This is a genomic window from Klebsiella sp. S69 (assembly GCF_016516145.1).
Classification (GTDB): Bacteria; Pseudomonadota; Gammaproteobacteria; order Enterobacterales; family Enterobacteriaceae; genus Klebsiella; species Klebsiella oxytoca.
Genome location: NZ_JACVUU010000004.1, coordinates 1 through 114023 on the forward strand (window position 1 = coordinate 1; position 114023 = coordinate 114023).

The window sequence follows — 114023 nt, forward strand, 5'->3', positions numbered from 1 at the left end:
ACTACTATTAGGGGGGGCCCGGGGGGGGTTGGGGGGGGGGGGGGTCCAACCCCGCCGCCGACGGTCAAACGGAACTCACCCATCAGGATTTGCAGCAGGGCGTCATTCTGCTCGGGATCGCCGGGATGATGGATCCACCGCGGCCGGAGGCGATTACGGCCATCGGCGACTGCCTGCAGGCGGGGATCCGCGTGAAGATGATCACCGGCGACCATCCGCAAACCGCGATGAGTATCGGCAAGATGCTGGGGATTGGCAATGCGGAAAACGCCATTACCGGCAGAGAGCTGGAGGTGATGGACGACATTCAGCTCAGCGAAGCCGCGCAGAAATTCGATATCTTTGCGCGTACCAGCCCGGAGGATAAATTCCGCCTGGTGCAGGCGCTGCAAAGCAAAAAAGAGGTGGTCGGGATGACCGGCGACGGGGTGAACGACGCCCCGGCGCTGAAGCAGGCCGATGTCGGTATTGCGATGGGGATTAAGGGCACCGAAGTGACCAAAGAGGCCGCAGATATGGTGCTGACCGATGATAACTTCGCCACCATTGCCAGCGCCGTCAGGGAAGGCCGCCGGGTGTACGATAACCTGAAAAAAACCATCCTCTTTATTATGCCGACCAACCTCGCGCAGGGGTTGTTGATTATTATTGCGCTACTGGCGGGAAATTTAATTCCGCTGACGCCGGTGCTGATCCTGTGGATGAACATGGCGACCTCCGCCACGCTGTCGTTTGGTCTCGCTTTTGAGGCAGGTGAGAAGAACATCATGCGCCGGCCGCCGCGCGATCCTAAGCTGCATGTGATGGACGGCTTTGCTATCTGGCGGGTGATTTTTGTCGGGTCGATGATTGCCGTCAGCGCCTTTGTTCTTGAAGCCTGGCTACAGCCGCGCGGCTATTCGCCTGAGTTTATTCGTACGGTGCTGTTACAGACGCTGGTTACTGCTCAGTGGTTCTATATGCTCAACTGTCGCGTGGCGGATGGCTTCTCGCTGAGTAAAGGATTGCTGGCGAACCGGGGGATCTGGATTGTCAGCGGCGTGCTGCTGGTGCTGCAGCTGCTGATTATCTACGCGCCATTTATGCAGATGCTGTTTGGTACCGAAGCGCTGCCGTTCCGCTACTGGGTTATCACTTTTATTATCGGTTTTGTGATGTTCCTGATTGTGGAAGTCGAGAAGCCGCTGACCCGGAGATGGCGTACGGCCTGATATTGACCAGAAAGCGGCACTCTCGGTATCCCGGCTCAGTGCGGCGCGAGCCGGGATATTCCCGAATGGCGGCTATCGCCTTAGCCGAATGACAAAACTGTCCGGGTGCCCGATGATGTGATGACTGGCTATCCCGGGCAGGCACAACGCTGCGCCTGCGAGGCTAATCGCGTAGCTTGCAATTGAGATTGATATTAGCAATCATTATCAATAACGATAATGTGCCGGAAAAATTAACCGATGTCGCTTCGCAACTCTTGTTTCGCTTATCCGCCGAAAGGGCGGATTTTTATCGCCGCGCTGGTTACCACCTTGTATGCTCTTAACGCTTACGCCAAACCCGATATGAGCCCGCTGGGGCCGAATATCGCCGACCGCGGTTCCGCGTATTATCATTTCAACGTCACGACCTTCGATTCTTCCGATGGTGAACGACATTATAAGGTCTGGACGGCGATACCGAATACGGCGCCGCCCGCGCAGGGGTATCCGGTTGTGTACGCCCTGGACGGCAACGCGGTGATGGACCGGTTGTCCGACACGCTGCTCGAAAAGCTGACGCAAAAAGCGCCGCCCGTCATTGTGGCCATTGGCTATCAAACGAATTTGCCCTTCGATCAAACTGCCCGAGCCTATGACTATCGGCCGAAAGTCGAAGAGGATCCCGCCGATAACCGCTGGGATCGGCGGAAAAGCGGCGGTAGCGGGGCGTTTCGCCGCCTCTTAGAGGATACCATTATGGAAAAAGTTGAGCGTGGGATCGCTATCAACCCGCAGCGACGGGCTATCTGGGGGCACTCCTACGGTGGATTATTTGTTATTGATGCCTGGCTGACGTCATCCCGCTTTCAGCTCTATTTCTCTGCCAGTCCTTCTCTGGGAAGAGGTCAAGCCGCGCTGTTAGACAGAATGGCCGGGGCAAAAGGCGAGGCGTTTAATCGGAACGCCTTATTCCTGATGGAGGGCGCGGTTGCGACGCAGCGCGGTTCTTCCGCCGGGGCAGTGGATACGCGCAGTAAAGTTCAGCAGACGGTTTCCCGGCTCAGGAAAAATGGCGTTGCGGTCAGCTGGTGGCCTTATCCCGGCCTGTCGCACGGGGCAATGTTCAGTGCCTCGTTGCAAAGCGCGCTGCTGACGATAAGCGGGACCGAGAATAACCAGGCGTTACTGCAGATAAAACAGCCTGCTGTTGAACAGAGATGACAAACCTGTTTGATCTATTCAGGCCACACATCTGCCGGGTGGCGACTTACCCGGCTTACGAAAACCGGCAATTTCACCATGGGCTCAATCCCGCAAATCTGCGGATTCGCTATCATCTGTCGATTCACATCGCCAACTTAGGCTTACCGGGTTGTGACGATAGGCCGCCAGCTTCGCGTGCATCCCGCTGCTGCTGTTATTGACCGCGCTTACCACGCCGGTGGTAGCGCCGCCAACCTGGAATAGCGCTGAGGCTTTATTTAATTAGCGGAGGAGATTTACCCGAGCGAACCAGCAGAGTTTAGTCATGAATAGGCAAACTCTGCAGTTTCGTTGCTTAAGGCAGTTGGCGGTAGGCTTCGTCGGTCACCGGCTCCAGCCATTCGTTAGATGCGCCTTCGACAGGGACGGCAACGGCAATATGGGCAAACCAGCTGTCGGCGGCCGCGCCATGCCAGTGCTTGACGCCTGCGGGAATATTCACAACATCGCCCGCGGTTAGCTCTCGCGCCGGTTGATTCCACTCCTGATACCAGCCGCGTCCGCCCGTCACCAACAGGATCTGCCCGCCTTTATGGTGAATGTGCCAGTGGTTACGGCAGCCGGGCTCAAAGACCACGTTACCGATATTGACCCCTTCCGTGGAGAGCATATTCAGGTAGCTGGTGCCCTGAAAATACTGCGCATAGGCCTCATTTTTCTCGCCTTTAGGAAAAATGCCGTTACCGTCAAATTGTTCGTTCATAGTATCTCCACATTTCAGTTTCGGGCGTTTAAGCAGCCCATCTGGACTGGCAGAACAAAGTGTAGAGAAGGTTTGATTAAATGATAAGATGGTCAAATATGAATACACTGGTGCAAAAAATTCACCAATGATGAGCAAAGAAAAACTCAACGATCTGCAGGCCTTTGTCACCGTAGCTCAGGAGCGAAGTTTTACCCGGGCGGCTGCAATGCTGGGGGTTTCCCGGTCGGCATTGAGCCATACGCTGCTGGGTCTGGAAGAGCGTCTGGGGGTGCGGTTGTTAATCCGCACCACGCGTAGCGTGTCGCCCACCGATGCCGGAAATCGCCTGCTGGCCGTACTGGCGCCGCGGCTGAATGAAATAGAAAATGAACTGGCTTCGCTGCGCGCTTCACGGGATAAACCCGCCGGCACGGTACGCATCACCGCCAACGATCATGCCATTGTCACCGTGCTGTGGCCCCGCCTGCATCCATTATTAAATCGATATCCGGATATCCATATTGAGTTCAGCGTTGGCTATGAGCTGACCGATATTGCCGCCGGGCGCTTCGATGCCGGCGTGCGGATGGGCGATCAGGTGGACAAAGATATGATTGCGGTGCGCATTACGCCCGATGTGCAGATGGCGGTGGTTGCCGCGCCCGGCTATCTTTCCGGCAAAGCGGCGGTGGCAAGGCCTGAAGATCTGATGGCACACAACTGCATCAATTTGCGTTTGCCCACCCACGGCGCGCTTTACGCCTGGGAGTTTGCAAAGGGCAGCCAAAAAACCAGCGTTCGCGTCGAAGGGCAAACCGTTTTTAATAATACTTTTTTGATGATTCAGGCCGCTTTGGACGGGGCAGGGATTGCCTATGTTCCTCACGACCTGGCGGCGAAATATATCGCTAACCGACAACTGGTGCCGCTGCTGGCCGACTGGTGCCCGGTTTTCCCGGGGTACTATCTTTATTATCCTGGCCGGAATCATCTTCCGACGGCGTTTACGCTGGTGGTTGACGCCCTGCGCTGGCACGCAGAGGGTAAGTTGCGCAGCAAAAGGGTGAAGTAAGACGGGGTTATTGCCAGAAAAGCAAAAAGCCTGCTTGAAAGCAGGCTTTTTAGAATTTGGCTCCTCTGACTGGACTCGAACCAGTGACATACGGATTAACAGTCCGCCGTTCTACCGACTGAACTACAGAGGAATCGTGTGAACGAGGCGAATACTACTGGTCTCGTATTTTTGTGTCAACACTAAATTTAACTTGCTGATTCAAATGGCTAAATTTAGTGCAGGTCGTTGTTTTAGTGTACTGCCGGGCTATCGCCATCCTCCTGCGGGCTATTCTCGCGTAATCTCTCCAGCGGATCCTGGCGATAGAAATGGCAGAAACGCTGCCAAAGCGCGGGAAAGCGTGGGGCAAACAGCTCAGGGGCGCTGAAGAAGTATTCAGAGAGCACCGCAAAACATTCGGCAGGGTCGCTGGCCGCGTAAGCATCAATACTGGCGGCGCTTTCGCCGACCAGATCGATCTCATCCTGAATATTGTTCATCGCTGCATGGAGATCGTGTTCCCAGCCAGCGACTTCGCGTAGCGGAATGAAGGGTACGCCGCTTGCGCGATCGCCATTGCGGGTATCCAGCTTATGCGCCACTTCATGGATAATCAGATTGAAGCCAGAAGCGTCGAAGGAGTCCTGAATATCCAACCAGTTGAGAACGATCGGCCCTTGTTGCCAGCTTTGCCCTGATTGTACGATTCGCTGGCTATGCACCAGGCCGATATCATCTTCCCATTCGTCGTCGACAACGAACGGAGCAGGGTAGATGAGCACCTCGTGAAAACCATCTAACCACTCGATCCCCAGTTCGAGAACCGGCAGGCAAAACAGTAGCGCAATACGCGCGCTCTGCAGGTGAGTGAGCTCAAGCCCCTGTAATGCAACCAGACGCTTTTGCTGCAAAAAGCGCGAAGCCATTTGCACCAGCTGCTGCTCATGGTCGGAGAGGTTGGCTAACACAGGGATGGCAAGCGCCTTTTCCCAGGGGATTTCCGCGTTGCCGGACTCTTCATCTACTTTCCAGGGCCATTTAAACATCATATTGCTCGCAAAGTCGTCACTTGAACTGATTTAAAGAGACAGGAACTATTAAAATGCCAAAGAACCTGGCATTATAGCAACCTCAACAGCGGAGAGATGCCGGAGCGGCTGAACGGACCGGTCTCGAAAACCGGAGTAGGGGCAACTCTACCGGGGGTTCAAATCCCCCTCTCTCCGCCACTATTCAAACACTTACGTGATTTCCTTTCAACGACTCCCGTCACAAATGGTATCGTGCCTTTTTAAGACTACAATCATCATCTTCCTGGTTTACTGCTCTGGCAATCGTTAGAGATCGCAACATTGTGTGTTTGACTCGTCGCGATGCCAACGGTTTACAGATGAGGCTCGCCGTTAAAAAACAAAAAACCCGCACGAGGCGGGCTTGAGATAAATGCACTAAACAATCTTAGAACTGGTAGGTGATACCTACAGCGAACTGATCGTCAGTTGATGCGCCAGTGATATAAGAATCTTCGTCATCCACCAGGTTGAATTTGTATGCGGTGTAAACGTTGAAGTTCTTGTTGAAGTAGTACCAGGTACCCAGTTCAACGTAGTTCATGATATCGGCATCACGGTTACCGTTCAGATCTTTGCCTTTGGCATAGACGTAGCCCAGGGACGGACGCAGGCCAAAGTCAAACTGATACTGAACAACGGCTTCAATATTCTGAGTCTTGTTAGCAAAGCCACCAGACTCCATGTGAGTCATGTTATGGGACTCACCGTACATGACAGATGCGTAGACGTTATTAGCATCATATTTAGTGGCGAGGCTCCAGACTTCAGCGTTTTCGCCTCTGCGGTCCGCAGCCTGTTCATCAGTACGGTCAGAGTTGCTGTATGCGCCAACGAAACCGAAGCCGTCGATGTTATAGTTAACGGAGAAACCGAAGCCGTCGCCGTTGGCTTTAGCGCGGTCAGTGTCGTTGTTTTTACCCTGATACTGCAGAGCAAAGTTCAGGCCATCTACCATGCCGAAGAAATCGGTGTTGCGGTAGGTTGCTACGCCGTTGGTACGACCGGTCATAAAGTTGTCGGTATAAACCAGACCATCGCCACCCCATTCAACCAGCATGTCGGTGTAACCTGCCGCGTCATAAACCACGCCGTAGTTACGACCATAGTCAAATGAGCCGTAGTCGCTGAATTTCAGACCAGCAAACGCCAGACGGGTATCATCAGCCTGCTGGCCTTCTGGTTTGTCTGCTTTGATATTGTATTCAAACTGGCCGTAACCGGTCAGTTCGCTGCTGATCTGGGTTTCGCCTTTAATGCCGAAACGCGCATAGGAGGTATCGTCGGAGTTGTTGTTGTCGCCATCATGGGTCATGATGTGCTCGCCAACCATTTTGCCGTAGAAATCGAGTTTGTTGCCGTTCTTATTATAGATTTCTGCTGCATTAGCCGCGCCAGCGACTAATAAAGCTGGAACCAGAATTGCCAGTACTTTTCTTTTCATTATATATTCCCTTTTAATCATAATTAATATGAATTGTGTCACTCCCTCCGGGTTGACTATTTGATACTAGCGATTAAGTTCATTTTTCTTTAAGTGAAATATGTAAGTAAATTATATATAATATTACAAAATGTTTCTGTTATATTCATTATATTTAAATTCTATCATTTTGTGATGACTTATATTTTGTTTTTATGCTTATCAATAACAATAGCTTATGTGTTTTGGTTGAATTATTCCTGTTACAAATAAGTTGCGTGAGGGCTATGATTGGTTTTTTTGTATTTATATATTTAATGTATTATTTAAATGACTCACAAGGAGCAATTTCGTGCAACGAGAAGGCGTTTTCATGTGCGTGGTTTAATAAAATTAAATATGGTAAATGCAATGCAGATGCCGGCAAAAATGACCGCGAGAATGTATTTTTTATCATTATTTTGTATTATTTCAACAGGCAACAAATTGATTAAGTATATATAGCGGCCCCCCTGATATTGAACAAAACTCGCGCACTCGGGCGTCCCGGTCAGTAAGATCTGCTACCTTGCAAGAATTTTGATTATATAATGTGATGAATATCACTATTTTTTACTACGTCCGTGATGTTAGTTGTTGAATATATGGAGAACAAATTAATGGAAAAGAAAGCGAAAAGAAGCCCTGGCGGGAAGCTGGCACTATGGGCGTTTTACGCTTTTTGCGGCTATTTCCTGTGGGCGATGGCGCGTTACTGGTGGGTTGTCGGGCAGATCCAAAGCGTACCCGGCGCGACGATTGACGGTGAGCTCGGTTCAACGGCAGGGAAATGGATCGGCGCGCTGCTGGGATTTCTGGTATTGGGCATTGTCGGCGCTATTCTCGGCGCAATTGCCTGGTATACGCGTCCTGATCCGCAGATGTATGAACATCACGAGTAAAGTTGCTATGCTCGTTGCTGACCTGATCTCAAAGGAGCGCGCATGGATCTTTATCAATGGCAGCAACGATTTGAAGCCTGGCTAAGTGAACATCACTCGCAAGGGGATGCCGCTCACGATATTTCACACTTCCGCCGGGTATGGGCCACCGCGCAGCAGCTGGCCGAAGAGAGTGATGCTGATCGGCTGGTGATCCTCACCGCCTGCTATTTTCACGATATTGTCAGCCTGGCGAAGAACCATCCTGAGCGTAGCCGCTCTTCGGCGATGGCTGCGGAACAAACGCTGACTATCCTGCAGTCAGATTTTCCCGATTTTCCGCCGGAGCGCTATGCGGCGGTTCTGCACGCCATTGAAGCGCATAGTTTTAGCGCGGGGATGGCTCCCCGCAGTGAAGAAGCGAAAATTGTCCAGGATGCCGATCGGCTGGAGGCTTTGGGGGCGATTGGCCTGGCGCGCGTATTCGCGGTATCCGGTGCGCTGAACAATATCTTGTTTGATGCCGACGATCCCTTTGCCGATCGGCGTGAACTGGATGATAAAAAATACGCGCTGGATCACTTCCAGTGCAAGCTGCTGCGTTTACCGGAAACGATGCAGACAGAAAAGGGTAGGGCGATGGCGCTGCACAATGCGCGCTTTCTGGTTCAGTATATGGCCAAGCTCAGCGCCGAACTTCGCGGAGACCCGATGTCCCTTGATGACAAGGTTTTGCAGCGCTTTGATCCACTAGCATAAAACTGCCCGCGCTATTTATGGTAACCTCTGCAAAAATAGTCGGGCTGGTTGAGGTTATGGCGCAAAATTTATCCAAGGAAAATCCCCCGTCTTTTAAGGTTGAGCATACCGAAGAAGACGCGCAGACGTTATTGCGCCAGCTAATGGCAATTTATGACGTTAAAACGCTGGTGGCGCAGCTGGTTGCCGTCGGTGAGCAGCATTGGAGCCCGGCTATCCTCAAACGCGTTGCGACGGTATCGCGCGCGGCAGGGCGCATAAGCGCGCAGGAGCAGGCACATCTTCGTTCGCTCCTGCCGCAGCCTCCAGCGCATCATCCCCACTATGGATTCCGCTTCGTCGACCTGTTCGCCGGCATCGGTGGTATTCGTCACGGTTTTGAGGCGATTGGCGGGCAATGCGTGTTTACCAGCGAATGGAATAAACATGCGGTGCGCACCTATAAAGCCAACTGGTACTGCGATCCTGAGCAGCATCGCTTTAATGAAGATATCCGCGATGTCACGCTGAGCCATCTCCCTGAGGTGAGCGATGAAGAAGCCGCGCAGCATATACGCCAGGCAATCCCGCAGCATGACGTACTGCTGGCCGGCTTCCCCTGCCAGCCTTTTTCACTGGCCGGCGTCTCAAAGAAAAATGCCCTTGGGCGCGCTCATGGTTTTGCCTGTGAAACCCAGGGAACGCTGTTCTTTGACGTGGTAAGGATCATCACCGCCCGCCAGCCGCCAATTTTTGTGCTGGAGAACGTCAAAAACCTGAAGAGCCACGACAAGGGGCGGACCTTTCGTATCATTATGCAAACGCTCGATGAGCTGGGTTACGAGGTTGCCGATGCGGCGCATACCGGAGCGGACGATCCTAAGGTGATTGATGGACGCCATTTTTTACCTCAGCATCGGGAACGGATTGTGCTGGTGGGTTTCCGGCGCGACCTCCAGCTCCATGAGGGTTTTACCCTGCGCGATATTGCCCACCTCTATCCTGCCAGCAGACCTACTTTTGGCGGGCTGCTGGAACCCACGGTTGACGACAAGTTTATCCTCACCAGGGTGCTGTGGAAGTATCTCTATCGCTATGCGCGTAAGCATCAGGAGCGAGGGAACGGTTTTGGCTACGGGCTGGTTGATCCAACGAATCCGCACAGCGTGGCGCGCACGCTCTCTGCCCGCTATTACAAAGATGGCGCGGAAATCCTCATCGATCGCGGCTGGGATCGGCCATTAGGCGAAAAATATTTTGATGACCCGGAGAATCAGTTGCGTCGTCCGCGCAGGCTGACGCCGCGGGAGTGCGCGCGTCTGATGGGTTTTGAGACGCCGCAGGGGTATCGTTTTCGTATCCCGGTCTCGGACACTCAGGCCTATCGCCAGTTCGGCAACTCGGTCGTGGTGCCGGTATTTGCTGCGGTAGCGAAGCTGCTGGCGCCGCGAATCGAAAAAGCGGTAGCCATGCGTGAGCAAGAGATTAACCATGGCCGACGTCCACGATAAAGCCACCCGTAGTAAAAACATGCGCGCGATCGGCACCCGCGATACGGCAATTGAGAAACGGCTGGCGGGGCTGCTGGCGCGTGCCGGTTTTTCCTTTACCGTACAGGACGCCGCGCTCCCCGGCCGCCCGGATTTTGTGGTATCAGACTATCAGTGCGTAATCTTTACTCACGGCTGCTTTTGGCACCATCACGACTGCTATCTGTTTAAGGTGCCCGCGACGAGAACCGAATTCTGGCTCGACAAGATAGCCAAAAACGTGGCGCGCGATCGCCGGGATATCGGGCGACTGGTGGAGCAGGGATGGCGGGTGCTGGTGGTCTGGGAATGCGCGCTGCGCGGGCGAAAGAAGCTTAACGACGAAGCGCTGGGCGAACGACTGGAAGAGTGGATCTGCGGCGGCGATCGGTGCGCGCAGATCGATACTCAAGGCATAGGTCTGTTAGACGTTACTTCTGCGCCTTACAGGACGTAATCTCGCGACGAACCGGGAACAGGTATTTGCCGAGCGTCACCAGAATGACCGCAAAAATTATGATGCCGAGCGCCAGCCACTCTACGGGAGATAAGCTTTCCCCGGCAAAACCGGTGCCCAGCAGGACGGCGACTACCGGGTTGACGTAGGCATAGCTGGTCGCCACGGCTGGCGTCACGTTACGAATTAAATACATATAGGCGTTGATGGCGATAAGCGATCCGAAGATAGCCAGATAGGCGACGGCAAAAATGCCGGACCATGATGGCATCTGGGTTAACTTTTCCCCAGTCAGTGAGGACGCTATCATTAGCACGATCCCTGCCGCCAGCATCTCAATGGCGCCCGCCATCATTCCGGTCGGTAGCTCGATTCGCGAACCGTAGACGGAGCCAAAGGCCCAGCTCATCGAGCCGATCAGAATCAGCAGCGCTCCCCAGGGGTTACCGTTCAGGTTGCCGCCGCTGTTAAGCAGAACAATACCTGCCAGACCTATCGCGATCCCTAACCACTCAAGCTTGCGGGTGGCAATACCAAAAAAACGGCTAAAACATAGGGTAAATAACGGTACCGTCGCGACCATGACTGCCGCAATACCTGAGGGGACGTGCTGGTGTTCGGCAAGCGTCACAAAACCATTGCCTACGGCCAGCAGCAAAACGCCGATCAGCGCCGCGTTGAGCAGCGGTTTGCGCGACGGGAGCTTATGGCCCGTGGCCAGCAACCAGGCGAGCAGCACCGCGCCAGCGGAAAGAAAGCGCACGCCAGCCATCATCAGCGGAGGCCAACTGGCGACGCCAACGGCGATAGCGAAATAGGTGGAACCCCAGATGATATACAGCGCAAACAACGCCCCGATGAGCGGCAACAGCTGACGGGTAGACATACTTCCTCACGACGGTGCAGAGATAGAAAGGAGACGTATAGTAAACGTGAAAACTATCGTGCTGGCGAGCGCTTTAGTTAGCCTGCCGCGGTTAAATTTATGTTGACTAAGGACGCCAGTGGGCGAAAAAGCGCTTTTGCTTCATACTTCATGAGGAACAATCATAAATGAAGGAATGCAATTTTGGCGGGAAGTAGTCTATTAACCTTATTGGATGATATTGCCACTTTACTCGATGATATTTCGGTCATGGGGAAACTGGCGGCAAAAAAAACGGCAGGCGTATTGGGTGATGATTTATCGCTTAATGCTCAGCAGGTAACCGGCGTGCGGGCCAACCGTGAATTGCCGGTGGTATGGGGCGTAGCTAAAGGCTCATTGATCAATAAAGTGATTCTGGTGCCGCTGGCGCTGTTGATTAGCGCTTTTATCCCGTGGGCGATTACGCCACTGCTGATGCTGGGTGGCGCCTTCTTGTGCTTTGAAGGCGTCGAGAAGGTGGTGCACACTCTGCAGGCGCGTAAACATAAAGAGGATCCGCAGGTTCGCCAGCAGCGGCTTGAAGCCCTGGCCAATCAGGACCCGATGGCGTTTGAACGAGATAAGGTAAAAGGCGCGGTGCGCACAGATTTTATTCTGTCTGCGGAAATTGTCGCGATTACCCTCGGGATTGTAGCTGAAGCGCCGTTATTAAATCAGATTCTGATTTTGTCCGGCATTGCGCTGCTGGTGACGGTGGGGGTGTACGGTCTGGTGGGGGTTATCGTCAAGCTTGATGATATGGGCTACTGGCTGGCGGAAAAAAGCAGTGCGCTGGCGCAGTGGACAGGGAAAGCTTTACTGGCGATTGCGCCTCGTCTGATGAAGGTGCTGTCCATCGTCGGCACCCTGGCGATGTTCCTGGTCGGCGGCGGCATTGTGGTCCACGGTCTCACGCCGCTGCATCATGCCATTGAAAATCTGGCTCAGGGGCAGAATGGCGTCATTGCCTCGCTGCTGCCAACGGCTGCAAATCTGGTGCTGGGATTCATTATTGGCGCCATCGTGCTGGCCGTGGTGAAAGCGATAGCCGCTCTTCGCGGTTCTACGGAGTAAATGTGCTATCTATCATGCAAAGTGGTTCACCTTCGTCTAAGGTAAATCTGTTTCTTCCTGATACCGGAGGCAAAAATGGTCTTGTTGGTCAGTGATGAAGTGAGACGCAAAAACGGCGGCCCCCGCATGGTCGTTACCGGATTCGCCAGCGGCATGGTGGAATGTCGTTGGTATGACGGTTACGGCGTAAAGCGCGAGGCATTTCGTGAGGATGAACTTATCCGTGGAGGAGGAAGGAAGCTGAACCGCACCTGACCCTCCATCAGCGCCCGGCATCCGTCGGGCGTTTTCATATTGTGAATTATTTTACCAACAGGGAGCGTGGATGAAGTTTGCTTCTTTAACCGTGCTGCGAGAAAACGATGGATAAGCTGATGTGGGTGAAAAAGCTGCGCCAGATTTTAAGCCCCGGATATGTGGTTAACCTCTGTTTTTTTATCGTCTTCTGCTTCTCTACGCTGTTGATATGGCGTGAGATCAAGGTTCTGGAAGAAGCCTACGTCGCTAACCAGCGCAACAACCTTGAAAACGTGGCACATGAATTTGACAGCCTGCTGCAATTTAATATCGACAGAATGATTTTTTTTCGTAACGGCATGCATTCCGCGCTGGAGACGCCGTTAGATTTTGCCGTGCTGCGCAAGGCCGAAGAGAGTTATTTAGCGAAGCGACACGATCCGATCTGGTCAGTTGAGATTCACAATCGACGAACGCTGCCGGTCTACGGCGTTGCCGATGCCTTTATCGACGGCGACGAACTTCTTTCCCGCGACACTCCCTTTTCCGGGAACGAGCTGATGGCTACCCTTGAACTCGGTTATATGCTGCGCCTGGCCAATAACAACCGGGGTTTCGCTAAGCGTATGCTGTACGTGTCGCGCAGCGGCTTTTTTATCACCACTGAGCCGCTGAAAAATTCGACGCAGGCGCTGGCGCTCTATTCTCAGGCTACGAGCGATGCCTGGTTTACCCGCCAAACGCAGCGTAATAACCCTGCTCGCGGTATCGTATGGCAAACGGTTCCCGGCGATGAATCGCCGCGTGAAATACCGGTGATAACGGCGTCTATTCCGCTTGATTTCCAGCGTTTCTGGCTCGGTGTCCTGGCGATGGACTTCTCGGTACAGGAGATGAAGGCGTTTCTGGTCAATGCGATAAAGACGGGTGAGGAAGGCGAGTATCAGCTTTATGATAATCAACTTAATTTGATAGCTTCTTCTGCGCCGGGCAACGTGCTGACGCTGCTGTCTGCGCATGAACAGGAGATGCTGAAGCGCGCTTTTGCTGGTGAGAATCAGGGGGGGATTCGCCTGGTTACCCGTTATATCAGCTGGGAGAAGATCCGCAATTTTGATGGGGTGCTAATCCGTATTCACACTATTCAGGAGGGGGTACGCGGCGACTTTGGCAGCATCACTATTGCCCTGATGCTGATGTGGTTAATGTTCACCCTGATGTTGATGATCTCGTGGTTCGTTATTCGGCGAATGGTGCGCAATATGAGTATGCTGCAGACCTCCCTCGAATGGCAGGCCTGGCATGATGCGTTGACCCGCCTGTTAAATCGGGGGGCGTTATTTGAACGCGCCACGGCAGCTGCTCGTCAGAGCGAACGCCTGAAGCGTCCAGTGGCGGTGATTCAACTCGATCTTGATTACTTTAAAAGCGTTAACGATCGGTACGGGCATCATGCGGGGGATCGCGTGCTGACGCTGGTGGCCAGTACTATCGCCAGCCATATTCGCGAAGGCGATTTTGCAGGGAGGGTTGGCGGAGAAGAATTCTGCATCGTCCTGCCTGATACCAGACTAAAAGAGGCGACGGCCATTGCAGAACGGATCCGTATACGGATCAATAGTCGTGAAATTTTACTCGGCAACAGCGCCTCTTTACGTATCACCGCGTCGTTTGGAGTGAGCTGCAGTGAGGATTCCAGCGACTACAGCTTTGAGAACCTGCAGTCGGTTGCCGATCATCGTTTGTATCTTGCCAAGCAAAACGGGCGCAATCAGGTATGTGCGGACGGGTGATGTATCATTTATCGTGTGAATAAAATGAATTTAAATCATCCGTTTTGGCTATTTTAGTGAGATTATTCTTAAAAACATTGAGCGATGCGCAAACGTTCGTGGAAGAATAAATAGCGAGAGTCCTTGCCTGGCGAGCGTTGCCAGCGCAGGCGGCTTTCTTGACCCCATTTTTCAATAATTTACTCCATGAATGTTTGTTGTCATGCAAAATAATTGAGGGTAATGTTTGTAGCGCATCGGATATCCTGGTGTAACGAATTTTCAAGTGCTTCTTGCATTAGCAAGTTTCATCCCGACTCCTGCGAGTCGGGATTTTTTTCGCGCAACGATCAGCGATTAGCTTCAGTAACGCTAAAGTCATGGATATCGAGTTCAAAGGCCTCGGCCAGCTCGCGCCAGGTATGGTAACCCCGGCCATCAATGCTGACGTGATGAGGATCGTCTTGCGTTCGCTGGACTTCACTTTCGCTGATTTCATTAATCGCCGCCAGCAGGGCGTCAACATCAACGCTTCCCGTGCCTTTGTGCTCTTTGGCGATTTTCATTTCGGCTACCTCGCTTAACTCAGACAGGGCTCCTTAAGTATAGACGGTCTACAAAAACAGCAGTTGCCCGGCCGGACACTGCGCGATCGGCAGTTTTGTTCTACACTGGCTCAAAAATAGAGGAGATGAGTTATGCAGGTAAACGATCGTGTCACGGTGAAGACCGATGGTGGCCCACGTCGGTCGGGCGTTGTGCTGGCAATAGAGTCGTTTAGCGAAGGGGTCATGTATCTGGTTTCGCTGGAGGATTATCCGCTGGGGATCTGGTTTTTTAACGAGCACGGCCATCCTGACGGTATATTCGTTGAGCGGGAAGAGTGATTCGCCGCGAGTAAACTGGCGGCAGCGGCCGCCAGCGTTTTTCAACGCAGGTTGACGTGAATTCCGGATGTGATGTTTTCGGTCAGGCGGACGATGTGATAAATCACCTGTTTATTGTGGGTTTGAATCTTCTTTTTAATATTGCCCTTGTGCGAGGACACGGTCTTGGCCTTAATGTTCATCTGCGCTGATATGTGCGAGGTTCCGTGTCCGGCCATCCACATCTGAAGCATATTTGATTCGGTCTGGCTTAAGGTCAGCGTGGGAATATTAATCCGGGCAGCACGATAGTTCTCATATTTAAGACGGTTGGCGAGAATGTCATCAAGGTCTTTTTCGGTCAGCGATTTCGAGCACACGAGTAAGTTTTTGCGCACCAGCAGGTAATGGTCGAAATGAATATTGGCCAGCGACATAAAGATAATGAATAGCGTGGCGGGATACTGGCTGATGATTTGTCGGACAAGCTGGTTGTTCTCTTCATGATGAATAAAACAATCTTCATTGATAAATACTACGGCAGGGCGGCTGGCTTCACACATTGCCTTCAGGTTTGACGCACTCTGTACTTCTGCGATCTCACGCTTCTTTACCCCCCTGCTTGTCAGGTACCCGGTTAATCCCAGCCGGGTGAAGCTGCATAAATCCATGATAATCGTTGACATGACCCATCCTCAATCAACACGTAACGATAATTTATCCCTCGCCGACAAGCGCGATGAAGTCCATTTTGTTAGCAATTAAAACGACCGCTGCCGTGGAACCATTAGGCAGCCTGAACTATTCCTTAATATGCCCCTAATTTGCCAGGAATATTCTCAAAGTAAAGACTACAAAAGGCTATGTGGAGGAAATAAAAACATTAAATACCCGTCATATATAAGCTTGCCATTTTTACGCTATTTTAAAATAGGATTATCCTTATATTGAGTGGTTAAAATAACGTCTTCGAATTAATGGCATTAATGGAATGGATGAGAATAACTTAACATTCCATGGCTATTTTTTGCCATATAACGCGGTGCAGGCGGGCGCTCTGCTTAGCCTGTACTCGATTCCGGAAGAGTGGCGGGCTTACCGCTTTAATGCCACAATGCTTTTTTTATCGGTTTGTGGGATGAATGATGAAAAAGATGGTACTGGCTGGCGCGCTGCTAGCCCTGACCGGGTGCGTGCAGGTTGATAGCTACAGCGATGTTGTTAAAGCGCCGGCGCCTGCAGGGCTGGAGGGATACTGGCAAACGGCAGGCCCGCAGAGTGAAATGATGAGTCCTGACGCGATAGCGAGCCTTATCGTGACCAAAGAGGGTGATACGCTTGACTGTCGACAGTGGCAACGGGTGATCGTCCTGCCGGGGAAATTAATGAAGCGTGATGATGTTATCTATAACGTTACCTCCGCGTTAGATGTCTATCCGCTTGAGCGTGAAGGCAATACGCTGCGCTACGATCGTATGACGCTTAAACGGGTGGATCGCCTCACTCCGGAGTGTGAACTGGCGTGGAAAAAAGCGTCGGCTGATAAAAGCGGACGGTAAGCTTGATGCGGGCTGAATCCTTCTCAGCCCGCGAAGTTTTATAGTGCTTCCTCAATCACCCACACGCTTACGCTGCCGCCACTACAGGTGAAAGTCCCGTTTCCTTCATCGTCGGTTTCAATAACCTCATCGCGGTTGCCGAGAAAATCTCGCCAGCGTTTATTGCGGTAATTTTCGCCCAGAGGGAGCGTTTTTTCCCCATCGTCGCCGTTGGAGAGTACGACCACGCAGCCCGGATCATCCTCGGTGCCGCTCCGGCTGAAGGCAATACAGTTCGGATGATCGAACCAGAGCGTTTGTACACCGTGGGCAAAACGCTGGCGGGCGTCGATCAGTTCGTGTAGTTGTTCGATTACCGGCATCTCAATAGCGTAGCTCTCGCCATCGCCACCGGTATCTTCATAGCTGGCGCCGAAGAGATCGGCATAAAAGACCGAGGGAACGCCGTTTTCACGCAGCAGAATCAGCGCATACGCCAGCGGCTTGAACCAGGCCTCAACCGGCGCCTCGAGCGCCTGCAGCGGCTGAGTATCATGGTTGGTCACCAGGGTGACGGCGTGGAACGGGTCGGCTTCAACCAGCGTGCCGCTAAAAATCTGGCTCATGTCGTAATCGCGACCCTGCCGCGAAGCTTCATGAAATTTCATCTGCAGAGGGGCGTCGAACAGCATCGTCTTGCCGTCAACCATGGCGATATACTGCTGAAGCTTATCAACTTCGTGCGACCAGTATTCCGCGACGATAAACAGCGGTTTTGTCGCCACCTCCTGGACGTGTTCGATCCACTCTTTATAAAACCAGGCGGGGATATGTTTAACCGCATCAAGGCGGAAGCCATCGCACCCGGTCTGCTCCATTACCCAGCGCGCCCAGTATTTAATCTCCTCGGTAACCGCCCGATTGCGAAAATCGATATTTTCGCCCATCAGATAGTCGAAGTTGCCCATTTCATCATCGACCTGATCGTTCCATCCGTCGCCGGTGTAGTCATTGACGAGTTTAAACACACCATCTTCATCAGGATTCTCTATATGATCGATCCCGCTGAAGCACTTATAGTCCCAGATGAATTCAGAGTATTTACCGGCGCGGGCGGGGAAGGTGTAACGCGTCCAGGCCTCGCACTCAATAATCTCATCAGAGATTTGCGTACGATCGTTTTGATCAACGCGCTGAATGCGTACCGGCTCTTTTTCATCGGCCCCCATTTTGTGGTTAACCACAACGTCAAGCAGCACGGCGATATCGTGCTGGCGCAGCGCGGAGATCGCGGCGAGGAGCTGGTCTTTATCGCCATATTTGGTGGCGACTGAACCTTTTTGGTCAAACTCGCCGAGGTCAAACAGGTCGTAGCAATCATAGCCGACAGAGTAGCCGCCGGAGGCGCCCTTGTAGGCAGGAGGCAACCAAACCATGTTGATGCCGATTTCGTTAAGGTTTGGCGCGAGGGCTTCGACTTCACGCCATAATTCGCCGCCGGTTGGGTAGTACCAGTGAAAGCACTGCAGTAACGTGGGGTTTTTCATCTTCCTTGCTCCAGACGTCATCAAGCTGACCATTGCAGTATGAGAGATATCCAGCAAAACGGAGATGTTTTCGATACGTTTTCGCTATGCCCTAAACGGCACCATATATAATAATTCGGAATAAGATGTAGCATATCGATGTTGGTGACTGAGGCTAAACGCCTTACACTGCAGCAAAATATCACTCTGTTACGGGTATCTAATGAAATTAGCACTTCTGGGTCGTCAGGCGCTGATGGGCGCAATGGCCGTCGTTTTAATGGCTGGCGTCAGCGCAAAAACCTTTGCGGCTGAAAACCTGCTTAATCAGGTCAAAGAGCGTGGCACTTTACGCGTGGGTCTGGAAGGGACTTACCCGCCGTTCAGCTATCAGGGAGATGACGGTAAGCTGACCGGTTTCGAGGTGGATTTTGCCAACGAACTGGCGAAACATCTGGGCGTAAAGGCTGACCTTAAACCCACCAAGTGGGACGGCATGCTGGCTTCGCTGGATTCTAAACGTATCGATGTCGTGATAAACCAGGTCACCATTTCCGATCAACGTAAGAAAAAATATGATTTCTCGACGCCCTATACTGTTTCAGGGATTCAGGCGCTGGTGAAAAAAGGGAACGAGGGCGTGATTAAAACCGCCGCTGACCTGAAAGGTAAGAAAGTCGGCGTGGGTCTGGGCACCAACTATGAAGAGTGGCTGCGTCAGAACGTCCAGGGCGTCGACATTCGTACTTATGATGATGATCCGACGAAATATCAGGATCTGCGCGTGGGCCGTATCGACGCCATCCTGGTTGACCGCCTGGCGGCGCTGGATCTGGTGAAGAAAACCGGCAATACCCTTGCTGTCACTGGTGAAGCCTTCTCCCGCCAGGAGTCCGGCGTCGCGCTGCGTAAAGGTAACGAAGACCTGCTGAAAGCGGTTGATGGCGCTATTGCAGAGATGCAAAAAGATGGCAGCCTGAAGGCGCTATCGGAAAAATGGTTTGGCGCTGACGTCACGAAGTAACGGTCGGCGGTGAAAAAAGGCGCTCCTGATAGCGCCTTTTTTTATTTCGCGCCTCACAGCGTGCATAATTAAGGATAATTCAGTCAGGAGGTTTTATGTCACTGCAAAATTTAACCCTTTTCCCGCGTCTGGAGCTGATCGGCGCGCCGACGCCGCTTGAATATCTGCCGCGCCTTTCCGATTATCTCGGTCGTGAAATCTTCATCAAGCGTGATGACGTCACCCCGCTTGCAATGGGCGGTAATAAGCTGCGCAAGCTTGAGTTTCTCGCGGCTGATGCGCTACGGGAAGGTGCGGATACGCTGATTACCGCCGGAGCCATCCAGTCGAACCATGTCCGTCAGACGGCAGCGGTGGCGGCAAAACTTGGCCTGCACTGCGTGGCGCTGCTGGAAAACCCAATGGGTACCCGGGCTGAGAACTATCTGACTAACGGTAACCGATTGCTGCTTGATCTGTTCAATACCCAGGTCGAAATGTGCGACGCGATGACCGATCCTGATGCTCAGCTGGAAGAGCTGGCGACCCGCATTGAAGCTCAGGGCTATCGTCCCTACGTGATTCCGGTGGGCGGTTCGAACGCGCTGGGCGCGCTGGGCTATGTGGAGAGCGCGCTGGAAATCGCCCAGCAGTGCGAAGGGGCGGTTGAGCTTTCCTCCGTGGTCGTCGCATCCGGCAGCGCCGGTACGCATGCCGGTCTTGCGGTGGGACTTGAACAGCTGATGCCAAATGTCGAGCTTATCGGCGTAACGGTGTCGCGCAAAGTAGCCGACCAGCTGCCAAAAGTCGCCGCGCTGCAGCAGGCAGTGGCAAATAGCCTGGAGCTGGAAGCAAAGGCCGGTATCCAGTTATGGGATGATTACTTTGCGCCGGGTTACGGGATACCGAACGACGAAGGAATGGCGGCGGTCAAGCTGCTGGCGCAGCTGGAAGGTATCCTGCTGGATCCGGTCTATACCGGAAAGGCAATGGCCGGACTGATTGATGGTGTCAGTCAGAAGCGCTTTAAGGATGAAGGCCCAATCCTGTTTGTTCATACCGGCGGCGCGCCTGCGCTGTTCGCCTATCATCCTCATATCTGATGCAGAACACATAGAATGCAAGAGAGTATCCAACTGGTTATCGATTCCGCGCCTTTTTTGCTTAAGGGCGCGGTATTCACGCTACAGCTCAGCATCGGCGGCATGTTTTTTGGCCTGGTGCTGGGGTTTATCCTGGCGCTGATGCGCATGTCACCCGTCTGGCCGATTAAATGGCTGGCGCGGATGTATATCTCCATCTTTCGCGGAACGCCGCTGATTGCGCAGCTGTTTATGATCTATTACGGCTTGCCGCAGTTCGGTATTGAGTTGGATCCTATTCCCGCAGCGATGATTGGCCTGTCTTTAAACACCGCGGCCTACGCGGCAGAAACGCTGCGCGCGGCGATTGCCTCCATTGATAAAGGACAGTGGGAGGCGGCGGCGAGTATTGGTATGACGCGCTGGCAGGCGATGCGCCGCGCGATTCTTCCCCAGGCCGCACGGGTGGCGCTGCCGCCGCTTTCCAACAGCTTTATCAGCCTGGTCAAAGATACCTCTTTGGCCGCGACTATCCAGGTGCCGGAGCTGTTCCGCCAGGCTCAGCTAATCACCTCGCGCACGCTGGAAGTTTTCACCATGTACCTGGCTGCTTCGCTGATTTACTGGGTAATGGCGACGGTGCTTTCCACGCTGCAAAACTATTTTGAAAATCAGCTGAACCGCCAGGAGCGTGATCCAAAATGAGTGCGATTGAAGTAAAAAACCTGGTGAAAAAATTCCATGGCCAAACGGTGCTTCACGGTATCGACCTTGAGGTTCAACAGGGCGAAGTGGTGGCGATTATCGGACCCAGTGGTTCAGGGAAAACCACGCTGCTGCGCAGTATTAATCTGCTGGAACAGCCGGAAAACGGTACCATTCGCGTCGGCGACGTGACCATCGATACCGCGCGCAGCCTCGGTCAGCAAAAAGCGGACATCCGCCGTCTGCGTCAGCATGTGGGCTTCGTGTTTCAGAACTTTAATCTTTTTCCCCACCGTACGGTGATGGAGAACATCATTGAAGGGCCGGTGATCGTCAAAGGGGAGGATAAAAATGAATCCATCGCCCGGGCGCGTGAGCTGCTGGCCAAGGTGGGGCTTACCGGTAAAGAAAACAGCTACCCGCGTCGTTTGTCCGGTGGGCAGCAGCAGCGCGTGGCAATTGCTCGCGCGCTGGCGATGCGCCCCGATGTCATCCTGTTTGATGAACCAACCTCGGCATTGGATCCCGAGCTGGTGGGGGAGGTGCTGAACACCATACGTCAGCTGGCGCAGGAGAAGCGTACGATGGTTATCGTTACCCATGAGATGAGCTTTGCCCGCGACGTAGCGGACCGCGCTATTTTTATGGATCAAGGGCGTATCGTTGAACAGGGAGACGCGAAATCTCTTTTTGCCAATCCTCAGCAGGCGCGTACCCGCCAGTTCCTCGAAAAATTTCTGATGCAATAATCTCAGTGCCCAGGCCGCTTCCGCTAAGGCTGAGGGGAGCGGCCTGCTAAACGACGCTTAACCGAGTTTCGGTAAAAGTTAAAAGTCCAGCCTCAGGACATAATCAACGCCGATATATCTGTCAAGGTTTTGTGCCACAACTGCGGGCATACTTTTCACGCATCAGGCGCTGTTGCCGGCCGCCATCTAATAAATGCGATGGCTACCATATTTTATACATATAAGCAGGATTTATGTGTTAGTTTTATGTATTTATAATAATGATTATCACTCAGGAGTTATTTGGTCAGTTATGAGGGACAATGATTTTTTCAGCTGGCGGCGGGAAATGCTGCAACAATTTCAGTCAGCTTCTGCAGGCGAAGGAGTTTTTCATCTACTCCAGCAGCAGGCACAAGCGCTGGAATATGACTACTTCGCGCTCTGCGTACGGCATCCCGTGCCTTTCACTCGCCCCAGGGTAACCCTGCAATCGACCTATCCTCCGGCCTGGATGTCGCATTATCAAGCCGAGAATTATTTCGCGATTGACCCGGTACTGCGCAAGGAGAATTTCCTTCGCGGGCATCTACCCTGGAACGATAAGCTATTCCACGACACCCCTGAATTATGGGACGGTGCGCGCGATCATGGCTTACGCAAGGGGGTAACGCAGTGCCTGACGCTGCCTAACCATGCACACGGATTCTTATCCGTCTCAGGAACCAGCCACAGCCAGGGGCCCTTTGAGGAAGATGAACTGGAGATGCGCTTAAGAACCCTGACCGAACTGAGTCTGCTGACGCTCTTGCGGCTGGAGGACGAAATGGTTATGCCGCCGGAAATGAAATTTAGTCGACGTGAACTGGAGATTTTGAAATGGACAGCGGAAGGCAAAACCTCGGCTGAGGTCGCAATGATTCTGTCTATCTCAGAAAATACCGTCAATTTTCATCAGAAGAATATGCAGCGAAAATTCAATGCGCCAAACAAAACGCAAATTGCCTGCTACGCGGTAGCGACGGGATTAATTTGATCTTATAGGTTGTTCTGCGTGCCAGACGTAAGACCGGCTGTTAGTCATACCTTCAGCCGGTGAATCATTACTGACGATATGCCTGCTTAATTTGCTTAACGGTGCTGGAGAATACGGCAGCCTGAGCCACATCTTCCATCTGCGCAATTTGCTTTTCCATTTTAATAATCACTCGGCCTGCATCCGCCTGACCCATGGCCTGCAGCATCAGCGTCATCATCGCTTTCAGGCACGAAACTTCCTGTGCCAGTTCTTGATTATTTTCCGCAGTGGAAAAATCTGGTGTGCTCATCGATATCCTCGTTTGCTTTCTGCGCAAATGCGCATGTCTAAAAGTGAAGGCGGCGCAGTATACCACAAGCAAAGGAAAAAAAAGGAGTGCTTGATTTTCGTTCTCTCATTTGAATGGTGAATGTTTTAATTGGCTGAATAATACGTAATCATGAGAGGTAAGCAGCTTAATTTTTTCCATGACGCCGTTTCACTGTTAATATTTGTTACATATTCAGGCGCGTATTTCTCATCTACGCAGAGTGTTGTGTTTTAACGTAATCTGTGTGATGAATGTTAAAAAACAACCGTTTCGCAACTCTATGTTAAGTATGGCTTTCCAGCAGGTGTGCAGGCAGATTTCCATAATTGTCTAAGAAATCTTTTCCAGGACATTTTTTGACTTTTAAAGTTACGCTAAAACCCGGTAATATGTAGGAGATAAGCTATCAGTGGCGTTATCCCTAATTCTGGAGAATATTCCTTTGATCAACGTCCTTCTTGTTGATGACCACGAACTAGTGCGCGCAGGGATACGACGCATTCTGGAAGATATAAAAGGGATTAAAGTTGCCGGCGAGGCCTGCTGCGGTGAGGATGCCGTGAAATGGTGCCGCGCAAATCCCGTTGATGTAGTCCTGATGGATATGAACATGCCGGGAATCGGCGGCCTTGAGGCTACGCGAAAAATTGCCCGTTCCGTTGCTGATGCCAAAGTGATTATGCTGACCGTGCATACGGAAAATCCGCTGCCGGCGAAAGTCATGCAGGCCGGCGCCGCTGGCTACCTCAGTAAAGGCGCTGCGCCGCAGGAGGTAGTCAATGCGATTCGCTGCGTGGCTTCGGGTCAGCGTTATATCGCATCCGATATCGCTCAGCAGATGGCGCTCAGCCAGATTGAACCGGAAAAGGCCGAATCGCCGTTTGCCAGTTTGTCTGAGCGAGAATTGCAGATTATGCTAATGATTACTAAAGGTCAGAAGGTCAACGAGATATCAGAGCAGTTAAATCTGAGTCCCAAGACCGTGAACAGCTACCGCTATCGCATGTTCAGTAAATTGAACATTCACGGCGATGTGGAGCTGACGCACCTGGCAATTCGCCATGGCCTGTGCAATGCGGAGTCGTTAGCAAGTCAGTGAGTGATGTTTTTGATGCAAAAGCTTTCCTGAAAACCGTAACCAGCCAGCCGGGCGTCTATCGTATGTATGATGCTGGCGGTACTGTTATCTATGTAGGCAAAGCAAAAGATCTGAAAAAGCGGCTTAGCAGCTATTTTCGCAGCAACCTGGCTTCGCGTAAAACCGAAGCGCTGGTGGCGCTTATTGCCCAGATTGACGTTACCGTGACCCACACCGAAACGGAAGCGCTGCTGCTTGAGCATAACTATATTAAGCTTTATCAGCCGCGCTATAACGTGCTGCTGCGCGATGATAAATCCTACCCCTTTATTTTTCTTAGCGGCGATACGCATCCCCGCCTGGCGACGCATCGTGGAGCCAAGCATGCGAAAGGCGAATATTTCGGTCCGTTCCCCAACGGCTACGCCGTTCGCGAGACGTTAGCGCTGCTGCAAAAGATCTTTCCTGTCCGCCAGTGCGAAAACAGCGTTTATCGCAACCGCTCGCGGCCGTGCCTGCAGTACCAAATTGGCCGTTGTCTCGGGCCTTGCGTTGCCGGGCTGGTGAGTGAGGAAGAGTATGCTCAGCAGGTCGACTACGTACGCCTGTTCCTGGCGGGTAAAGACGATCAGGTACTGACTCAGCTGATTGCCCGCATGGAAAAAGCCAGCCAGGCGCTGGAGTTTGAAGAGGCTGCGCGGATCCGCGACCAGATTCAAGCCGTCCGTCGGGTAACGGAGAAGCAGTTCGTCTCCAATACCGGGGACGATCTCGATGTTATCGGCGTGTCGTTTGATGCCGGAATGGCATGCGTCCACGTGCTGTTTATACGCCAGGGGAAAGTCCTTGGCAGCCGCAGCTATTTCCCCAAAGTGCCGAATGGTACCGAACTGGGTGAAGTGGTGGAAACGTTTGTCGGGCAGTTCTATTTACAGGGCAGCCAGATGCGGACGCTGCCAAGCGAGATCCTGCTGGATTTCAACCTCGGCGACAAAACCCTGCTGGCAGATTCGCTCTCAGAACTGGCCGGACACCGGGTTAACGTACAGACCAAACCTCGCGGCGATCGCGCCCGCTATCTGAAACTGGCGCGGACTAACGCCGCGACGGCGCTGACCACCAGGCTTTCTCAGCATTCAACGATAACTCAGCGCCTGCAGGCGCTCGCGACGCTACTCAAACTCCCCGCCGTCAATCGGATGGAATGTTTTGATATCAGCCATACGATGGGCGAACAGACCGTCGCGTCGTGCGTGGTTTTCGATAGCAACGGACCGCTGCGTGCGGAATATCGCCGCTACAATATCACTGGCATCACGCCCGGGGACGATTATGCGGCGATGAATCAGGTACTTCGTCGTCGCTACGGCAAGGCAATAGAAGAGAGTAAGATCCCCGATGTCATCCTGATCGACGGCGGTAAAGGCCAGCTTGGCCAGGCGAAAACGGTCTTTGCCGAGCTGGACGTGCCGTGGGATAAAAGTCATCCGCTGTTATTAGGCGTGGCAAAAGGCAGCGATCGCAAAGCGGGCCTGGAGACGTTGTTTTTCGAACCGGAAGGCGAGGGCTTTAGCCTGCCGCCGGATTCCCCCGCGCTGCATGTCATACAGCATATTCGCGACGAGTCGCACGATCACGCCATTACCGGCCACCGTAAAAAACGGGCAAAAGTAAAAAGCACCAGCACGCTGGAAACCATCGAAGGGGTGGGGCCAAAACGCCGACAGATGCTGCTGAAATATATGGGTGGTCTGCAGGGACTGCAGAAGGCCAGCGTCGAAGAGATTGCGAAAGTACCGGGTATATCTCACGGTCTGGCAGAAAAGATCTTCTACTCGTTGAAACATTAGGGGCTCTGTAGCAACATAGGGCTAATTTTTACTTACAACAGATAGTTACCCGTTACCATGCAATTTAATATCCCTACGTTGCTTACTCTGTTTCGCGTCATTCTTATTCCATTCTTTGTACTGGCGTTTTATCTCCCGTTTAGCTGGGCTCCTTTTGCCTGCGCCCTGATTTTCTTCGTCGCGGCGGTGACCGACTGGTTTGATGGCTACCTGGCGCGTCGCTGGAATCAGAGCACTCGTTTCGGCGCTTTCCTCGATCCGGTTGCGGACAAAGTCATGGTAGCGATTGCGATGGTGCTGGTGGCCGAGCATTATCATACCTGGTGGGTAACGTTACCGGCCGCTACGATGATCGCGCGCGAAATCATCATCTCCGCGCTGCGCGAGTGGATGGCTGAACTGGGTAAGCGCAGCAGCGTAGCGGTATCATGGATTGGTAAAGTAAAAACCACGGCCCAGATGGCGGCGCTGGTGTGGATGCTGTGGCGGCCAAATATCTGGGTTGAATGGGCGGGGATAGGGCTATTCCTCGTGGCGGCGGTGCTGACGCTGTGGTCGATGCTGCAATATCTGAACGCCGCGCGCGGGGATTTGCTTGATCAGTGATCGTTTCGGCGCAATTTTCAGCAAACAACACAAGGTTTTGAAAAATATCGTTGACTCATTGCGCCAGGTAAGTAGAATGCATCGCATCGAACGGCAGCACAGTCTGGCAGACGATAACAAAATCAACTAATTAGCAAATTAGCTTGATGATGCGGGAATAGCTCAGTTGGTAGAGCACGACCTTGCCAAGGTCGGGGTCGCGAGTTCGAGTCTCGTTTCCCGCTCCAGTTTAAGACATCGGCAGTTGCGGGTGTTAAAGCATTAAGGCGCGTTAGCAAAGCGGTTATGTAGCGGATTGCAAATCCGTCTAGTCCGGTTCGACTCCGGAACGCGCCTCCAATTTCTATCCCGAGCCCGGATGGTGGAATCGGTAGACACAAGGGATTTAAAATCCCTCGGCGTTCGCGCTGTGCGGGTTCAAGTCCCGCTCCGGGTACCATTGGGATAAAGCAGAATAATCAAAGCAATAAGCAGTGTCGTGAAACCACCTACGGGTGGTTTTTTTGTTTTTGTCCCTTATAAAAAACCGCTTCAGCGCTACTTCTCGATCGTCGGGTACATTTTGTCATAGGACAAAATACTTTTCTGTTGCTATTATCTGCCAGCACTCAATCATTATCTCAATAAGTGGGGATGAAATGTTCACTGGCCTCTGCGCTTTTCCTCTGACTCCGTTACATCCACATGGCGTTGATGAAACGGCATTTGCCCGAATAGTCACTCGTCTCGTCGAATCTGAGGTCGATTCCCTCGGCGTACTTGGCTCCACCGGAAGCTATGCCTGGCTTAGCCGTGAGCAGAGAATGCAGGTGGTGCGCCAGGCAAAATCGCATGCCGGACCCATTCCGTTGATGGTCGGCATAGGGGCGCTGGGGACCGATCAGGTTCTCCGTCTGGCTGAAGACGCGCAGATGGCAGGCGCCAGCGCGCTGCTTCTGCCAGTAATGGCTTATCAACCCCTGACAGACGAGGAGATTTTGACTTTTTACCAGACCGTCACCCAACAGGTCTCCGTCCCCGTCTGCGTTTACGACAATCCCGTTACCACGCATGTGACGACTTCGGATGAACTTAAAGGCGCGATCGCCGCGTTACCCGGGATCGCCTCAATTAAAATCCCCGGCCCCGCGAAAAATGAAACCGTCCGCCGGATTCAGAGCCTGCGGCGCCAGCTACCGGCAGGGGTGAGTATTGGCATTAGCGGGGACGCCTGCGCGGCCGATGGCCTGAATGCCGGCTGCGAAGTCTGGTATTCGGTGTGCGGCGGCCTTTTCCCGCAGGTCGCCAAAGAGTTAACCGCGGCGGCAGCGCGAGGGGACGCTGAGCAGGCGACGGCAATCAGCGCCAGGCTCGCGCCGCTGTGGATGTTATTCAGTAAATATGGTGGCAGCCTGCGAGTGACCGCCGCAGCGGCAAGTATCCTCGGGCTGTGCGGGGAGGATTGCTTACCGCGACCGCTGCTCCCGCTTTCGTCGGATGCCTTTAGCGAAATTGCGGAAACACTTCGCACGCTGAAGCTCCTGTAGCCGGGTAGTTTTCTTTCGCTATTTCCGCTACTGTAAGCGCCATTTTTTACGACGATGAGCCTGTTTATGAAAACTGGACCCCTGAACGAAAGCGAAGTGGAGTGGCTGGATGATATCCTGTCGAAATACGCGGTAGAAGGCACCATCATGGATGTTGCTGAACTGGATGGCCTACTGACGGCCATACTCTCCGGGCCGACCGAGATTGAGCCCGCGCAGTGGCTGATTGCTATCTGGGGCGGAGCGGATAATGTGCCGCGCTGGGCCAACGATCGCGAGCGGGATCGCTTCGTCAACCTGACGTTGCAGCATATGAGCGATATTGCCGAGCGTTTAAGCGACTATCCCGATCAGTTCGAACCGATGTTCGGCAGCCGGGAAGAGGAGGGGCAGGAGCTCACCATTGTTGAGGAGTGGTGCTTTGGCTATATGCGCGGCGTGGGATTAAGCGACTGGTCAGCTCTGCCTGCCGAGCTGCAGGCAGATCTGGACGCCATCGCTCTGCACGGTACCGAAGAGCGCTTCGAGGCGCTGGATGAACTATCCGCGGAAGAGTTTATCGCCAGCGTTGAGCGAATTCGTCCTGCGGCCCTGGCACTTTACAACTACTGGACTGAACACGCTCAGCCCGCACAAGTTCAGCAGCCCATCAGGAATGAGAACAAGGTTGGGCGCAACGATCCTTGCCCGTGCGGCAGCGGTAAGAAATATAAGCAGTGCTGTTTAACGAAATAACATCAGGGGCCGAATTGGCCCCTTTTTTATCCCACCGCCGGCAGTAATCCTGCGACTATCGCAAACTGAATCACTACGATAGCGATCCCGCAGAGCAGGACAAGCCACAGCGCCGCTGAACCGCCTGCGACCCGCCACGGGGCATCAGGGTGCTGTTGGCGGCTCTTCATTACCAGCAGCGAAGGCAGCATGAGCGCGAGCACGGCCAGCGCAACGCCCGCATAGCCTAACGCCATCACGAAGCCACGCGGATAAAATAGCGCGAAGGCCAGCGGAGGCAAAAAGGTAATCAGACCGCTCTGTAGCCGTCCACCGGCGCTGTTCTGGCGTTGAAACAGATCGGCCAGATAGTCGAACAACCCAAGCGCCACCCCGAGAAATGATGTCGCCAGCGCCAGGTCGGCGAACAGATGGACCGCCAGCTCAACGTGCGACGATGCCACCACTTCACGGATGGCCTCCAGCAGGCCATTGAGCCCGGCATTCTGCGCCAGCAGCGCGGTAAACGCAGGAGAGTCAATGCTGCCCAGCGTCGCCAGCTGCCAGAAAATATAGGCGACCAGAGGAATAAAGCTTCCGATGATAAATACCCGGCGCAGCTTGCGAATATCGCCGCCCAGGTAGCTCACAATACTGGGTATGCTGCCGTGAAAACCAAAGGAAGTAAAAATCACCGGAATGGCCGACAGCGCCAGCCCCTGCTGTAGCGGCAGAGTCAGCAGGTTTATCTGGTGAACGTGCGGCAGCAGAAGCGCGAGCATGATGGCGAGGAAAATAATCTTTGCGCTGAATAAAAAGCGGTTAAAAAGATCGACCAGCGAAGTCCCGATGCAGACGACCGTCCCACCGATAGCGGTAAAGATCAGAACGCCTGCCGCAGGAGGCAGCGTCCAGTCCAGCCACTGATTGAGGCTTGAGGCCAGCAGTTCGCCGGCGCCGCTGATATAGGCTGCCGTGAGCGCGTAAAGCAGAAACAGCATGCAAAAGCCGGTTGCCCATTGCCCGTATCGGCCCAGATAACGTGCCGCCAGCGAACCCAGACCCATGTCGGCCGGCACGTGCTGATAGACTTCCAGCAGCAGCAAAGCGGTATAACACATTAGCGCCCAAAGCGTTATCAGCAAAGCTAACGTCACGCCGAAACCTACGCCCGCCGATGCCAACGGCATGGCTAACATCCCTGCGCCGATGGTGGTGCCGGCGACGATTAAAATACTACCCAGAGTGCGGTTCTTCACGCTTTTCACTATCCATTACGGCATTCACAATTCATTATGCCGCGCAGAGTATGTGAAATCAGTCGCTTCGTCAAATGAGGGTTACAGGCGTTGTAATGAGAACTTTACAGTAGCAGAGGGTTTGCTTCAAAGCTGCGCTGGCGCAAGAATTCGCCGCCCGGGCTGGTATATTCTGCGGGCTTTACGGGAGAGAATATGCAATCGATTCATGGTCACGAAGTGCTGCAAATGATGATCGCCTCAGGCGAAACTTACACCGTGGCGACGCTTGAAGCGGCGATCGTCGCGCGTTTCGGTAAAGAAGCCCGATTTCACACCTGCTCGGCGGAAAATCTGAGTGCGGCGGAACTGGTGGCGTTTTTACAGAAAAAAGGCAAGTTTATTGCCGCTGAAGAAGGGTTTAATACGCACGAAAGTAAAATTTGCCGCCATTAATACGGCAGCGGGCGCTGGAGCCTCGCTGCCGGCCTAATTAATTTTGCGTGTCGAGCGTTGCCAGCTCTTTATCAATAAAGTACAGACCTTCGCCGCTTTTACCTGCCAGGGTTAATTTATCAATAACCGATTTAAACAGCTTCTCTTCTTCGTGCTGTTCAGCAACGTACCACTGCAGGAAATTAAACGTCGGATAATCCTGACTGGTCATTGCCGCATGTGCCAGTTCATTAATTTTTTGCGTAATTAACTGTTCATGTTCGTAGGTCGCACGGAATAGCTCGTCAAGAGAGGCATACTCAGCAAACGGCGACGCGATAGCCGTGATGCAGGGCAGACTACCGGTATCGGTCAGGTAGTCGAACAGGCGCTGCATATGGGTCATCTCTTCCTGCGCGTGGCGACGAAGAAACGCCGCCGCGCCTTCAAAGCTGTGGTAACTACACCAGGCGCTCATTTGCTGATAAAGCAGAGAGGAATAAAGTTCAAGATTCATCTGCGCATTAAGCTTGTCGATCATTTCAGTTTTTAGCATCTGGCTGCTCCGGGAAAAAAGAAATAAGTTTTAGGGCGCACACTATAATTTGTTATTAATTTATTTGCAAAAAGTAAATTAATAAATTCATTTATTAATAATGCAAATGGGAATAACACGCATTGGCACTTTTAAAATAATGAGAATGGTTTTAATTCCTTATTTCGTTCACTTCGCCGTTGGGCCAAATTTCGCCGTGTTAATCCGATCCCCCGCACACAGGCCTGGCCTGAGATGACGCGACTTGCCTCAGGATGAGACGGCGTCCTGGCAGGATGGAAGGCAAAAGTGTGAGGCGAGATGCAATTTATAAAACAACTTTTCATAAAATTTGAAAGTATGTTCGTAAGGTAGTATTGTTCATAGCAACGCTAACGAACTATCGCGGGAAAACCCGCACAGCATTCAGGAGAGTAAAGCATGAAAATCGCACTGATGATGGAAAACAGCCAGGCGAACAAAAACGCCATCATCCTCAATGAATTAAACGCCGTTGCTGACGAGAGGGGCTTCCCGGTTTACAACGTCGGGATGAGCGATGAAAACGACCATCACCTGACCTATATCCATCTGGGCATTATGGCCAGCATCCTGCTGAATTCGAAGGCGGTCGACTTTGTGGTTACCGGCTGCGGCACCGGTCAGGGCGCGCTAATGTCGTTAAATATTCATCCAGGCGTCGTTTGTGGCTACTGCATCGACCCTGCGGACGCCTTCCTGTTTGCGCAGATCAATAACGGTAACGCGCTGTCTCTGCCGTTTGCGAAAGGATTTGGCTGGGGTGCAGAGCTGAACGTACGCTTTATCTTTGAAAAAGCCTTCACCGGCCGCAAAGGCGAAGGCTATCCGCCGGAGCGTAAAGAGCCTCAGGTGCGTAACGCCGGCATCCTGAACGCGGTCAAAGCCGCGGTGGTTAAGGAAAACTATCTGGATACGCTGCGTGCGATCGATCCGGAGCTGGTGAAAACTGCCGTTTCCGGCCCTCGCTTCCAGCAGTGTTTCTTTGAGAACTGCCAGGATAAAGAGATCGAAGCGTTCGTTCGCCAGATCATCGGTTAATCGATTAACACATCCTATGCAAGGCCAGCGCTGCTGGCCTTTTCGTTATCTATTTCTTTTTGTTCGACACGCTGCTACCCGCATCTTTTGTCAGATGCAGAGTATCAATCATGCCGACCAGGCAAATCAGCGCAATAAAGATAAACGACAGGCGGAAGCTGATGCCCGGAAGGTGAGAAAGCGTAAGCCATTCACTGAACTCTTCCCCAATACGAATACCTATCGCTCCAAGCGTTATCCCAAGTCCAACGGCCAGCTGGGATGCGGTGCTGAACAGCGTATTGGCATAGCTCATTTGTCCGGAAGGAACATCGGCAAAAGCGAGGGTGCTGATGCCGGTAAATTGAATCGATCGGAAGACCCCGCCGAGATAGAGAATTACAAAGATGAGCCAAACCGGCGTATCCGGGGTTAAAAAAGCGCAGGCCAGCAGCGATAATACGTTTAATGCGCCATTGATCAGCAGCAGACGGCGAAAACCCAGCCAGCGAATCAGCGGCGTTGTAAGGGGCTTGATGGTGAAGTTGCCGACGAACACCGCCAGCACCAGCAGCCCCGAGTGGAAGGGATCCATGCCGAAGCCGACCTGGAAAAGCAGCGGCAGCAGAAACGGAACGGCGCTGATGGAGGAGCGGAACAGCGAACCGCCGTACATGGTGACCCTGAAGGTGGGGATCTCCAGCGCATCAAGGCGCACCATCGGCCATTCAGCGCGGCGGAAGTGCCGTAACGAGAAAAGCATGCAGCCCAGGCCTAACGCCAGCAGCGCCAGGGTCTGCCAGCCCAGAGGCTGACGATCGCCGAGAAGCTCCATGGCGGCGACCAGGCTAACCATCGCCACCGAGGTCGCAAGAAAACCGGAAAGATCGAACGGGCGGCGCTCTTCTTCCCGAATATCCGGGATGATGCGCAGCGCCAGGGCAATCGCCACAAGCCCAAGCGGCACGTTAATAAAGAAGATCCAGTGCCAGCTGGCGTAGCTGGTGATAAATCCGCCCAACGGTGGGCCAATAATAGGCGCCACCAGCGCCGGCCAGGTCAGAGTGGCAATCGCTTTAATCAGCTGATGCTTCGGTGTGGTGCGCAACACCGCCAGGCGGCCCACGGGCACCATCAGCGCGCCGCCAATTCCCTGAAGAATACGCATGGCGACAAACACATCGACATTGGTCGACAACCCGCAAAACACCGAGGCGAGGGTAAAAATCGCCAGCGCCAGGCTAAAGATTTTCCGCGCGCCGAAGCGATCGGCGATCCAGCCGCTGGCGGGTATCAGCACCGCAAGGGTAATAAGGTAGGCGCTAATTCCAATGTTGAGATCCACTGCCGTTACGCCGAAGTCTTTCGCCATGTCGGGCAGGGCGGTGGCGATGACTGTGCCGTCGAGGAACTCCATAAAAAACGCGCCGGCCACCAGCAGAGCAGGTGCTGAAAAAGAGCGGTCGTCCCTGGAAGAGATGTTTGTACTCATCGTTGTATCGCTGCCATTGCTAAGCGATCCCGGATTCACCTGGAGCCCGCAGCTCTTAACTATCCGAAATAACTCACTTTTGTTGAATGTTTAAATTTATTTTGTAAATAAAACGTGATTTATCGCACATTGAGATTGATTTTTGTGATGCAAGTCATATTATAGCCCTGTAGATATTAACACCTGCATAACAAAAATGGAGCCAACCATGAAACTGCGCAAAATTCTGAAGAGCATGTTCGAAAACTACTGCAAAACCTTTAAAGACGTACCGCCTGGCGCTATGTTCTGATAAAAAAACCTGCTGCGGCAGGTTTTTTTATATCCGAGGAATTAGGGTACTATTACGCTCCTGAAAAAAGGAGTGAAAAATGTCTCAACATCTTACCGAACACGACGAACTGGTCTCTGACGTTGTTGCCTGCCAGTTAGTTATCAAGCAGATCCTCGACGTCATCGATATCATCGCCCCTGTCGAGGTGCGCGAAAAAATGACTACCCAGCTGAAAGCCATCGATTTTGCCAGCCACCCGGCCTCGGCTGACCCGGTGACGCTGCGGGCGGTACAAAAAGCCATCGCGCTGATTGAGCTGAAATTCACCCCGCAGGAAGAAGCGCACTAGCGGCGTGAGCCCCGCCATCAACGCGATAGCGGGGCGTTATTGCTGATTAATGGGACACGGCGGTTTGAATGACGTTCTCCTGCGCATTCTTGAACAGTTTGCTGTTGCCCCAGCACTCTTCATAACGATGGCCCACTAAATCTTCCACGATAAGGCGAACGTCCGGCGCGATGTCGGCAATTTTGCCTCCCGCTTTAATGCGCGCGACTTCCTGTAGCACCACCAGGTGCGCCTTGCGATCGAGCTTCATCTGTTTACTGAACACGATGGCTGCCAGCGCCAGTAAAATCACCCCTGCACAGAATACCACCGCAATCGCGGTGACCGCACTTTCCGGCTGCGTGTGCGCCTTTGACTGGAACCCGTAGAAGCTGAGGATAGCTCCCATTGTAAAGACGATAATCGAGCGCAAAATTTTACCTGAGAAGGTCATGGCGCCTGCATAGATCCCCTCGCGACGGCGGCCGGTGTAAATTTCATCGACATCAGCCAAAAAGGTGTAAACAGTCCAGGGAATGTAGTAGACGCCGCCGGTGCCGAGACCGAACAGCACCGTGATGCCAAACATCAGGATGGTGGCCAGACTTGAAGGCAGGTGGAAGAACCACAGCGAGGTGTAGAGCAGCACGGCAAAGATGACCACGCTCAGCGCCAGAATATACGGCTTACTGAAGCCTTTCTTCACGCACAGGCCGATAAACAGGGCCGTTGATACCAGCTGCAGAATTGAGTTCAGGCTGTTGAGCCCGGCCACCATGGCCGGATCGTGTTGCAGCACGAAGATGACGAAGTAAGTGAAGATCGACGCAAACAGCCATTCGGCGCCGAAACCGCAGAGATACATACCAAGGTGTTTACGGAATACGCGCAGATAAAAGGTTGAGCGCATATCTTTGGCCAGCATAAGCAGCGTATTGAGTAGCCCCTTTTTCTCCCCCGAGCTTTTTTCCTCTTCGCGCGGTCGTTCCCAGCTGCAGTACCACAAACAGGAGATGGCCACGATAAGAATGACACCGTAGGTCAGTCCGGTAAGGAAAAACGGGGTGGCGGATTCTTTGCCATAAAGCAGGATGAACTGCCCGGGGATAAATGCCGCGAGGAAGTTAGCCAGTTTGCCGAATATCGCTTTATAACCGGTGAGCTTCGAACGCAGTGAGAAATCATCAGTCATTTCGGTCGCCAATGTTTCATAGGGGACCATAATCGAGGTATAAATGATTTCAAAGACGACGTAGGTGCACAGGTAGTACCAGAAACCGAGACCTTCTACCCACAGCAGCGGGTAGAACATCATTAGCGGAATGCCTATCAATAAAAAGAAGCGACGGCGGCCAAAGCGTTTACCGAGCCGGGTTTTGCCAAAGTTATCGGTGAGGTAGCCCATCAGCGGGTTACTAATCGCGTCGATAATGCTGGCGACGGAGAAAATAAAGGAGGCTTCGATCAGCGTCAGCCCACAGAAGGTTGTATAAAAATAGAGCAGCCAGGCACCGCTGATCGCCAGTGCGCCGCTTCCCAGCAAATTTCCGCCGCCGTAGGCTAACTGATGGCGTAACAAAATCGGTCTTCCCTGCAGCCCGTTTGAGGCTGAAGCCGTATATCTTGCCATTAAAATAAACTCCGTGTTTTAAATTTTTGAAACGCTGTTTTTATATTATCAACCCAGAGTTTTAAACGTGATCCAGATCACCAATACCCTGCTAATTCCTCCGGTTGAGCGGGAATGAGATCTGGTTAAAAGTTTTTAATGCCTTTCAGGAATAAAAACGGCGCCGAAGCGCCGAAAAAGATTGGTTCGCTGAGGGGCGATGAGGGCATTAAAGGCAGAAACACGCCTCTTTTTACGCTTTATCGCGCGCTCTGGTATTTGCCGACATGACGCTGGCGTACTGTTGGCTGACCAGTTCAAGCAGGTGACGATCGGTTTGCTGTTCGCTGGTCCCGGCCTGGTCCGCGCAGCGGACTTCATCCAGAATGGTCTCCAGCAGCATGCCATCCAGCTGCTGTTCTTTCGCCAGCAGCGCGAGGAAGCGTAGGGTGGATTCGTCGCTTTGCGCCTTCGCCTCTGCCGTCAGGCCGGAAAGCATGCTGCTGCGCTGCTGATAATCAGCAACGGTTTTGCTAAACAGGTCTTCAAGAGAGGCGCATTCCGCGCTGCAGGCTTCGTCTGCTTTAACCACGGGCCAGGCGCCGGAACTTTTCATAAAATCAAAGACCCGCATCATCTGCGTTATGCTGGATTGCGCTCGATTACGCAGAAAAGTGGCGGTACCGTTCAACCGCTGCTGAATACACCACTCGCTTAACTGCAGATACAAGTTGGAAGTATGGAACTCAAGATTCAATTGGTTATTCAGCTTTTGCACCATTCCTGGAACGACCATAACAATATCCTTATTTACTGTGCGGGAAGCGCCTGCGTCATATCCAGACGCGATTGTGACCAAGGGAGTTTGCGAAATTAAAACCAGCAGATGAAAAGCTCAGAATAATTTTATTCAGAACTTAAGCCCGAACCATGGAATTAAATTTCTTGTCTCAACGAAGATAGAATAGCGCTATATCTGAATTAAGAAAACTCTCAATGGTAGTTATTTACATTATGTTACAACATCTGGATTTAACTTTATACAGGCTGAAAATGTAATAGTAATCGCTTACTGTAGTACATTGTAATTTATATTAACCTTATGATTTAACACCTCTTTTATTGGCTTCCTGATTAAAAGGTAGTATCTCTAATATTTTTTATTGAAATTGTGTTTTAAAAATAACGATTCAAAATTCCTTTTTGTGATATCGTGCGTCATCAAAGCGAAGGCTGCACTGGTTCATCTTTTCGCCTGGGTAACTGAAAAGATGATGATAATTTAAAAAAAGATGTTTTTTTGTAAAAGACTTATGACTACCACGCTAACGAAAGGAGACTGAAATGAAAAAAGTTGCGGTGCTGCTGGCGTCGGGTTTTGAAGAGGGGGAGGCGATTGTGGTGGTTGATATCCTCCGCCGTCTGCATCTGGATGTGGAGCTTCTCTCCTGCGCCGAATCGCGCGCGGTGGTGAGCTACCACGATATCCCAATGGTTGCGGATAGCACTTTAGCCGAACGCGCAGGGATGCTGTACGACGCGGTGGTTCTGCCCGGCGGTCCGCAGGGAAGCGTCAACCTCGCCGCCAGCCAGGACGTCGTAGCGTTTATTACGGCCCACGATAGAGCAGGAATGCTGATCTGTCCGATCTGTTCGGCAGCCGCAAGGGTTCTCGGCGGCAATGGGCTGCTCAGGGGGCGACGCTACGTCTGTTCGGGGGAGTTATGGCAGAAAGTGGCGGACGGGGAGTATGTTGATCAACCCGTAGTGGAAGACGGTAATTTGATCAGCGGTAAAGGGTTAGGCCATGTTTTTGATTTTTCTTTTACCGTTGCCGCTCGTTTATTGGGGGATGAGGTGCTGGTACGCAATCATGCGGAGCATATTTATTGCCGCTGGTAATATCGACAAGGATAACTCTGCTGATGATATAGAGAATATTGCTACAGCCCGCGCTAATTGTCTGACAATTAGCGTTTTTTTTATGTCTTTTTCCGCTGTTTTTATGTACGCAATTACTGTAATTCCGCGATGTGATTGCGCTCTCGTATGGAGAAATAATTTCCGGTTAATACTATTTTAACAACGGCGGTCTTGATTGAGACTTTCCTAATGCCTTGTTTTGCGTCCGATAAAAAAATTAACTCTTAATTTCCCCTACATAAAAGCGAATTAAAGCTGGAGTTTACCATGCACAAATTTACTAAAGCGCTGGCGGCGATCGGTCTCGCCGCAGTTATGTCACAATCAGCTATGGCCGAGACGCTTAAGCTGGGTTTTCTGGTCAAACAGCCTGAAGAGCCATGGTTTCAAACAGAGTGGAAATTTGCCGATAAGGCCGGTAAAGATTTAGGTTTCGACGTCATCAAAATTGCCGTCCCCGACGGTGAGAAAACCCTCAACGCCATTGATAGCCTGGCGGCTAGCGGAGCCAAAGGCTTTGTTATCTGTACGCCCGATCCCAAACTCGGGGCGGCTATAGTCGCCAAAGCGCGCGGCTATGATATGAAAGTCATTACCGTCGATGACCAGTTCGTTAACGCCAAAGGCAAACCGATGGAGAGCGTACCGCTGGTGATGATGGCGGCCAGTGAGATCGGCGCACGTCAAGGGCAGGAGCTCTATAAAGAGATGCAAAAACGCGGCTGGGACGTGAAGGATACCGCCGTCATGGCCATCACTTCCGACGAGCTGGACACCGCCCGTCGTCGCACTAGCGGATCGATGGACGCCCTGAAAGCTGCCGGTTTCCCGGAGCAACAAATCTACCGTGTGCCAACGAAATCTAACGACATTCCCGGCGCCTTTGATGCCGGCAACTCTATGCTGGTTCAGCATCCGAACGTCAAACACTGGCTGATCGTCGGCATGAACGACAATACCGTTCTGGGCGGCGTACGCGCCACCGAAGGCCAGGGCTTTAAAGCGCCTGACGTTATCGGTATCGGTATTAATGGCGTTGATGCAGTGAACGAACTCTCTAAAGCGCAGGCCACCGGTTTCTACGGCTCTCTGCTGCCAAGCCCGGATATTCACGGCTATAAAACCAGCGAGATGCTTTATAACTGGGTGACAAAAGATGTCGAACCGCCAAAATTCACCGCGGTGACCGACGTGGTGCTGATTACCCGCGACAATTTTAAAGAAGAGCTGGCTAAAAAAGGGCTGTAAGGCCGGTTGAGCGGGCCTCTTGCCTTGCGCGAGAGGCCCTGTACAGAAAAGCGGAGTCGTTATGCAACAGTCTACCCCTTATCTCTCATTCCACGGCATCACCATGACATTCCCGGGCGTTAAAGCGCTGTCCGATATTAGCTTTGACTGCTATGCCGGACAGGTCCACGCCCTGATGGGAGAAAACGGCGCCGGGAAATCCACGTTGCTCAAAATCCTCAGCGGCAACTACGTACCCACTGCCGGCAGCCTACAGATCCAAGGCCAGCAGATGACCTTTACCCACACCACCGAGGCGCTGAATGCCGGGGTGGCGATTATCTATCAGGAGCTGCATCTGATCCCGGAAATGACCGTGGCGGAAAATATCTACCTCGGCCAATTGCCGCACAAGGGCGGGATTGTGAATCGGTCGCTGCTGAATTATGAAGCCGGCCTGCAGCTGCAGCATCTGGGGCTGGATATCGACCCGGAAACGCCGTTGAAGTATTTGTCGATTGGCCAGTGGCAAATGGTGGAGATCGCCAAGGCGTTGGCGCGGAACGCCAAAATCATCGCTTTTGACGAGCCCACCAGCTCACTGTCGGCCAGGGAAATCGACAATCTGTTTCGGGTCATCCGCGAGCTGCGCCAGGAAGGGCGGGTGATCATTTACGTTTCCCACCGGATGGAAGAGATCTTTGCGTTAAGTGACGCCATCACGGTCTTCAAAGATGGTCGCTACGTGCGCACCTTTGACAATATGCAAGAGGTTAACCACGACGCTCTGGTACAGGCGATGGTCGGTCGCGAGCTGGGCGATATCTACGGCTGGCAGCCCCGTGAATATGGCAAAGAGCGTTTGCGCCTCGATCGGGTGAAGGCGCCTGGCGTACGGCAACCCGTTAGCCTTTCGGTGCGTAGCGGAGAAATCGTCGGCCTGTTTGGGCTGGTTGGCGCCGGACGCAGCGAACTGATGAAAGGCCTGTTCGGCGGCAGCAGAATAACCGCCGGTCAGGTTTATATCGACGGCGAGGCCATTGATATCCGCAAGCCGGCTCAGGCGATTCAGGCCGGGATGATGCTCTGCCCGGAAGACCGCAAAGCAGAGGGGATTATTCCGGCTCACTCGGTTCGCGACAACATCAATATCAGCGCCCGCCGCAAGCACATTCTCGCGGGCTGCGTCATCAATAATGCCTGGGAAGCGCAGAACGCCGACCAGCATATTAAATCGTTGAATATCAAAACGCCCGGCGCAGAGCAGCTGATTATGAATCTCTCCGGTGGCAATCAGCAAAAGGCGATTCTCGGCCGCTGGCTGTCGGAGGAGATGAAAGTCATCCTGCTTGACGAGCCCACGCGCGGCATTGATGTGGGCGCTAAGCATGAGATCTATAACGTTATTTACGCATTAGCGGCATCGGGCGTCGCGGTGGTCTTTGCCTCCAGCGATTTACCGGAAGTTCTCGGCGTAGCCGATCGCATCGTGGTGATGCGCGAGGGTGAGATTGCCGGAGAGCTGCTGCATGAACATGCCAATGAACAGCAGGCATTGAGCCTTGCCATGCCAAAAGTGAGCCAGGCAGTCGCCTGAGTAAGGAGTCTATGATGTCATCAGTTACCACTTCAGGTACTTCCCGGTCGGCTTTTAGTTTCTCCCGTATCTGGGATCAGTTCGGCATGCTGGTCGTTTTCGCGGTGCTGTTTATTGGCTGCGTAATTTTTGTGCCCAATTTTGCCTCGTTTATTAATATGAAAGGTCTGGGGTTGGCTATTTCTATGTCCGGAATGGTCGCCTGTGGGATGCTGTTTTGCCTGGCGTCCGGCGATTTCGATCTGTCGGTCGCCTCGGTTATCGCCTGCGCTGGCGTGACCACGGCGGTGGTGATTAATCTGACTGAAAGCATGTGGGTTGGCATCGGCGCCGGTCTGCTGCTTGGCGCAGTGAGCGGCCTGGTCAACGGTTTTGTCATTGCCCGCTTAAAGATTAATGCTCTGATTACCACCCTCGCCACGATGCAGATCGTCCGCGGTCTTGCCTATATCATCTCCGACGGTAAAGCGGTAGGGATTGAAGATGAGCGCTTTTTTACCCTCGGCTACGCCAACTGGTTTGGTCTGCCTGCGCCTATCTGGTTAACCGTTGCCTGCCTGATTGTATTCGGTCTGCTGCTGAATAAAACCACCTTTGGCCGAAACACGCTGGCGATAGGGGGTAATGAAGAAGCGGCTCGTCTGGCCGGCGTTCCGGTGGTGCGGACGAAAATTATTATTTTCGTCCTTTCAGGGCTGGTTTCCGCGGCGGCGGGCATTATCCTGGCATCCCGTATGACCAGCGGTCAGCCGATGACGTCCATTGGCTATGAGCTGATTGTCATTTCGGCCTGCGTGCTCGGGGGCGTATCGCTGAAGGGCGGGATCGGCAAGATCTCCTACGTGGTAGCCGGGATCCTGATTCTGGGAACGGTGGAAAATGCGATGAACCTGCTGAACATTTCGCCGTTCTCGCAGTACGTTGTGCGCGGCGTGATTTTGCTGGCTGCGGTGATCTTCGACCGCTATAAACAGAAAGCGAAGCGTGCGGTTTAATTCGTCCAACTTTTCAGTTTAATCCTAAACCCTCGCCAGCGCCCGTTGCGCTGGCGATGACTATCAAAAATGGCGATGCTGGTCACACTGTCTATACTTACATGGCTACAATAATTTAACACCCAGCATATTGCTGGCCATGATAAGGAGGAAACAGGGTGGCTGACCAGATTTATGTACCGCCTGCGTTAACCGGAAACTACGCTTTTTTCTTTGACCTCGATGGTACCCTTGCCGGTATCAAACCCCATCCCGATCAGGTGGTCATTCCAGCCGATGTTCTGCAGTCGCTGCGCCAGCTTGTGCAGCAGCAAAACGGCGCGGTGGCATTGATTTCAGGGCGCTCAATGGTTGAGCTGGATGAGCTTACCCGTCCTTACCGGCTACCGCTTGCCGGTGTCCACGGGGCTGAACGCCGTGACATCAATGGTAAAACGCATATTGTCTCTTTACCGGATTCACTTCTGAAGGCGCTCTCTGCGCAGTTGACGACGGAACTGGATGCTTTGCCGGGATGCGAACTGGAAAGTAAGGGGATGGCTTTTGCTTTGCACTATCGACAGGCGCCGGAGCAGCAGCAAGCGGTGCTGGCGCTGGCGCAATCTATCGTCCAGCGCCATCCCATTCTGGCCCTGCAGCCGGGTAAGTGCGTGGTGGAGATCAAACCGCGTGGAGTGAATAAAGGTGAAGCGATAGCCGCTTTTATGCAGGAAGCTCCATTCAAAGGACGCAAGCCGGTGTTTGTTGGTGATGACTTAACCGATGAAGCTGGTTTTAGCGTTGTGAATCAATTGAATGGCGTATCGGTCAAAGTGGGCGGCGGCGAAACGCAAGCGCGTTGGCGTTTGCCTGACGTGCCCGCCGTCCATCTTTGGATTAGTAACATCGCGAATCATGGGCAACAACCAGATGCGCTAACCGACAGGAGAGATGGCTATGAGTCGCTTAGTCGTAGTATCTAATCGTATTGCCCCGCCGGATGACAAAAAGGCCAGCGCCGGTGGCCTTGCCGTGGGGATTATGGGGGCATTAAAAGCAGCCGGAGGTTTGTGGTTCGGCTGGAGTGGGGAAATCGGTGACGACCAACAGCCGTTAAAAAAAGTGACTCAGGGCAATATCACCTGGGCCTCTTTCAATCTTAGCGAGCAGGATCACGACGAATATTACAACCGCTTTTCCAATGCCGTTTTATGGCCCGCATTCCACTATCGTCTTGACCTGGTTGATTTTCAGCGTGAAGCCTGGGAGGGCTATCAGCGCGTTAATGCGACCCTGGCGGATAAATTGCTACCGCTGATTGAACCTGACGATATCGTCTGGATCCACGATTATCATCTGCTGCCGTTGGCCAGCGAACTGCGCCAGCGCGGCGTCAATAATCGTATCGGCTTCTTTTTGCATATTCCGTTCCCGACGCCGGAAGTGTTTAACGCGTTACCGCCGCATGCGGAACTGCTTGAACAGCTTTGCGATTACGATTTACTGGGTTTCCAGACCGAAAGCGACCGACTAGCGTTTCTGGATTGCGTATCGATGCAAACCCGCCTGACGACGCGCGACGGCAAAAAGCATGTGGCCTGGGGAAAACCTTTCCAGACCGAAGTCTATCCGATCGGTATCGATCCGGAAGAGATTGCGCGCAGTGCTAAAGGGCCGCTGCCGCCGAAGCTGGCGCAGCTGAAGAGCGAGCTCAAAAGCGTCCAAAATATCTTTTCCGTTGAACGGCTGGACTATTCGAAAGGGCTGCCGGAGCGTTTTCTTGCTTATGAAGCCCTGCTGGAGAACTATCCGCAGCATCACGGCAAGATTCGCTATACCCAGATTGCGCCGACTTCACGCGGGGACGTTCAGGCCTATCAGGATATTCGTCATCAGCTGGAAAACGCAGCCGGCCGTATCAATGGCCAGTATGGCCAGCTGGGCTGGACGCCGCTTTACTACCTTAACCAGCACTTTGAACGCAAGCTGCTGATGAAAATCTTCCGCTACTCCGACGTTGGTCTGGTTACCCCGCTGCGCGATGGTATGAACCTGGTGGCGAAAGAGTATGTCGCCGCGCAGGACCCGCAAAATCCGGGCGTGCTGGTGCTGTCGCAGTTTGCCGGCGCGGCCAACGAGCTCCCGACGGCCTTAATCGTTAATCCTTACGATCGCGATGAGGTCGCTGCGGCGCTGGATAAGGCATTAACCATGCCTCTGGCCGAGCGTATTGCCCGCCATTCGGCCATGCTGGCGGTGATTAAGGAAAACGATATTCATCGCTGGCAGGAGCGGTTTATTGCCGATCTAAAGGAGATTGAGCCAGGGAGCGAGGAGAGCCACTTAGAGCGCAAGGTCGCCACTTTCCCTAAACTCGCCTGAGGCCAAGACGGTTAGCGCCTCCCCGGCGCTAGCCTTTTTCCAGACAAACCAGCAGCACATCGACGCCGCTACTGCCAACAATATCTTTTGCCGAACAGGTGGCGCGAGAAAACAGACTCTGGTTGTGGTTACCGCAAATCACCAGGTCAACGCGATGCTGTCGGCAAAAATCCTGCACGTGGTGAGCAATTCCGCCGCTGGCAATGGTCATTTTCTCTATAGGATAGTCGGCGTGGCGGGCCAGCTCGGCCAGAAATCCGCGCGTCTCCTCCTGCATCACTTCGCGTAAGTTTTCCATCATGGGCGCCGCAAACTGATTATACAGCTCAGGATCCGTCGCCAGCGTAATCAGGCTGACTTTTGCATTGACCGGACGTGCGATGGAGACGGCTTTTTGAATGAGGACCCGGCTTTCCGGGGTTGGCGCCACGGCGACCAACAGATGTGAGTAGGGCATCAAGCCTCCTTGATATACGCGAAACAACCCTTTTCTTATTGTCTTTACTCCCATTCCTTAGCATTCGCAAGGTTTATCCGCAGCGAAATACAGTGCCCAAATTTCATTCCACGACGCGCCGTTTCGGTGGCCATATCTCAGTTTTTGGTCCGATCTTTTGCATTAAAAGAAACGCTGTTTTATAAATCAGTGAAGCGTGTTCATCGACTCTTTGTGTTTTTGCCATTGAACGCTTTTGGCTGGCAAAAATGAAAAGGTAACGCCGTTCCCATGTTCTTACTGTAGCCATGTATCAACCCCCTTTTGGCGGAATGAGCCAAAAAGCGGTTCGGAGTTCTCAAAAAAAAGACACAGGATTTACGGCGATGAAAACACGTAAAATCGGTTTGGTTAACTACCTTGCCTATGGATCGGGCGATTTTCTTGGTGCGGGAACAACTGCACTCACGGCAGCCTGGCTGCTCTACTTCTACACCACCTTTTGCGGACTTTCGCCTATCGAGGCGACGCTCATTTTTGCCACTGCCAGAGTTCTGGATGCGGTAATCAGCCCGCTGATGGGCTTTCTGACGGATAACTTTGGCTCGACCTGGCTGGGAAAACGTTTTGGCAGGCGTAAGTTTTTTATCCTGCTCGGCATCCCTTGCGTGTTTAGCTACTCCATTATGTGGGTAGGGGATATGGGGTTCTGGTACTACCTGCTGACCTATCTGCTGTTTGACATCGTCTATACCATGATTCTGGTGCCGTATGAAACGCTGGTGCCGGAAATGACCGACGATTTTAAACAGAAAACCAAATTCTCCGGCGCGCGTATTTCTATGGCGCAGATGTCGGCGATCCTGGCTTCTTTCCTGCCGGGCATTCTGCTGACCATCTTCGGCAAAGACAACGCCGTCTCTTTCTTCTACGCCAGCCTGGTGTTCTCGGTGCTGTGCGCAATGATGTTAACTTTTGTCTGGTTCTTTACCTGGGAGCGCCCGCGTGAAGAGTGGACCGAGGCTGCGCTGCGCGCCGAAGAGGAGAAACAGAACCTGAGCTTGTCTCAGAGTCTTAATCGCCTGTTTATTGAATTAAGTTCGACCCTGCGCATTAAAATTTTCCGTCAGCATTTGGGGATGTATCTGGGGGGCTATATCGCCCAGGATGTCTTCAATGCGGTCTTTACTTACTATGTGGTGTTTGTCCTGATGCAGGAAGCCTCAATGGCCTCCAACCTGCTGGGGACCATGGCGATCTTCCAGTTTATTGCGGTTATTGCGATGATCCCGCTGTGTATTCGCTTCGGTCCGGCGCCATCGTACCGCATGGTGGTAGTGCTGTTCGGGCTGAGTTCGCTCTCTTACGCGGTGCTGTACTACGCTGGCCTCAGCGATGTTTATTCGCTGCTGCTGCTGATTTCCGCAGTGGCGGGTCTGGGCCGCGGCGGCATCAACTATGTTCCGTGGAACACCTATACGTATATTGCCGACGTGGACGAAGTGATCACCGGCCAGCGTCGCGAAGGCATCTTTGCCGGGATTATGACTCTGACGCGTAAGGCTTCCCAGGCCGGGGCGGTGATGCTGGTAGGGATCATCATGCAGATGTCCGGCTTTGTCTCCGGGCAGAAAACGCAGCCTTATGAAGTGAGCCATACCATTCTGCTGATCCTCAGCGTCGGCACTTTGCTGGTGCTGGCCTGCGGCTTCCTCGTTTCCCTGCGCTTTAAGCTCAATCTGCAAACCCACAGCGTCCTGCGTGCGGAAACGCTCAAAATGCGTGAATCCGGACGCGCTCAGCCGGAACTGGCCAGCGCCCAGGATCGTGAAGTAGTCGAGATGCTGGCCGGGATGCCGTACGACTCCCTGTGGGGAAACAACAATATTGGTTATCTGAATCGTAATAAACCCGCCGCGCCATCGCTGAAACAGCGTTCTGCCATGAATTCGACATATAACAGAGGTTAAGGATATGAAAGTTTGGCCTGTCAAACATAGCCCCCTACTGCGCCAGCCTGAGCGCTTTATCGCCCGCAATGAACTGCAGGCGCTGATTCAGAAGGTCACGCAAAATCTGGTCAACATTAAAGATGAAAGCGGGCAATTTTTACTGCGGCTGGACGACGGGCGCATCATTGATACGAAAGGGTGGAACGGCTGGGAGTGGACTCACGGCGTCGGCCTGTACGGCATCTGGCAGTATTACCAGCAGACCGGCGATACCGCAATGCGCGATATTATCGATAGCTGGTTTGCCGATCGCTTTGCCGAGGGGGCGACCACCAAAAACGTCAACACCATGGCGCCGTTTCTCACCCTCGCTTATCGCTATGAAGAGACGGGCAACGCCGCGTATCTGCCCTGGCTCGATAGCTGGGCCGAGTGGGCGATGAACGAGATGCCGCGCACGGAGTCTGGCGGCATGCAGCACATCACGCTGGCGGAAGAAAATCATCAGCAAATGTGGGACGACACGCTGATGATGACCGTTCTGCCGCTGGCGAAAATCGGTAAGCTGCTTAATCGCCCCGAATACGTAGAGGAGGCGGTGTATCAGTTTCTGCTGCACGTGCAGAATCTGATGGACCGCGAGTCCGGTCTGTGGTTTCACGGCTGGAACTATGAGGGGCGACATAATTTCGCTCGCGCCCGCTGGGCGCGCGGCAATAGCTGGCTGACGATCGTGATCCCGGATTTCCTGGAGCTGGTGGATTTACCCGAACACAGCGCGGTGCGACGTTACCTGGTGCAGGTGCTGGATACGCAGATTGCGGCGCTGGCCCGCTGTCAGGACGATAGCGGCCTGTGGCATACGCTACTTGATGACCCTGACTCCTATCTGGAAGCCTCGGCGACCGCCGGTTTTGCGTATGGGATCCTCAAGGCGGTGCGCAAGCGCTACGTGAGTCAGGCGTATACGGAGGTTGCGGAAAAAGCGATTCGCGGCATTGTGGCGAATATCTCTGCGCAAGGGGAACTGCTGCAAACGTCCTTCGGTACCGGGATGGGGTCGGATCTCGATTTTTATCGCGACATCCCGCTGACGTCGATGCCGTATGGCCAGGCGATGGCGATCCTGTGTCTGACGGAGTATCTGCGGAAGTATTTTTGAATCAGGTGAGAACAGCCGGGTGAGGCGTCAGCCGCCGCCCGGCAAACCCGGCGTTAAGCCGGGTTCTTTCGACATATTACATCCGTTCTACGGTTTCGATACCCAGGGTATCAAGACCCAGCTTCAGCGTTTTCGCCGTCAGCAGAGCCAGTTTCAGGCGGCTGTTGCGTGTCTCTTCGCTTTCAGCGCTCAGGATCGGGCAGTGCTCATAGAAACCGGAGAACAGACCCGCCAGATCGTACAGGTAAGAACACATAACGTGCGGCGTGCCTTCACGGGCAACGACCGTAAGGGTTTCTTCAAACTGCAGCAGACGGGCCGCCAGCTGGGCTTCGCGGTCTTCGGTGATGACCACCGGCGCCGCCACTAGCGCACTTTCATCAATATCCGCTTTGCGGAACACGGAGAGCACGCGGGTATAGGCATACTGCATATAAGGCGCGGTATTGCCCTCAAAGGCCAGCATGTTATCCCAGTCGAAGATATAGTCAGTGGTGCGGTTTTTTGACAAGTCGGCATACTTAACCGCGCCAATCCCGACCGCGTTCGCCAGTTTTTCCAGTTCATCGGCGGGCATATCCGGGTTTTTCTCCGCCACCAGACGGCGGGCGCGTTCCAGCGCTTCGTCCAGCAGGTCGGCGAGCTTCACGGTACCGCCGGCGCGGGTTTTGAACGGTTTGCCGTCCTTGCCGAGCATCATGCCGAACATGTGGTGCTCCAGCGGTACGGACTCCGGCACGTAGCCGGCTTTACGTACGATAGTCCACGCCTGCATCAGGTGCTGATGCTGGCGAGAGTCGATGTAGTAAAGCACGCGATCCGCATGCAGATTCTCGTAGCGGTATTTTGCGCAGGCGATATCGGTAGTGGTGTAAAGGTAGCCGCCATCCTTCTTCTGGATGATGACGCCCATCGGTTCACCTTCCTTGTTTTTGTACTCATCAAGGAATACCACCGTCGCGCCTTCGCTTTCTACCGCCAGCCCTTTGGCCTTCAGGTCGGCCACGATACCCGGCAGCATCGGGTTATAAAGGCTTTCGCCCATAACATCATCGCGGGTCAGGGTGACGTTCAGGCGGTTATAGGTTAACTGGTTTTGCGACATGGTGATGTCGACCAGCTTGCGCCACATTTCGCGGAAATATTCGTCGCCGCCCTGCAGCTTAACGACGTAGCTGCGCGCGCGCTCGGCGAAGGCTTCATCTTCATCGTAGTGTTTTTTCGCTTCACGATAGAAACCTTCGAGGTCGGCCAGCGCCATTTCACCGGCGTTCTCCTGCTGCTGTTTTTCCAGGTACGCGATAAGCATACCGAACTGGGTACCCCAGTCGCCCACGTGGTTAGCGCGGATCACTTTATGCCCGAGAAACTCCAGCGTACGCACCGCGGCATCGCCAATGATGGTGGAGCGCAGATGGCCTACGTGCATCTCTTTCGCCACGTTCGGCGCAGAGTAATCGACCACCACGGTTTGTGCCGGCGGCTGAGCCACGCCCAAACGTTCCGATTTCAGCGCGCTGCTGACATTTTCCGCGAGGAAGGCCGGATCGAGGAAAATATTAATAAAGCCAGGGCCGGCGATATCTACCTTATTGGCAATCCCGCTCAGATCGAGATGAGACAGTACCTGCTCTGCAAGTTGTCGCGGCGCCATGCCCAGTTTTTTGGCAACGGCCATCACGCCGTTGGCCTGATAGTCGCCGAACTGGACTTTTGCTGACTGGCGGACCTGAGGTTCGCAATCGGCAGACGCGCCTGCTGCGATCAGGGCCTGACTGACTTTTTCTGAGAGAAGAGCCTGAATATTCACCGAAACACCTTACGTTAACACGCCGTCACCCTGATGGGGCGGCGCGGGAATGTGGACAAATTAGGGCAGGAGTATACTGCATTTGCACCCACGCGTCAGCACCGCACGGAGGTTGCTGAGCCTCGCGCTCAACGAATAGCCGTTCGCCGGACGTCGCCGACGATTGCCGGTTGGTCGACTGCGGAAAACGCGATAGATTAGCGCTTTTTAGCGCGTACCGAGGCTTACGATGGCGAACTGGCAGCAGATTAATGAATTAAACGATATTTCCGCGGACCTGCCGCGCTTTACCGAGGCGCTAAACGCGCTTGCTCATCGGCTTGGTCTCGATATTACGCCACTTGATGCCGACCATATTTCCCTGCGCTGTCACCAGAACGCCACGGCGGAGCGCTGGCGTCGCGGCTTTGAGCAATGCGGCACGCTGCTGTCGGAAAATGTCATTAACGGCCGCTCCATCTGCCTGTTCAGGCTGGATGAGCCGGTGGTCGTGGCGCACTGGCGTTTTAGCATTGTTGAACTGCCGTGGCCGGGCGAAAAGCGCTATCCGCATGAAGGCTGGGAGCATATTGAAATCGTTCTGCCTGGCGAGCCCGAAACGCTCAATACCCGCGCCCTGGCGCTGCTTTCCGATGATGGATTGAGCCAACCGGGCATTTTTGTAAAGACCAGCGCGCCTAAAGGAGAGCATGAGCGCTTGCCGAATCCAACTCTGGCGGTTACCGATGGCAAAGTGACGATCAAATTTCACCCGTGGTCGATTGAGCAAATTGTCGCCAGCGAACAATCAGAACGATAACAGTGTGAAGCTACGCGGCGTCTGTCGGAAGAAATCGTGACATTCTGTCGTGCCTGCCATATCGACGGAGAGAAGAATGAGCTTACTGGAAGTCTGTTGTTACAGCATGGAGTGCGCGCTGGAGGCCCAGCGCTGCGGCGCCGACCGCATCGAGCTATGCGCCGCGCCGCAGGAGGGGGGGCTGACGCCTTCCTTGGGCGTCCTTAAAACGGTGCGTGAGTCGGTGACCATCCCCGTTCATCCAATTATTCGTCCGCGCGGCGGTGACTTTTGCTATACCGCTGGCGAATTTGCCGCAATGCTTGATGATGTGGCTGCGGTGAGAGATCTCGGCTTTCCCGGCATGGTGATCGGCATCCTGGACGCCGACGGTCAGGTAGATAGGGCGCGAATGAAAAAAATAATGGCGGCGGCGGGAACGATGGCCGTCACCTTTCACCGTGCCTTTGATATGTGCGCCAACCCGCGCCAGGCCAGCGTTGAGCTGGCTGAGCTCGGCGTTCAGCGGATCCTGACTTCGGGCCAGCAGCCGTCTGCCGAAAAAGGAATTTCATTAATCAGGGAACTTATTTCCCAAAGCGACACTCCTATTATTATGGCCGGCGCAGGAGTGCGTGCCGCCAACCTGCCGCTGTTTTTGCAGGCTGGGGTAAAAGAGGTCCACAGCTCGGCAGGCCAGTGGCTACCGTCCCCGATGCGCTTTCGTAATCCCGGGTTGTCGATGTCTACGGATGCCGATGCTGATGAATACTTACGCTACGCCGTCAATGGCGAAGCGGTAGCGGAAATGAAGAAGATTATTTCCGCACAGAGAGATTAAAACCCTAAATAATTCGAGTTGCGAGAAGGCGGCGACGCAGGGAGTCCCCAGGAGCTTACTCAAGTAAGTGACTGGGGTGAGCGACAAATCTGTCTGGAACAGATTTGAACGCCGTATCCCGGCGGCCCGTAAGGGCGAGGCTCATGGATGAGCCGAGTAACAAAGCCAACGCACATGCAACTTGAAGTATGACGGGGATAAACCGTTTTTTGCTGCACATCATGTCGCCCAATATGATGATTGCCCGTACCAGGCCCCTGCCCATTAAACAGGGGCCTTTTTTTATGCTAAAAACGCGTCAACCGGCCCGCTTGTCGGCACGTTTTTTCGCTGCCAGAGACTGTTCCGTTTCCGGTTTGGTGGCAATAATCACCGCGCGCAGCGGGGCGGGATAGCCTTCGCGGGTTTTGCTACTGTCCTCGGGATCGAGGAAGTCGGCCAGCGACTCGGTGGTCATCCACTCGGTGCGGCGCTGCTCTTCGGTCGAGGTCACGCACGCATCGACGATGCGTACATCGACAAATCCGCACTTCTCCAGCCACTGCTTCAGCGCGGCGGCAGAGGGAATAAAGTAGACGTTGCGCATCTGCGCATAGCGATCGCCCGGCACCAGCACGGTATTTTCGTCGCCTTCAACGACCAGCGTCTCCAGCACCAGCTCGCCGCCGGGAACCAGCTGATCTTTTAGCTGCCAAAGGTGATCGAGCGGGGAACGACGATGGTACAGCACGCCCATCGAAAAAACGGTATCAAAGGCGTTCAGCGCCGGAAGCTGTTCAATTCCCAGCGGCAGCAGATGCGCCCGCTGGTCGTTGCCCAGCAGTTTACGTACGGCTTCAAACTGGCAAAGGAACAGTTGGGTGGGATCGATGCCTACCGCCAGATGAGCGCCGGCGCCAATCATCCGCCACATGTGATATCCGCTGCCGCAGCCGACATCAAGAATAGTCCGTCCGGTCAGGTCGGAAAGGTGCGGCAGTACGCGCTCCCACTTCCAGTCGGAACGCCATTCGGTATCGATATTCACGCCGTAAAGGGAGAAGGGCCCTTTACGCCAGGGCATCAGATTCTTCAGCAGGTTTTCAATGCGCAGGCGCTGGCCTTCACCGAGCGGCGTTTCGCTCTCGGCGGTGACGCTATGCAGCAGGTCGAGGCGGTAGGGCGCAAACTCGGGCAGAAACTCGACGGCCCGTTCCCACTCCCGGTATTTGCCGTGCAGCGCTTCACGTTGCCAGGCCGCGACCTGAGCGGGTAGCGTCTCCAGCCAGTGTGACAGCGGGCTTTTGGCAATCAATTGATAAAAGTTGCTGAAATCAATCATGCCGGTTCCCCGGATTTTACGGCGATTAACGATCCGAAGTTAAAGCACTGGAACCACAATTCGGCATGTTCGAAACCGGCCTTGCGCAGGCGGGCTTTGTGGGTTTCCACGGAATCGGTGAGCATGACGTTTTCCAGCATGCTGCGCTTCTGGCTGATTTCCAGCTCGCTGTAGCCGTTGGCGCGCTTGAAGTCGTGATGCATGTTGAACAGAAGTTCGCCGACGTTGTCATCCTCGAAGCTGAATTTTTCCGATAGCACCAGCGCACCGCCCGGATTCAGCCCCTGATAAACCTTATCAAGAATGGCCTGGCGTTCGCCCGGCTCGAGAAACTGAATGGTGAAATTCAGCACCACCATCGAAGCATTTTCGATAGTGACGTGACGGATATCGCCTTCAATAACTTCGACCGGCGTCGGCGCTTTATAGGCGTCAATATGGCGACGGCAGCGTTCGACCATCGCCGGTGAGTTATCAACGGCGATAATTTTACAGCCGGCATGGGCAATGTTGCGGCGCACGGACAGCGTGGCTGCGCCAAGCGAGCAGCCGAGATCGTAAACCTGGGTATCCGGCTGAACGAAACGTTCCGCCAGCATGCCGATCATTGAAATAATGTTGGAATAGCCGGGAACAGAGCGCTGGATCATATCCGGGAAGACTTCAGCAACCCGTTCATCAAAGGTCCAGTCGCCGAGACTGGCAATCGGCGCGGAAAAAAGCGTATCGCGGTGAGACATAACGTTAAACCCGAAAAATCGAAAACGGCGTATTGTGCGCTAACGGACGGAGAAAACCAACTCCCAGGGCATATACCAGAAGTTCGCCAGCACCATCAGCAACAATGAACACCACGTCGCGCTCATGCCGGAGCGGCGCCAGCGATACAGGCGATGATGGAAACCATAAGAGTGCATCAGGCGCCCGACAATCAGCAAAATACCGCAAACGTGGACCATCCAGGTTTGCGCGCCGTTCATTTCCATAAACAGCAGCAGTATCAGGCCAATGGGAACGTATTCCACCGCGTTGCCGTGCACGCGAATAGCAACCTGCAGCTCGCTAAAACCACCGTCGCCGTAGCCAACGCGATATTGCGTCCTCAGGCGTACGACATCGTAAGAAAACTTTATTAGCAATAACGCACCTAAAACCGCATACAGCGCGCTGACCATACTCAAAACTCCCTTTTATTCCATCCGGTGGCTCAGTTGAGGATAGCAGGATATCAGAAAAGAGAGGTTTGCTGCGGAATTGACGGCGCATCACCTATTTCCGGTAGGGCGGCGCGCAGATCGCTCCACAGGATGTCGACCAGCTGCGGAGCCTGGGCGATATCCGGTGTGTGGAGGAACAGGTAGGGCGTTGTGGTTTGCGCCCATTTTGGCAGCGTCCTTATCCACACGCTAAAAAGCTCGCGATTTTGCGCCATATCGTCGCTGCCAATAAAGCGCACCATCGGGTGCCGGGCCGTCACCAGCGCATGGACGGGGACTTTGGGCTTTTTGTTTTGTGCTTCGATCATTGCCTGACTGCGGGCGATGGCGCTGTGAACCGGGCGGCTATCGAGGATAACGCGGTTGACGTTTCGCTGATGCAAGCCGCGATTAAGCTGCTGTTCCGCTTCCCCCTTGGCGAAAAATTCCGCATGCCTTACTTCGACGCCGTAGCTGAATTCACGCGGCAGACTATCAAGAAAGTGCCAGAGGGCGGGAAGGTCTCGGGGGCCAAACGTCGCCGGCAGCTGTAGCCAGTATTGGCCGATGCGCGAAGACAGCGGCGCCAGACGAGTAAAAAACTCCTGGCTTAAGTCGTCGCAGTTGCGCAGCGCCGCCTGGTGCGAAATGGTGGCCGGAAACTTGAAGCAGAAGCGAAAATCGTCGTGGGTCTGTTCATACCATCGGCTGACAATCTCCGCTTTTGGTAACGCGTACAGGGTGGTGTTGCCCTCCACGCAATTAAAGTGGCGGGCATACTCTTCAAGGCTGGTGATACCCAGGCGCACCCACTTCGGGTGCGCCCATTGGGGAAGCCCAATATAGATCATAAGGCGGCAAGTACCTCCTCGGTACTGCGCACGCGAGCAATACGCGGGAAGATGTGCGTCATGCTGCCCTGATGCTGTTCGGCCGACGCCGCGCTGCAGGCATCTTCAACCAGAATCAGATTAAATCCCAGCTCCCAGGCGTTGCGCGCCGTGGATTCGACGCCGATGTTGGTGGATATTCCGCACAGAATGATGGTGTCGATGCCGCGACGGCGAAGCTGCAGCTCGAGGTCAGTGCCGTAAAAAGCGCCCCACTGACGTTTAGTAACTTCGATATCGCTTTCCTGTTTGTCCAGCGCGAGCGGGTAGGTCCACCAGTTTTCCGGTAGCGTATGGGCGCCAGCCTCGGCATCGACCGGCTGTTTCAGCGCTTCGGCGAAATCCGCTGACCAGCCGACGCGAACCATCACTACGGGGGCGCCCTGCTGGCGACACTTTTTCGCCATCTTCGCGGCCCGCTCAACCACTTCATCAGCGCGATGAGGGCCGCCAGCAAACGGTAAAATACCTTCCTGCAGGTCAATAATGACCAGCGCGGTGTTTTTTGCATTGAGTTCTAACATAATATCCCCGTATCTTCTCCAGGTGGTCAGGTCGCTACAATACCGTTGCCGATTCTGCCCAAGGGTAACAATTTTTGTTAATTTTTGTGAGTGCAGGCACTAAGCGCACAGCAAAGCAACGCTGCGCGCTGCGCCGGGCTTATCGTGCGGCATAATTTCCAGTATAATAGCCGCCTTTTTTCATTCAGTAGTGACATCAGCTAAAGCTGCGACCTCGTCGCCTGCAAGGCAGGCAACAATCCGCCTGCGGCTAAGTTAAGGGATATCTCATGCGTACAGAATATTGCGGACAGCTCGGTCTGTCCCACGTAGGGCAGCAAGTGACTCTGTGTGGTTGGGTCAACCGTCGTCGTGATCTTGGTAGCCTTATCTTTATTGATATGCGCGACCGCGAAGGCATCGTGCAGGTGTTTTTCGATCCGGATCGCGCGGATGCATTAAAGCTGGCCTCCGAACTGCGTAATGAGTTCTGCATTCAGGTCACCGGTACCGTGCGCGCGCGTGACGAAAAGAACGTCAATAATGATATGGCCACCGGCGCCATTGAAGTGCTGGCAACCGACCTGACGATCATCAACCGTGCTGAAGCGCTGCCGCTGGATTCCAACCACGTCAACACCGAAGAAGCGCGTCTGAAATACCGTTACCTGGACCTGCGTCGTCCGGAAATGGCGCAGCGCCTGAAAACCCGCGCGAAGATTACCAGCCTCGTTCGCCGTTTTATGGACGACCACGGTTTCCTCGATATCGAAACCCCGATGCTGACCAAAGCGACCCCGGAAGGCGCGCGCGACTATCTCGTGCCTTCTCGTGTGCATAAAGGCAAATTCTACGCGCTCCCGCAATCTCCGCAGCTGTTTAAACAGCTGCTGATGATGTCCGGTTTTGACCGCTACTATCAGATTGTTAAATGCTTCCGCGACGAAGATCTGCGCGCTGACCGCCAGCCGGAATTCACCCAAATCGACGTCGAGACTTCCTTTATGACCGCCCCGCAGGTGCGCGAAGTGATGGAAGCGCTGGTGCGTAATCTGTGGCAGGAAGTGAAGGGCGTGGATCTGGGTGATTTTCCGATCATGACCTTTGCCGAAGCTGAGCGCCGCTATGGTTCTGACAAACCGGACCTGCGTAACCCGATGGAGCTGGTGGACGTCGCCGATCTGGTGAAAGCGGTGGAATTCGCCGTCTTTGCGGGCCCGGCTAACGACGCCAAAGGCCGCGTTGCCGCGCTGCGCGTGCCTGGCGGCGCTGCGCTGAGCCGTAAGCAAATCGACGAATACGGTAAGTTTGTCCAAATCTACGGCGCCAAAGGTCTGGCATACATTAAAGTCAACGAACGGGCAAAAGGCCTTGAAGGTATTAACAGCCCGGTGGCTAAATTCCTCAACGCCGACATCGTTGAAGCGATCCTTGAGCGCACCGGCGCGCAGGATGGCGATATGATCTTCTTCGGCGCGGATAACAAAAAAGTGGTTGCCGATGCGCTGGGCGCGCTGCGTCTGAAGCTGGGTAAAGATCTGAACCTGACCGATGAAGAGAAATGGGCGCCGCTGTGGGTGATCGACTTCCCGATGTTTGAAGACGACGGTGAAGGCGGCCTGACCGCGATGCACCATCCGTTTACCTCGCCGAAAGATATGACAGCCGCAGAGCTAAAAGCCGCGCCGGAAGATGCGGTAGCTAACGCTTACGACATGGTGATTAACGGCTATGAAGTTGGCGGCGGTTCCGTGCGTATTCACAGCGGTGAGATGCAGCAGACCGTATTCGGTATTCTGGGAATTAACGAGCAGGATCAGCGCGAGAAGTTTGGCTTCCTGCTGGATGCGCTAAAATACGGTACTCCACCGCATGCGGGTCTGGCTTTTGGCCTTGACCGTTTGACCATGCTGCTGACCGGCACCGATAATATCCGTGACGTTATCGCCTTCCCGAAAACGACGGCGGCGGCCTGCCTGATGACCGAAGCCCCGAGCTTTGCGAATCCTGCATCGCTGAGCGAGCTCGGTATTCAGGTGGTGGCGAAAGAGGCAAAAGAGTCTCCGGAGAATAAGTAAGATGTCATTCAAGCTCCCCGTTTCCGTTCTGGTGGTGATTTATGCCGAAGATACGAAGCGGGTGCTGATGTTGCAGCGTCGCGACGATCCCGCCTTCTGGCAGTCGGTTACCGGCAGCCTGGAGGAGGGGGAAACCGCGCCGCAAGCTGCCGCGCGTGAAGTAATGGAAGAGGTCGCCATTGACGTTGCCTGCGAGCAGCTGGCTTTGGTTGATTGTCAGCGAACGGTAGAGTTCGAGATATTTTCTCATTTACGTCATCGCTATGCGCCGGGCGTTGAGCGCAATACGGAGTTTTGGTTCCGTCTTGCGCTCCCCCATGAACGCCAGATTGTCTTTACGGAACATCTGGACTATCGCTGGGTTGATGCTACGGAAGCCGCCACGTTGACCAAGTCCTGGAGCAACCGGCAGGCGATTGAAGAATTTGTAATTAACGCCAACTAATTTCCCCCAGAATTTTAGTTATCAGGAAGGCGGCCAGTTGGGATATCACCCGGAGCTTACTTGCGTAGGTAATGGGTGTGAAACAACGCAGCCAGTGCTCCTGAGAGCTAAGAGGCGCCGGGAAAAGGCTTTTTTGGAGATATTATTTTATGGCAGGTCATAGTAAATGGGCCAACACCAAACACCGCAAAGCGGCACAGGATGCCAAACGCGGTAAGATCTTTACGAAAATTATTCGCGAGCTGGTCACCGCGGCCCGTCTTGGCGGCGGCGATGCGGGCTCAAACCCGCGTCTGCGCGCAGCGATTGACAAAGCGCTGAGCAACAACATGACCCGTGACACCCTGAACCGTGCTATTGCCCGCGGCGTCGGCGGCGATGATGATGCGAACATGGAAACCATCATTTATGAAGGTTACGGTCCTGGCGGTACGGCGGTAATGGTTGAATGTCTGTCCGACAACCGCAACCGTACCGTTGCTGAAGTACGTCACGCGTTCAGCAAAACCGGCGGTAACCTGGGCACCGACGGCTCCGTTTCCTACCTGTTCAGCAAAAAAGGCGTCATCTCCTTCGAGCAAGGCGATGAAGATGCGATCATGGAAGCGGCGCTGGAAGCGGGCGCGGAAGACGTGGTGACCTATGACGACGGCGCAATTGACGTCTACACCGCCTGGGAAGAGATGGGTGCGGTACGCGATGCGCTGGAAGCTGCCGGTCTGAAAGCGGACGCCGCTGAAGTCTCCATGATCCCCTCAACCAAAGCGGATATGGACGCGGAAACTGCGCCGAAACTGCTGCGTCTGATCGATATGCTGGAAGATTGCGACGACGTGCAGGAAGTTTATCATAACGGCGAGATCTCTGATGAGGTCGCCGCAACCCTGTGATACCCGTACACTTTCAGCCCACAGCGGTGTTGGCGCTCCTCGCTTACCCCGGTCACGTAGTGAATCTACGTGACCGGGGATGCGCTGCGTGGCCGCCTGGCTGTGAACTGAAATCTTTAGGGTCTCACGAGTTAGTTATGACCGGGGGCGCGTGATGGCTATTATTCTCGGTATTGACCCGGGGTCGCGCGTCACTGGTTATGGCGTTATCCGTCAGGTTGGACGCCAGTTGAGCTACCTCGGCAGCGGCTGTATACGCACGAAAGTGGATGATTTACCGTCCCGCCTGAAGCTTATCTATGCCGGTGTTACGGAAATTATCACCCAGTTCCAGCCGGACTACTTCGCCATCGAACAAGTTTTTATGGCCAAAAACGCCGACTCGGCGCTGAAGCTCGGCCAGGCGCGCGGAGTGGCCATCGTCGCGGCGACGAATCAGGACCTGCCGGTCTTTGAGTACGCCGCCAGGCAGGTGAAGCAGACCGTTGTCGGGATTGGCAGCGCGGAAAAGAGCCAGGTGCAGCATATGGTGCGCACGTTGCTCAAGCTTCCGGCCAACCCACAGGCGGATGCGGCGGATGCTTTAGCTATCGCCATCACTCATTGCCACGTCAGCCAGAACGCAGCTCAGATCAGTGAAAGTCGCCTGAACCTGGCGCGCGGACGCCTCCGCTAATCTACACCGCCCCGGCGCTTGTTGCCCGGGGCGTTTTACTTTCCTCACTGACATCGTTAACTAAAAAGAGTAAGGATGCAGATTATTCGGCATAGCGTTGGATAGTCAGTTGAATGATGAAAATCCGGGTGGTGGAATCTCTCTTTTTTATGCTGCTAATTATCGTCAGTGGATATTATTTACTGACCGAATATCAGTATTACCATCAGAGTTCGACGGTTTTCGGCACAGTCGTCAATACCCGCACTGTCAGCAGCGCAGAGCGGCGCCTGGCCGACGCCTGCACCACATTTCGCGGACGCGAAGATTGTTCCGCGCTCTTTGAGTATGATATTACCTGGCTGTCAGGCGGTCACTCCTACCGCTATCACGTTGCAAAGGCCTGGTCTCCGCCCGCAGACAGACTTTGTATGAATATCGTGCAGGGAAAACCCGCTATTGCCAAACCATGTGACGCTCTCTTTTTTAACGTCAGCCGACTCCCGGGTCTGATAGCAATCTGGGTTATCGTGGCTTTTATTACTTTGACGCTATTTTTATACCGTAAGCGTTACGCTATTTCTCGTCAGTGGCCTGCGCAGACGCTTTATCGGATTTATCACCGCAGGCACAGGCTGATGCTGGAAACCCCGGATGAACAAGAAGCGCTAAAGTTCATCAACAGCGGTTATCGAATAAGCGAAACTTTCCACCATCAGAAAGTCGTTGGGTCGGGTCGTCAAAGACGCGTCATTCACTACATCATCTACCTTGTGCGGGGTAAAAAGAGCGCATAAAAGCGCAAGCCAGGCTCGCGCTCCACCGATGTACGGGAATTACGTGTTTTTCATCTGGATATCTATCCAGCCTTTTTTTATGATACCGCATTAGACTTTCGGCCCTTAATCCAGGAGCTCCATGTGATAGGCAGACTCAGAGGCATTATTCTCGAAAAACAACCCCCGCTGGTTTTACTCGAAACGGGAGGCGTAGGCTATGAGGTTCATCTGCCGATGACCTGCTTCTATGAGCTGCCGGACGTGGGCAAAGAGGCGATCATTTTCACCCACTTTATCGTTCGTGAAGATGCGCAGCTGCTGTATGGCTTTAACAATAAGCAGGAGCGCACGCTGTTTAAAGAGCTGATTAAAACTAACGGCGTCGGTCCAAAACTGGCGCTGGCAATCCTTTCCGGCATGTCCGCTCAGCAGTTTGTCAATGCCGTTGAGCGTGAAGAGCTGGCGGCGCTGGTCAAACTGCCGGGGATCGGTAAGAAAACCGCGGAACGCCTGATTGTCGAGATGAAAGACCGCTTCAAAGGACTGCACGGCGATCTGTTCACTCCGGCAGCCGATCTGGTTCTGACGTCGCCGGCCGGGCCGTCTGACGATGATGCTGAACAGGAAGCGGTTGCTGCGCTGGTGGCGCTGGGCTATAAACCTCAGGAAGCCAGCCGGATGGTCAGCAAAATCGTGCGTCCGGATGCCAACAGTGAAACGCTAATTCGCGAAGCGCTCCGCGCCGCGTTGTGAGGTAAGGGATGATAGAAGCAGACAGGCTGGTATCGGCAGACAGCAGCGGCTTTGAAGAGGCGGCGGACCGCGCAATCCGCCCCAAACTGCTGGAAGAGTATGTAGGCCAGCCGCACGTCCGTTCGCAAATGGAGATCTTTATCCAGGCGGCGAAACTGCGCGGCGACGCGCTCGATCACCTGCTGATTTTTGGTCCTCCAGGGCTGGGAAAAACCACGCTGGCGAACATCGTCGCTAACGAAATGGGCGTTAACCTGCGCACGACCTCCGGCCCGGTGCTGGAGAAAGCGGGCGATCTGGCGGCGATGTTGACCAACCTTGAACCACACGACGTTCTGTTTATCGACGAGATTCATCGCCTTTCACCGGTTGTCGAAGAAGTCCTGTATCCGGCAATGGAAGATTACCAGCTGGATATCATGATTGGTGAAGGGCCTGCGGCGCGTTCAATCAAAATCGATCTTCCGCCGTTTACCCTGATTGGCGCGACAACTCGCGCCGGCTCGCTGACTTCGCCGCTGCGCGACCGCTTCGGTATCGTCCAGCGCCTGGAGTTCTACCAGATCCCTGACCTGCAGCATATCGTCAGCCGCAGCGCCCGCTATATGGGGCTGGAGATGAGCGAAGAGGGAGCGCTGGAAGTTGCGCGTCGCGCGCGCGGTACGCCGCGAATCGCTAACCGCCTGCTGCGCAGAGTGCGCGATTTTGCCGAAGTCCGCTACGATGGACGTATCTCAGAGGATATTGCCGCTCAGGCGCTGGATATGCTCAACGTGGATGCCGAAGGATTTGACTATATGGACCGTAAGCTGCTGCTGGCGGTCATCGATAAATTCTTTGGCGGGCCGGTTGGGCTCGATAACCTGGCGGCGGCAATAGGTGAAGAGCGTGAAACCATCGAGGACGTGCTGGAACCGTATCTGATTCAGCAAGGTTTTCTACAACGCACCCCGCGCGGACGTATGGCGACGGTACGGGCCTGGACCCACTTTGGCATTACGCCGCCTGAAATGCCTTAATCCTTGTCGGTGTTTAAAACAACAGACCGCAAGGGTCGGTAGCCCGGCTAAGCGCAGCGCAAGCCGGGGAAATCGTTGAAGCGGTATTGCGGTTGATGTCCCGGCTTGCGGCGTGAACGCCTCAGCCGGGCGACAAAGTCCGCAGACAGCTGTGACCCCATAGCAATCTGCCGAGTTTTGATGGCGGTTGAGGCGGGCGCATAAGCGTCAGGCGGCCGGCTTCTTGCTCATGCTGATGATAAACAGCACCGCAGCGCACAGCACCACGGAAGGCCCGGCTGGCGTGTCGTAAAACGCTGAAAAGGTCAGTCCGCCGGTGACGGCAATCATCCCCATTCCTACCGCAATACCCGCCATTTGCTCCGGCGTACGGGCAAAGCGACGCGCCGTGGCTGCGGGAATAATCAGCAAAGACGTAATGATCAGCGCCCCGACGAACTTCATCGCCACGCCGATGGTCAGCGCGGTGACCAGCATCAACAGCAGTTTAACCCTTTGTAGCTTAACGCCGTCAACGAAGGCCAGATCCGGACTAATGGTCATCGATAGCAGATTACGCCACTGCCAGAGCAGGATCGCCAGCACGATCGCTACGCCAATCGCGATGGATATTAAATCCTCCGGCGTAACCGCCAACAGGTCGCCAAACAGATAGGCCATCAGATCGACGCGCACGTTCGACATCAGACTGACTACCACCAGGCCCAAAGACAGCGCGCTGTGGGCCATGATACCGAGTAGCGTATCTACCGCCAGATGAGGACGTTTTTCCAGCCATACCAGCCCGCCCGCCAGCAGCAACGTCACCACGATGACCGCATAAAAAGGATTAACGTTCAGCAGCAAACCAAAAGCGACGCCGAGCAGAGAGGCATGGGCCAGGGTATCGCCAAAGTAGGACATGCGGCGCCAGACGACAAACGACCCCAGCGGACCCGCCGCACAGGCGAGCATTATCCCGGCCAGCCAGCCGGGGAGCAGTAATTCAATCATTAACGGTCATTTCCCCGACGCAGTACAATCCGCCCCTGCAGGTCGTGGCGGTGATTATGATGATGGCGATAAATACCCAGCTGTTCCGCGCCGCGCTGGCCGAACATTGAGATAAATTCCGGATGCATGGAGACCACTTCCGGCGCGCCGGAGCAGCAGATATGCTGATTGAGACACAGTACTTCATCGGTTTTCGCCATCACCAGGTGCAGGTCGTGGGAAACCATCAGAACGGCACAATCAAGCTCCTGGCGCAGCTGATTAATCAGATCGTACAGCGCCACCTGACCATTCACGTCAACGCCCTGCGTTGGCTCGTCGAGCACCAGCAGCTGCGGTTGATTGAGCAGCGCGCGCGCCAGAAGTACCCGCTGAGTCTCGCCGCCGGAAAGCTTTTGCATAGGCGCGTCAATCAGATGACCGGCCTGCACGCGCTTCAGCGCCGGCAGTATGTCGCGCTTGTGCGTTCCTGGCCGCAACAGCATAAAGCGGCTGACGGTGAGCGGCATCGTGGCATCAAGGTGCAGCTTTTGCGGGACATAGCCTATCCGCAGATGTCCCTCGCGTTTGATAACCCCTTCTGTAGGTGCTACCAGCCCAAGAACGACTCTGACGAGGGTCGATTTACCGGCGCCGTTGGGGCCCAGCAGAGTTAAAATTTTGCCCGGCTTAAGCGTGAGCGAAATGTCAGACAGCACGCGCCTTTGGCCATAAACGACCGCGACGTTTTCCAGAGTTACAAGATTTGTCATATCAAATTAGAGGTTGCACAAGCCAGTGAATGTTATAATATCACATCTTTCTCATTCATTACGATGATTAGACGCATTATGTTACATAAAAATACGCTTCTTTGCGCTGGACTAAGCGCCGCTTTTTTGTTCGCTCATGCACCGCTGGCAAGCGCCGCGGTCGTCACCTCGCTTAAACCGCTGGGCTTCATCGCATCAGCCATTGCTGATGGGGTAACCGAGACCCAGGTACTGCTGCCTGACGGGGCATCGGAGCATGATTATTCACTGCGTCCATCGGATGCAAAACGCTTACAGAACGCAGACTTAGTGGTCTGGATTGGTCCAGAGATGGAGGCGTTTATGGATAAGTCAACGCAAAGCATTGCGCCGAACAAAAAGGTGACGATTGCCGAGCTTGACGGCGTGAAACCGTTACTCATGAAAGGCGTCGACGACGACGATGACCATCACGGTCACGATCATGGCGCCGGGGAAAATAGTGACGACGATCACCATCATGGCATCTATAACATGCATCTATGGCTTTCCCCAGAGATAGCGCGCCTTTCGGCGGTTGCAATCCACGATAAATTATTGGAACTTATGCCGCAGAGTCGAGCCAAACTTGACGCCAACCTGAAGGATTTTGAGGCAAAATTAGCCGCAACCGACAAGCAGGTTGGGACCGAGCTGGCACCGCTGAAAGGGAAGGGGTATTTCGTTTTTCATGACGCCTACGGCTACTTTGAAAAACACTACGGTTTGACCTCCTTAGGTCATTTTACTGTCAACCCTGAAATCCAGCCTGGTGCGCAGCGTTTACACGAAATCAGAACACAGCTGGTTGAGCAAAAAGCAACTTGCGTTTTTGCTGAGCCACAGTTCAGGCCAGCGGTTATAGAAGCTGTTGCCAGGGGGACGTCCGTGCGCATGGGAACCCTGGATCCACTTGGAATCGGAATTAAGCTGGGTAAAGAGAGTTATCCGCAATTCCTGAGCCAGATGGCAAATCAGTATTCAAGCTGCCTGAAAGGAGAATAACGAGGAAGTGAATACGTGCAACAGATAGCCCGCGCTGTCACTCAGGCATTTAACAATCTGCCACGACCTCACCGCGTTATGCTGGGGTCGCTTAGCGTTCTTACCTTAGCGGTCGCCGTCTGGCGACCCTACATTTACCACCATCCCGAAACGGCTCCCATCTCCAGAACCATCGAGCTGGAACAAAGCGAAATTCGTTCTCTGCTGCCAGAGGCCTCGGAACCTATCGATCAGGCGCCTCAGGAAGAAGAAGCCATCCCTCAGGATGAGCTGGATGATAAAGCGGACAGCGATTCCGGCGGCCATGAATATGTGGTGTCGACCGGGGATACGCTCAGCAGCATTCTTAATCAGTACGGTATTGATATGGGCGATATCGCCCGGCTCTCCTCGGTGGATAAAGAGCTGCGTAATCTGAAAATCGGCCAACAGCTCTCCTGGACGCTGACGGCGGATGGCGATTTACAAAGCCTGACTTGGGAGATGTCGCGCCGCGAAACCCGTACCTACGACCGGGTGGCCAACGGTTTCAAAATGAGCAGCGAGCTGCAAAAAGGCGACTGGGTCAATAACGTACTGAAAGGTACCGTGGGCGGAAGCTTTGTCGCCAGCGCTCGTGATGCCGGCCTGACCAGCACTGAAATTAGCGCGGTGATCAAAGCCATGCAGTGGCAGATGGACTTCCGTAAGCTGAAAAAAGGCGATGAGTTTTCCGTACTGATGTCGCGTGAAATGCTGGACGGTAAGCGCGAGCAAAGCCAGCTGCTTGGCGTACGCCTGCGTTCGGATGGCAAAGACTATTACGCGATCCGCGCTGAGGATGGCAAATTCTACGATCGCAATGGTACAGGGCTTGCGAAGGGCTTCCTGCGCTTCCCGACCGCCCGCCAGTTCCGCGTCTCATCAAACTTTAACCCGCGTCGTTTGAACCCGGTCACCGGCCGCGTCGCTCCGCATCGTGGCGTCGATTTTGCGATGCCGCAGGGCACCCCAGTGCTCTCGGTTGGCGATGGCGAAGTGGTAGTGGCGAAACGTAGCGGTGCGGCAGGTTATTACGTTGCCGTCCGCCACGGTCGTACCTATACCACCCGCTATATGCACCTGCGTAAGCTGCTGGTCAAACCCGGGCAGAAGGTGAAACGCGGCGATCGCATCGCGCTGTCGGGCAATACCGGCCGTTCGACCGGTCCGCATCTGCATTATGAAGTGTGGATCAACCAGCAGGCGGTCAACCCGCTGACGGCGAAACTGCCGCGTACGGAAGGGCTCAGCGGTTCCGACCGTACCGATTTCCTGGCGCAGGCCAAACAGGTGATTCCGCAGCTGCGGTTTGACTAACCTCACGCCAGTTAAAGCCGGTGCCTTCTGCGCGCCGGCTTTTTCTTTTGTACGTTACTCCACGTATCGCTAAACTAACCCATTATCTTTACTGAGCGGAAATTCTGCGGATTGGGCATGGAAACGAAAAAAAATAATATTGAGTTTATTCCAAAATTTGAAAAATCCTTTTTACTGCCGCGCTACTGGGGCGCGTGGTTCGGCGTTTTTGCCTTCGGCGCAATTGCCCTGACGCCCGCGTCTTTCCGCGATCCGATCCTGGGTAAACTGGGGCGTCTTGTTGGTCGTCTGGCAAAGAGTTCGCGCCGCCGGGCGCAAATTAACCTGCTGTACTGCTTTCCGGAAAAAAGCGAGCAGGAACGTGAAGAAATAATTGATGCCATGTATGCCTCCGCGCCGCAGGCGATGGTGATGATGGCCGAGTTAGGCCTGCGCGATCCGCAGCGGATTCTTTCCCGCGTCGACTGGCAGGGCAAAGAAATCATCGATGAGATGCAGCGCAATAACGAGAAAGTGATCTTCCTGGTTCCTCATGCCTGGGGAGTGGACATCCCGGCGATGCTGATGGCGTCCGGCGGGCAAAAAATGGCGGCGATGTTTCATAACCAGGGCAACCCGGTATTCGATTACGTCTGGAATACCGTGCGTCGTCGTTTCGGCGGTCGTATGCACGCGCGCAACGACGGCATCAAACCCTTTATTCAGTCGGTACGTCAGGGATACTGGGGCTACTATCTGCCGGATCAGGATCACGGGGCCGAACACAGTGAATTTGTTGATTTCTTTGCCACCTACAAGGCGACGCTCCCGGCAATTGGTCGTTTAATGAAAGTATGTCGCGCCCGGGTTGTCCCGCTGTTCCCGGTTTACGATGGCGAAACGCATCGCCTGACGGTGCTGGTGCGCCCGCCGATGGACGATCTGCTGGAAGCGGACGACAATACCATTGCCCGACGGATGAATGAAGAGGTAGAGATTTTCGTTAAGCCGCATACCGAGCAGTATACGTGGATCCTTAAACTACTCAAAACGCGCAAACCCGGCGAAATCGAACCGTATAAGCGCAAAGAGCTGTATCCGAAAAAGAAATAGTCCGCGTAGACGCTGCGGGCAAAAAAAACCTGCCGACAACTGCCGGCAGGTTTTTTTATGGCGCAGCAAATTACTCGACGGTCAGAATACGGGTGGTATTGGTGCTGCCGATGGTGCTCATTACGTCGCCCTGAGTGACGATAACCAGGTCACCGGTCACCAGATAGCCTTTATCACGCAGCAGCGTTACCGCATCGTGCGCGGCGGCGACGCCGTCGCTTGCGCTATCGAAATAAACCGGAGTCACGCCGCGATACAGCGCAGTCAGGTTCAGCGTACGCTCGTGGCGAGACAGCGCGAAAATCGGCAGGCCGGAGCTGATACGGGAAGTCATCAGCGCGGTACGCCCGGATTCCGTCATGGTTATGATAGCGGTGACGCCCTTGAGGTGGTTCGCCGCGTACATAGCCGACATCGCAATGGCTTCTTCAACATTATCGAACTGAACGTCCAGACGGTGTTTGGAGACGTTGAGGCTGGGGATTTTTTCCGCGCCAAGGCAAACGCGCGCCATCGCGGCAACGGTCTCAGACGGATACTGGCCCGCGGCGGTTTCTGCAGACAGCATGACGGCGTCGGTACCATCCAGCACGGCGTTCGCCACGTCCATCACTTCGGCGCGGGTTGGCATCGGGTTGGTGATCATCGACTCCATCATCTGCGTCGCGGTAATGACCGAGCGGTTGAGCTGACGAGCGCGGCGGATTAATGCTTTCTGGATGCCGACCAGCTCCGGGTCGCCAATTTCTACGCCGAGGTCGCCGCGGGCTACCATGACAACGTCGGAGGCCAGGATCACGTCATCCATCGCGTCCTGATCGCATACCGCTTCCGCACGCTCTACTTTGGCCACGATTTTTGCATCGCAGCCCGCATCGCGCGCCAGACGACGCGCGTAGTTCAGGTCTTCGCCGCAGCGCGGGAAGGAGACGGCCAGATAGTCGACGCCGATTTTGGCGGCGGTGATGATGTCTGCTTTGTCTTTTTCAGTCAGCGCTTCGGCAGAGAGGCCACCGCCCAGCTTGTTGATACCTTTGTTGTTAGACAATGGTCCGCCGACGGTGACTTCGGTGAACACTTTCATGCCCTGAACTTCCAGGACTTTCAGCTGCACGCGCCCGTCGTCCAGCAGCAGGATATCGCCAGGAACCACGTCAGCCGGCAGGCCTTTATAATCGATGCCGACTTTTTCTTTATCGCCTTCGCCTTTACCCAGGTTCGCGTCGAGCAGGAATTTATCACCGATATTGAGGAAAATTTTGCCTTCTTTGAAGGTAGAGACGCGAATTTTCGGCCCCTGAAGGTCACCGAGAATAGCGACATGACGGCCCAGTTTTGCCGCAATCTCACGGACTTTATCCGCACGGAGCTGGTGATCTTCCGCGGTGCCGTGAGAGAAGTTCATACGTACCACGTTAGCGCCTGCGGCGATAACCTTTTCAAGGTTGTTATCGCGATCGGTAGCCGGGCCTAAGGTGGTAACGATTTTGGTTCTGCGAAGCCTTCTGGACATGTAATACTCCGTTGACTGAAACAACTTTGGTGTTGCGTGAACATGGATTCGGTAGCGCCAGCGAGCAAAGCCGCTATACCGGAACATTACCGACGTTGTAATAGGATACTGCTTTGTTTCTACTTTTATTGGTCATTACTGTGTAAGCTGAGCTCTTTATCAAAGCGCGATTCCTTCAGCGCTTCCTTGACCCTCTTCAAGTTATCTCTGAATTTCGCTCCCCGACGAAGGGTAAAGCCGGTTGCCAGTACGTCAATCACCGTCAGCTGCGCTAAGCGGGAAACCATTGGCATATAGATATCGGTATCTTCCGGGACATCCAGCGTAATGGCCAGCGTCGACTCGCGGGAAAGCGGGGTGCCCGGCGAAGTAATGGCGATCACCATCGCATCATTTTCGCGCGCCAGCTGCGCCAGCTCTACCAGGCTTTTGGTCCTGCCGGTATGCGAAATAATCACCACCACGTCATCGTCATTACAGTTCATACAGCTCATGCGTTGCAGGACGATGTCGTCGGAATAAATCACCGGCACATTAAAGCGGAAAAATTTGTTCATCGCATCGTGGGCGACGGCTGCCGATGAGCCCAGGCCGAAGAAGGCGATTTTCTTGGCCTGAGTGAGAAGGTCCACTGCCCGGTTGATCGCCGACATATCGAGAGAATGATGGACCTGATCTAAACTGGCCATAGCCGATTCAAATATCTTACCCGTATAGGACTCAACGCTGTCGTCTTCATCGACGTTGCGGTTAACATAGAGGGTACCGTGCGCCAGGCTTTGCGCCAGATGCAGTTTGAAATCCGGGAAACCGCGGGTTTCCAGACTGCGGCAGAAACGGTTGACCGTAGGCTCGCTGACGCCGGCTTCCAGCGCCAGGGCAGCAATACTTGAATGAATGGCCTGCGCGGGGGTTGCAAGAATGACTTCCGCCACTTTGCGTTCAGATTTGCTAAGGTGTTCCAGTCGGGACTGGATTTTTTCCAGCATATTCATGGGTAATCAGGCGCTCATCAATGGAAACGATTTCATTAATGGGTGAAATCATCAGGCGTTTTAGCAAGAATATACCCCTCCGTAGTCGGAAACGGTGAGGAATGACTTTAAAATATGTTGTTTTTTTTCATTACATGATCAGAGTCGTATTTTACTAACTGATAATCGGTCGAAACAACGAACAATACTAGCCGCATGCCCAAAAACTCAGCCCATATTTTCCTGCCTGTGCGATTTAGCCGCGGGAACGGGAGCGGAGGGTTTCGGGAAATTCGTAAACACAGTACGATGCAGTGAAAGAAAATTACAAATACAACTATAGCCTGGCATAAGCACCGGGCTATCAACTAAGGAGAATGACATGGCGGTAACGCAAACGGCCCAGGCATGCGATCTGGTCATTTTCGGCGCGAAGGGTGACCTGGCGCGACGTAAATTGCTGCCTTCCCTGTATCAGCTTGAAAAAGCTGGCCAGATCCACCCTGATACCCGCATCATCGGCGTCGGGCGTGCCGACTGGGATAAAGACGCTTACACCAAGGTAGTGCGTGAAGCGATGGAAACCTTCATGAAGGAGAAAATTGATGAAGGTTTGTGGGAGACCCTGAGCGGGCGTCTGGATTTTTGTAACCTGGATGTCAACGATACCAAAGCGTTTACTCGTCTGGGCAAAATGCTCGATCAGAAAGAGCGGGTGACGATCAACTATTTCGCCATGCCGCCAAGTACCTTCGGCGCGATTTGTAAAGGCCTGGGCGAAGCGAAGCTGAACGCCAAGCCGGCCCGCGTGGTGATGGAAAAACCGCTGGGTACCTCGCTTGAAACGTCCCGCGAGATTAACGATCGGGTGGGCGAGTTCTTCGAGGAGTGCCAGGTCTATCGCATCGACCATTATCTGGGTAAAGAGACGGTGCTGAACCTGCTGGCGCTGCGCTTTGCTAACTCGCTGTTCGTCAATAACTGGGATAGCCGCACCATCGATCACGTTGAGATCACCGTAGCGGAAGAGGTAGGCATTGAAGGTCGCTGGGGCTACTTCGATCAGGCCGGGCAGATGCGCGACATGATCCAGAACCACCTGCTGCAGATCCTGTGCATGATCGCCATGTCCCCGCCGTCGGATCTGAGCGCCGACAGCATTCGCGATGAAAAAGTGAAGGTGCTGAAATCTCTGCGCCGCATCGACCGCACCAACGTGCGTGAAAAAACGGTGCGTGGTCAGTACACCGCAGGCTTCGCGCAGGGCAAAAAAGTGCCTGGCTACCTCGAAGAAGAGGGGGCGAATAAATCCAGCCATACGGAAACTTTCGTGGCCATCCGCGTCGATATCGACAACTGGCGCTGGGCGGGCGTACCGTTCTACCTGCGCACCGGTAAACGTCTGCCGACCAAGTGTTCTGAAGTTGTGGTGTACTTTAAAACGCCGGAACTGAACCTGTTCAAAGAGACCTGGCAAGAGCTGCCGCAGAATAAGCTGACCATTCGTCTGCAGCCGGATGAAGGGGTGGATATTCAGGTACTTAATAAAGTTCCTGGCCTTGACCACAAGCACAATCTGCAAATCACCAAGCTGGATCTGAGCTACTCAGAAACCTTTAATCAAACCCATCTGGCGGATGCCTATGAGCGTCTGCTGCTGGAGACCATGCGCGGTATCCAGGCGCTGTTCGTCCGTCGCGACGAAGTGGAAGAGGCGTGGAAGTGGGTCGATTCTATCACCGAAGCCTGGGCTGCCGATCGCGATTCGCCGAAACCTTATCAGGCGGGCACCTGGGGGCCGGTTGCCTCCGTGGCGATGATCACCCGCGATGGTCGTTCGTGGAATGAATTTGAGTAATCGCCAGCTCCTCCGTCAGGGTTATTTTACCGGTAACATGATCTGACGCAGCAAGTCGCGTAATTTTTAATCTTTTAAGCCCCGGAGGATTCACCCCCGGGGCTTTTTTTATTACACTGGCTGCAGATATTTTGCCCCTGAGCCCCAGTACTTGTGCCTTGAGTCCCAAAAAGTACCGCTAAAGCGCTGCGGCCGGACAGATGAAATTTGAGGAGCCTTTATGAATTCTGAAATGTTACGGGTAACAAATCGCATCATCGAACGTTCGCGCGCTACCCGCGAAGCCTACCTCGCGCGGATTAACCAGGCCAAAACTGACACCGTTCATCGCGCCCAGCTGGCATGCGGTAACCTGGCCCACGGTTTCGCCGCCTGCCAGGCGGATGACAAAGCCTCGTTGAAAAGCATGCTGCGCAATAACATCGCTATCATCACCTCCTACAACGATATGCTTTCCGCCCACCAGCCCTATGAGCGCTATCCGGAGATTATTCGCAAAGCGCTGCACTCCGCGAACGCGGTAGGCCAGGTCGCAGGGGGCGTTCCGGCGATGTGTGATGGCGTTACGCAGGGACAGGACGGAATGGAGCTGTCGCTGCTCAGCCGCGAAGTGATTGCCATGTCCGCGGCGATTGGTCTGTCGCACAACATGTTTGACGGCGCGCTCTATCTCGGGGTCTGCGATAAAATTGTTCCCGGCCTGGCGATGGCTGCGCTCTCCTTCGGCCATCTGCCGTCTATCTTTATTCCTTCCGGTCCGATGGCCAGTGGCCTGGCAAATAAAGAAAAAGTGCGCATTCGCCAGCTGTATGCGGAAGGCAAAGTGGATCGTATGGCGCTGCTGGAGTCCGAAGCTGCGTCTTACCATGCGCCTGGCACCTGCACCTTCTACGGCACCGCCAATACCAACCAGATGGTGGTTGAGTTTATGGGGATGCAGCTGCCCGGATCGTCATTCGTGCATCCCGATGCGCCGCTGCGCGAAGCGCTGACCGCCGCCGCCGCCCGCCAGGTGACTCGTCTGACCGGCAACGGTAATGAGTGGATGCCGCTGGGCAAAATGTTTGATGAAAAAGTGGTGGTTAACGGGATTGTCGCGCTGCTGGCAACCGGCGGCTCCACCAACCACACCATGCACCTGGTGGCCATGGCGCGGGCGGCGGGGATCATCATCAATTGGGATGATTTCTCCGATCTCTCTGACGTGGTGCCGCTGCTGGCGCGTCTCTACCCGAACGGCCCGGCGGATATTAACCACTTCCAGGCGGCTGGCGGGGTACCGGTGCTGGTTCGCGAACTGCTGAAAGGCGGACTGCTGCATGAAGATGTTCACACCGTGGCCGGCTTCGGCCTCTCTCGCTACACCCTGGAGCCCTGGCTTAATAACGGCGAACTTGACTGGCGCGAAGGGGCGACCGCTCCGCTGGACGAACAGGTTATCGCCACCTTTGACAAACCGTTCTCTCGCCACGGCGGCACCAAAGTCCTGAGCGGCAATCTCGGCCGCGCGGTGATGAAAACTTCCGCCGTGCCGGTTGAAAACCAGATTATAGAAGCCCCGGCGGTCGTCTTCGAGAGCCAGCATGATGTGCTGCCTGCCTTTGAAGCGGGCCTGCTCGACAAAGATTGCGTGGTTGTCGTCCGCCATCAGGGGCCAAAAGCGAACGGCATGCCAGAATTACATAAACTTATGCCGCCACTTGGTGTATTATTGGACCGCCGTTTCAAAATCGCGCTGGTGACCGATGGTCGACTCTCCGGCGCGTCAGGCAAAGTACCATCGGCAATCCACGTGACGCCTGAGGCGTACGATGGTGGCCTGCTGGCGAAGGTACGCGATGGCGATATCATCCGCGTCAATGGTCAGACGGGCGAGCTAACGCTGATGGTCGATGACGCTGAGCTGGCCGCGCGTCAGCCCCATATTCCTGACCTGAGCGGTTCGCGTGTGGGAACCGGCCGGGAAATGTTCGGTGCGCTGCGTGAGAAACTCTCCGGAGCTGAACAGGGCGCAACCTGCATCAATTTTTAAGACGATTCGATTTATAGATCTGGCGAGAGAAAATCTGATGAAAAACTGGAAAACAACTGCAGAAGCAATCCTCACCTCCGGCCCGGTTGTACCGGTAATCGTGGTGAAAAAGCTGGAACACGCTGTGCCAATGGCGAAAGCGCTGGTTGCAGGCGGCGTACGCGTACTGGAAGTCACCCTGCGTACCGAGTGTGCGATGGACGCTATCCGCGCAATCGCCAAAGAAGTCCCGGAAGCGATCGTCGGTGCCGGGACCGTCACCAACGTTGAGCAGTTGAAAGAAGTGACCGAAGCGGGCGCGCAGTTTGCTATCAGCCCGGGCCTGACCGAATCTCTGCTGAAAGCGGCGACCGGTGAAGGCACCATTCCGCTGATCCCGGGGATCAGCACCGTATCCGAGCTGATGCTGGGTATGCAGTATGGCCTGAAAGAGTTCAAATTCTTCCCGGCTGAAGCGAACGGCGGCGTGAAAGCGCTGCAGGCGATTGGTGGCCCGTTCGCGCACATTCGTTTCTGCCCGACTGGCGGCATCTCTCCGGCAAACTATCGCGATTATCTGGCGCTGAACAGCGTACTGTGCATCGGCGGTTCCTGGCTGGTTCCGGCGGATGCGCTGGAAGCCGGTGATTACGACCGTATCACCAAACTGGCTCGTGAAGCGGTAGAAGGCGCGAAGTAATCTTCGCGCGCTTACCCGAGGCCCGGTCTGCAGTCCATGCGACCGGGCTTTTTTTATCCTTCGACGACGACCGCTGAAGCCGCCGCTTTAGCCCGCGCAACCGCTTCTTCGACGTTATCGGCTATCGCCAGCGTTACGCCCAGGCGACGTGAGCCGTCAATTTCCGGCTTACCGAACAAACGCAGCTGCAGACCCGCGCCGACCGCTGCCTGGAGGTTGCTGAAGGTGACGTTCTGGCTGCTCATCTGCGGCAGAATGACCGCAGAGGCCGCCGGGCCGTACTGGCGAATCGCGCCAATCGGCAGGCCGAGAAAGGCGCGGACGTGCAGGGCGAACTCGGATAAATCCTGCGAAATCAGTGTGACCATACCGGTATCGTGCGGGCGCGGCGAGACTTCGCTAAAAATCACCTCATCGCCGCAGACGAATAGCTCAACGCCGAACAGGCCGTAACCGCCCAGCGCCAGCACCACCTGACGGGCGATGTCCTGCGCGCGTTCCTGCGCCAGCGCGCTCATCTGCTGCGGCTGCCAGGATTCACGATAGTCGCCATCTTCCTGGCGGTGGCCGACCGGCGCGCAGAAGTGCACGCCGTCCACGGCGCTGACGGTGAGAAGGGTAATTTCAAAATCAAAATTCACCACGCCTTCAACGATAACGCGACCGGCCCCGGCACGGCCGCCCTGCTGCGCATACTGCCAGGCCTCAGCCAGCTGTTCGTGGGTACGAATAAAGCTCTGGCCCTTTCCCGAGGAGCTCATTACCGGCTTGACGATGCACGGCAGTCCTGTCTCGGCGACGGCCTCGCGGAAGGCGGATTCGCTGTCGGCAAAACGGTAGGCGGAGGTCGGCAGCTTCAGTTCCTCAGCGGCCAGGCGGCGGATCCCTTCACGGTTCATGGTGAGCTTCGCCGCGCGCGCGGTAGGGACGACTTTTTGCCCGGCCTGTTCCAGCGCCACCAGGGTATCGGTGGCGATGGCCTCGATTTCCGGCACGATAAAGTCAGGCTTTTCCTGCTCAATCAGCGCTTGTAAGGCTTCGCCGTGCAGCATATTAATGACGTGTGAGCGGTGCGCGACCTGCATGGCCGGCGCATCAGGGTAACGATCGACGGCGATGGTCTCAATTCCCAGGCGCTGGCATTCGATGGCCACTTCTTTACCCAGCTCGCCGGAACCTAACAGCATAACCTTTGTTGCCGCAGGGCGCAGCGCCGTACCTAATACAGTCATAACTCTCTTCCGCAGTAAAAAAACATGCGCCGCATTATAAACGAAAACGTTTGCGCATGTCTTTATGTGCATCATTTGAGTTCGCGGAAGAAATTTGATGTACTGTATAAAAACACAGTACTGAGAGGCTGCATCATGGCGGTTAAAATTAAATATGTAGTGATTCGTGAAGGTGAGGAAAAAATGTCTTTTGCCAGCAAAAAAGAGGCCGATGCTTACGACAAAATGCTCGATCTGGCGGAAGTACTGAACGACTGGCTGGTTGAGTGCCCGCTTACGCTCGATGAAGAGCAGCGCGATAGCATGGCGATGTGGCTTGCCGAGCGCAAAGACACCCTCAACCATATTCTGCGTTCCGGTAAGCTGCCGGAAGCTGAGGGCAGCGCCGATGCGCCAGCCGCGCGCGCAGAAGAAGCAGAAGAGGGTGACAAACCCGAAGAGGTCGTCGAATCGGCAGCCTCGGCACCGGCCAGGCCGCGCAAAGCGAAAGCCGCCTGAGCCATGCTGCCGCCGCCACTCGTTCTGGCGGTTGGCTCCCGCGCCGAGCGCCCGGCGCGACATTTGCTCATCTTTAGCTGACGATAACGTTTCCTGACGCCGCGTCGTTTAGGCTGGTGGTATCGCTTATCGCGCAACGAGGAAATGTATGGCTAACTGGCTTAATCAACTACAGTCTTTGCTGGGTCAGCAAGGGCAATCTTCTTCATCTGACGATCGGTCACGCGGCAAAGACTTCCTGCTGCCCGGCGCGCTTGGCGGCCTGGCCGGGCTGCTGGTTGCCAGCAAATCATCGCGCAAGCTGTTAGCCAAATACGGCACCGGTGCGCTGCTGGTCGGCGGCGGCGCGGTTGCAGGCAGCGTATTGTGGAATAAATATCAGCAGAAATTGCGTACCAGCGGGCAGCAGACATCGGCGGCGCCCACGCCCGCAACTGCGGCGTCCTCCGCGCCAGCCGAACTTGATGCCCGCAGCGAAAGGCTGATTATGGCGCTGGTCTTCGCTGCTAAAAGCGATGGGCATATTGACGAACGCGAGCGGGCAAATATTGAAGCGCAGCTGCGCGCGGCGAACGTTGACGTGCAGGGGCGGGTGTTAATTGACCAGGCGCTGGCGCAGCCCCTCGACCCGCAGAGCCTGGCGCAGGGCATCAGCAGCGAGCAAGAGGCGCTGGAAGTTTACTATATCAGCTGCGCGGTCATTGATATTGACCACTTTATGGAACGCAGCTACCTGAACGCCCTCGGCGAAGCGCTGAAGCTCCCGCAGGAAGTGCGTGAAGATATCGAACGGGATATCCAGGCGCAAAAACAGGCCGTAACGCTCTAAATCCGCACGTTTCGCTTGCATCGCTGGCGACTTTTGCCACCCTTATATATTGTGTAGTCACGTCACCCTTCAGGCTGCTGTGAAGCAGCCTGAAAATTTTAGTACTCAATACAAGCCGCAGAAGAATAAGCAGATGCCACCAAAAGCGAAACGGATCCCCCATGCCATGACATTACATGGCGACACGCGAATCGATAATTACTACTGGCTGCGCGATGACGATCGCGCACAGCCGGAAGTGCTTGATTATCTGCGCCAGGAAAATGAGTACGGTAAAAAAGTGATGTCTTCGCAAAGTAGCCTGCAGGACAGGGTACTCAAGGAGATTATTGACCGTATTCCGCAGCGCGAAGTGTCGGCCCCCTATAGCAAAAATGGCTATCGTTACCGTCAGGTCTATGAGCCTGGCTGCGAGTATGCGATTTATCAACGCCAGCCGGTCGTAAAAGAAGAGTGGGATGAATGGGAGGTCCTGCTTGACGGTAACCAGCGCGCGGCCGGCAGCGAATTTTACACCCTCGGGGGGTTAGGGGTTTCTCCTGACAACAACATGATGGCGGTGGCGGAAGACTATCTCTCCCGCCGGCAATATAGCCTGCGCTTCTACCCTTTAAACGACGGCGATGAATTTGCGGAAGTTCTTGAGAACGTCTCGCCTGATTTTGCCTGGAGTAATGATTCGCAGACCCTGTGGTACGTGCGTAAACATCCCACCACGCTGCTGCCGTATCAAGTCTGGCGCCATCGCCTGGGCACGCCGGCCAGTGCGGATGTTCTGGTGTATGAAGAGCAGGACGATACTTTTTACGTCAGCGTACACAAGACGACTTCCCAGCAGTTTGTGGTGATTTATCTGGCCAGCGCGACCACCAGCGAAGTGCTGCTGCTTAACGCGGAAATGACCGACGCCGAGCCGGTCTGTTTTCTACCGCGGCGCAAAGACCATGAATATAGCCTCGATCACTATCAGCACGCTTTTTATCTGCGATCCAACCGTGAAGGGAAAAACTTCGGCCTTTATCGCACTACCCTGCGCGATGAGCAGCAGTGGGAGACCCTGATCGCGCCGCGTCAGGAAGTGATGCTGGAAGGATTTACTCTGTTTACCGACTGGCTGGTTGTGGAAGAGCGCCAGCGGGGGCTGACCAGCCTGCGGCAGATCAATCGTAAAACAAGAGAGTCCCAGGGCATTGCCTTTGACGATCCGGCCTATGTGACCTGGCTTGCCTATAATCCAGAGCCGGAAACCGCTCGTCTGCGCTACGGCTACTCCTCCATGACGACGCCGGATACGCTATTTGAACTGGATATGAATACCGGCGAGCGGCGGGTACTGAAACAGCAGGAAGTCAAAGGGTTTGATGCCAGCCATTATCGCAGCGAGCATTTGTGGATTAAAGCCCGCGACGGCGTCGAAGTCCCGGTCTCGCTGGTCTACCGTCATGAACATTTCCGTAAAGGCGCCAGTCCACTGCTGGTGTACGGCTACGGCTCCTATGGCGCAAGCATGGATGCGGATTTCAGCGCCAGCCGCCTGAGCTTGCTCGACCGCGGTTTTGTGTTCGCTATCGCCCATATTCGCGGCGGCGGCGAACTGGGCCAGCAGTGGTATGAAGACGGAAAGTTTTTGTGCAAAAAGAACACCTTCAACGATTATCTCGACGTCTGCGATGCGCTGCTGGCGCAGGGCTATGGCGATCCGCGCTTTTGCTACGGCATGGGCGGCAGCGCCGGCGGCATGCTGATGGGCGTCGCGGTGAACCAGCGGCCTGAGCTCTTTCACGGCGTGGTGGCCCAGGTTCCCTTTGTCGATGTCCTCACCACCATGCTCGATGAGTCGATTCCGCTAACCACCGGTGAGTTTGAGGAGTGGGGGAATCCGCAGGATGAAGAGTATTACCGCTATATGAAAAGCTACAGCCCGTACGACGGCGTGCAGGCTCAGGCGTATCCGCATCTGCTGGTTACCACGGGCCTGCATGATTCGCAGGTTCAATACTGGGAGCCGGCAAAATGGGTGGCAAAACTGCGCGAGCTAAAAACGGACGATAACCTGCTGCTGCTCTGTACCGATATGGATTCCGGCCACGGCGGTAAATCCGGACGCTTCAAAAGCTATGAAGGCGTGGCGCTGGAGTTTGCGTTTCTGATTGGCCTGGCGCAGGGGACGCTGCCGGGCCAGGCGGAGGTATAGCGCCGGTTACTCCCCGAGATAGTGCTTCAGCGTCAGGCGCAGCTCGGGGCTCATGCGCTCCAGGTTATTGAACAGCCAGCGTAAATAGCCGGGATCGTTTTCCGCAACCTCGGAAACCGGCTTGCCGCGATATTTGCCGAAGGTAAAGGTGGATAGTAGCGCCGGGCGGCCGGTAATGGTCGCCATTTCCTCAGGCGTCCAGCCGGAGGTGTTGATAATATCGAGCAGCAGGGCGGCGGTGATGTAGCAATCATAAAGCGCCCGGTGATGATGCAGTCCCGGTGGCGTCGTGACGCTGAGCTTGCGCGACTTATATAGCCCCATATTGCTGTACTTGATGCCTGGCCACAGGCGGCGCGCCAGCTTCATCGTGCAGATCCATTCGCCCTGCATCTCTGGCAACACCCGACGGTCAAAGCTGGCGTTATGGGCGACATACCACGGACTGCCCATATATAGCGGCACAATCTCCTCGATCCACGGCTTATCGGCGACCATCTCTTCGGTGATACGGTGAATCGCCATCGCCTGCGGACTGATGGGGCGGTCGGGGCGAACCAGATGACTCATGGGATTGGTAATTTGTCCGTCGACTATATCAACCGAGGCGATTTCAACAATGCCTCCCTGCAATCCGCAGGTTTCTGTATCGATTACGCGCAGCATGGCTCGCTCCAGGCCAAAGAAACCAGCGTAATGCAACACGCGGGTCTTGCCAACTCGGATGTCCACAGGGGACGGGAATTATTTCTGTTTCGGTTCATAGGGCAGGCGAGAGAGCGAAACGGAGGCCAGTCGATGGGCAATCAGACGTTCGCGAAACCAGCCGCGCAGATGTTCGGGCTGTTCTCTTTCGACTAAATCGGCAACCACCGGCATATTGTAGCGTTCTTTAAACGCAACGCCCGCCGCGGCGAGATCGACATTCACTTTGTCCATCTCCTCCTGGGATAGTTTAGCCAGGTTCTTTTCCATCGGTTTCTCCTCTGATAACGCCGCAAAAAGTACTAAGCACGCGGCAAAAAGGCAAGTCTCAGACGCTTAGCTCGACTGCGCCATTATACAGGGTTATTCTCTGTGCTACATACATAACAAAAAGGAATGACAACTATGCCAATCATCGCCGGACGCGCGCTGCGTCTGTCTCTGTTTCTCGCCGGTTGCCTCAGCGCAGCAGGCGCATTCGCCCACGCCCATTTGCAACAGCAGCTTCCGGCCGCCGGCGCGGTGGTGGCGGCTTCACCCCAGGCGCTGACCCTCAACTTCTCTGAAGGCATCGAAACGCAGTTTAGCGGCGTGACCCTCACCGGGCCGCAGCAGAAGACCATCACCCTTGGTAAACCTGTCCGCAGCGACAGCAATAAGGCCGAGCTGACGGTACCGGTTGAGCAGGCGCTGACGCCGGGCGAATATACCGTTGACTGGCACGTGGTCTCCGTTGATGGCCATAAGACGAAAGGACAATACCCCTTTACCGTGAAGTAAGCCGATGCTGAGTGGAGTCTATGTCAGCTTACGCTTTATCCATTTTATCTCGCTGATCGTCGCTTTCGGCTGTGTCCTCTATGGGACATGGTGGGCGCCGGTAACCTTGCGCCGCTTAATGATGCAGCGTTTCTACCCGCTAATGCGCCATTTATTGCTGGCGAGCGCGCTGTCGGCGCTGCTGATGCTGATGGCGCAGGGTGGGCTGATGGGCAGCGGCTGGCCGGACGTCTGGCAGCCGGCTATCTGGCAGGCGGTTGCCGGAACGCAGTTCGGTAGCGTGTGGATATGGCAGATTTTACTCGCCCTTGTGGCGCTGGCGGTGGTCTGGCTGAAGCCCCGACGATCGGGACGTTTGCTGCTGGTCCTGTTTTGCGCACAGCTTCTGCTGTTGGCCGGCGTCGGTCATGCCGCGATGAACGACGGCTGGCTGGGGATAGTGCAGCGGACCAACCATGCTATTCATCTGTTCTGTGTTGCCAGCTGGGTTGGCGGTCTGCTGCCGTTTATCTACTGTCTTCGCCTGGCGCACGGTCGCTGGCGGCAGGCGGCGATTGCCACCATGATGCGTTTTTCACGCTACGGGCATCTGGCGGTTGCTGGCGCTATCGCCAGCGGCGCAGTGAATGCGCTGTTGATCCAGGGCGGGCTCATCAGCGCCTCGCCCTGGGGGCGTATGCTGTTGCTCAAATGTGCGCTGGTGGCGGCAATGGTGGTAATTGCGCTGGTGAACCGGTATGTTCTGGTGCCACGCATGTCGGCAGGCGGAACGCGAGCGGAGCAGCTTATCGTGCGGACCACGCAGATAGAAATTGCGCTGGGGGCGCTGGCGCTATTTGCCGTCAGCCTGTTTGCCACCTGGGAACCTTTCTGAATAAACTGGTTAAATCATGAAAAAAATCGTTCTGACAATGTTGTTATTGGCAAGTTCTGGCGCTGCGCTGGCGGCGCCGCAGGTGATTACCGTGAGCCGCTTTGAAGTCGGTAAGGAGAGCTGGGCGTTTAATCGGGAAGAGGTGATGCTGACCTGCCGTCCGGGCAACGCGCTGTTTGCCATCAATCCGAGCACGCTGGTGCAGTACCCGTTAAACGACATCGCCGAGCAGCAGATGAAAGACGGTAAGACCAACGCGCAGCCGATTTCTGTGATCCAGATTGACGATCCGCAGCAGCCGGGACAAAAAATGAGCCTGGTGCCATTTATTGAGCGCGCGCAGAAACTCTGCTGATCGATATTTTCATCCTACTGTTTTTACATAAAAATAACCGCCATCTCCCCATTCCGGGGGCGGCGGTTTTTTGTAGGCATACGCAATCCTGAGAGGAATTATTGGTTCCCTTTTGTCACGGACTGGAAAACCTGACACGGTAAACTATTCTTATAAGGCAAGGCGACTTAGCCTGCATTAATGCCAACTTTTAGCGCACGGCTCTCTCCCAAGAGCCATTTCCCTGGACCGAATACAGGAATCGTGTTCGGTCTTTTTTTATCTTTTTTTCAGCAATCGCAGATTCCCTTCTAAAAACCCCAGCAGCTTTTTTCGGGGCTTTTTTCTTATATCACAACAATAATTTCCTAAACATTTCTTTTACAAAAAAATCGCCTGCTAACCTTTTAATAGCTCACCGTCACCAGGACGGTATCGCTGTAGGTTCCCGCTGGCTGGTTGCTCTGGTTCGGGTTAATCTTCAGGGTGTAGCTTGCAGATTGCGCGGCGCCGGAGCCGGTCACGCTGAGATTGTTATTTTCCGTCCAGGCGCTGCCGTTGGGCTGGTAAAATTGATACTGCAAAAAGGCAGTCGGTTGGTTAGCGATGGGCTGGCTCATCTGCCGCCAGTCGCCGACGCTGGCGTTAGTACTGGCGAGATTGACGGTGTAGGCCGCGTTTTTTGTGCAGCGAATGGCAAGCTGGCCGCTGTAGGAACTAAAACCGGACGGGAGGGCGGCAGGGGCAAACTCGACGTCCGGCGCGCTGTCGATATAGCAAAAATTGGTCACCCTCACCGATACGTTGACCGTAGAGACCAGGGTGCCGTTATTCGGAATACATATCTTAATGCCCAGTAGATCGAGCCCGACGTAGCAAAAACGATACACCCAGGTAATGGTTAAGACATCGCTATAGGTTCCGGCGGGCACGTTGGCTCCCGGGGTGGTTCTGAAGTAGAGCGGCATGGTGCCATCGCTCGAGTTAAATAGCCCCAGCAGCTCAAGCAGCGTTGTCCTGGACCAGCTTATTACGCCGCCATCCTGATAGGCCGGCGAGCAGGATGCGTCAGAACAGATGCTGTAAGGGATGGCATCGCCGGCGCCGTTAAGCAGCCGGGGCACTCTGTTGCTCTGGTTAGCCGACGCCAGGGTAGCGCTTAGCGTGTTGGTCGAGTTCAGCGCCACCAGTTCCGGGGTGCAGTAAAACCCCGCGCCCGCCATCACGCCCTGAGGCGCGCTGTAGAGCGTAAAGGAATCGACAGGGCCGATCGCTGGCGCACTGGTTTTGATGCTGCAGGCGGCCAGCGCGTTGCTGGCTTGCCCAAGCGCTAAAAGCATCACGAATACCCGGATAATATTTTTCAATCTTATCTCCGCTATGAAGAGGGACAGCTGACCGGGCCTATCCGCTGCGGAACCGGCGTGGTCTCCGGAAGCTCGAACGGGATGCTGCATCGAAGCTCTCCGGCATTTATTTTGACTTCGTTAATGCGCCCGAGGTGCGAGAACCAGACCACGCCGTCGTAGCCCACCAGGGCGCGCTGTTGACTATTAACTTCCTCCACCGGCGTACCGACCGGTAGCGGTTGTCCCTGAGCATCGACGAAGATGAGCGTTGCCGAGCGCACGCGGTTAACCGGGAAATCAACCAGCGCGCCGCTGCCTTCGCGTACGGCGATGCGTTTTTCCACCGTGACGGCTTCGGTATCCGTGGGCAACGGCAGCGTATCGAGGGTGACCTTTCCCGGATACCAGGCCGAAGCCCAGGGGATCAGCAGATGACCATTTTTATCGGTCACGCCGACTTTGCGGTTTTCATAATTCACCGCAATGTTTGGATAGTTGCCGGTAGAAACGACGATAAAGGCGTCGTTAATTTGCCGGGCGAAAAACAGACTGTTATCCATCAGCACGACCGAGCCTGCGGCCTCAAACCAGCTGTGATGATCGTCACGCGACCCGTAATAGCCACCGCTCAGCGTGGACACGCGATTAATCCAGGTCAGATCCGCCTGACTATAGTTATTGCCGCCGATCGAATGGGCGAGGTTCCAGCCCAGCCCGCCTTCCGCCGGGGCAGAGCGACTAACGTTGATATTTTCCCCCCATTGGCCTGAGCTGGATCGTTGACCGCTTAGCTGCACGGAGCTTTGCGAATCGAAAGGGATAATGATTTGCAACATGCTGGCGTAGCTATTGTCCTGCAGATCGCGGTTTACGCTCAGGTTGAGGCTGCTGCTTTGCCACAGGCTGCGGCTCCAGGAGAGGTTCATGAGCCGGGTATGTGAATTATCCTCGGCTTTGATATCAAAATAGCCAATGCTGAAAGATCCGAGCGCTCTGTCCCATGGGCTCAGGCTCAGCGTCGCCTGATCTGACTGACGGCTTAATGCGGCGACAGAACCGTAGGTGCTGAGGTTGTTGTAGTCGGCGCTGCGGCGAATATGCTGATAGTTCACTCCCCAGCTGCTGGCGTAATAAGAGTATCCGGCGGTGAGTTGATTGCCGCTGCCGTCGCCCCGGCTGGCGCTGGTCGACAGGCTGAGGGTGCCCAGGTTCCCCACGCCGATATCGCTGCCTATTCCGGCATTGGTTAATCCTTTGCGGTCTTCCGTATGCGTCGACAGCGTGAGCCAGTTGTTGACTCCATAGCGATAAATTGCGCTCAGCGCGCCGGCGCCATAATCGGCACTCTTGATACCGTAGTTGTTGCGCAGGGCCCCAAGGGTGAAATCAAAATCACTCAGGCCTTCGCGCAGCAGGGTGTTGGAGACATAAAAAGGAATGCTGGTGGACACCTGACGACCCAGGGCATCGGTGGTCACCACGGTAGCTTCGCCGGCGCCGCTGATCCAGGGAACGTTGGTCAGCGTATAGGGGCCACCATTGATTTGCGCGGAGCTGGTTTTATAGCCGTTAATAAACAGATCGACGCTTGAAGGAACCGCCGCGCTGCCGGATAAATTGAGCAGCGGATACGTCACCAGATCCGGGCGAACGCTGAAGTTACGGCTCAGCCGGAGTCCTCCCATTCGTACTGAACTGCTCCAGGTCAGGGCGTTACTGACCACATCCCCGGCCTGGTAGCTAATCATCTGTTCGCTGTCGCTGTATTTCCACAGGGTGTCGTAACGCATAAAGCCCTGCTGCTCGTAGCCCGTCGAAGACCAGTTTTGCCGGATGACGGCATTGTTAGAAAGAACGCCTGGCGGCCCGAAGAGGCGCGTCTCGGTATAGGTGCTGGTGGTTTGCGTTCCGCCGGACGAGAAGAGGCTGTAAGCGTCATAGTTAAATAACATGCCGGGACTGCTTATCGCGGCTTGGTAGTTTTGTCCCGTCGTCTCCCCGATGCGCTGCTCGGGAAGCCAATTGTCCGGCACCCGGAGATTGAGCATTTGCCCCGGCCGATCGTATTCCACTTTAACCGAGGGGATCGTCGTCACGTCAACCAGCGCATCTTGGGTCTGTAAGGGAATATGCGACTGGCGCAAAACGTCGGCGGCGATCCAATAGCGACCCGCAATAACCTTTACCGGAGCGGCGCTCGCCAGGAGATTCCCGTTGACCGATACGCTGAGATACAGCTCATACTCCTGCTTATCGCTGTATGAAGCTGCTGGCGCAGGCAACGAATCATAGGTCGCAGCGCAGGCCGTTACCGACGCTAGTGCCAACAGCCCTCCGGTCGCGGCCCTTTTCAGATCGCGCATTATCAACGATCCGCCGGAATTTCCACCGCCTGGCCGTTATCCGTTAATTTCGCGAACAGGTGCATGCCTGAGGGGACTGAAGCGTTTCCCACCAGCGGGAAACAGCTCTTTTTCTGCGCCAGCACGTAGCCGAGCAGGCCATTGGCCTGAGCTATCTGGCCCTTGCCACCGGCATTGGCCCAGTAAACCGCGCTGAGCCGGGCATGCTGATTGCCGGTATTGTCGATGCACAGCGTCTGGCGGCTATTTTGCCGCGAGAGCGACCAGCGCAGCGTGGTTCTTACCGCTTCCACGGATCCATTGTTCTTCAGCGGGTTGATGCCCTGTCCGTAGGTAAACAACGGCAGGACATAGCGCATGCGCATTTTCAGCCCGGCGGAATTCTGTTCCTTCTGCGCCGTCGGTTCAGCGGCAGGGATCTCATCGATAACAATACGGTAGGATTGTTCTTTGCCAGCCGTGACGGGGGCGATGCGCATCAACCGTACCAGCTGACGCTGGCCGGGCGCGACGGTGAAGGTGGGCTGGCGACGACGTCACGCTGATCGGCATAGGCATCGGACGACCCTTTTTGGTCCCAGGAAAAAACGCGCAGCTGTAAATTAACCGGGGTAGCACCGCGGTTTTCCAGCCACAGCTCTGACCCCTTTTCGTGGCTTTCGATAGTCTGGAAGATGGGCCAAACGAGGACGGAGCTTGCGGTCATAACGGAGCAGGGGAGAGATAAAGCGAATGTAAACAGCGCAAATCTACAGCGAATCATAGTTAACCTGTGATGATTTAATAGGTCAGCGTGACGGTGACCGTGTCGGTATAGGAGCCCACCGCCGGGAAGCCATTCGTGGCAAAAAGGCGGCCATAAACCGTATAGGTTTGCGTGGAGCTCGGAAATGATGCAACGCTCAGGGCCAGCGTACTGTTGCCCCAAACGTTAGCGCGGTTGGCATCCTGATAAAGTTGATAGGCCAGCGTGTTGCCGCCGCCGTTCGACATATAGCGCCGGGTGGCCGAACCGCCGTTTACGCCATAGTCGAGAGCGATTGAGATAGCGGTGCCGGGGGTACAGGTCACGATGATTGAGCCGGCGCCGGAAGTACTGGCGACATCAACATTGTTATAAAGCGATGACAGAGTGCCAAAACTCAAGGCGCCGAAATCCGTCGTTTGGGAGCCATCCCCCGCGCCAAGCGCGCAGCCAGCGGTTATCTGCGCGGAGACTTTGAAGGTCTTCTGGACAGTAGCGGCGTGGGCGCCCGAGGTAAAAAGCAGAATTAATGTAAGCCACTCTGGTCGAAGCATGACGCCCATTTTCCTTATGCGATTACCAGGTTAACGTTGCGGTTACGATGTCGTCATACACATCGGCTGTCGGCGCGTTGACGCTCTGGTCCTCGGGGCGAATACGGGCAAAAACGGGGATAGCCTGCGGGTTGCCTGTGCCTACGATAGCGATTGTTCCGCCGGGTAAAATTTCCTGACTGCGGGCGGCATCCGCATAGAGCCGATAAGCAATCTGCTGGTTGCCTGCCGCGTTTTTCATGTAACGCAGAGCAGCGTCGCCATACTGGCCGCCGTCCAGCGTCAGCGTTGAGTCAAGATCTTCGGTACAGGTCACGGTAAGCGCGTTACCTCCGCCGCTTCCGGTGACGCTTGCATCAATGGAGTTGGCTAAATCACCGTAGGCGCCGAAATTAATCGTGCCCCAGCGGTTGTTTTCTCCATTTCGGACGTTCGATACGCTGCAGCCGCTGCCAAGTGTGACCTGAACACTAATCTGGCCGCTTAATGTTCCCGCTGCGGAAGCCGGTTGCGTAAGAACTATGGCGCTCAGTAAGCCGCCCAGGATACTGCGCGATATCGTTTTCACGTTCATCGAAAACCTCTTAGTGGAAAGCCGCTGAAGAAAAACAACAATGTAGCGATAGTCGTGGGTCACCGTTTAACAACCACGGTTTTGTTGGTTAACGTATAGCTACTTCTATGGGATATGGGTAACTTTGCGTTTATGACTGTGTTTTGGTTGTGAAATAGTTTTTTAGTCTGACTTATTGCTATTCTGTTGAAATAAAATTCCTTATGTTAATATTTTGTTGGTTTTATGTGTTTTCTTTGTTTTTTGAAGGGGCGAAAAGAGAATGCGATTTTTTTAAAATCACAATCGGGCCCAAAGTTTGAAACAAAAAATCTGGACAAAAAGGCGTGTGTAGACACTTACCGTGCGGTTGAGCGACAACGAGGAGAAAACACCTGCACGAAATCAGGCCCATAGTGCAGGTGAACTTTACGGGCCAACATCGGAAGTGACCCAGTATACACATTTGTATGACAAATAGAATAATAGATAAGAAAACGCCTCAAATTTTTTGCCTATTATTTTAACGGCGCTTGTCCGAGGTATTGCAAAGAAAGGATAGGCAGCTTAGAGGCGACAAAGAAATAACGCCCAGGGCATTATTCTGGCGTCACAAAAGAGGGGTACAGCGTTGTTTCAAGGTAGCTAACAATGAACCATATTTCGTCACTAAAAATAAACCAGAGAGCAGCGGACAAAATAATCAACAGGATAGCCAGCAGGAGTATTTCTGTTTTGCTCATAACTTCACTAGCCGTCCGCAAGGAGTACAACGAAGTTATGATAGTAACTAAAGCGGCGTAGAAGATGCAAACGCCGCTGTGCTAAACGGCGTTGATGAAACGTTTGCAGCGTTAATCCATGAGAATTGTCATCTGCGCAGCCATATCATCCAGCAGCTGGAAGCGGCGACGATATTCAGCGCGCTTCTTACTGGCAATGCTCTCAAGCGTCTTTCTTTCCAGCTTCAGTGGTAAGCGCCAGCGCCATGCACCGTCGGCTACCCCTTCGATAGATTGCCAGAATTCATCATAGCTGGCGTGGAAATGGCGCCCTTTGCTCAGACGATAGCGCAGCGCGCGGAAGACGTGACCGTTATCGCTGACTCCGTAAATATGTTGAATGCCGCAACGCGCCGCCATTAGCCAGATAAACTCCATCAGCAGGCGTTTCGGGAACAGACCGTAGCAGGCGCGGGTTGCTCGTTTAATCACTTCATGCGAAATATTGCTACGCGGCCCCTGCAGGCCGCCAATAGTCAACTGCCAGCAATCCTGCTGACGGGAAACGCTAAAAGTCGCGCTGGCGAGCACGATCCCATCGCCATCGCGCAGCCATAGGGACGTTTCACCCTCGCGTTCAGCTTTGCCCGCCGAGGAGGCGGAAAGCGTAAACCGGCTGTCGTCCTTGCCTGCCAGCTCAAGCAGCGGCAGCTCATTCGCTGCGGTCATGGCATCAGCCAGGCGCGATCCGCCCAGCGAGTCGACAAACTGGTAGTGGCTGATAATCGCGTGCGCGCGCTGGCTGGCGTTGAGCCCGCGGGTTAAATACTGACGATGAACCTTGCCCGGCAGAGTCACCTGAGCGGTCAGTAGCTGATTGAAGTCCGCGCGCGCCGACAGGCTCTCCAGCATGCTGCGCGTTGGCGCATAAAATAATGCCGTGCGCAGTAAAAACTTCAGCCGGTAATTACGTTTTTGCCAGATGGGTGCAGGGGTGAGTCGCCCCATCACCAGGTCGGCAATAAGATTGGGGCGTCGTTCAACGACCCCGGCTGAATGCAGGCTGTTATCCGTCACGATGAATACCTCGTTGTTATTTAGCCTCTATTCTAGGGATATATCGTGAGGAGCTTAATGCCCTGGCGGACTATATTTGGCTTTCGTTTAAACTCGATTGAGGTGGCAATATTACGCCCGCGGCAGCGGGAGAATTTTCCTATAATTAGGTCAGGAGGACGAAATATGTATCAGCGTATTAACGGTTCCGCCTGGCGTAATATCTGGCTGGTTGGCGACCTGCACGGCTGCTTTGCGCGGCTGATGGAAGCCCTTCGCGAGCGCAGGTTCGATCCTTACCAGGACCTGCTTCTTTCCGTGGGCGATCTGATCGATCGTGGGCCGCAAAGCGCGGAGTGTCTGGATTTACTGCGCTATCGCTGGTTTTTCGCGGTGCGCGGCAACCATGAACAGATGGCGCTGGATACGCTTGCCGATGGCGAACCGATGCTCTGGGAAATGAACGGCGGTGGCTGGTATACGCAACGCTCAGAACAGCAGAAAGAGCGCCTCGCGCCGCTTATCGCCCGCTGCCGTCATCTGCCGCTGATTATTGAGCTCCACAGCGCTGAGCAGGTACATGTTATCGCCCATGCGGATTATCCGGCGACGCTTTATCGCTGGCAGCAGGCGGTGGATGAGCATCAGGTGCTGTGGAGCCGACAGCGTCTTACCGATCATCTCTCCGGGCGTCACGGCGCGATTGCCGGTGCTGACCACTTCTGGTTCGGCCATACGCCGCTTAAACGGCGTTACGACTACGATAATCAGCACTATATTGATACCGGGGCGGTATTTGGCGGGGAGTTAACCCTGGCGGCGCTACAGAGGACGGGCTAAAAGTCACTGTACTCCTGGGCGGGCAGCCAGAAACTATCGATAAAATCCTCTACCGGAAAGCAGCCGCCGTGACGTATTCGCTGATCGTCCATCGCTGCGGTGCACTGCCGTTCGTTATCGTACACATCCACAACGATATCTTCACAGCCTCCGTCGAGGTAACAAATAAACAGCACTAAGGCAAACATCCCGGTCTCATATCCTGAAAAACATAGTTATAAGTGTAGGAGATGTCGGGAAAGCAGGGGGAATAAATAACCCGTCTCAGGCGACGGGTTCCTTTGAATCAGGCGAGACGCATGATCCAGGCATCGGACTGACGATCGTAGTGCTTACGGTAGAGGACGGAATGTTCACCATCAAGTATGGCGGGTACGCTGGTGTCCGCGTCCCATGCATCTAGCTGCATACATAAATCCGGATCGGATTTGCAGGGTATGCTTAACGTTCGCTCTCCCTGCTGTTCGCCGTGCAGTTCGGCGTCGTCTATTTCAAACGCGCCGATACGTACGCTGGTTTTACTCATAAATTCACCCCGTTGATCTGCTGATTTGTGGTACGACCAGTTAAGGCCGCCATTTTTCAGCGTAGACAAAGGTGCGCAAAGCGCCAGTGAAAAAATGCTGTTTTTCCGTTCGTCATCACGCTTTAGTGCTAAAAAGCTTTCCGTCGCGCACCAGTTCACGGGGATAGCTGTTTTTTAAACGCGAGCCGATTTTTTTCGCCAGCCCCAGCGGCGCGCCCTGAAACGTGACAATAACATCATCCTGCTGCGGCGGTACTGCAGGATAGACGTCACGACCGCGGTACCACTCTTCCGCTTCGGCCTGGGTCAGCTCAAAAGGGGCATCAGGCGCGGCAAGCGCAATGACCGCTTCGTGCTGCCAGCGATAGCCTTTGTTGTGGGTTTCGGCAAGACGGATACCGATGCGGGAAAAGCGCACTTTGCCGAATAGCGACTCGAGCGCGTGAGGGAATAGCCAGATTTCTTTATCCCGCTGCCAGAGCGTATGGTCAGCGCCCCAATGCAGGCCAACGGCGGCAGCGGCGGTCGCAATGGCGGCCGATTCGCGGCTTTTAAGCGGGATAAAGGGGAATTTACCGACCTTATAACCCGGCGCCGGCAGCGGTGCGATGGCGGCGGTTTTACGCAGACGGGCGACGAAGAAGCCTTCGCAATCGAAAATCTGCGGGAACACGTGCAGGAAACCCTCTTCGGTTAGCGCCTCGCTGGCCTGCGGGAACAGCGAACCGAGCGGCAGTACCTCTGCCGCCTGCGGATAGCGCGCCAGTAGTCCGTTGACCACGTCTTCGTTTTCTTGTCGGTTCAGGGTACAGGTGGAGTAGACCAGCGTGCCGCCGGGGCGAAGCGCATGAAACGCGCTGTCGATAAGCTCGCGCTGGGTCTCGGCGATACTGGCGTTGCTTTCCGGCGACCAGTTTTTTAACGCATCGGGGTCTTTCCGTACCACGCCTTCGCCGGAGCAGGGGGCGTCGAGGAGAATCGCATCAAAACACTCCGGCAGCGCGGCGCCGAATACGCGCCCATCAAAATGGGTCAGCGCCACGTTGCCGATCCCGCAGCGGCTGATATTGGCGTGTAGCACTTTAACCCGGCTGGCGGAATATTCGTTGGCCAGGATCCCGCCTTTATTGCCCATGCGCGCGGCGATCTGGGTGGTTTTTGACCCCGGCGCGGCGGCGACGTCCATCACCCGGTTCGGCATATTTCCGTCGGCAAACAGCGCGGCGACCGGCAGCATGGAGCTCGCTTCCTGGATGTAAAACAGCCCGCTGAGATGTTCAGCGGTGCTGCCCAGCGGCAGGGCGTCTTCTTCCTCGCGATCGATCCAAAAACCCTCCTCACACCAGGGTACCGGCGTTAGCTGCCAGCCGTAGGGGGCGACCAGCTGCAAGAAGTCAGCCACGCTGATTTTTAGCGTATTTACGCGAAGGCTTCGGCGCAGGGGGCGCTGGCAGGCGGCGATAAAGTCAGCGAAAGAGAGATGCGTCGGCATTGCCGTACGCATTTGAGCGAGGAATTCTTCAGGAAGATAGACAGCGTTTTGAGCCACGGGGAGCGCACCACAACGAAAAAAGGGGGCGTAGTTTACCATAAAGGCTCCGGCGACGGACACCGGAGCCTGTTATGCTTAGCGCGGCAGGGCGGTACCCCATTCGCGCCACTCTTTCGGTTCACTCTCCAGCAGCAGGAAGTGTTTACCATCCTGCGCTTTCGGCGCCAGCGGCGTACCCGGAGGCGTCGCAAAAGCGATGCCGCCGCGAATGAACTGATTGAAGGTACCGGTTTTCACCACGCCGCCGATCAGGCCAAAGTCGAGGCTATAGCCGGAAGCCAGCCAGAACACCGAGTTGTTGCGCACCAGATACTGATAACGTTTACTGATACGCAGCTGTACCATGACGCGATCCGACATCGAACCGAGCATCAGGCCGGTAACCGTACCGACTTCAAGCCCGCGGAACAGCACCGGCGTGCCGATACCCAGCGAACCGGCTTCGGGTACTTCGACGATAATGCTCAGGCCGTCGATATAACGTGAATCGCTAATCGTGGTTTCCTGAATTTCAAAATCACGGCGCGGCGCACCGCGTCCCGGCTCCACGTTAATATAGGCCTGGAAGAGCGTATCCAGATGCTCGACGCCCGCTGCGGAAATCTGCGGAGTAATCACCGAGAAACGCGTGCCGGCGCGGGCGAAGGTGTTGACGTATTCCGGATAGAGAACCGCTTTCGCCTGCACTTCGTTTTTCGCGGTAATTAAATTCAGCGATTGGATCTGCCCAATATCAATCCCCAGGTAGCGGATCGGCATACCTTCGGCGATTTTACCGGCGTCAAAGGCGTGCAGGGTTATCTGGCCACCCACCGCGCGGGCGGCGGTTTCCGACGCATACAGCACGCGTTTATTATCGATACGCGCGCTGGCGCTGGCACCGCTCAGATTATCAAAGCTTATCGCGCCTTTCAGCGCGCGGGAGAGCGGGGAGGCCTGAACCGTCAGGCCGCTGCCGTTAAGCTGCACTTTCGCGCCGCCTTCGGCCCAGAACACGCTGTTGCTGGTGAGCAGATGGCGATATTCCGGTTTGATATGGATGTTGATCTCAAAAGCGTTCTTGCGCGGCTGAACGGTGATGATTTCCCCGACTGCGAATTTACGATACAGCACCACGGATCCTGCCTGGACGTCCGGCAGCGTCTCAGCTGAGAGCGTGAGAGTGGTGGTCGGCAGATCGCTCATGCTGTTTTCCAGCGCTTTTTCCTGGTTGGCGTACAGCGGATAGCGGCTTTGCATCGCCCCTTTGTCGCCCGGAATAATGCGGATCCCGCCGTTGACCCATTCGCTGGCGCTGGCGCCGAGGAACTCCACGCCATCAATACCGACTTTGACGTCGATACGGCTGTTGACCACGAATTTGCTGTCGCCGCGCACCAGTGAACGGTACTCGGGCATGACTGCGACCTGGAAAGTGACGCCGTCGGCGTTTAGCTTGCGCTCCAGAACCTGGCCAATCTGAACGCCGTGCAGGATCAGCGGCTGCCCGGCATCAATACCGTAGCTTTCTGGCGCGGTGAGCGTGACGGTTGCGACATCCGGTTCTTCCAGGATGGATTTATCGGCAGGCAGCACCGCAAACTGGTTGCGCGGTTCACCCTCGCCGGGGACCAGCTCAAAGGTGGTTCCGGTCAGCAGGGCGCTGACGCTGGGATTATCCAGCGAGATTTTCGGCTTCTTCATCTGAATCAGCGTCTTCTCGCGCAGCAAGCTGACGACGCTGGGATCGACGGTCATTTCGCCGGTGACTTTCCCGTCAGCATTGAGATTCAGTTTACTGAGCTGGCCGACCTCCAGACCCTGATACATCAGCGGCGTAGAGCCCGCTTTTAACCCTGCGCCGTCCGGAAGGTCCAGTTTCACCACCACTCCGCGCTGGCTGTGCGCCAGGTCTTCGTATAAGTGATAATCGGTATTCTGCTGAGCCTGCGGAGAATCATCGGGGGAATCAAAGGCGATAGCGCCGTTCACCAGCGCGGAGAGGCTATCCAGCTGAACTTTAGCTCCGCTCAGGCTGACGTCCGCCTTTACGCCGGATACGTTCCAGAAGCGGCTCTCTTTTTTCACCAGATTGGTGAAACGCCGCTCGATCAGTACATCAATCGTGACGCCCTGATTGTTCGGATTAATGGCGTAGTCATACACCCGGCCGACCGGAATCTTACGGAAGTAGACCAGCGAGCCGCTGGTTAACGAGCCTAAATCCGCTGACTTGAGATGGATCATCAGCTCGCCGTTATTAATGTGGTACTTCGGCTGGGTATCGAGGGCGACAAAGTGATCCTCGGGCTCGCCCTGACCTGGCATCATGCCGATATAGTTGCCGCCAACCAGCGCATCCAGGCCGGACACGCCGGCAAGCGAGGCTTTCGGCGTCACCAGCCAGAACTGGGTCTCCTTGCGCAGCGCATCTTTCATATCGCCTTTGACGCTGGCAGAAACCTCGATTTTACTCAGATCTTTGCTTAGCGAGATATTCTCGACCGTACCGACTTCTACCCCCTGATAGCGGATAGGCGTCCGTCCCGGAACGATGCCGTTGGCCGACTGGAAGTCGATGACGATCGTCGTACCGCGATCCTGATAGCTGGTCCAAATCAGCCAACTGGCAATCAGCAGCGCGATGACCGGCAGCAGCCAGAACGGTGAAATGCGGCGTTTAGTTTTAATCTTGGCTTCAGTCGGCGAAGCGGGCGTTTCCTGACTCATGTGCGTCCCAAAGTAAGCGGCTGTCCAGCCATTCAACAGCAAGGATAGTTAAAATTACCGCGGCGCCAAAATAGACCGCGGCGGGCCCCATCGTAAACGCGAGGAGCTGATCGCGGTTGATCAGCGACATGGTTAATGCGATGACAAAAAGATCCAACATAGACCAGCGGCCGATCCAGGTAATCAGCCGCAGCAGCAGGATGCGGGTACGTAGCCCCTGTTCACACTTGAATTGTATGCTGACCAGCAGGGTAAACAATACAATAACTTTGGTGAATGGGACCAGAATACTGGCGATGAACACCACCCCGGCGATGGCGACGTTGCTGCTGGCCAGCGACATAATGCCGGAAAGGATGGTGTCTTCCTGACGCGCGCCGTTGACGTAGATGATCGAGATCGGCAGCAGGTTGGCAGGAAGCAGGAAAACCAGTGATGCAATCAGCGCAGCCCAGCTCTTTTGCAGGCTTTGCCGGCGTCGATGGCGCAGAGGCGTGTGGCAGCGGCGGCAGCGCCCGCGTGCATCGCGATGTCCGGTATAATGGCAGCCCAGACAGACCTGAAGATTTTCATCCGGGCGCAGCGCCGGGCGCTGGGGATAAAAACGCTCCCAGAGCTCTTCAACGTTCATATGGATAAGCGTCAGGATACTGAGCAGCGTGAGGGAAACATAGGCGACAAGCCCGATACCCGGCTGCAGGAAGGCGTAATCCTGCACTTTAATGGAGGCGACGCCGATGCCGACCAGGTAAATATCCAGCATTACCCACTCCTTGAGCCGCTCCAGCATCAGCAGTATCGGTCGCAGATTCATGCCCAGCACGTTGCCCAACCACAGGTAGGCGATTGACACCACCAGCAGCACCGGCGCGACGACCGCGCAAAAGAGCACCATCGCCGCCGTGAGCGGATCGCCCTGGCCGGTCATTTGCCAGATGCCCTGAAGGACGTTAGCGTCGATACGCACGCCCAGCAGATGCAAACGTAGCAGCGGTTCGCTCCACGCAAAAGGCATCAGCAGCAGCATAGCGATCGCCATGCTGCCCAGCCGGGTAAGCGACCAGTCGCGGCCATCGCGCACTTTGGCGTTGCAGCGAGGGCACCAGGCGCTTTGATTCTTTTTGAGGACCGGTAAACTAAACAGCAGGTCGCACTGCGGGCAGCGCTGATAGTGAGCGTGCGCAACAGGGGCGCTGACCGAGTAGACGATCATCTTTTTTGCTGGCGTAATCCTGGGTGTTTTTAGTGGCATTTATAACTTACAGAAATGAATGTATCTCTCTATCTTAACTCAGGAATGAATTCATCTTGAGCATGAATGCATTTAAAGCTTATTTTATTAGGCTGTAAGTGTAAGGCAGTAAGACAACTAAGCGATCATATAATGAACAAATCAGAATTCTACGCGGATTTAAACCGCGATTTTCAGGCGTTAATGGCAGGCGAAACCAGCTTCCTGGCGATGATTTCAAATACCAGCGCGCTGTTATTTGAACGACTGGCGGAAGTGAACTGGGCCGGTTTCTATCTGCTGGAAGGCGATACTCTCATCCTCGGGCCGTTCCAGGGCAAGCTGGCCTGCGTGCGTATTCCGGTAGGACGCGGCGTATGCGGGACTGCCGTCGCGCAGAATCGCGTGCAGCGGGTCGAGGATGTTCACGCCTTTGATGGCCACATCGCCTGCGATGCCGCCAGCAATTCGGAAATTGTCTTCCCGCTACGGGTGAACAATCAAACCATCGGCGTCCTGGACATCGATAGCACGGCGCATTCCCGCTTCACCGTTGAAGACGAGCGGGGTCTGGCAGAACTGGTCTCGCATCTGGAAAAACTCATTTCTGCCACGGATTATCAAAAAATATTCACCCGCGTCGCAGGATAATCAACGGATAACGTAGCATTTACCGAGGACGTCATTATAATGACGCCTGTTCATGCCTGCGGCTTGTTGGCTACGTCCGTTGTAATCAGGAAATTTCATGGAAAATCAACCTAAGTTGAATAGCAGTAAAGAAGTCATTGCGTTTCTGGCCGAACGTTTCCCTCAGTGCTTTAGCGCTGAAGGCGAAGCTCGCCCCCTGAAAGTCGGTATTTTTCAGGATCTCGTTGAGCGCGTTGGCGGAGAGATGAATCTCAGCAAAACCCAACTTCGCGCTGCTTTGCGTCTTTATACTTCGAGCTGGCGCTATCTGTACGGCGTTAAGCCAGGCGCTGTCCGCGTTGACCTTGACGGCAACCCGTGCGGCGAACTGGAAGAGCAGCATGTCGCTCATGCCCGCCAGCAGCTTGAAGAAGCAAAAGCCCGCGTTCAGGCGCAGCGCGAAGCGCAGCAGGCCAAAAAACGTGAAGCCGCTGCCGCAGCAGGCCAGCCGGAAGAGGGAGCACGTCGCGAGCGTAAACCGCGTCCTCAGCCTCAGGCTCGTCGCAAAGAAGGCGCTGAGCAGCGTAAACCACGCCCGGCAGCAGCAGCCAAAGCGCCGCGCGAAGAGCGTCATACCCCTGTATCAGATGTGTCTGTATTGACCGTTGGCCAGGCACTGAAGGTGAAAGCAGGCAATAATGCAATGGACGCCACCGTCCTGGAAATCACCAAAGATGGCGTTCGTGTACAGCTGACTTCTGGTATGTCAATGATTGTACGCGCAGAACACCTGGTGTTCTGAAACGGAGGCCGGGCCAGGCATGAACAAATTCTTTAAGCTCACCGCGTTGGCGGGCCTGCTGGTAATAGCAGGCCAGTCGTTCGCCGTGGACGATATAACCCGGGTCGATCAAATCCCCGTGCTGAAAGAAGAGCCGCAGCACGCGACGGTGAGCGAGCGCGTAACATCGCGCTTTACCCGCTCTCACTACCGCCAGTTCGATCTCGACAATGCCTTTTCGGCGAAAATTTTCGATCGCTATCTGAACCTGCTGGACTACAGCCATAACGTGCTGTTAGCCAGCGACGTCAACCAGTTTGCCGCGAAAAAGAATCAAATCGGCGATGAACTGCGCAGTGGGAAGCTGGACGTATTTTACGACCTGTATAACCTGGCGCAGAAGCGTCGCTTTGAGCGCTATCAATACGCGCTGAAAGTGCTGGAACGGCCGATGGATTTTACCGGCCACGATAATTTCAACCTTGACCGTAGCAAGTCGCCCTGGCCGAAAGATGAAGCCGAGCTGAACGCGCTGTGGGATGCCAAGGTGAAGTTTGACCAGCTAAGCCTGAAGCTGGCTGGCAAAGATGATAAAGAGATTCGCGAAACCTTAACCCGCCGCTACAAGTTTGCTATCCGCCGTCTGGCGCAAACCAATAGCGAAGACGTTTTCTCACTGGCGATGACCGCCTTTGCGCGTGAAATCGACCCGCATACAAACTATCTCTCACCGCGCAACACCGAGCAGTTCAATACTGAAATGAGCCTGTCTCTCGAAGGTATCGGCGCGGTGCTGCAGATGGACGACGACTACACGGTGATCAATTCTCTGGTCGCGGGCGGTCCGGCGGCGAAGAGTAAAGCCATCAGCGTGGGCGATCGCATCGTTGGCGTCGGCCAGCCTGGTAAAGGCATGGTCGATGTGATCGGCTGGCGTCTTGATGATGTCGTCGCGCTGATTAAAGGTCCCAAGGGCAGCAAGGTTCGCCTGGAGATTCTCCCGGCGGGTAAAGGCGCCAAAACGCGTATTGTGACCCTCACACGTGAACGCATTCGTCTGGAAGACCGTGCGGTTAAGATGTCAGTCAAAACCGTTGGCAAAGAAAAAGTTGGCGTGCTGGATATTCCTGGCTTCTATGTTGGCCTGACGGATGACGTTAAGGTTCAGCTGCAAAAGCTGGAGAAACAAAACGTTAGCAGTATCGTAATCGATCTGCGCAGCAACGGCGGCGGGGCGCTGACCGAAGCGGTTTCGCTTTCTGGCCTGTTTATCCCCTCCGGCCCGGTTGTCCAGGTTCGCGATAATAACGGTAAAGTCCGTGAAGACAGCGATACCGATGGCGTGGTGTACTACAAAGGTCCGCTGGTCGTCCTGGTCGATCGTTTCAGCGCCTCGGCTTCCGAAATTTTCGCCGCTGCGATGCAGGATTATGGCCGCGCGCTGATCGTCGGAGAGCCGACCTTCGGTAAAGGGACCGTCCAGCAGTATCGTTCGCTGAACCGTATCTACGATCAGATGCTGCGTCCTGACTGGCCGGCGCTGGGTTCCGTACAGTACACTATCCAGAAATTCTATCGCATCAACGGCGGTAGTACTCAGCGCAAGGGTGTAACGCCGGACATCATGATGCCGACCGGAACCGAAGAGCGTGAGACCGGCGAGCAGTATGAAGACAACGCGCTGCCGTGGGATAGCGTCAATGCGGCAACCTTCGTGAAATATGGCGATTTGACGCCGTTTGGACCGGAACTGCTGAAGCGTCACGATGCGCGTATTGCCAAAGATCCTGAGTTCCAGTACATCATGAAGGATATTGCTCGCTATAACGCGATGAAAGACAAACGCAACATCGTTTCCCTGAACTACGCGCAGCGTGAAAAGGAGAACGAAGAAGATGATGCGATTCGTCTGGCCCGCGTTAACGATCGCCTGAAACGCGAAGGTAAGCCGTTACTGAAAAAGCTGGAAGATCTGCCGAAGGATTACCAGGAGCCCGATCCGTATCTTGATGAAACGGTTCATATTGCGCTCGACCTGGCCCATGAGGAAAAGGATCGGCCAGCGGTAGAGCCCCCGGCCAGTAAATAATCCCCCTAACGGGCACAATGATTTGTGCCCGTTTTCTTTCGCTTCTTTCCCAACGTTCATTGCCTGATTTCAACAAAATGTCAACGCTTTTGCCCAGCGTCAGCAATATGCTACAAAATGTAAAGTTGTGTCTTTCTCGTGACTTAGCGGGGGCTGATGGTTGAAAATTAGCGTTCTACCCATACCATGTGGGTAATCGCATAGTGCGTTTTGTTAAATCGAGGTAAAAAGAAAATTATGATGCGAATCGCGCTTTTCCTGCTGACCAACCTGGCAGTGATGGTGGTGTTCGGGCTGGTGCTAAGCCTGACGGGAATTCAGTCAAGCAGCATGACCGGGCTGCTGATCATGGCGCTGTTGTTTGGCTTCGGCGGTTCAATCGTTTCGCTGCTGATGTCGAAATGGATGGCGTTGAAATCGGTGGGTGGGGAAGTCATTGAGCAGCCGCGTAACGAAACCGAGCGCTGGTTGGTGAATACCGTCGCGCAGCAGGCGCGCCAGGCGGGAATTGCCATGCCGCAGGTCGCGGTCTACCATGCGCCGGATATTAACGCCTTCGCGACCGGCGCGCGCCGCGATGCGTCGCTGGTTGCGGTCAGCACCGGGCTGTTGCAGAACATGAGCCGTGATGAAGCGGAAGCGGTTATCGCCCATGAGATTAGCCACATCGCTAACGGCGATATGGTCACCATGACGCTGATTCAGGGGGTGGTGAACACCTTCGTTATCTTTATCTCGCGCGTTATCGCGCAGATTGCGGCGGGCTTCCTCGGCGGCAACCGCGATGAAGGTGAAAGCAGCAACGGCAACCCGCTGATCTACTTCGCGGTTGCTACGGTGCTGGAGTTGGTGTTTGGTATTCTGGCCAGCATCATCACCATGTGGTTCTCCCGCTACCGCGAATTCCATGCGGACGCTGGCTCAGCGAAACTGGTGGGGCGTGAGAAAATGATCGCTGCGCTGCAGCGTCTGAAAACCAGCTATGAGCCGCAGGAGGCCAGTAGCATGATGGCATTCTGCATTAACGGTAAAGCGAAATCCATGAGCGAGCTGTTTATGACTCACCCGCCTCTGGATAAGCGCATTGAAGCCCTGCGCAGCGGCGAATATCTGAAGTAAACGCCGCTCCCGGCCCTGAAAACAAAAATCCGCAACCTTCGGGCTGCGGATTTTTTTATGTCGATTCTTTGCTTACAGCCTGGCGCGCGGCTGCGTAACGCGTAGCCCGCTGACGGCGGCGGCGACGACGGCAAGGATCCCGGCCAGCAGAAGTGCGGTATGAGTTCCGCTATTGCCCAGCAGGTTAAACAGCAGCGCCACCAGCGCGGCGCCTGTACTCTGTCCAAGCAGACGGGCGGTACCCAACATGCCGCTTGCTCCGCCGCTGCGATGAGCCGGCGCTGAAGAGACGATCGTATGGTTGTTGGGTGACTGGAACAGGCCAAAGCCCGCGCCGCAGAGCGCCATTCGCCAGATAATATCCAGATCCGTGGGTGTGGAGGGGAGCATCGCCAGACCGAACAGGCCGCAGGCCATTACCAGCAGACCAATCGCCCCCAGCAGACCGGCGTGAAATTTCTCTATCAAATAGCCTGCCAGCGGCGCCATTACCATGGTTGCCAGCGGCCACGGCGTCAGGAGAAGACCGGTTTCCACCTCGCTGCGTCCAAGCATCGACTGCAGGAAGAATGGTAGCGAAACCATGGCCAGCATCTGGGCACAGAAGGAGCATATCGAGGTGCAGATGGACAGGGAAAAAATCGGAATGCGCAGCAGATCGACGGGTAGCAGGGGAACCGGCATTCTGAGCTGACGGCGGACAAAAAAGAATCCAACGACCAGCATCGCAATAACCTCCGCCAGCACCAGCTCGCCGGATTGGCCCTGAGCGAACCCGCCGAGAGCGGTAATTAATAAGCCGAAAGTGAGAGCATTCATGATGGCGCTGGGCAGATCGAAGCGGGTGACCTTGCTCCCGCCGACATTGGCGGGCAGGTAGCGCATCGCGAGAACCAGTGAGATAACGCCCAGCGGAACGTTAATGAGAAACAGCCATTGCCATGAAGCCATCGACAGGATAGCGGCGGCAATGGTCGGGCCCGCAGCGGATGAGACGGCGACAACAAAAGAGTTGATCCCCATTCCGCGGCCGAGAAAGCGGCGGGGATAAATCAGGCGAATCAGCGCGGTATTAACGCTCATTAGCGCCGCGCCGCCAAGACCCTGCGCAACGCGCGCCAGCGTCAACATTTCCAGGCTGCGGGAGAGCGCGCAGGCTAAAGAGGTGAAGGTGAATACGACCAGGCCGATTTTATAAATGCGCCGATAGCCGACCATATCGCCGAGGAAAGAGAGCGGCAGAAGCGCAATAACAATGGCAATTTGATAGGCGTTTACTATCCAGATTGAGGATGCTGGTGACGCGTTTAAATCGCTGGCGATCGTCGGAAGCGCTACGTTGGCGATAGCGCCGTCCAGCACGGCCATCGTCAGGCCTAATACAATGGTCAGGATGGCGCCGTAACGCTGCGGTGCTGGCAGCCCATCGGGGAGGTTTTTATCCATATAAAGTGTATGTCTTATCGGGAACTATTAACTGGATAATGATTTTAGCATTGAATATTCAGCGGCATGTCGCAGATTTGTAACGAATGGGCAGAAGAACGATTGCGGGTAACGGGATGCGAATTTATAATAAAAACCGGTTCTAATTTTTATAAAACAGTTGCGATGAGGTGATAAATGGCAGTTGCAGATTTGGATAAACAGCCAGATTCTGTCTCTTCGGTATTGAAGGTTTTTGGCATCCTGCAGGCGCTTGGCGAAGAGCGTGAAATTGGCATTACCGAACTGTCCCAGCGCGTCATGATGTCAAAAAGCACCGTTTATCGCTTTTTGCAGACCATGAAATCGCTGGGGTACGTAGCGCAGGAAGGGGAATCTGAGAAGTATTCTTTAACCCTGAAACTCTTCGAACTCGGCGCGCGGGCTTTGCAGAACGTCGATCTGGTGCGCAGCGCCGATATCCAGATGCGCGAGCTATCACGCCTGACGAAAGAGACCGTCCACCTGGGCGCCCTGGATGAAGACAGCATTGTTTACATCCATAAAATCGACTCAATGTACAATTTGCGCATGTATTCGCGCATCGGACGGCGTAACCCGCTGTACAGCACCGCGATCGGTAAGGTGCTGCTGGCATGGCGCGATCGCGCGGAAGTTGAGCAGATTCTGGAAGGCGTCGAGTACAAACGCAGTACCGACCGGACCATCACCAGCACCGAAGAGCTGCTGGCCGTTCTGGATAAGGTCCGCGAGCAGGGCTACGGCGAAGATAACGAAGAACAGGAAGAAGGGCTGCGCTGCATCGGGGTGCCGGTTTTCGACCGCTTCGGCGTGGTTATCGCCGGCCTGAGTATCTCTTTCCCGACGCTACGTTTCTCCGAAGAGCGCCTGAACGAGTATGTTGCGATGCTGCACACGGCGGCGCGTAAAATTTCTGAGCAGATGGGCTACAACGATTATCCGTTCTAATTCACTATCCTATTCGGGCTACCGTTGCTGTAGCCCGAACCATGACTAGCCGTTATCCACTACCGTGACGCTTTTTCGCAGAACAGGGCAATCGGTAATGCCGATAATACCGCTGCTGGAGTGAACATATTGTGCGGTGCTGATGCCGCGAGCGGTGAGATATTTGCACTGCAGTCCTAACCCTCCGGCATTCTCACTGCTGCCTATTAACACGCCGTAGCCGCTTAATAATACGCCAATCCATAAGATAGCCAGCACCACAATGGTACGAATGATCAATCGCATTGTTGCCTCAATATTTGTATTATCCTTGCGTCTATTCTGTCATGCACACGAGTTGAAACAAGTCTATGATTCCTAAACTTGCCTTTCGTATTACAGTTAGCCGCGGTTTAAGATGGTCATGTTATCCTGGCGACATTTGATACTGATGCGGAGTGTGGAGTGAAAAAATTACGGTGGGTTTTGCTGATAGTCGCTATTGCAGGATGTTTACTGCTATGGACTCAGATGCTTAACGTAATGTGCGATCAGGATGTACAGTTCTTCAGCGGCATCTGCACGATCAATAAGTTTATTCCCTGGTAAGACATTTTTTATATGACTGATTTTCTTCTGCCGCGCGGGTGGTAGAATGAACGCCTTCTCTTTGAGGTGGTGAAATGAGTGAGTTACTAAATCCCGGGATTGTAAGCCTGGCATCCGTGGCGCTGTCTGTCGTGCTGTTGCTTGTCGGCCTGTTATTATGGTTTTTTGTTAATCGCGCCAGTTTGCGCGCAAATGAGCAGATCGCGCTACTGCAGGCGCTTCTGGATCAGCAAAAGCGGCAAAATGCGCTGCTGCGCCGTCTCTGCGAGGCCAATGAGCCAGAGAAGGAGAGTGCAGCAGAACCTTCCATAGCCGAGAAGGGGAAAGGCGACGACGACTTCATTCGTCTGGTCGCAGAGCGCTAATCTGATTGTCAGGCGTGCATCGTAGGGTGTGCGCCTGTATCTCACCCCGGTCTATAACTTATCCTTATCAATAAATCTTCTGCTGACGATTATCCGGCGTGCCGGCAAGCGGACGCTGTGCGTTAATCGCGCCTCTTTAATTAGTTTGTTTAATTAATCAAATAAAAGGACAGAAACGGCCTGACTGTCATCAGGACTTCATTATTGCCGTGCAGTATAGACAATATTTTAAGTTATTCCATTTACGCGCTTCGATATTATGCAATGGTCCTGCAAAGCAATTTTTCAGCTATCGATATGAGCTTTTAAATGCATCTTTATGCAATACTTTTTGTTGCCCCCTAAAATTGGCAGTTTAGCTTTGAGCGGGGCGGGGCACGCCGAAGTTGTTGAGGAATGGCGGATAAACTCTCTTTCCGGAGCCAGTCTCTACGGCACAGACGCGGGGCGGAAAGGATAAGACAGAGGGAGCAAAGTCGCATAAATGTGCAGGTGATCAAATGATTCCCTTATAATTTGTGCGAGCGATCGAGACCCATCTAAAAATGGCTTGCCATTATTAACGTAGTATGTGATAACACGTTTCGGGTTAAACGAGGTACAGTTCTGTTTATGTGTGGCATTTTCAGTAAAGAAGTCCTGAGTAAACACGTTGTCGTTGAATACCGCTTCTCTGCCGAACCTTATATTAGTGCCTCATGCAGTCATGTGTCAGTTTTATCTATGTAAGTGCCCACGGGCGAAGAAAACAGTCTAAGGAATTTTGCAAATGGCAAAGATTAAAGGTCAAGTTAAGTGGTTCAACGAGTCTAAAGGTTTTGGCTTCATTACTCCGGCTGATGGCAGCAAAGATGTGTTCGTACATTTCTCCGCTATCCAGGGTAACGGCTTCAAAACTCTGGCTGAAGGCCAGAACGTTGAGTTCGAAATTCAGGACGGCCAGAAAGGTCCAGCTGCAGTTAACGTAACTGCTATCTGATTCAAGACCACTGAATCTTGTAAGAAAGCCTCGCGACCGCGGGGCTTTTTAGATTTTATTGCAAATCATGTCAATTATCCTCCCACCGTTGCGCTTTGTTGCAAAACAACATCCTTATTAGCACTGTTTAGCAATCTGTTTTGTATATATCTGTTAAATCAGGTGGTTGCAAAATAATGATGGAGCTAAGGTGCAAAAGAACAAACTTAAGTCAGCCGCCAACTTTACCCCTCTGCGGTTCGGGTTGCTATGCGTGGCCATTCTTTGCTGTATGGGGCTGCTGCTGGTCCGGGTAGGCTGGCTGCAAATTGTCTCTCCTGACAATTTGGTGAAACAAGAAGACATGCGCTCCTTGCGCGAAGAGCCTATCGACGTGCAGCGCGGCATGATTAGCGATCGCGAGGGCCGCCCGCTGGCGGTTAGCGTTCCGGTGAGCGCCATCTGGATCGATCCGCAAACAACGCTCGCAAAAGGCGGCGTCGGATATGGCCCGCGCTGGCAGGCCATGGCGCAAGCTTTACATCTCAACCTTAGCGAGCTGGCTCATCGTGTGCAGGCGCATCCTCACGCGCGCTTTCTCTATCTCGCGCGCCAGATAAATCCTGAGCAGGCAGAGTGGATCGACAAGCTGCGCCTGCCGGGTATCAATCTGCGCGATGAGTCGCGTCGTTTTTATCCCGCTGGACACGTTGCCGCTAACCTGCTGGGCTTTACCAACATCGATAATCAGGGGATCGAGGGAGTCGAGAAAAGCTTTAATGCTCAGCTGACCGGTCAACCCGGGCGTCGGCTGGTGCGCAAAGATCGTCACGGCAACGTCATCGAAAATATCACGGAAGTCCCGGCAGTCCCGGCCCATAATTTGCAGCTCAGTATCGACGAGCGTCTACAAACGGTGACCGAAGACGCGTTGGATAACGCCGTGCGCTGGAACAAAGCGGAATCGGGGGCGGCGGTATTAATTAAAATTGATACCGGGGAAATTCTGTCGATGGCCAGCTACCCTGATTTCAACCCTAACAATCGCGATGATGCAAAGCTGGATGATTTCCGCAATCGCGCGATTAGCGATACTTTCGAGCCGGGGTCGACGGTTAAACCGCTGGTGCTGATGACTGCCCTCCAGCAAGGCATTGTTCAGCCGGATAGCGTGGTGGATACCCATCCGTTTATCCTCGACGGCCATCGCATTCGCGACGTGGGTTACTATCCAGAATTAACCCTCACCGGCATCCTGCAAAAATCCAGCGATACCGGCGTTTCACATCTGTCGCTAGCGATGCCCATTCAGCATCTCATCGATACCTATAAAGCGTTCGGTTTCGGCGATTCTACCGGCCTGGGATTAACCGGTGAAAGCGCCGGGCTGATGCCGCAGCGCCGCTATTGGGGACAGCTCGACCGGGCGACCTTCGCCTTCGGCTATGGTCTGATGGTCACGCCGCTGCAGCTGGCGCACGTATACGCTACCATCGGCAGCTACGGTATTGAACGTCCGCTATCGATCACGCGTATCGATCCGCCGGTCATGGGGACCCGAGTGATGCCGGAGCAGATAGTGCATGAAGTCGAGCATATGATGGAGAGCGTTGCCTTGCCGGGCGGCGGGGGGACCAAAGCGGCGGTGCGCGACTATCGGGTAGCGGTAAAAACCGGTACCGCCAAGAAAATCGGCCCTGACGGGAAATATATCGACAAATACGTTGCCTATACCGCAGGCGTCGCGCCGGCCAGCAATCCGAAATTCGCCCTGGTGGTGGTGATGAACGACCCCAGCAACGGTTCATATTACGGCGGAGCGGTGTCGGCGCCGGTATTCAGTCAAATTATGGGCGATGTGCTGCGCCTGGAAAACGTCATGCCCGATGGAATGCCGGAGGGCTCGGAAAACCTGATCGTCATGCATCACGACGGCGTTCTGCCGCCTGCGCTGTAACGGTGGCCTGGAAGGGCGAATAGCGCTACACTTTCGCCCTTTCAGCACACCGGAGTTGCCATGTCTTACAGTTGCCCTCTTTGCCACGCGCCGCTTGCGCGCCGCGATAATAGCTTTATCTGCCCGCAGCGGCATCAGTTCGATCTGGCGAAGGAAGGGTACGTCAATTTGCTGCCGGTACAGTTTAAGCGCTCCCGCGATCCGGGCGACAGCGCGGAAATGATGCAGGCGCGGCGAGAGTTTCTCGATGCGGGTCATTACCAGCCGCTTCGTGAGGCGGTCAGCGCTTATCTGCACACCTTCGCGCCAACGGATTTACTGGATATAGGCTGTGGGGAAGGCTACTACACTCATGCCTTCGCCGCTATCGTCGGCCGCTGTTGGGGACTGGACGTGTCGAAATCGGCGATTCGCGCGGCGGCTAAGCGCTATCCGCAGGTCAGCTTTTGCGTCGCCTCCAGCCAGCGATTACCGTTTGAGGATGCAAGCCTGGATGCGATAGTGCGTATTTATGCCCCCTGCAACGCGCTTGAACTTGCGCGCGTTGTCCGTACCGGCGGCTGGGTCATCACCGCGACGCCGGGACCTCGTCACCTGATGGAACTAAAAGGGTTGATCTACGACGAAGTGCGTTTGCACGAGCAAAACACGGAAGCGCTTGAGGGTTTCACGCTACGTCATCAGCAGCAGCTGGCCTATCCGATGCGCCTCAAAGGCAGCGAGGCGGAAGCTTTACTGCAAATGACGCCGTTTGCGTGGCGGGCAAAACCGCCGGTTCGGGAAACGCTGCGCCAGCAGGCGCTATTCAGCTGCCAGACCGATTTCATGATTCACTGCTGGCAGCGCGACGCTGAGGGTTAGCCGGCAAAATGGCTCCAGAGTATTTGGGCGCCGATGCCGATCAGCACGATACCGCCGAGGATTTCCGCCCGTTTGCCGAGCAGCGGGCCGATAAAACGTCCTACCATAATGCCCAGCGTTGACATTATCAGCGTCGCGCAGCCGATAGCCAGCGCGGTGGCGATAATGTTGACCTGCAAAAACGCCAGGCCAACGCCGACGGCCATAGCGTCAAGGCTGGTGGCGAAAGCGGTGGTGACCAGCAGCCAGAAACCGTGACGGCGCGGAGCTTCACACTCCTCGCCATCGCCGCCGCGAACCCCTTCGATAACCATTCGGCCGCCGAGAAATACCAGCAATACAAAGGCTATCCAGTGGTTCCACTCGAGCACGAACTGGCTGGCGAGCATCCCCATTCCCCACCCGAACAGCGGAGTGAGCGTTTCGATAGCGCCAAAGATGAGACCGGTGCGCAGGGCTTCGGAAAATTTAGGTTTATGGAGAGTCGCGCCTTTACCAATAGAGGCTGCGAAGGCGTCCATGGACATGCCGAAGGCAAGAAGAATTGTAGCGGATACATTCATGAGAGCGTCCTGACCGGGGATAATCCATATGACACATCGCCGCCCCCAGTAAAAATACGCAGCCCATCCTGAAGATGAGGCGCCGCGTACAGCAGCGATGCGTCTATGGTCTCGCCTGGTTGAAGACGTTCTTCTTCAACCCGCACGTGCCACGTTTTGCAACGAGTATGTTGACACGTACATTTTCCGACAGGCAGAAAATTGGCTACTCCCCAACGACGGGCGCAACCTTAACATAATTTTAGAATATAAAACAATAACAGAATCGCGTTATTTTAATAACCAAATGATAACGATTTTCATTTGAATTTAGAGGTGAATGATTCGTTAATAAATATCGTTGAATTAAGCGGCTGAAATATAGCTATGGCTATGTTTCAGCCGCCGGGAAATGATTAAATATAGCGTAAGCTATATTGTTAACTCATTGAGTGGAAACGAGAAGTTTGTATATTTTTTCCAGGTCGTCGATATTTCGTACGCGGATCAGCAGGCGACGTTGTTCTAATTGCATCACCAGCACCCCGTCTTCTGATAAATTCATCTCTTTAATACGCCTATATTCAATCCAGATATTGGCGAAAAAAAAGCCCTGCTTTTTGAAGATGATTTTGGGCGAACGGATCCAGAAAAGATATAACCCCATTAAGGCCAGGGCAGATAATAACCAGGTGGTGATAAGTTCGCCATGATTAGCGATGTTGTTATAAATCAGAATGGCAATAAGACCGACGAAGATAATGCCATCGACGCGATTGCGGCGAAGCAGGGGGATTGCCAGCAAAACGGGGCCATTGCGGCGCGGCATGATGAACTGGTCGTAAACCGCAAACGCGAACAGTACAAGAATAAACAGGATTAACACCAGGTCCGTGATTGTCATCCATCCTCCAAATAAAAAAGCCGGGGGCAAGCCCCCGGCGCACAACGTATTGATTACTGGCCCAGCAGGCCGACTGCGTAGCCTGCAATACCGATGACGAAGAAGCCAACGATGATCCACAGGGCGTTAACTTTCTTACGCAGCAGCCACATACAGGCGAAGGTCAGCAGCAGCGGCACCAGTCCCGGCATCAGCTGGTCAAGGATAGTTTGCACGGTGGTCACGCGCGTCTGGCCATCCTGACCGGTGATGGTGGAGACCACCAGCGGAATGTTGACGTGCGTCCATTTGTTAACCAGCGCCCCCATGACAAACAGGCCGAGAATAGACGCCCCCTCGGTCAGTTTCTGCAGGAAGCCGCCGCCCATATCTTTAACGATGTCGATACCTTTACGGTAACCGTACGCTACGCCGTAATAACGGGTCAGCAGACGCACCGCGTTAAACAGGATAAAGAACAGCAGAGGCCCGAGCAGGCTGCCGCTCATCGCGATACCGGCGCCGAGTGCGGCGAATACCGGACGAACGGTACCCCAGAAGATTGGGTCGCCTACGCCAGCCAGCGGGCCCATCAGGCCAACTTTGATACCGTTAATAGCACCATCGTCAATCTCTGCGCCGTTAGCACGCTGCTCTTCCATCGCCAGCGTAACGCCAAGAACCGGCGCTGCAACGTACGGATGGGTGTTAAAGAACTCAAGGTGACGTTTAATCGCCTGTTTACGCGCATCGTTGTTCTCCGGATACAGGCGACGAATAGCCGGTACCATGGAGAAGCAGAAGCCCAGCGCCTGCATACGTTCGAAGTTCCATGAACCCTGGAACAGGTTAGAACGAATGAACACGCCACGAATATCACTCTGAGTCAGTTTTTTCTCGGTGGTATTTTTAGTCATATCAACCATTTCGCTCACCTGTTAGTCCAGTTCGTTGTCGAGATCGTTATTACCAGCAGCCTGCACAGGCGCACCCGCTACGCGGTTATATTTCGGGCTCAGCTGGATGTAGAGCACCGCCATCACGGTACCAATGACACCCAGAGCGACCAGGTTGAAATCGGTGAACGCGGCGGTAACAAAGCCCAGATAGAAGAACGGCATCAGGTAGCCTGCGCGCATCATGTTGATGACCATCGCATAACCGACAACCACGATCATGCCGCCCGCGATGTTCAGACCGCCGGTGACCACTTCTGGAATGGCGTTCAGCATGCCCTGCACTTCGCTGGTGCCCACGGAAATCGCCACGATAACCGCCGGAATAGCGATACGCATGGCCTGCAGGAACAGAGAGGAAACGTGTAGCCAGGATATGGCCGTCAGGTTTCCGTTCTCCGCGGCCTTATCCGCCGCGTGCTGGAAGGCAACGGTGATGGTACGAACGATAATGGTCAGAACCTGGCCTGCCGCAGCCAGCGGGATGGCCAGCGCGATACCGGCACCGATGCTTTGATGGCCGGCGATAACCAGAACGGTAGAGATAATAGATGCAAGGGCGGCATCCGGCGCAACGGCCGCACCGATGTTCATCCAGCCCAGGGCGATCATTTCCAGGGTACCGCCGATAATAATACCGGTTTTCATATCCCCGAGAACGGCGCCAATCAGCGTACAGGCCACCAGAGGACGGTGGAACTGAAATTCATCAAGTACCGACTCCATACCCGCAATACACGCGACGATGAACACCAGCACAATCTGAAGAAAGGTAATCTCCATTGCACTTCTCCTGTTGATTAAGTCTTAAGTTGAAAATTGCGTTGCGATCTGCGGGGTGACTTATTTCACCTTGGCGATCAGATCCATCATTTTCAGTTTCTGGTCGGTGGAAACTTTGCGGGCTTCCAGTTCGATACCGCGGGCGTTCAGCTTTTTGAACGCTTCGATATCTTTTTCATCGACCGAAATGGCGTTGTTCACCTGCGTTTTGCCCTGACGGAAAGCCATACCGCCGATGTTGACGCTGGTGATTTTCACGCCGCCTTCAACCACGCGCTCAACGTCCGTTGGGTTAGTGAACAGCAGCATAATGCGCTCGCCTGCGTATTTGGGGTTGTTATAGACGCGGATCATTTTCGCGACGTCTACAACGTGGGCGGTAACGCCCGGAGGAGCAACCTGAGTCAGCAGCGTTTTACGTACCGTATCCGCCGCAACTTCGTCGCTGACGACGATAATGCGGGAAACGTTGGTTTCTTTAGTCCAGCGGGTGGCGACCTGACCGTGGATTAAACGGTCATCGATACGCGCAAGCCCGATAACCATGTAGTCGTTTGGACCCATTGGTTTCAGCGGCGCAGCCGCTTTCGGTGCAGCAGCCTGAACCGGAGCAGGGGCGGCCTTTTCCACCGGCTTCGCTTTCAGGGCCTTCACGCCTTCGCTACCGGTTTCCACCGCCAGGGCAACCAGCTCATCGAACGACGGGTTATCGTCGCGCGCCATCAGCGTTTCGACCAGCATCGGAATATTAACGCCCGCGATGACTTCATAATGTTCTTTATCGACGACAATGCGGCTGGCAGCGTTAAACGGACTGCCTCCCCATGTATCGACGAGAAATAACACGCCTTTTGCTGTATCCAGCTTTGCCAACTGAGCGTTGTACTTCTCGATCAACGTTTCTGCGTTTTCGCCAGGAACGAAATCGATCCAGCCAACGTTTTCCTGTTCGCCCAGCAGCATTTCTGCCGTTTTTAACAGCTGTTCTGCAGCCCAACCATGTGTGCCTATTACAATAGCAATCGTCACTTGCTACCTCCTTTATAATCGTGAATGCATCATCTGTTGTGATACATCCTGAATCACTCTTGCGAACAAAATCGATTCAGTAAGGGTGTAAGATATAAAGTAATTACTACAGCGAATTATTTTAGACAGTGAAAAAATAATTAATGTGATGAAGCTCCGCTAATTTTGCATCGGTTGGTAATTATTTTGCAGCGCAAAAAATAGTCTTAGCTATTGCAAAGACAGGTAAATTTTTTCCAATATTGCTCTATATTTTGCTATGTTTACGTTCCGTTTAATCACTCAGGAGTATAGGGCATAGCCCGCTATATGGATCGTCACCGACGCCTTTTCACCTTCCGGCATTCGTCTGCCGCCATCACCTGCTACGTTTTTTCACCAGCAACAAGTGTCTCGTCTGTGCATGACACAGCGATGACTACGCCTGTCGTTAACTGGAGCTGCTCATGGAATTCTTAATGGATCCCTCTATTTGGGCCGGTTTGCTGACGCTTGTCGTCCTTGAAATCGTATTGGGTATCGACAACCTGGTATTTATCGCCATCCTTGCCGACAAGCTGCCGCCAAAGCAGCGGGATAAGGCGCGTCTGATCGGCCTTTCGCTGGCGCTGTTTATGCGCCTGGGTCTGCTGTCGGTCATTTCGTGGATGGTGACGCTCACTAAACCGCTTTTCAGCGTTGCCGATTTCTCGTTTTCCGGACGCGACCTGATCATGCTGCTCGGCGGGATATTCCTGCTGTTTAAGGCGACCACTGAACTTCATGAACGGCTGGAGAACCGCCAGCATGACTCCGGTCATGGTAAAGGTTATGCCAGCTTCTGGGTGGTTGTATTGCAAATCGTGGTACTGGACGCCGTGTTCTCGCTGGATGCCGTGATTACCGCGGTCGGGATGGTTAACCATCTGCCGGTAATGATGGCGGCGGTGGTGATTGCGATGGCGGTGATGCTGCTGGCCTCGAAGCCGTTGACTAATTTCGTCAACCAGCATCCGACAGTGGTGGTGCTCTGCCTGAGCTTCCTGCTGATGATCGGTCTGAGCCTGGTCGCGGAAGGTTTTGGTTTCCATATACCGAAGGGCTACCTGTACGCCGCGATTGGCTTCTCGATTACCATCGAGTTCTTTAACCAGATTGCGCGTCGTAACTTTATTCGCCACCAGTCGACGCTGCCTCTGCGCGCGCGTACCGCCGATGCGATTCTGCGTCTGATGGGCGGCCGCAAACAGAGCGCTGCGGCACACGATAGCGATAACGCCTCGGTGGTGCCGGTGCCGGAAGGCGCGTTTGCTGAAGAAGAACGCTATATGATTAACGGCGTGCTGACCCTGGCCCAGCGTTCGTTGCGCAGCATTATGACCCCGCGTGGGGAAATAAGCTGGGTGAACGCCGAGCAAAGTGAAGAAGAAATTCGCCGTCAGCTGCTCTCTTCGCCGCACAGCCTGTTCCCGGTATGTCGCGGCGAGCTGGATGAAATCATTGGTATCGTGCGCGCGAAAGAGATGCTGGTGGCGCTGGAAGCCGGCGAAAACGTTGCCGCACTGGCGTCGGCTTCGCCGGCGATCGTGGTCCCGGAAACCCTCGACCCGATTAACCTGCTGGGCGTCCTGCGCCGGGCTCGCGGTAGCTTTGTCATCGTCACCAACGAGTTTGGCGTGGTGCAGGGCCTGGTGACGCCGCTGGACGTACTGGAAGCGATTGCCGGTGAGTTCCCGGACGCCGACGAAACGCCGGAAATTATCATTGATGGCGACGGCTGGCTGGTGAAAGGTTCAACCGATGTGCATGCCTTGCAGCAGGCGGTAGGCGTCGACGATCTGGTCGATGAGGATGAAGATATTGCGACGGTTGCCGGGCTGGTCATTGCCGTCAACGGCCATATTCCCCGTCCTGGCGACGTGCTGGAACTGCTGCCCTTGCAGTTCACCATCGTGGAAGCCAACGACTATCGCGTCGATCTGGTACGCGTCGTCAAGCAGCGCCAGTATAACGACGAAGAAGAGTAACCTTTGTGCCCGTCGGTTTCATGCCGACGGGCTGTTTATTACCGCATTTCCCGACGCTTTTCCGCCGCCAGCCACTGCGGAAAGTCCTCTACCGGCATGGGCCGGGCATAATAATATCCCTGCAATAAATCGACGCCGTTGTCGCGCAGATAGGCTTCCTGCTCCTGGGTCTCGACGCCTTCCGCCACCATCACTATCTTCAGCCGATGGGCGAGAGCGATGATCATGTCGGTCACCGTTGCGTTGACGCTATCGACACCAATTGCGCCGATGAAAGACTTATCAATCTTCAACACATCAGGACGCAGTTTTTCCAGCCAGGAAAGAGAGCTGTTGCCGGTGCCGAAATCGTCGATGGCCAGCTTTACTCCCTTAAAATGGAGATGTTCGGCCATATGGTGATCGCCATCCTGGAGCACGTCGCGTTCGGTGAGTTCAACCACCAGCTGCTGTACCGGATGGGCGCTAAACCAGTAGTGATGCAGATCGCGCAGCAGTTCGCCATTCGCGAAATGGCGGGCGGCGACGTTAATGCTGATGTGAAACTGTTTATCCTGCGGAAAGAGGGCTAATTTATGGGCCGTTTGCGAAATAACGTAGCGGGTCAGGGGCAGTATCAGGTTATAACCTTCGGCGATGGGGATAAAGACATCCGGCGAAATAGCGCCTCTGCGCGGGTTATTCCAG

Annotated in this window: 114 protein-coding genes, 5 tRNA genes and 3 pseudogenes (1 of these 122 running past the window's edge); 72 read left to right on the forward strand and 50 right to left on the reverse strand. The window is 54.4% G+C overall.

The features are described 5' to 3' along the window. Nucleotides 1-68: 68 nt before the first annotated feature. Together IAE27_RS05340 and IAE27_RS05345 are read left to right on the forward strand one after the other, a co-directional pair. A pseudogene (locus IAE27_RS05340) lies at nt 69-1211 on the forward strand (HAD-IC family P-type ATPase); the annotation flags it as partial. A 240-nt stretch (nt 1212-1451) separates the two neighbouring features. Further along, nucleotides 1452-2414, forward strand: a complete 963-nt coding sequence (locus tag IAE27_RS05345) for an alpha/beta hydrolase (protein WP_064398722.1) — start codon at nt 1452-1454, stop codon at nt 2412-2414. Between the two features lie 337 nt (nt 2415-2751). Here the strand turns inward: IAE27_RS05345 and IAE27_RS05350 are convergent, their stop codons facing one another. Beyond that, on the reverse strand, nt 2752-3159 hold the full coding sequence (locus IAE27_RS05350; RefSeq protein WP_064398724.1) for a cupin domain-containing protein: 408 nt from the start codon (nt 3157-3159) through the stop codon (nt 2752-2754). 127 nt (nt 3160-3286) lie between these two features. Between IAE27_RS05350 and IAE27_RS05355 the strand changes: the two genes are divergently transcribed. After that, nucleotides 3287-4213, forward strand: a complete 927-nt coding sequence (locus IAE27_RS05355) for a LysR family transcriptional regulator (RefSeq protein ID WP_026055910.1) — start codon at nt 3287-3289, stop codon at nt 4211-4213. Between the two features lie 57 nt (nt 4214-4270). Here the strand turns inward: IAE27_RS05355 and IAE27_RS05360 are convergent. Together IAE27_RS05360 and mtfA are read right to left on the reverse strand one after the other, a co-directional pair. After that, a tRNA-Asn gene (locus tag IAE27_RS05360) sits at nt 4271-4346 on the reverse strand. 100 nt (nt 4347-4446) lie between these two features. After that, nucleotides 4447-5244 (reverse strand): DgsA anti-repressor MtfA, encoded by a 798-nt coding sequence (mtfA, locus tag IAE27_RS05365; protein WP_187326156.1) that lies wholly within the window; start codon nt 5242-5244, stop codon nt 4447-4449. A 90-nt stretch (nt 5245-5334) separates the two neighbouring features. On the opposite strand from mtfA, the gene IAE27_RS05370 reads away from it, so the two are divergent. Continuing rightward, a tRNA-Ser gene (locus IAE27_RS05370) sits at nt 5335-5424 on the forward strand. A gap of 229 nt (nt 5425-5653) precedes the next feature. Here IAE27_RS05370 and IAE27_RS05375 read toward each other — a convergent pair. Then, complete coding sequence (locus tag IAE27_RS05375; protein WP_004113859.1) at nt 5654-6709, reverse strand: porin; 1056 nt, start codon at nt 6707-6709, stop codon at nt 5654-5656. A 638-nt stretch (nt 6710-7347) separates the two neighbouring features. Between IAE27_RS05375 and drpB the strand changes: the two genes are divergently transcribed. From drpB to IAE27_RS05395, 4 genes are read left to right on the forward strand one after another with little or no spacing between them, the layout of a single operon-like run. After that, nucleotides 7348-7629: a cell division protein DrpB gene (gene drpB / locus IAE27_RS05380; RefSeq protein WP_070556989.1), complete on the forward strand. Its 282-nt coding sequence runs from the start codon at nt 7348-7350 to the stop codon at nt 7627-7629. A 42-nt stretch (nt 7630-7671) separates the two neighbouring features. Next, nucleotides 7672-8367 (forward strand): phosphohydrolase, encoded by a 696-nt coding sequence (locus IAE27_RS05385; protein WP_004103507.1) that lies wholly within the window; start codon nt 7672-7674, stop codon nt 8365-8367. A 56-nt stretch (nt 8368-8423) separates the two neighbouring features. Beyond that, complete coding sequence (locus tag IAE27_RS05390) at nt 8424-9857, forward strand: DNA cytosine methyltransferase (RefSeq protein ID WP_064371991.1); 1434 nt, start codon at nt 8424-8426, stop codon at nt 9855-9857. Beyond that, nucleotides 9838-10332 (forward strand): very short patch repair endonuclease, encoded by a 495-nt coding sequence (locus IAE27_RS05395; protein ID WP_004103475.1) that lies wholly within the window; start codon nt 9838-9840, stop codon nt 10330-10332. Before IAE27_RS05390 ends, IAE27_RS05395 begins: the two co-directional genes overlap by 20 nt. Here IAE27_RS05395 and yedA read toward each other — a convergent pair. Continuing rightward, nucleotides 10307-11218 carry a drug/metabolite exporter YedA gene (gene yedA / locus IAE27_RS05400; protein WP_023321242.1) on the reverse strand — a complete coding sequence of 304 codons (912 nt, stop codon included), beginning with the start codon at nt 11216-11218 and terminating at the stop codon, nt 10307-10309. The genes IAE27_RS05395 and yedA overlap by 26 nt on opposite strands. Nucleotides 11219-11401: 183 nt before the next feature. On the opposite strand from yedA, the gene IAE27_RS05405 reads away from it, so the two are divergent. From IAE27_RS05405 to dgcQ, 3 genes are all read left to right on the forward strand, one after another. Next, on the forward strand, nt 11402-12313 hold the full coding sequence (locus tag IAE27_RS05405) for a DUF808 domain-containing protein (protein WP_016808327.1): 912 nt from the start codon (nt 11402-11404) through the stop codon (nt 12311-12313). A gap of 75 nt (nt 12314-12388) precedes the next feature. Beyond that, on the forward strand, nt 12389-12568 hold the full coding sequence (locus tag IAE27_RS05410) for a YodC family protein (RefSeq protein WP_004103469.1): 180 nt from the start codon (nt 12389-12391) through the stop codon (nt 12566-12568). Between the two features lie 107 nt (nt 12569-12675). Then, nucleotides 12676-14343 (forward strand): cellulose biosynthesis regulator diguanylate cyclase DgcQ, encoded by a 1668-nt coding sequence (dgcQ, locus tag IAE27_RS05415; protein ID WP_115239434.1) that lies wholly within the window; start codon nt 12676-12678, stop codon nt 14341-14343. Between the two features lie 329 nt (nt 14344-14672). Here the strand turns inward: dgcQ and yodD are convergent, their stop codons facing one another. Further along, nucleotides 14673-14888, reverse strand: a complete 216-nt coding sequence (yodD, locus tag IAE27_RS05420) for a YodD family peroxide/acid resistance protein (RefSeq protein WP_004103467.1) — start codon at nt 14886-14888, stop codon at nt 14673-14675. A gap of 132 nt (nt 14889-15020) precedes the next feature. Here yodD and dsrB point away from each other — a divergent pair, with 132 nt between their 5' ends. Next, nucleotides 15021-15209 carry a protein DsrB gene (dsrB, locus tag IAE27_RS05425; RefSeq protein WP_004103466.1) on the forward strand — a complete coding sequence of 63 codons (189 nt, stop codon included), beginning with the start codon at nt 15021-15023 and terminating at the stop codon, nt 15207-15209. A 41-nt stretch (nt 15210-15250) separates the two neighbouring features. Here the strand turns inward: dsrB and rcsA are convergent, their stop codons facing one another. Then, nucleotides 15251-15874 (reverse strand): transcriptional regulator RcsA, encoded by a 624-nt coding sequence (gene rcsA / locus IAE27_RS05430; RefSeq protein WP_154023055.1) that lies wholly within the window; start codon nt 15872-15874, stop codon nt 15251-15253. 456 nt (nt 15875-16330) lie between these two features. On the opposite strand from rcsA, the gene yedD reads away from it, so the two are divergent. Beyond that, nucleotides 16331-16747 carry a lipoprotein YedD gene (yedD, locus tag IAE27_RS05435; protein WP_026055909.1) on the forward strand — a complete coding sequence of 139 codons (417 nt, stop codon included), beginning with the start codon at nt 16331-16333 and terminating at the stop codon, nt 16745-16747. A 38-nt stretch (nt 16748-16785) separates the two neighbouring features. On the opposite strand, the gene amyA is transcribed toward yedD, so the two are convergent. Beyond that, nucleotides 16786-18273: an alpha-amylase gene (gene amyA / locus IAE27_RS05440; RefSeq protein WP_004103463.1), complete on the reverse strand. Its 1488-nt coding sequence runs from the start codon at nt 18271-18273 to the stop codon at nt 16786-16788. 202 nt (nt 18274-18475) lie between these two features. On the opposite strand from amyA, the gene tcyJ reads away from it, so the two are divergent. The 5 genes from tcyJ (at nt 18476) to sdiA (ending at nt 22806) form a co-directional block, all read left to right on the forward strand. Beyond that, the gene (tcyJ, locus tag IAE27_RS05445) at nt 18476-19276 is read left to right on the forward strand and encodes a cystine ABC transporter substrate-binding protein (RefSeq protein WP_017145622.1); all 801 of its coding nucleotides are present in this window, start codon (nt 18476-18478) and stop codon (nt 19274-19276) included. A 95-nt stretch (nt 19277-19371) separates the two neighbouring features. Further along, nucleotides 19372-20358, forward strand: a complete 987-nt coding sequence (gene dcyD, locus IAE27_RS05450) for a D-cysteine desulfhydrase (protein WP_108704847.1) — start codon at nt 19372-19374, stop codon at nt 20356-20358. Between the two features lie 15 nt (nt 20359-20373). Next, nucleotides 20374-21042, forward strand: coding sequence for a cystine ABC transporter permease (gene tcyL, locus IAE27_RS05455; protein WP_004103458.1), 669 nt, complete (start codon nt 20374-20376; stop codon nt 21040-21042). Further along, nucleotides 21039-21791 carry an L-cystine ABC transporter ATP-binding protein TcyN gene (gene tcyN, locus IAE27_RS05460; protein WP_004113836.1) on the forward strand — a complete coding sequence of 251 codons (753 nt, stop codon included), beginning with the start codon at nt 21039-21041 and terminating at the stop codon, nt 21789-21791. Before tcyL ends, tcyN begins: the two co-directional genes overlap by 4 nt. A gap of 292 nt (nt 21792-22083) precedes the next feature. Further along, nucleotides 22084-22806 (forward strand): transcriptional regulator SdiA, encoded by a 723-nt coding sequence (gene sdiA / locus IAE27_RS05465; protein WP_004113835.1) that lies wholly within the window; start codon nt 22084-22086, stop codon nt 22804-22806. 67 nt (nt 22807-22873) lie between these two features. On the opposite strand, the gene IAE27_RS05470 is transcribed toward sdiA, so the two are convergent. Then, entirely contained in the window at nt 22874-23098 is a 225-nt protein-coding gene (locus IAE27_RS05470; protein WP_004103455.1) for a DUF2594 family protein, read from the reverse strand. 463 nt (nt 23099-23561) lie between these two features. Between IAE27_RS05470 and uvrY the strand changes: the two genes are divergently transcribed. From uvrY to IAE27_RS05510, 8 genes are all read left to right on the forward strand, one after another. Then, on the forward strand, nt 23562-24218 hold the full coding sequence (gene uvrY, locus IAE27_RS05475) for a UvrY/SirA/GacA family response regulator transcription factor (RefSeq protein ID WP_004122102.1): 657 nt from the start codon (nt 23562-23564) through the stop codon (nt 24216-24218). Beyond that, entirely contained in the window at nt 24215-26047 is a 1833-nt protein-coding gene (gene uvrC / locus IAE27_RS05480) for an excinuclease ABC subunit UvrC (protein ID WP_200092115.1), read from the forward strand. The genes uvrY and uvrC overlap by 4 nt, the downstream gene beginning before the upstream one ends. A 57-nt stretch (nt 26048-26104) precedes the next feature. Then, the gene (pgsA, locus tag IAE27_RS05485; protein WP_004103452.1) at nt 26105-26653 is read left to right on the forward strand and encodes a CDP-diacylglycerol--glycerol-3-phosphate 3-phosphatidyltransferase; all 549 of its coding nucleotides are present in this window, start codon (nt 26105-26107) and stop codon (nt 26651-26653) included. Nucleotides 26654-26804: 151 nt separating this feature from the next. Continuing rightward, nucleotides 26805-26880, forward strand: a tRNA-Gly gene (locus IAE27_RS05490). A gap of 38 nt (nt 26881-26918) precedes the next feature. Beyond that, nucleotides 26919-26992, forward strand: a tRNA-Cys gene (locus IAE27_RS05495). A gap of 13 nt (nt 26993-27005) precedes the next feature. Further along, nucleotides 27006-27092 (forward strand) — tRNA-Leu (locus IAE27_RS05500). 199 nt (nt 27093-27291) lie between these two features. Then, nucleotides 27292-28179 carry a dihydrodipicolinate synthase family protein gene (locus IAE27_RS05505; protein ID WP_017145625.1) on the forward strand — a complete coding sequence of 296 codons (888 nt, stop codon included), beginning with the start codon at nt 27292-27294 and terminating at the stop codon, nt 28177-28179. A gap of 66 nt (nt 28180-28245) precedes the next feature. Further along, complete coding sequence (locus IAE27_RS05510) at nt 28246-28914, forward strand: YecA family protein (protein ID WP_108704860.1); 669 nt, start codon at nt 28246-28248, stop codon at nt 28912-28914. Between the two features lie 26 nt (nt 28915-28940). On the opposite strand, the gene tyrP is transcribed toward IAE27_RS05510, so the two are convergent. Continuing rightward, entirely contained in the window at nt 28941-30152 is a 1212-nt protein-coding gene (tyrP, locus tag IAE27_RS05515) for a tyrosine transporter TyrP (protein WP_070557032.1), read from the reverse strand. Nucleotides 30153-30347: 195 nt separating this feature from the next. Between tyrP and IAE27_RS05520 the strand changes: the two genes are divergently transcribed. Further along, entirely contained in the window at nt 30348-30587 is a 240-nt protein-coding gene (locus IAE27_RS05520) for a YecH family metal-binding protein (protein ID WP_017145627.1), read from the forward strand. A 37-nt stretch (nt 30588-30624) separates the two neighbouring features. On the opposite strand, the gene ftnA is transcribed toward IAE27_RS05520, so the two are convergent. After that, nucleotides 30625-31122 carry a non-heme ferritin gene (gene ftnA, locus IAE27_RS05525; RefSeq protein WP_004113821.1) on the reverse strand — a complete coding sequence of 166 codons (498 nt, stop codon included), beginning with the start codon at nt 31120-31122 and terminating at the stop codon, nt 30625-30627. A gap of 420 nt (nt 31123-31542) precedes the next feature. Here ftnA and IAE27_RS05530 point away from each other — a divergent pair, with 420 nt between their 5' ends. Next, a complete protein-coding gene (locus IAE27_RS05530) occupies nt 31543-32181 on the forward strand; it encodes an RpiB/LacA/LacB family sugar-phosphate isomerase (RefSeq protein ID WP_200092118.1) in 639 nt (212 codons plus the stop codon). Nucleotides 32182-32230: 49 nt separating this feature from the next. Here IAE27_RS05530 and IAE27_RS05535 read toward each other — a convergent pair whose 3' ends face one another. After that, nucleotides 32231-33652, reverse strand: coding sequence for an MFS transporter (locus IAE27_RS05535; RefSeq protein ID WP_142475223.1), 1422 nt, complete (start codon nt 33650-33652; stop codon nt 32231-32233). A 208-nt stretch (nt 33653-33860) separates the two neighbouring features. Between IAE27_RS05535 and azuC the strand changes: the two genes are divergently transcribed. Further along, nucleotides 33861-33944: a stress response protein AzuC gene (azuC, locus tag IAE27_RS05540; RefSeq protein WP_014229869.1), complete on the forward strand. Its 84-nt coding sequence runs from the start codon at nt 33861-33863 to the stop codon at nt 33942-33944. 79 nt (nt 33945-34023) lie between these two features. Further along, on the forward strand, nt 34024-34275 hold the full coding sequence (locus tag IAE27_RS05545; protein ID WP_004103438.1) for a DUF2766 family protein: 252 nt from the start codon (nt 34024-34026) through the stop codon (nt 34273-34275). 46 nt (nt 34276-34321) lie between these two features. Here IAE27_RS05545 and IAE27_RS05550 read toward each other — a convergent pair whose 3' ends face one another. Next, on the reverse strand, nt 34322-35833 hold the full coding sequence (locus IAE27_RS05550) for an MFS transporter (RefSeq protein ID WP_024274409.1): 1512 nt from the start codon (nt 35831-35833) through the stop codon (nt 34322-34324). A gap of 283 nt (nt 35834-36116) precedes the next feature. After that, nucleotides 36117-36659, reverse strand: a complete 543-nt coding sequence (locus tag IAE27_RS05555) for a non-heme ferritin-like protein (protein ID WP_070556974.1) — start codon at nt 36657-36659, stop codon at nt 36117-36119. Between the two features lie 548 nt (nt 36660-37207). On the opposite strand from IAE27_RS05555, the gene IAE27_RS05560 reads away from it, so the two are divergent. The 6 genes from IAE27_RS05560 (at nt 37208) to otsA (ending at nt 43966) form a co-directional block, all read left to right on the forward strand. Continuing rightward, entirely contained in the window at nt 37208-37765 is a 558-nt protein-coding gene (locus tag IAE27_RS05560; RefSeq protein WP_154023054.1) for a DJ-1/PfpI family protein, read from the forward strand. Between the two features lie 288 nt (nt 37766-38053). After that, nucleotides 38054-39034: an arabinose ABC transporter substrate-binding protein gene (locus IAE27_RS05565; RefSeq protein WP_016808316.1), complete on the forward strand. Its 981-nt coding sequence runs from the start codon at nt 38054-38056 to the stop codon at nt 39032-39034. Nucleotides 39035-39095: 61 nt separating this feature from the next. Then, nucleotides 39096-40610 carry an L-arabinose ABC transporter ATP-binding protein AraG gene (araG, locus tag IAE27_RS05570; protein ID WP_200092120.1) on the forward strand — a complete coding sequence of 505 codons (1515 nt, stop codon included), beginning with the start codon at nt 39096-39098 and terminating at the stop codon, nt 40608-40610. Between the two features lie 14 nt (nt 40611-40624). Next, nucleotides 40625-41605 carry an L-arabinose ABC transporter permease AraH gene (gene araH, locus IAE27_RS05575; RefSeq protein ID WP_004103425.1) on the forward strand — a complete coding sequence of 327 codons (981 nt, stop codon included), beginning with the start codon at nt 40625-40627 and terminating at the stop codon, nt 41603-41605. 158 nt (nt 41606-41763) lie between these two features. Then, nucleotides 41764-42567 carry a trehalose-phosphatase gene (otsB, locus tag IAE27_RS05580; protein ID WP_016808315.1) on the forward strand — a complete coding sequence of 268 codons (804 nt, stop codon included), beginning with the start codon at nt 41764-41766 and terminating at the stop codon, nt 42565-42567. Continuing rightward, nucleotides 42542-43966, forward strand: a complete 1425-nt coding sequence (otsA, locus tag IAE27_RS05585) for an alpha,alpha-trehalose-phosphate synthase (protein WP_004103421.1) — start codon at nt 42542-42544, stop codon at nt 43964-43966. The genes otsB and otsA overlap by 26 nt, the downstream gene beginning before the upstream one ends. Before the next feature lie 28 nt (nt 43967-43994). Here otsA and uspC read toward each other — a convergent pair whose 3' ends face one another. Continuing rightward, the gene (uspC, locus tag IAE27_RS05590; RefSeq protein WP_004103417.1) at nt 43995-44423 is read right to left on the reverse strand and encodes a universal stress protein UspC; all 429 of its coding nucleotides are present in this window, start codon (nt 44421-44423) and stop codon (nt 43995-43997) included. Nucleotides 44424-44526: 103 nt separating this feature from the next. Further along, nucleotides 44527-44712, reverse strand: a complete 186-nt coding sequence (locus IAE27_RS05595) for a hypothetical protein (protein ID WP_187326155.1) — start codon at nt 44710-44712, stop codon at nt 44527-44529. 76 nt (nt 44713-44788) lie between these two features. Here IAE27_RS05595 and IAE27_RS05600 point away from each other — a divergent pair, with 76 nt between their 5' ends. Both IAE27_RS05600 and IAE27_RS05605 read left to right on the forward strand, forming a co-directional pair. Then, nucleotides 44789-46372: an MFS transporter gene (locus tag IAE27_RS05600; RefSeq protein WP_004103413.1), complete on the forward strand. Its 1584-nt coding sequence runs from the start codon at nt 44789-44791 to the stop codon at nt 46370-46372. A gap of 4 nt (nt 46373-46376) precedes the next feature. After that, nucleotides 46377-47516, forward strand: a complete 1140-nt coding sequence (locus IAE27_RS05605) for a glycoside hydrolase family 105 protein (protein ID WP_070556970.1) — start codon at nt 46377-46379, stop codon at nt 47514-47516. A 76-nt stretch (nt 47517-47592) separates the two neighbouring features. Here IAE27_RS05605 and argS read toward each other — a convergent pair whose 3' ends face one another. Next, nucleotides 47593-49326, reverse strand: a complete 1734-nt coding sequence (gene argS, locus IAE27_RS05610; RefSeq protein ID WP_064351721.1) for an arginine--tRNA ligase — start codon at nt 49324-49326, stop codon at nt 47593-47595. 229 nt (nt 49327-49555) lie between these two features. Between argS and IAE27_RS05615 the strand changes: the two genes are divergently transcribed. Continuing rightward, nucleotides 49556-50125, forward strand: a complete 570-nt coding sequence (locus IAE27_RS05615; protein WP_070556968.1) for a VOC family protein — start codon at nt 49556-49558, stop codon at nt 50123-50125. Nucleotides 50126-50201: 76 nt separating this feature from the next. Beyond that, on the forward strand, nt 50202-50945 hold the full coding sequence (cutC, locus tag IAE27_RS05620) for a copper homeostasis protein CutC (RefSeq protein WP_016808313.1): 744 nt from the start codon (nt 50202-50204) through the stop codon (nt 50943-50945). Between the two features lie 298 nt (nt 50946-51243). Here cutC and cmoB read toward each other — a convergent pair whose 3' ends face one another. The 5 genes from cmoB to IAE27_RS05645 are packed head-to-tail and all read right to left on the reverse strand — an operon-like array spanning nt 51244 to nt 54876. Then, nucleotides 51244-52266 carry a tRNA 5-methoxyuridine(34)/uridine 5-oxyacetic acid(34) synthase CmoB gene (gene cmoB, locus IAE27_RS05625; protein ID WP_004113808.1) on the reverse strand — a complete coding sequence of 341 codons (1023 nt, stop codon included), beginning with the start codon at nt 52264-52266 and terminating at the stop codon, nt 51244-51246. Next, a complete protein-coding gene (gene cmoA, locus IAE27_RS05630) occupies nt 52263-53006 on the reverse strand; it encodes a carboxy-S-adenosyl-L-methionine synthase CmoA (protein WP_004103405.1) in 744 nt (247 codons plus the stop codon). The genes cmoB and cmoA overlap by 4 nt, the downstream gene beginning before the upstream one ends. Before the next feature lie 39 nt (nt 53007-53045). Further along, on the reverse strand, nt 53046-53441 hold the full coding sequence (locus tag IAE27_RS05635) for an MAPEG family protein (RefSeq protein WP_004103403.1): 396 nt from the start codon (nt 53439-53441) through the stop codon (nt 53046-53048). Between the two features lie 53 nt (nt 53442-53494). Then, on the reverse strand, nt 53495-54313 hold the full coding sequence (locus tag IAE27_RS05640; RefSeq protein WP_049127522.1) for a DUF72 domain-containing protein: 819 nt from the start codon (nt 54311-54313) through the stop codon (nt 53495-53497). Continuing rightward, nucleotides 54310-54876, reverse strand: a complete 567-nt coding sequence (locus IAE27_RS05645) for a hydrolase (protein ID WP_064397741.1) — start codon at nt 54874-54876, stop codon at nt 54310-54312. The genes IAE27_RS05640 and IAE27_RS05645 overlap by 4 nt, the downstream gene beginning before the upstream one ends. Before the next feature lie 269 nt (nt 54877-55145). Between IAE27_RS05645 and aspS the strand changes: the two genes are divergently transcribed. From aspS to ruvB, 7 genes are all read left to right on the forward strand, one after another. Continuing rightward, nucleotides 55146-56933, forward strand: a complete 1788-nt coding sequence (gene aspS / locus IAE27_RS05650) for an aspartate--tRNA ligase (RefSeq protein WP_200092122.1) — start codon at nt 55146-55148, stop codon at nt 56931-56933. Nucleotide 56934: 1 nt separating this feature from the next. Continuing rightward, a complete protein-coding gene (gene nudB / locus IAE27_RS05655) occupies nt 56935-57378 on the forward strand; it encodes a dihydroneopterin triphosphate diphosphatase (RefSeq protein ID WP_004103398.1) in 444 nt (147 codons plus the stop codon). Between the two features lie 149 nt (nt 57379-57527). Further along, complete coding sequence (locus tag IAE27_RS05660) at nt 57528-58268, forward strand: YebC/PmpR family DNA-binding transcriptional regulator (protein WP_004103396.1); 741 nt, start codon at nt 57528-57530, stop codon at nt 58266-58268. 154 nt (nt 58269-58422) lie between these two features. Next, nucleotides 58423-58944 (forward strand): crossover junction endodeoxyribonuclease RuvC, encoded by a 522-nt coding sequence (ruvC, locus tag IAE27_RS05665; protein WP_004113791.1) that lies wholly within the window; start codon nt 58423-58425, stop codon nt 58942-58944. Nucleotides 58945-59057: 113 nt separating this feature from the next. Next, nucleotides 59058-59720, forward strand: a complete 663-nt coding sequence (locus IAE27_RS05670) for a hypothetical protein (RefSeq protein ID WP_070556966.1) — start codon at nt 59058-59060, stop codon at nt 59718-59720. 123 nt (nt 59721-59843) lie between these two features. Next, nucleotides 59844-60455 carry a Holliday junction branch migration protein RuvA gene (ruvA, locus tag IAE27_RS05675; RefSeq protein WP_004103390.1) on the forward strand — a complete coding sequence of 204 codons (612 nt, stop codon included), beginning with the start codon at nt 59844-59846 and terminating at the stop codon, nt 60453-60455. An 8-nt stretch (nt 60456-60463) separates the two neighbouring features. Beyond that, the gene (ruvB, locus tag IAE27_RS05680; RefSeq protein ID WP_004103386.1) at nt 60464-61474 is read left to right on the forward strand and encodes a Holliday junction branch migration DNA helicase RuvB; all 1011 of its coding nucleotides are present in this window, start codon (nt 60464-60466) and stop codon (nt 61472-61474) included. 207 nt (nt 61475-61681) lie between these two features. On the opposite strand, the gene znuB is transcribed toward ruvB, so the two are convergent. Both znuB and znuC read right to left on the reverse strand, forming a co-directional pair. Next, nucleotides 61682-62467, reverse strand: a complete 786-nt coding sequence (znuB, locus tag IAE27_RS05685; RefSeq protein WP_004113787.1) for a zinc ABC transporter permease subunit ZnuB — start codon at nt 62465-62467, stop codon at nt 61682-61684. Further along, a complete protein-coding gene (znuC, locus tag IAE27_RS05690; protein ID WP_004103383.1) occupies nt 62467-63219 on the reverse strand; it encodes a zinc ABC transporter ATP-binding protein ZnuC in 753 nt (250 codons plus the stop codon). The genes znuB and znuC overlap by 1 nt, the downstream gene beginning before the upstream one ends. Nucleotides 63220-63297: 78 nt before the next feature. Here znuC and znuA point away from each other — a divergent pair, with 78 nt between their 5' ends. The 3 genes from znuA (at nt 63298) to lpxM (ending at nt 66672) form a co-directional block, all read left to right on the forward strand. Beyond that, nucleotides 63298-64242, forward strand: coding sequence for a zinc ABC transporter substrate-binding protein ZnuA (gene znuA, locus IAE27_RS05695; RefSeq protein WP_016808309.1), 945 nt, complete (start codon nt 63298-63300; stop codon nt 64240-64242). Nucleotides 64243-64257: 15 nt separating this feature from the next. Continuing rightward, the gene (mepM, locus tag IAE27_RS05700; protein ID WP_004103381.1) at nt 64258-65580 is read left to right on the forward strand and encodes a murein DD-endopeptidase MepM; all 1323 of its coding nucleotides are present in this window, start codon (nt 64258-64260) and stop codon (nt 65578-65580) included. Nucleotides 65581-65697: 117 nt separating this feature from the next. Next, nucleotides 65698-66672, forward strand: a complete 975-nt coding sequence (gene lpxM, locus IAE27_RS05705; protein ID WP_064371970.1) for a lauroyl-Kdo(2)-lipid IV(A) myristoyltransferase — start codon at nt 65698-65700, stop codon at nt 66670-66672. Nucleotides 66673-66742: 70 nt separating this feature from the next. On the opposite strand, the gene pyk is transcribed toward lpxM, so the two are convergent. Beyond that, nucleotides 66743-68185: a pyruvate kinase gene (gene pyk, locus IAE27_RS05710; RefSeq protein ID WP_004103379.1), complete on the reverse strand. Its 1443-nt coding sequence runs from the start codon at nt 68183-68185 to the stop codon at nt 66743-66745. Between the two features lie 125 nt (nt 68186-68310). Continuing rightward, nucleotides 68311-69180: a MurR/RpiR family transcriptional regulator gene (locus IAE27_RS05715; RefSeq protein WP_004103378.1), complete on the reverse strand. Its 870-nt coding sequence runs from the start codon at nt 69178-69180 to the stop codon at nt 68311-68313. 361 nt (nt 69181-69541) lie between these two features. Between IAE27_RS05715 and zwf the strand changes: the two genes are divergently transcribed. From zwf to IAE27_RS05730, 3 genes are all read left to right on the forward strand, one after another. After that, nucleotides 69542-71017, forward strand: a complete 1476-nt coding sequence (zwf, locus tag IAE27_RS05720; protein ID WP_004103371.1) for a glucose-6-phosphate dehydrogenase — start codon at nt 69542-69544, stop codon at nt 71015-71017. Nucleotides 71018-71237: 220 nt separating this feature from the next. Further along, on the forward strand, nt 71238-73049 hold the full coding sequence (gene edd / locus IAE27_RS05725) for a phosphogluconate dehydratase (RefSeq protein WP_004103369.1): 1812 nt from the start codon (nt 71238-71240) through the stop codon (nt 73047-73049). 37 nt (nt 73050-73086) lie between these two features. Beyond that, a complete protein-coding gene (locus tag IAE27_RS05730) occupies nt 73087-73728 on the forward strand; it encodes a bifunctional 4-hydroxy-2-oxoglutarate aldolase/2-dehydro-3-deoxy-phosphogluconate aldolase (protein ID WP_004103368.1) in 642 nt (213 codons plus the stop codon). Nucleotides 73729-73781: 53 nt separating this feature from the next. On the opposite strand, the gene purT is transcribed toward IAE27_RS05730, so the two are convergent. Continuing rightward, nucleotides 73782-74960 carry a formate-dependent phosphoribosylglycinamide formyltransferase gene (gene purT, locus IAE27_RS05735; RefSeq protein ID WP_004103366.1) on the reverse strand — a complete coding sequence of 393 codons (1179 nt, stop codon included), beginning with the start codon at nt 74958-74960 and terminating at the stop codon, nt 73782-73784. Between the two features lie 135 nt (nt 74961-75095). Here purT and IAE27_RS05740 point away from each other — a divergent pair, with 135 nt between their 5' ends. The 3 genes from IAE27_RS05740 (at nt 75096) to ptrB (ending at nt 78481) form a co-directional block, all read left to right on the forward strand. Continuing rightward, entirely contained in the window at nt 75096-75458 is a 363-nt protein-coding gene (locus IAE27_RS05740; protein WP_200092124.1) for a YebG family protein, read from the forward strand. A gap of 148 nt (nt 75459-75606) precedes the next feature. Further along, nucleotides 75607-76287 carry a tellurite resistance TerB family protein gene (locus IAE27_RS05745; protein ID WP_064344541.1) on the forward strand — a complete coding sequence of 227 codons (681 nt, stop codon included), beginning with the start codon at nt 75607-75609 and terminating at the stop codon, nt 76285-76287. A gap of 133 nt (nt 76288-76420) precedes the next feature. Beyond that, entirely contained in the window at nt 76421-78481 is a 2061-nt protein-coding gene (ptrB, locus tag IAE27_RS05750) for an oligopeptidase B (protein WP_016808307.1), read from the forward strand. Nucleotides 78482-78487: 6 nt separating this feature from the next. Here ptrB and exoX read toward each other — a convergent pair whose 3' ends face one another. Together exoX and IAE27_RS05760 are read right to left on the reverse strand one after the other, a co-directional pair. Continuing rightward, nucleotides 78488-79147, reverse strand: coding sequence for an exodeoxyribonuclease X (gene exoX / locus IAE27_RS05755; RefSeq protein ID WP_004103360.1), 660 nt, complete (start codon nt 79145-79147; stop codon nt 78488-78490). A 78-nt stretch (nt 79148-79225) separates the two neighbouring features. Continuing rightward, nucleotides 79226-79456, reverse strand: a complete 231-nt coding sequence (locus IAE27_RS05760; RefSeq protein WP_004103351.1) for a DNA polymerase III subunit theta — start codon at nt 79454-79456, stop codon at nt 79226-79228. A 135-nt stretch (nt 79457-79591) separates the two neighbouring features. On the opposite strand from IAE27_RS05760, the gene yobA reads away from it, so the two are divergent. From yobA to IAE27_RS05775, 3 genes are read left to right on the forward strand one after another with little or no spacing between them, the layout of a single operon-like run. Continuing rightward, complete coding sequence (gene yobA, locus IAE27_RS05765) at nt 79592-79966, forward strand: CopC domain-containing protein YobA (protein ID WP_142475218.1); 375 nt, start codon at nt 79592-79594, stop codon at nt 79964-79966. A gap of 4 nt (nt 79967-79970) precedes the next feature. Further along, the gene (copD, locus tag IAE27_RS05770) at nt 79971-80840 is read left to right on the forward strand and encodes a copper homeostasis membrane protein CopD (protein WP_004103346.1); all 870 of its coding nucleotides are present in this window, start codon (nt 79971-79973) and stop codon (nt 80838-80840) included. Between the two features lie 16 nt (nt 80841-80856). Beyond that, nucleotides 80857-81195: a YebY family protein gene (locus tag IAE27_RS05775; RefSeq protein ID WP_023321222.1), complete on the forward strand. Its 339-nt coding sequence runs from the start codon at nt 80857-80859 to the stop codon at nt 81193-81195. 386 nt (nt 81196-81581) lie between these two features. Here IAE27_RS05775 and IAE27_RS05780 read toward each other — a convergent pair whose 3' ends face one another. The 8 genes from IAE27_RS05780 to IAE27_RS05810 form a co-directional block, all read right to left on the reverse strand. Next, complete coding sequence (locus IAE27_RS05780; protein WP_004113762.1) at nt 81582-82541, reverse strand: spore coat protein U domain-containing protein; 960 nt, start codon at nt 82539-82541, stop codon at nt 81582-81584. 11 nt (nt 82542-82552) lie between these two features. Then, nucleotides 82553-84886 (reverse strand): fimbria/pilus outer membrane usher protein, encoded by a 2334-nt coding sequence (locus IAE27_RS05785; protein WP_154022460.1) that lies wholly within the window; start codon nt 84884-84886, stop codon nt 82553-82555. Between the two features lie 2 nt (nt 84887-84888). Next, the gene (locus IAE27_RS29565) at nt 84889-85365 is read right to left on the reverse strand and encodes a molecular chaperone (protein WP_261983006.1); all 477 of its coding nucleotides are present in this window, start codon (nt 85363-85365) and stop codon (nt 84889-84891) included. Further along, nucleotides 85365-85592: a hypothetical protein gene (locus IAE27_RS29570; RefSeq protein ID WP_227685238.1), complete on the reverse strand. Its 228-nt coding sequence runs from the start codon at nt 85590-85592 to the stop codon at nt 85365-85367. Before IAE27_RS29570 ends, IAE27_RS29565 begins: the two co-directional genes overlap by 1 nt. Before the next feature lie 74 nt (nt 85593-85666). Beyond that, the gene (locus IAE27_RS05795) at nt 85667-86185 is read right to left on the reverse strand and encodes a spore coat U domain-containing protein (RefSeq protein ID WP_070557030.1); all 519 of its coding nucleotides are present in this window, start codon (nt 86183-86185) and stop codon (nt 85667-85669) included. A gap of 22 nt (nt 86186-86207) precedes the next feature. Continuing rightward, a complete protein-coding gene (locus tag IAE27_RS05800; protein WP_004103335.1) occupies nt 86208-86759 on the reverse strand; it encodes a spore coat U domain-containing protein in 552 nt (183 codons plus the stop codon). A 578-nt stretch (nt 86760-87337) separates the two neighbouring features. Then, the gene (locus IAE27_RS05805; RefSeq protein WP_142447463.1) at nt 87338-87481 is read right to left on the reverse strand and encodes an Ecr family regulatory small membrane protein; all 144 of its coding nucleotides are present in this window, start codon (nt 87479-87481) and stop codon (nt 87338-87340) included. 111 nt (nt 87482-87592) lie between these two features. Further along, on the reverse strand, nt 87593-88537 hold the full coding sequence (locus tag IAE27_RS05810) for a VirK/YbjX family protein (RefSeq protein WP_200092126.1): 945 nt from the start codon (nt 88535-88537) through the stop codon (nt 87593-87595). A 165-nt stretch (nt 88538-88702) separates the two neighbouring features. Between IAE27_RS05810 and pphA the strand changes: the two genes are divergently transcribed. Next, entirely contained in the window at nt 88703-89356 is a 654-nt protein-coding gene (pphA, locus tag IAE27_RS05815; protein WP_004113754.1) for a protein-serine/threonine phosphatase, read from the forward strand. On the opposite strand, the gene IAE27_RS05820 is transcribed toward pphA, so the two are convergent. The 5 genes from IAE27_RS05820 to yebS form a co-directional block, all read right to left on the reverse strand. Next, entirely contained in the window at nt 89353-89544 is a 192-nt protein-coding gene (locus IAE27_RS05820) for a YebW family protein (RefSeq protein WP_004103330.1), read from the reverse strand. The two genes, pphA and IAE27_RS05820, sit on opposite strands and share 4 nt — an antisense overlap. Nucleotides 89545-89642: 98 nt before the next feature. Beyond that, entirely contained in the window at nt 89643-89882 is a 240-nt protein-coding gene (locus tag IAE27_RS05825; RefSeq protein ID WP_004103329.1) for a YebV family protein, read from the reverse strand. A gap of 115 nt (nt 89883-89997) precedes the next feature. Further along, nucleotides 89998-91431, reverse strand: a complete 1434-nt coding sequence (gene rsmF, locus IAE27_RS05830; RefSeq protein WP_072031422.1) for a 16S rRNA (cytosine(1407)-C(5))-methyltransferase RsmF — start codon at nt 91429-91431, stop codon at nt 89998-90000. 78 nt (nt 91432-91509) lie between these two features. Then, a complete protein-coding gene (locus tag IAE27_RS05835; protein ID WP_108704914.1) occupies nt 91510-94143 on the reverse strand; it encodes a PqiB family protein in 2634 nt (877 codons plus the stop codon). After that, nucleotides 94112-95395, reverse strand: coding sequence for a membrane integrity lipid transport subunit YebS (gene yebS, locus IAE27_RS05840; RefSeq protein ID WP_016808294.1), 1284 nt, complete (start codon nt 95393-95395; stop codon nt 94112-94114). The genes IAE27_RS05835 and yebS overlap by 32 nt, the downstream gene beginning before the upstream one ends. A gap of 132 nt (nt 95396-95527) precedes the next feature. On the opposite strand from yebS, the pseudogene IAE27_RS05845 reads away from it, so the two are divergent. The 4 genes and pseudogenes from IAE27_RS05845 to htpX all read left to right on the forward strand — a co-directional run bounded on the left by IAE27_RS05845 (nt 95528) and on the right by htpX (nt 99993). After that, nucleotides 95528-96041 (forward strand): annotated as a pseudogene (locus IAE27_RS05845) (GAF domain-containing protein). 81 nt (nt 96042-96122) lie between these two features. Then, a complete protein-coding gene (gene proQ, locus IAE27_RS05850; protein ID WP_004103320.1) occupies nt 96123-96806 on the forward strand; it encodes an RNA chaperone ProQ in 684 nt (227 codons plus the stop codon). A 19-nt stretch (nt 96807-96825) separates the two neighbouring features. After that, complete coding sequence (gene prc, locus IAE27_RS05855) at nt 96826-98874, forward strand: carboxy terminal-processing peptidase (protein ID WP_004113745.1); 2049 nt, start codon at nt 96826-96828, stop codon at nt 98872-98874. Between the two features lie 237 nt (nt 98875-99111). Then, the gene (gene htpX, locus IAE27_RS05860; RefSeq protein ID WP_004103316.1) at nt 99112-99993 is read left to right on the forward strand and encodes a protease HtpX; all 882 of its coding nucleotides are present in this window, start codon (nt 99112-99114) and stop codon (nt 99991-99993) included. Nucleotides 99994-100065: 72 nt separating this feature from the next. Here htpX and IAE27_RS05865 read toward each other — a convergent pair whose 3' ends face one another. After that, nucleotides 100066-101439, reverse strand: a complete 1374-nt coding sequence (locus tag IAE27_RS05865; protein WP_004103315.1) for an MFS transporter — start codon at nt 101437-101439, stop codon at nt 100066-100068. Between the two features lie 177 nt (nt 101440-101616). Between IAE27_RS05865 and kdgR the strand changes: the two genes are divergently transcribed. Next, a complete protein-coding gene (gene kdgR / locus IAE27_RS05870) occupies nt 101617-102408 on the forward strand; it encodes a DNA-binding transcriptional regulator KdgR (protein WP_004103314.1) in 792 nt (263 codons plus the stop codon). A 45-nt stretch (nt 102409-102453) separates the two neighbouring features. On the opposite strand, the gene IAE27_RS05875 is transcribed toward kdgR, so the two are convergent. After that, nucleotides 102454-102693, reverse strand: coding sequence for a YobH family protein (locus IAE27_RS05875; protein WP_004103313.1), 240 nt, complete (start codon nt 102691-102693; stop codon nt 102454-102456). Between the two features lie 159 nt (nt 102694-102852). On the opposite strand from IAE27_RS05875, the gene mgrB reads away from it, so the two are divergent. From mgrB to rlmA, 6 genes and pseudogenes are all read left to right on the forward strand, one after another. Further along, nucleotides 102853-102996, forward strand: a complete 144-nt coding sequence (gene mgrB, locus IAE27_RS05880; protein ID WP_154022461.1) for a PhoP/PhoQ regulator MgrB — start codon at nt 102853-102855, stop codon at nt 102994-102996. A gap of 74 nt (nt 102997-103070) precedes the next feature. Continuing rightward, the gene (locus IAE27_RS05885) at nt 103071-103361 is read left to right on the forward strand and encodes a YebO family protein (protein WP_070556951.1); all 291 of its coding nucleotides are present in this window, start codon (nt 103071-103073) and stop codon (nt 103359-103361) included. Nucleotides 103362-103973: 612 nt separating this feature from the next. After that, nucleotides 103974-104118 (forward strand): annotated as a pseudogene (locus tag IAE27_RS05890) (DUF2627 domain-containing protein). Nucleotides 104119-104130: 12 nt separating this feature from the next. Beyond that, nucleotides 104131-104340, forward strand: a complete 210-nt coding sequence (cspE, locus tag IAE27_RS05895; protein ID WP_001062678.1) for a transcription antiterminator/RNA stability regulator CspE — start codon at nt 104131-104133, stop codon at nt 104338-104340. A gap of 190 nt (nt 104341-104530) precedes the next feature. Continuing rightward, nucleotides 104531-106276 carry a peptidoglycan glycosyltransferase FtsI gene (gene ftsI, locus IAE27_RS05900; protein ID WP_004103311.1) on the forward strand — a complete coding sequence of 582 codons (1746 nt, stop codon included), beginning with the start codon at nt 104531-104533 and terminating at the stop codon, nt 106274-106276. A 60-nt stretch (nt 106277-106336) separates the two neighbouring features. After that, a complete protein-coding gene (gene rlmA / locus IAE27_RS05905; RefSeq protein WP_004103310.1) occupies nt 106337-107137 on the forward strand; it encodes a 23S rRNA (guanine(745)-N(1))-methyltransferase in 801 nt (266 codons plus the stop codon). On the opposite strand, the gene mntP is transcribed toward rlmA, so the two are convergent. From mntP to manX, 5 genes are all read right to left on the reverse strand, one after another. Then, nucleotides 107134-107700, reverse strand: a complete 567-nt coding sequence (gene mntP / locus IAE27_RS05910; protein WP_004103309.1) for a manganese efflux pump MntP — start codon at nt 107698-107700, stop codon at nt 107134-107136. The genes rlmA and mntP overlap by 4 nt on opposite strands. Nucleotides 107701-108124: 424 nt before the next feature. Next, the gene (locus tag IAE27_RS05915) at nt 108125-108583 is read right to left on the reverse strand and encodes a DUF986 family protein (RefSeq protein WP_154022475.1); all 459 of its coding nucleotides are present in this window, start codon (nt 108581-108583) and stop codon (nt 108125-108127) included. A 53-nt stretch (nt 108584-108636) separates the two neighbouring features. Next, nucleotides 108637-109488, reverse strand: a complete 852-nt coding sequence (locus IAE27_RS05920; RefSeq protein WP_004103307.1) for a PTS mannose transporter subunit IID — start codon at nt 109486-109488, stop codon at nt 108637-108639. A gap of 12 nt (nt 109489-109500) precedes the next feature. Continuing rightward, nucleotides 109501-110301: a PTS mannose transporter subunit IIC gene (gene manY, locus IAE27_RS05925; RefSeq protein WP_004103305.1), complete on the reverse strand. Its 801-nt coding sequence runs from the start codon at nt 110299-110301 to the stop codon at nt 109501-109503. A gap of 60 nt (nt 110302-110361) precedes the next feature. After that, on the reverse strand, nt 110362-111330 hold the full coding sequence (manX, locus tag IAE27_RS05930) for a PTS mannose transporter subunit IIAB (protein WP_070556948.1): 969 nt from the start codon (nt 111328-111330) through the stop codon (nt 110362-110364). A 446-nt stretch (nt 111331-111776) separates the two neighbouring features. Between manX and yoaE the strand changes: the two genes are divergently transcribed. Next, nucleotides 111777-113336, forward strand: a complete 1560-nt coding sequence (gene yoaE, locus IAE27_RS05935; protein ID WP_017145648.1) for a CNNM family cation transport protein YoaE — start codon at nt 111777-111779, stop codon at nt 113334-113336. A gap of 38 nt (nt 113337-113374) precedes the next feature. Here yoaE and IAE27_RS05940 read toward each other — a convergent pair whose 3' ends face one another. Next, a protein-coding gene (locus IAE27_RS05940; protein ID WP_004113734.1) for an EAL domain-containing protein crosses the window boundary here: on the reverse strand, nt 113375-114023 show its 3' end. It continues 914 nt past the right edge of the window; only the last 649 of its 1563 coding nucleotides appear in the window; its start codon lies off the right edge, out of view; its stop codon occupies nt 113375-113377.

Coding starts and splice junctions, on each gene's coding strand:
- IAE27_RS05345 (WP_064398722.1), top strand. CDS start 1,452: ATGTCGCTTCGCAACTCTTGTTTCGCTTATCCGCCGAAAGGGCGGATT.
- IAE27_RS05350 (WP_064398724.1), bottom strand. CDS start 3,159: ATGAACGAACAATTTGACGGTAACGGCATTTTTCCTAAAGGCGAGAAA.
- IAE27_RS05355 (WP_026055910.1), top strand. CDS start 3,287: ATGATGAGCAAAGAAAAACTCAACGATCTGCAGGCCTTTGTCACCGTA.
- mtfA (WP_187326156.1), bottom strand. CDS start 5,244: ATGATGTTTAAATGGCCCTGGAAAGTAGATGAAGAGTCCGGCAACGCG.
- IAE27_RS05375 (WP_004113859.1), bottom strand. CDS start 6,709: ATGAAAAGAAAAGTACTGGCAATTCTGGTTCCAGCTTTATTAGTCGCT.
- drpB (WP_070556989.1), top strand. CDS start 7,348: ATGGAAAAGAAAGCGAAAAGAAGCCCTGGCGGGAAGCTGGCACTATGG.
- IAE27_RS05385 (WP_004103507.1), top strand. CDS start 7,672: ATGGATCTTTATCAATGGCAGCAACGATTTGAAGCCTGGCTAAGTGAA.
- IAE27_RS05390 (WP_064371991.1), top strand. CDS start 8,424: ATGGCGCAAAATTTATCCAAGGAAAATCCCCCGTCTTTTAAGGTTGAG.
- IAE27_RS05395 (WP_004103475.1), top strand. CDS start 9,838: ATGGCCGACGTCCACGATAAAGCCACCCGTAGTAAAAACATGCGCGCG.
- yedA (WP_023321242.1), bottom strand. CDS start 11,218: ATGTCTACCCGTCAGCTGTTGCCGCTCATCGGGGCGTTGTTTGCGCTG.
- IAE27_RS05410 (WP_004103469.1), top strand. CDS start 12,389: ATGGTCTTGTTGGTCAGTGATGAAGTGAGACGCAAAAACGGCGGCCCC.
- dgcQ (WP_115239434.1), top strand. CDS start 12,676: ATGGATAAGCTGATGTGGGTGAAAAAGCTGCGCCAGATTTTAAGCCCC.
- yodD (WP_004103467.1), bottom strand. CDS start 14,888: ATGAAAATCGCCAAAGAGCACAAAGGCACGGGAAGCGTTGATGTTGAC.
- dsrB (WP_004103466.1), top strand. CDS start 15,021: ATGCAGGTAAACGATCGTGTCACGGTGAAGACCGATGGTGGCCCACGT.
- rcsA (WP_154023055.1), bottom strand. CDS start 15,874: ATGTCAACGATTATCATGGATTTATGCAGCTTCACCCGGCTGGGATTA.
- yedD (WP_026055909.1), top strand. CDS start 16,331: ATGATGAAAAAGATGGTACTGGCTGGCGCGCTGCTAGCCCTGACCGGG.
- amyA (WP_004103463.1), bottom strand. CDS start 18,273: ATGAAAAACCCCACGTTACTGCAGTGCTTTCACTGGTACTACCCAACC.
- tcyJ (WP_017145622.1), top strand. CDS start 18,476: ATGAAATTAGCACTTCTGGGTCGTCAGGCGCTGATGGGCGCAATGGCC.
- dcyD (WP_108704847.1), top strand. CDS start 19,372: ATGTCACTGCAAAATTTAACCCTTTTCCCGCGTCTGGAGCTGATCGGC.
- tcyL (WP_004103458.1), top strand. CDS start 20,374: ATGCAAGAGAGTATCCAACTGGTTATCGATTCCGCGCCTTTTTTGCTT.
- tcyN (WP_004113836.1), top strand. CDS start 21,039: ATGAGTGCGATTGAAGTAAAAAACCTGGTGAAAAAATTCCATGGCCAA.
- sdiA (WP_004113835.1), top strand. CDS start 22,084: ATGAGGGACAATGATTTTTTCAGCTGGCGGCGGGAAATGCTGCAACAA.
- IAE27_RS05470 (WP_004103455.1), bottom strand. CDS start 23,098: ATGAGCACACCAGATTTTTCCACTGCGGAAAATAATCAAGAACTGGCA.
- pgsA (WP_004103452.1), top strand. CDS start 26,105: ATGCAATTTAATATCCCTACGTTGCTTACTCTGTTTCGCGTCATTCTT.
- IAE27_RS05505 (WP_017145625.1), top strand. CDS start 27,292: ATGTTCACTGGCCTCTGCGCTTTTCCTCTGACTCCGTTACATCCACAT.
- IAE27_RS05510 (WP_108704860.1), top strand. CDS start 28,246: ATGAAAACTGGACCCCTGAACGAAAGCGAAGTGGAGTGGCTGGATGAT.
- IAE27_RS05520 (WP_017145627.1), top strand. CDS start 30,348: ATGCAATCGATTCATGGTCACGAAGTGCTGCAAATGATGATCGCCTCA.
- ftnA (WP_004113821.1), bottom strand. CDS start 31,122: ATGCTAAAAACTGAAATGATCGACAAGCTTAATGCGCAGATGAATCTT.
- IAE27_RS05530 (WP_200092118.1), top strand. CDS start 31,543: ATGAAAATCGCACTGATGATGGAAAACAGCCAGGCGAACAAAAACGCC.
- IAE27_RS05535 (WP_142475223.1), bottom strand. CDS start 33,652: ATGAGTACAAACATCTCTTCCAGGGACGACCGCTCTTTTTCAGCACCT.
- azuC (WP_014229869.1), top strand. CDS start 33,861: ATGAAACTGCGCAAAATTCTGAAGAGCATGTTCGAAAACTACTGCAAA.
- IAE27_RS05545 (WP_004103438.1), top strand. CDS start 34,024: ATGTCTCAACATCTTACCGAACACGACGAACTGGTCTCTGACGTTGTT.
- IAE27_RS05555 (WP_070556974.1), bottom strand. CDS start 36,659: ATGGTCGTTCCAGGAATGGTGCAAAAGCTGAATAACCAATTGAATCTT.
- IAE27_RS05560 (WP_154023054.1), top strand. CDS start 37,208: ATGAAAAAAGTTGCGGTGCTGCTGGCGTCGGGTTTTGAAGAGGGGGAG.
- IAE27_RS05565 (WP_016808316.1), top strand. CDS start 38,054: ATGCACAAATTTACTAAAGCGCTGGCGGCGATCGGTCTCGCCGCAGTT.
- araG (WP_200092120.1), top strand. CDS start 39,096: ATGCAACAGTCTACCCCTTATCTCTCATTCCACGGCATCACCATGACA.
- araH (WP_004103425.1), top strand. CDS start 40,625: ATGTCATCAGTTACCACTTCAGGTACTTCCCGGTCGGCTTTTAGTTTC.
- otsA (WP_004103421.1), top strand. CDS start 42,542: ATGAGTCGCTTAGTCGTAGTATCTAATCGTATTGCCCCGCCGGATGAC.
- uspC (WP_004103417.1), bottom strand. CDS start 44,423: ATGCCCTACTCACATCTGTTGGTCGCCGTGGCGCCAACCCCGGAAAGC.
- IAE27_RS05595 (WP_187326155.1), bottom strand. CDS start 44,712: ATGGCTACAGTAAGAACATGGGAACGGCGTTACCTTTTCATTTTTGCC.
- IAE27_RS05600 (WP_004103413.1), top strand. CDS start 44,789: ATGAAAACACGTAAAATCGGTTTGGTTAACTACCTTGCCTATGGATCG.
- IAE27_RS05605 (WP_070556970.1), top strand. CDS start 46,377: ATGAAAGTTTGGCCTGTCAAACATAGCCCCCTACTGCGCCAGCCTGAG.
- IAE27_RS05615 (WP_070556968.1), top strand. CDS start 49,556: ATGGCGAACTGGCAGCAGATTAATGAATTAAACGATATTTCCGCGGAC.
- cutC (WP_016808313.1), top strand. CDS start 50,202: ATGAGCTTACTGGAAGTCTGTTGTTACAGCATGGAGTGCGCGCTGGAG.
- cmoB (WP_004113808.1), bottom strand. CDS start 52,266: ATGATTGATTTCAGCAACTTTTATCAATTGATTGCCAAAAGCCCGCTG.
- cmoA (WP_004103405.1), bottom strand. CDS start 53,006: ATGTCTCACCGCGATACGCTTTTTTCCGCGCCGATTGCCAGTCTCGGC.
- IAE27_RS05635 (WP_004103403.1), bottom strand. CDS start 53,441: ATGGTCAGCGCGCTGTATGCGGTTTTAGGTGCGTTATTGCTAATAAAG.
- IAE27_RS05640 (WP_049127522.1), bottom strand. CDS start 54,313: ATGATCTATATTGGGCTTCCCCAATGGGCGCACCCGAAGTGGGTGCGC.
- IAE27_RS05645 (WP_064397741.1), bottom strand. CDS start 54,876: ATGTTAGAACTCAATGCAAAAAACACCGCGCTGGTCATTATTGACCTG.
- aspS (WP_200092122.1), top strand. CDS start 55,146: ATGCGTACAGAATATTGCGGACAGCTCGGTCTGTCCCACGTAGGGCAG.
- nudB (WP_004103398.1), top strand. CDS start 56,935: ATGTCATTCAAGCTCCCCGTTTCCGTTCTGGTGGTGATTTATGCCGAA.
- IAE27_RS05660 (WP_004103396.1), top strand. CDS start 57,528: ATGGCAGGTCATAGTAAATGGGCCAACACCAAACACCGCAAAGCGGCA.
- ruvC (WP_004113791.1), top strand. CDS start 58,423: ATGGCTATTATTCTCGGTATTGACCCGGGGTCGCGCGTCACTGGTTAT.
- IAE27_RS05670 (WP_070556966.1), top strand. CDS start 59,058: ATGATGAAAATCCGGGTGGTGGAATCTCTCTTTTTTATGCTGCTAATT.
- ruvB (WP_004103386.1), top strand. CDS start 60,464: ATGATAGAAGCAGACAGGCTGGTATCGGCAGACAGCAGCGGCTTTGAA.
- znuB (WP_004113787.1), bottom strand. CDS start 62,467: ATGATTGAATTACTGCTCCCCGGCTGGCTGGCCGGGATAATGCTCGCC.
- znuC (WP_004103383.1), bottom strand. CDS start 63,219: ATGACAAATCTTGTAACTCTGGAAAACGTCGCGGTCGTTTATGGCCAA.
- znuA (WP_016808309.1), top strand. CDS start 63,298: ATGTTACATAAAAATACGCTTCTTTGCGCTGGACTAAGCGCCGCTTTT.
- lpxM (WP_064371970.1), top strand. CDS start 65,698: ATGGAAACGAAAAAAAATAATATTGAGTTTATTCCAAAATTTGAAAAA.
- pyk (WP_004103379.1), bottom strand. CDS start 68,185: ATGTCCAGAAGGCTTCGCAGAACCAAAATCGTTACCACCTTAGGCCCG.
- IAE27_RS05715 (WP_004103378.1), bottom strand. CDS start 69,180: ATGAATATGCTGGAAAAAATCCAGTCCCGACTGGAACACCTTAGCAAA.
- zwf (WP_004103371.1), top strand. CDS start 69,542: ATGGCGGTAACGCAAACGGCCCAGGCATGCGATCTGGTCATTTTCGGC.
- edd (WP_004103369.1), top strand. CDS start 71,238: ATGAATTCTGAAATGTTACGGGTAACAAATCGCATCATCGAACGTTCG.
- IAE27_RS05730 (WP_004103368.1), top strand. CDS start 73,087: ATGAAAAACTGGAAAACAACTGCAGAAGCAATCCTCACCTCCGGCCCG.
- purT (WP_004103366.1), bottom strand. CDS start 74,960: ATGACTGTATTAGGTACGGCGCTGCGCCCTGCGGCAACAAAGGTTATG.
- IAE27_RS05740 (WP_200092124.1), top strand. CDS start 75,096: ATGGCGGTTAAAATTAAATATGTAGTGATTCGTGAAGGTGAGGAAAAA.
- IAE27_RS05745 (WP_064344541.1), top strand. CDS start 75,607: ATGGCTAACTGGCTTAATCAACTACAGTCTTTGCTGGGTCAGCAAGGG.
- ptrB (WP_016808307.1), top strand. CDS start 76,421: ATGCCACCAAAAGCGAAACGGATCCCCCATGCCATGACATTACATGGC.
- exoX (WP_004103360.1), bottom strand. CDS start 79,147: ATGCTGCGCGTAATCGATACAGAAACCTGCGGATTGCAGGGAGGCATT.
- IAE27_RS05760 (WP_004103351.1), bottom strand. CDS start 79,456: ATGGAAAAGAACCTGGCTAAACTATCCCAGGAGGAGATGGACAAAGTG.
- yobA (WP_142475218.1), top strand. CDS start 79,592: ATGCCAATCATCGCCGGACGCGCGCTGCGTCTGTCTCTGTTTCTCGCC.
- copD (WP_004103346.1), top strand. CDS start 79,971: ATGCTGAGTGGAGTCTATGTCAGCTTACGCTTTATCCATTTTATCTCG.
- IAE27_RS05775 (WP_023321222.1), top strand. CDS start 80,857: ATGAAAAAAATCGTTCTGACAATGTTGTTATTGGCAAGTTCTGGCGCT.
- IAE27_RS05785 (WP_154022460.1), bottom strand. CDS start 84,886: ATGCGCGATCTGAAAAGGGCCGCGACCGGAGGGCTGTTGGCACTAGCG.
- IAE27_RS29565 (WP_261983006.1), bottom strand. CDS start 85,365: ATGCGCATCGCCCCCGTCACGGCTGGCAAAGAACAATCCTACCGTATT.
- IAE27_RS29570 (WP_227685238.1), bottom strand. CDS start 85,592: ATGACCGCAAGCTCCGTCCTCGTTTGGCCCATCTTCCAGACTATCGAA.
- IAE27_RS05795 (WP_070557030.1), bottom strand. CDS start 86,185: ATGCTTCGACCAGAGTGGCTTACATTAATTCTGCTTTTTACCTCGGGC.
- IAE27_RS05800 (WP_004103335.1), bottom strand. CDS start 86,759: ATGAACGTGAAAACGATATCGCGCAGTATCCTGGGCGGCTTACTGAGC.
- IAE27_RS05805 (WP_142447463.1), bottom strand. CDS start 87,481: ATGAGCAAAACAGAAATACTCCTGCTGGCTATCCTGTTGATTATTTTG.
- pphA (WP_004113754.1), top strand. CDS start 88,703: ATGTATCAGCGTATTAACGGTTCCGCCTGGCGTAATATCTGGCTGGTT.
- IAE27_RS05820 (WP_004103330.1), bottom strand. CDS start 89,544: ATGTTTGCCTTAGTGCTGTTTATTTGTTACCTCGACGGAGGCTGTGAA.
- IAE27_RS05825 (WP_004103329.1), bottom strand. CDS start 89,882: ATGAGTAAAACCAGCGTACGTATCGGCGCGTTTGAAATAGACGACGCC.
- IAE27_RS05835 (WP_108704914.1), bottom strand. CDS start 94,143: ATGAGTCAGGAAACGCCCGCTTCGCCGACTGAAGCCAAGATTAAAACT.
- yebS (WP_016808294.1), bottom strand. CDS start 95,395: ATGCCACTAAAAACACCCAGGATTACGCCAGCAAAAAAGATGATCGTC.
- proQ (WP_004103320.1), top strand. CDS start 96,123: ATGGAAAATCAACCTAAGTTGAATAGCAGTAAAGAAGTCATTGCGTTT.
- prc (WP_004113745.1), top strand. CDS start 96,826: ATGAACAAATTCTTTAAGCTCACCGCGTTGGCGGGCCTGCTGGTAATA.
- htpX (WP_004103316.1), top strand. CDS start 99,112: ATGATGCGAATCGCGCTTTTCCTGCTGACCAACCTGGCAGTGATGGTG.
- IAE27_RS05865 (WP_004103315.1), bottom strand. CDS start 101,439: ATGGATAAAAACCTCCCCGATGGGCTGCCAGCACCGCAGCGTTACGGC.
- kdgR (WP_004103314.1), top strand. CDS start 101,617: ATGGCAGTTGCAGATTTGGATAAACAGCCAGATTCTGTCTCTTCGGTA.
- IAE27_RS05875 (WP_004103313.1), bottom strand. CDS start 102,693: ATGCGATTGATCATTCGTACCATTGTGGTGCTGGCTATCTTATGGATT.
- IAE27_RS05885 (WP_070556951.1), top strand. CDS start 103,071: ATGAGTGAGTTACTAAATCCCGGGATTGTAAGCCTGGCATCCGTGGCG.
- cspE (WP_001062678.1), top strand. CDS start 104,131: ATGGCAAAGATTAAAGGTCAAGTTAAGTGGTTCAACGAGTCTAAAGGT.
- rlmA (WP_004103310.1), top strand. CDS start 106,337: ATGTCTTACAGTTGCCCTCTTTGCCACGCGCCGCTTGCGCGCCGCGAT.
- mntP (WP_004103309.1), bottom strand. CDS start 107,700: ATGAATGTATCCGCTACAATTCTTCTTGCCTTCGGCATGTCCATGGAC.
- IAE27_RS05915 (WP_154022475.1), bottom strand. CDS start 108,583: ATGACAATCACGGACCTGGTGTTAATCCTGTTTATTCTTGTACTGTTC.
- IAE27_RS05920 (WP_004103307.1), bottom strand. CDS start 109,488: ATGGTTGATATGACTAAAAATACCACCGAGAAAAAACTGACTCAGAGT.
- manY (WP_004103305.1), bottom strand. CDS start 110,301: ATGGAGATTACCTTTCTTCAGATTGTGCTGGTGTTCATCGTCGCGTGT.
- yoaE (WP_017145648.1), top strand. CDS start 111,777: ATGGAATTCTTAATGGATCCCTCTATTTGGGCCGGTTTGCTGACGCTT.